The organism is Vallitalea pronyensis (genome assembly GCF_018141445.1).
Lineage (GTDB): Bacteria > Bacillota > Clostridia > Lachnospirales > Vallitaleaceae > Vallitalea > Vallitalea pronyensis.
The window spans coordinates 4,242,000-4,357,342 of record NZ_CP058649.1 but is presented as its reverse complement, the minus strand read 5'-3'; the positions used below and the strand labels follow the sequence as shown (position 1 = coordinate 4,357,342).

General features: G+C 36.9%; 99 protein-coding genes and 1 riboswitch (1 of these 100 only partly in view). Of the genes, 86 read left to right on the top strand and 13 right to left on the bottom strand.

Annotation, left to right across the window (positions count from 1 at the left end; translation table 11 throughout):
- On the bottom strand, positions 1–137 hold the 5' portion of the coding sequence (locus tag HZI73_RS18225) for a cupin domain-containing protein (protein WP_212694799.1). 427 nt of this gene lie to the left of the window's left edge; 137 of the gene's 564 nt are visible here — the first part of the coding sequence; the start codon lies at positions 135–137; its stop codon lies off the left edge, out of view.
- Positions 138–200: 63 nt separating this feature from the next.
- On the opposite strand from HZI73_RS18225, the gene HZI73_RS18220 reads away from it, so the two are divergent.
- From HZI73_RS18220 to HZI73_RS18195, 6 genes are all read left to right on the top strand, one after another.
- Positions 201–377 (top strand): hypothetical protein, encoded by a 177-nt coding sequence (locus tag HZI73_RS18220; RefSeq protein WP_212694798.1) that lies wholly within the window; start codon positions 201–203, stop codon positions 375–377.
- A 297-nt stretch (positions 378–674) separates the two neighbouring features.
- Positions 675–1,121: a GNAT family N-acetyltransferase gene (locus HZI73_RS18215; protein ID WP_212694797.1), complete on the top strand. Its 447-nt coding sequence runs from the start codon at positions 675–677 to the stop codon at positions 1,119–1,121.
- Positions 1,122–1,334: 213 nt separating this feature from the next.
- A complete protein-coding gene (locus HZI73_RS18210; RefSeq protein WP_212694796.1) occupies positions 1,335–1,811 on the top strand; it encodes a hypothetical protein in 477 nt (158 codons plus the stop codon).
- Between the two features lie 80 nt (positions 1,812–1,891).
- Positions 1,892–2,287, top strand: coding sequence for a DUF6188 family protein (locus HZI73_RS18205; RefSeq protein WP_212694795.1), 396 nt, complete (start codon positions 1,892–1,894; stop codon positions 2,285–2,287).
- 27 nt (positions 2,288–2,314) lie between these two features.
- Positions 2,315–3,154: a pentapeptide repeat-containing protein gene (locus HZI73_RS18200; RefSeq protein ID WP_212694794.1), complete on the top strand. Its 840-nt coding sequence runs from the start codon at positions 2,315–2,317 to the stop codon at positions 3,152–3,154.
- 226 nt (positions 3,155–3,380) lie between these two features.
- Positions 3,381–5,525, top strand: coding sequence for a tetratricopeptide repeat protein (locus tag HZI73_RS18195; protein ID WP_212694793.1), 2,145 nt, complete (start codon positions 3,381–3,383; stop codon positions 5,523–5,525).
- A 100-nt stretch (positions 5,526–5,625) separates the two neighbouring features.
- Here HZI73_RS18195 and HZI73_RS18190 read toward each other — a convergent pair whose 3' ends face one another.
- Complete coding sequence (locus HZI73_RS18190; RefSeq protein WP_212694792.1) at positions 5,626–5,934, bottom strand: hypothetical protein; 309 nt, start codon at positions 5,932–5,934, stop codon at positions 5,626–5,628.
- Positions 5,935–6,018: 84 nt separating this feature from the next.
- The gene (locus tag HZI73_RS18185) at positions 6,019–6,348 is read right to left on the bottom strand and encodes a winged helix-turn-helix transcriptional regulator (protein ID WP_212694791.1); all 330 of its coding nucleotides are present in this window, start codon (positions 6,346–6,348) and stop codon (positions 6,019–6,021) included.
- Between the two features lie 262 nt (positions 6,349–6,610).
- Between HZI73_RS18185 and HZI73_RS18180 the strand changes: the two genes are divergently transcribed.
- The 8 genes from HZI73_RS18180 to HZI73_RS18145 all read left to right on the top strand — a co-directional run bounded on the left by HZI73_RS18180 (position 6,611) and on the right by HZI73_RS18145 (position 12,072).
- The gene (locus HZI73_RS18180) at positions 6,611–7,729 is read left to right on the top strand and encodes an aldo/keto reductase (protein ID WP_330619582.1); all 1,119 of its coding nucleotides are present in this window, start codon (positions 6,611–6,613) and stop codon (positions 7,727–7,729) included.
- A 147-nt stretch (positions 7,730–7,876) separates the two neighbouring features.
- The gene (locus HZI73_RS18175) at positions 7,877–8,377 is read left to right on the top strand and encodes an RNA polymerase sigma factor (protein ID WP_246552208.1); all 501 of its coding nucleotides are present in this window, start codon (positions 7,877–7,879) and stop codon (positions 8,375–8,377) included.
- Entirely contained in the window at positions 8,370–8,864 is a 495-nt protein-coding gene (locus HZI73_RS18170; protein ID WP_212694789.1) for a hypothetical protein, read from the top strand. Before HZI73_RS18175 ends, HZI73_RS18170 begins: the two co-directional genes overlap by 8 nt.
- A gap of 134 nt (positions 8,865–8,998) precedes the next feature.
- Complete coding sequence (locus tag HZI73_RS18165) at positions 8,999–9,499, top strand: hypothetical protein (RefSeq protein ID WP_212694788.1); 501 nt, start codon at positions 8,999–9,001, stop codon at positions 9,497–9,499.
- A gap of 226 nt (positions 9,500–9,725) precedes the next feature.
- Positions 9,726–10,691, top strand: a complete 966-nt coding sequence (locus HZI73_RS18160) for a hypothetical protein (protein WP_212694787.1) — start codon at positions 9,726–9,728, stop codon at positions 10,689–10,691.
- 3 nt (positions 10,692–10,694) lie between these two features.
- Entirely contained in the window at positions 10,695–10,976 is a 282-nt protein-coding gene (locus tag HZI73_RS18155) for a CD3324 family protein (RefSeq protein ID WP_212694786.1), read from the top strand.
- The gene (locus HZI73_RS18150) at positions 10,969–11,127 is read left to right on the top strand and encodes a hypothetical protein (protein WP_212694785.1); all 159 of its coding nucleotides are present in this window, start codon (positions 10,969–10,971) and stop codon (positions 11,125–11,127) included. Before HZI73_RS18155 ends, HZI73_RS18150 begins: the two co-directional genes overlap by 8 nt.
- Positions 11,128–11,280: 153 nt before the next feature.
- Positions 11,281–12,072, top strand: a complete 792-nt coding sequence (locus HZI73_RS18145; protein ID WP_212694784.1) for an alpha/beta fold hydrolase — start codon at positions 11,281–11,283, stop codon at positions 12,070–12,072.
- Between the two features lie 97 nt (positions 12,073–12,169).
- Here HZI73_RS18145 and HZI73_RS18140 read toward each other — a convergent pair whose 3' ends face one another.
- Complete coding sequence (locus tag HZI73_RS18140; RefSeq protein ID WP_212694783.1) at positions 12,170–14,605, bottom strand: PEP/pyruvate-binding domain-containing protein; 2,436 nt, start codon at positions 14,603–14,605, stop codon at positions 12,170–12,172.
- 335 nt (positions 14,606–14,940) lie between these two features.
- Between HZI73_RS18140 and HZI73_RS18135 the strand changes: the two genes are divergently transcribed.
- The 15 genes from HZI73_RS18135 (at position 14,941) to HZI73_RS18065 (ending at position 29,910) form a co-directional block, all read left to right on the top strand.
- Positions 14,941–15,207: a CD3324 family protein gene (locus HZI73_RS18135; protein WP_212694782.1), complete on the top strand. Its 267-nt coding sequence runs from the start codon at positions 14,941–14,943 to the stop codon at positions 15,205–15,207.
- 140 nt (positions 15,208–15,347) lie between these two features.
- Entirely contained in the window at positions 15,348–15,905 is a 558-nt protein-coding gene (locus HZI73_RS18130) for a GNAT family N-acetyltransferase (protein ID WP_212694781.1), read from the top strand.
- Between the two features lie 130 nt (positions 15,906–16,035).
- Positions 16,036–17,571: a multicopper oxidase family protein gene (locus HZI73_RS18125; protein WP_212694780.1), complete on the top strand. Its 1,536-nt coding sequence runs from the start codon at positions 16,036–16,038 to the stop codon at positions 17,569–17,571.
- Positions 17,572–17,758: 187 nt separating this feature from the next.
- Positions 17,759–18,577 carry a sugar phosphate isomerase/epimerase family protein gene (locus HZI73_RS18120; RefSeq protein WP_212694779.1) on the top strand — a complete coding sequence of 273 codons (819 nt, stop codon included), beginning with the start codon at positions 17,759–17,761 and terminating at the stop codon, positions 18,575–18,577.
- A 139-nt stretch (positions 18,578–18,716) separates the two neighbouring features.
- Positions 18,717–20,021, top strand: a complete 1,305-nt coding sequence (locus HZI73_RS18115; protein ID WP_212694778.1) for a DUF4179 domain-containing protein — start codon at positions 18,717–18,719, stop codon at positions 20,019–20,021.
- Positions 20,014–20,550 carry an RNA polymerase sigma factor gene (locus tag HZI73_RS18110; protein ID WP_212694777.1) on the top strand — a complete coding sequence of 179 codons (537 nt, stop codon included), beginning with the start codon at positions 20,014–20,016 and terminating at the stop codon, positions 20,548–20,550. The genes HZI73_RS18115 and HZI73_RS18110 overlap by 8 nt, the downstream gene beginning before the upstream one ends.
- Positions 20,551–20,702: 152 nt before the next feature.
- Positions 20,703–22,160 carry an AlkA N-terminal domain-containing protein gene (locus HZI73_RS18105; protein ID WP_212694776.1) on the top strand — a complete coding sequence of 486 codons (1,458 nt, stop codon included), beginning with the start codon at positions 20,703–20,705 and terminating at the stop codon, positions 22,158–22,160.
- Between the two features lie 4 nt (positions 22,161–22,164).
- Positions 22,165–22,641 carry a methylated-DNA--[protein]-cysteine S-methyltransferase gene (locus tag HZI73_RS18100; RefSeq protein WP_212694775.1) on the top strand — a complete coding sequence of 159 codons (477 nt, stop codon included), beginning with the start codon at positions 22,165–22,167 and terminating at the stop codon, positions 22,639–22,641.
- 188 nt (positions 22,642–22,829) lie between these two features.
- Entirely contained in the window at positions 22,830–23,723 is an 894-nt protein-coding gene (locus HZI73_RS18095; RefSeq protein WP_212694774.1) for a transglutaminase-like domain-containing protein, read from the top strand.
- Between the two features lie 12 nt (positions 23,724–23,735).
- The gene (locus tag HZI73_RS18090) at positions 23,736–24,377 is read left to right on the top strand and encodes a hypothetical protein (protein ID WP_212694773.1); all 642 of its coding nucleotides are present in this window, start codon (positions 23,736–23,738) and stop codon (positions 24,375–24,377) included.
- 249 nt (positions 24,378–24,626) lie between these two features.
- Positions 24,627–25,307 carry a TetR/AcrR family transcriptional regulator gene (locus HZI73_RS18085; RefSeq protein WP_212694772.1) on the top strand — a complete coding sequence of 227 codons (681 nt, stop codon included), beginning with the start codon at positions 24,627–24,629 and terminating at the stop codon, positions 25,305–25,307.
- Between the two features lie 57 nt (positions 25,308–25,364).
- Positions 25,365–26,246, top strand: a complete 882-nt coding sequence (locus HZI73_RS18080) for an MBL fold metallo-hydrolase (protein ID WP_212694771.1) — start codon at positions 25,365–25,367, stop codon at positions 26,244–26,246.
- Between the two features lie 241 nt (positions 26,247–26,487).
- The gene (locus HZI73_RS18075) at positions 26,488–28,239 is read left to right on the top strand and encodes an FAD-dependent oxidoreductase (RefSeq protein WP_212694770.1); all 1,752 of its coding nucleotides are present in this window, start codon (positions 26,488–26,490) and stop codon (positions 28,237–28,239) included.
- A 38-nt stretch (positions 28,240–28,277) separates the two neighbouring features.
- Positions 28,278–29,537: an NAD(P)/FAD-dependent oxidoreductase gene (locus HZI73_RS18070; protein WP_330619579.1), complete on the top strand. Its 1,260-nt coding sequence runs from the start codon at positions 28,278–28,280 to the stop codon at positions 29,535–29,537.
- A gap of 4 nt (positions 29,538–29,541) precedes the next feature.
- Positions 29,542–29,910, top strand: coding sequence for a DUF1667 domain-containing protein (locus tag HZI73_RS18065; RefSeq protein ID WP_212694769.1), 369 nt, complete (start codon positions 29,542–29,544; stop codon positions 29,908–29,910).
- A 32-nt stretch (positions 29,911–29,942) separates the two neighbouring features.
- Here HZI73_RS18065 and HZI73_RS18060 read toward each other — a convergent pair whose 3' ends face one another.
- On the bottom strand, positions 29,943–30,452 hold the full coding sequence (locus tag HZI73_RS18060; protein WP_212694768.1) for an HD domain-containing protein: 510 nt from the start codon (positions 30,450–30,452) through the stop codon (positions 29,943–29,945).
- Positions 30,453–30,748: 296 nt separating this feature from the next.
- On the opposite strand from HZI73_RS18060, the gene HZI73_RS18055 reads away from it, so the two are divergent.
- Together HZI73_RS18055 and HZI73_RS18050 are read left to right on the top strand one after the other, a co-directional pair.
- On the top strand, positions 30,749–31,471 hold the full coding sequence (locus HZI73_RS18055; protein WP_212694767.1) for a GntR family transcriptional regulator: 723 nt from the start codon (positions 30,749–30,751) through the stop codon (positions 31,469–31,471).
- Between the two features lie 76 nt (positions 31,472–31,547).
- Entirely contained in the window at positions 31,548–32,051 is a 504-nt protein-coding gene (locus tag HZI73_RS18050; protein ID WP_212694766.1) for an SEC-C metal-binding domain-containing protein, read from the top strand.
- 187 nt (positions 32,052–32,238) lie between these two features.
- On the opposite strand, the gene HZI73_RS18045 is transcribed toward HZI73_RS18050, so the two are convergent.
- Entirely contained in the window at positions 32,239–32,709 is a 471-nt protein-coding gene (locus HZI73_RS18045; RefSeq protein ID WP_212694765.1) for a glutathione peroxidase, read from the bottom strand.
- A gap of 576 nt (positions 32,710–33,285) precedes the next feature.
- A riboswitch (Lysine riboswitch) is annotated at positions 33,286–33,481 on the top strand.
- Between the two features lie 113 nt (positions 33,482–33,594).
- Between HZI73_RS18045 and kal the strand changes: the two genes are divergently transcribed.
- From kal to HZI73_RS17930, 23 genes are all read left to right on the top strand, one after another.
- On the top strand, positions 33,595–33,975 hold the full coding sequence (kal, locus tag HZI73_RS18040; RefSeq protein WP_212698857.1) for a 3-aminobutyryl-CoA ammonia lyase: 381 nt from the start codon (positions 33,595–33,597) through the stop codon (positions 33,973–33,975).
- A 9-nt stretch (positions 33,976–33,984) separates the two neighbouring features.
- Complete coding sequence (gene kce / locus HZI73_RS18035) at positions 33,985–34,803, top strand: 3-keto-5-aminohexanoate cleavage enzyme (protein WP_212694764.1); 819 nt, start codon at positions 33,985–33,987, stop codon at positions 34,801–34,803.
- A 94-nt stretch (positions 34,804–34,897) separates the two neighbouring features.
- Positions 34,898–35,557, top strand: coding sequence for a CoA transferase subunit A (locus tag HZI73_RS18030; RefSeq protein ID WP_281418807.1), 660 nt, complete (start codon positions 34,898–34,900; stop codon positions 35,555–35,557).
- Entirely contained in the window at positions 35,547–36,224 is a 678-nt protein-coding gene (locus HZI73_RS18025) for a 3-oxoacid CoA-transferase subunit B (protein ID WP_212694763.1), read from the top strand. The genes HZI73_RS18030 and HZI73_RS18025 overlap by 11 nt, the downstream gene beginning before the upstream one ends.
- A gap of 19 nt (positions 36,225–36,243) precedes the next feature.
- Positions 36,244–37,275 (top strand): L-erythro-3,5-diaminohexanoate dehydrogenase, encoded by a 1,032-nt coding sequence (kdd, locus tag HZI73_RS18020; protein ID WP_212694762.1) that lies wholly within the window; start codon positions 36,244–36,246, stop codon positions 37,273–37,275.
- Positions 37,276–37,436: 161 nt separating this feature from the next.
- Positions 37,437–38,726, top strand: coding sequence for a lysine 2,3-aminomutase (gene kamA, locus HZI73_RS18015; protein WP_212694761.1), 1,290 nt, complete (start codon positions 37,437–37,439; stop codon positions 38,724–38,726).
- Positions 38,692–39,744, top strand: coding sequence for a lysine 5,6-aminomutase reactivase subunit KamB (kamB, locus tag HZI73_RS18010; RefSeq protein ID WP_212694760.1), 1,053 nt, complete (start codon positions 38,692–38,694; stop codon positions 39,742–39,744). The genes kamA and kamB overlap by 35 nt, the downstream gene beginning before the upstream one ends.
- Positions 39,722–41,191, top strand: coding sequence for a lysine 5,6-aminomutase reactivase ATPase KamC (kamC, locus tag HZI73_RS18005; RefSeq protein ID WP_212694759.1), 1,470 nt, complete (start codon positions 39,722–39,724; stop codon positions 41,189–41,191). Before kamB ends, kamC begins: the two co-directional genes overlap by 23 nt.
- 104 nt (positions 41,192–41,295) lie before the next feature.
- A complete protein-coding gene (gene kamD, locus HZI73_RS18000; protein WP_212694758.1) occupies positions 41,296–42,843 on the top strand; it encodes a lysine 5,6-aminomutase subunit alpha in 1,548 nt (515 codons plus the stop codon).
- Positions 42,844–42,918: 75 nt separating this feature from the next.
- Positions 42,919–43,713 (top strand): lysine 5,6-aminomutase subunit beta, encoded by a 795-nt coding sequence (kamE, locus tag HZI73_RS17995; protein ID WP_212694757.1) that lies wholly within the window; start codon positions 42,919–42,921, stop codon positions 43,711–43,713.
- A 238-nt stretch (positions 43,714–43,951) separates the two neighbouring features.
- Entirely contained in the window at positions 43,952–45,046 is a 1,095-nt protein-coding gene (locus tag HZI73_RS17990; protein WP_212694756.1) for an alpha/beta fold hydrolase, read from the top strand.
- A 718-nt stretch (positions 45,047–45,764) separates the two neighbouring features.
- Positions 45,765–46,019: a hypothetical protein gene (locus tag HZI73_RS17985; protein WP_212694755.1), complete on the top strand. Its 255-nt coding sequence runs from the start codon at positions 45,765–45,767 to the stop codon at positions 46,017–46,019.
- Positions 46,020–46,231: 212 nt separating this feature from the next.
- Complete coding sequence (locus tag HZI73_RS17980; protein ID WP_212694754.1) at positions 46,232–47,101, top strand: helix-turn-helix domain-containing protein; 870 nt, start codon at positions 46,232–46,234, stop codon at positions 47,099–47,101.
- A gap of 76 nt (positions 47,102–47,177) precedes the next feature.
- Entirely contained in the window at positions 47,178–48,227 is a 1,050-nt protein-coding gene (locus HZI73_RS17975; protein WP_246552206.1) for a uroporphyrinogen decarboxylase family protein, read from the top strand.
- 381 nt (positions 48,228–48,608) lie between these two features.
- A complete protein-coding gene (locus HZI73_RS17970) occupies positions 48,609–49,343 on the top strand; it encodes a glycerophosphodiester phosphodiesterase family protein (RefSeq protein ID WP_212694753.1) in 735 nt (244 codons plus the stop codon).
- Positions 49,344–49,761: 418 nt separating this feature from the next.
- Positions 49,762–51,288 (top strand): histidine ammonia-lyase, encoded by a 1,527-nt coding sequence (gene hutH, locus HZI73_RS17965; protein ID WP_212694752.1) that lies wholly within the window; start codon positions 49,762–49,764, stop codon positions 51,286–51,288.
- 120 nt (positions 51,289–51,408) lie between these two features.
- The gene (locus HZI73_RS17960; RefSeq protein WP_334300237.1) at positions 51,409–53,451 is read left to right on the top strand and encodes a urocanate hydratase; all 2,043 of its coding nucleotides are present in this window, start codon (positions 51,409–51,411) and stop codon (positions 53,449–53,451) included.
- A gap of 2 nt (positions 53,452–53,453) precedes the next feature.
- Positions 53,454–54,353, top strand: a complete 900-nt coding sequence (gene ftcD / locus HZI73_RS17955; RefSeq protein ID WP_212694750.1) for a glutamate formimidoyltransferase — start codon at positions 53,454–53,456, stop codon at positions 54,351–54,353.
- A 25-nt stretch (positions 54,354–54,378) separates the two neighbouring features.
- Positions 54,379–55,629 carry an imidazolonepropionase gene (gene hutI, locus HZI73_RS17950; RefSeq protein ID WP_212694749.1) on the top strand — a complete coding sequence of 417 codons (1,251 nt, stop codon included), beginning with the start codon at positions 54,379–54,381 and terminating at the stop codon, positions 55,627–55,629.
- A 15-nt stretch (positions 55,630–55,644) separates the two neighbouring features.
- A complete protein-coding gene (locus tag HZI73_RS17945; RefSeq protein ID WP_212694748.1) occupies positions 55,645–56,262 on the top strand; it encodes a cyclodeaminase/cyclohydrolase family protein in 618 nt (205 codons plus the stop codon).
- Positions 56,263–56,502: 240 nt separating this feature from the next.
- Positions 56,503–58,476 carry a cache domain-containing protein gene (locus HZI73_RS17940; RefSeq protein WP_212694747.1) on the top strand — a complete coding sequence of 658 codons (1,974 nt, stop codon included), beginning with the start codon at positions 56,503–56,505 and terminating at the stop codon, positions 58,474–58,476.
- Positions 58,477–58,518: 42 nt separating this feature from the next.
- Positions 58,519–58,944, top strand: a complete 426-nt coding sequence (locus HZI73_RS17935) for a PPC domain-containing DNA-binding protein (RefSeq protein WP_212694746.1) — start codon at positions 58,519–58,521, stop codon at positions 58,942–58,944.
- Between the two features lie 102 nt (positions 58,945–59,046).
- A complete protein-coding gene (locus HZI73_RS17930; RefSeq protein ID WP_212694745.1) occupies positions 59,047–60,207 on the top strand; it encodes a M20 metallopeptidase family protein in 1,161 nt (386 codons plus the stop codon).
- 97 nt (positions 60,208–60,304) lie between these two features.
- Here the strand turns inward: HZI73_RS17930 and HZI73_RS17925 are convergent, their stop codons facing one another.
- Positions 60,305–61,603, bottom strand: coding sequence for a cellulase family glycosylhydrolase (locus HZI73_RS17925; protein ID WP_212694744.1), 1,299 nt, complete (start codon positions 61,601–61,603; stop codon positions 60,305–60,307).
- A gap of 318 nt (positions 61,604–61,921) precedes the next feature.
- On the opposite strand from HZI73_RS17925, the gene HZI73_RS17920 reads away from it, so the two are divergent.
- Entirely contained in the window at positions 61,922–62,896 is a 975-nt protein-coding gene (locus tag HZI73_RS17920) for a DUF4003 family protein (RefSeq protein WP_212694743.1), read from the top strand.
- Positions 62,897–63,009: 113 nt separating this feature from the next.
- On the opposite strand, the gene HZI73_RS17915 is transcribed toward HZI73_RS17920, so the two are convergent.
- On the bottom strand, positions 63,010–65,448 hold the full coding sequence (locus HZI73_RS17915) for a beta-agarase (protein ID WP_212694742.1): 2,439 nt from the start codon (positions 65,446–65,448) through the stop codon (positions 63,010–63,012).
- Positions 65,449–66,123: 675 nt separating this feature from the next.
- Here HZI73_RS17915 and HZI73_RS17910 point away from each other — a divergent pair.
- The 11 genes from HZI73_RS17910 to HZI73_RS17860 all read left to right on the top strand — a co-directional run bounded on the left by HZI73_RS17910 (position 66,124) and on the right by HZI73_RS17860 (position 80,137).
- Positions 66,124–68,427: a helix-turn-helix domain-containing protein gene (locus HZI73_RS17910; RefSeq protein WP_212694741.1), complete on the top strand. Its 2,304-nt coding sequence runs from the start codon at positions 66,124–66,126 to the stop codon at positions 68,425–68,427.
- 210 nt (positions 68,428–68,637) lie between these two features.
- Positions 68,638–70,320, top strand: a complete 1,683-nt coding sequence (locus HZI73_RS17905; RefSeq protein ID WP_212694740.1) for an extracellular solute-binding protein — start codon at positions 68,638–68,640, stop codon at positions 70,318–70,320.
- Positions 70,321–70,477: 157 nt separating this feature from the next.
- Positions 70,478–71,428 (top strand): ABC transporter permease, encoded by a 951-nt coding sequence (locus HZI73_RS17900; protein ID WP_212694739.1) that lies wholly within the window; start codon positions 70,478–70,480, stop codon positions 71,426–71,428.
- A 9-nt stretch (positions 71,429–71,437) separates the two neighbouring features.
- A complete protein-coding gene (locus HZI73_RS17895) occupies positions 71,438–72,325 on the top strand; it encodes a carbohydrate ABC transporter permease (protein WP_212694738.1) in 888 nt (295 codons plus the stop codon).
- 100 nt (positions 72,326–72,425) lie between these two features.
- Complete coding sequence (locus tag HZI73_RS17890; protein WP_212694737.1) at positions 72,426–73,376, top strand: ABC transporter ATP-binding protein; 951 nt, start codon at positions 72,426–72,428, stop codon at positions 73,374–73,376.
- On the top strand, positions 73,377–74,249 hold the full coding sequence (locus tag HZI73_RS17885) for an ABC transporter permease (RefSeq protein ID WP_212694736.1): 873 nt from the start codon (positions 73,377–73,379) through the stop codon (positions 74,247–74,249).
- Positions 74,246–75,673, top strand: coding sequence for a GldG family protein (locus tag HZI73_RS17880; protein ID WP_212694735.1), 1,428 nt, complete (start codon positions 74,246–74,248; stop codon positions 75,671–75,673). Before HZI73_RS17885 ends, HZI73_RS17880 begins: the two co-directional genes overlap by 4 nt.
- Positions 75,670–77,061, top strand: coding sequence for a DUF4340 domain-containing protein (locus HZI73_RS17875; protein ID WP_212694734.1), 1,392 nt, complete (start codon positions 75,670–75,672; stop codon positions 77,059–77,061). Before HZI73_RS17880 ends, HZI73_RS17875 begins: the two co-directional genes overlap by 4 nt.
- 123 nt (positions 77,062–77,184) lie before the next feature.
- The gene (locus HZI73_RS17870; protein WP_212694733.1) at positions 77,185–77,928 is read left to right on the top strand and encodes an alpha/beta hydrolase; all 744 of its coding nucleotides are present in this window, start codon (positions 77,185–77,187) and stop codon (positions 77,926–77,928) included.
- Positions 77,929–78,067: 139 nt separating this feature from the next.
- Positions 78,068–79,417, top strand: a complete 1,350-nt coding sequence (locus HZI73_RS17865) for an FAD-binding oxidoreductase (protein ID WP_212694732.1) — start codon at positions 78,068–78,070, stop codon at positions 79,415–79,417.
- Positions 79,418–79,567: 150 nt separating this feature from the next.
- Positions 79,568–80,137, top strand: coding sequence for a nitroreductase family protein (locus tag HZI73_RS17860; RefSeq protein ID WP_246552204.1), 570 nt, complete (start codon positions 79,568–79,570; stop codon positions 80,135–80,137).
- Positions 80,138–80,378: 241 nt separating this feature from the next.
- On the opposite strand, the gene HZI73_RS17855 is transcribed toward HZI73_RS17860, so the two are convergent.
- A complete protein-coding gene (locus HZI73_RS17855) occupies positions 80,379–81,266 on the bottom strand; it encodes an AraC family transcriptional regulator (protein ID WP_212694731.1) in 888 nt (295 codons plus the stop codon).
- Positions 81,267–81,984: 718 nt separating this feature from the next.
- Between HZI73_RS17855 and rsgA the strand changes: the two genes are divergently transcribed.
- Complete coding sequence (gene rsgA / locus HZI73_RS17850; protein WP_246552202.1) at positions 81,985–83,043, top strand: ribosome small subunit-dependent GTPase A; 1,059 nt, start codon at positions 81,985–81,987, stop codon at positions 83,041–83,043.
- 90 nt (positions 83,044–83,133) lie between these two features.
- Here rsgA and HZI73_RS17845 read toward each other — a convergent pair whose 3' ends face one another.
- Entirely contained in the window at positions 83,134–85,011 is a 1,878-nt protein-coding gene (locus HZI73_RS17845) for a M64 family metallopeptidase (protein ID WP_212694730.1), read from the bottom strand.
- 423 nt (positions 85,012–85,434) lie between these two features.
- Positions 85,435–87,447: a 5'-nucleotidase C-terminal domain-containing protein gene (locus HZI73_RS17840; RefSeq protein WP_212694729.1), complete on the bottom strand. Its 2,013-nt coding sequence runs from the start codon at positions 87,445–87,447 to the stop codon at positions 85,435–85,437.
- A 414-nt stretch (positions 87,448–87,861) separates the two neighbouring features.
- Between HZI73_RS17840 and HZI73_RS17835 the strand changes: the two genes are divergently transcribed.
- The 3 genes from HZI73_RS17835 to HZI73_RS17825 all read left to right on the top strand — a co-directional run bounded on the left by HZI73_RS17835 (position 87,862) and on the right by HZI73_RS17825 (position 93,336).
- A complete protein-coding gene (locus tag HZI73_RS17835; protein WP_212694728.1) occupies positions 87,862–90,963 on the top strand; it encodes a glycoside hydrolase family 2 TIM barrel-domain containing protein in 3,102 nt (1,033 codons plus the stop codon).
- Between the two features lie 61 nt (positions 90,964–91,024).
- Positions 91,025–92,182, top strand: a complete 1,158-nt coding sequence (locus HZI73_RS17830) for an ROK family transcriptional regulator (RefSeq protein ID WP_212694727.1) — start codon at positions 91,025–91,027, stop codon at positions 92,180–92,182.
- A 188-nt stretch (positions 92,183–92,370) separates the two neighbouring features.
- Entirely contained in the window at positions 92,371–93,336 is a 966-nt protein-coding gene (locus HZI73_RS17825) for a carbohydrate kinase family protein (RefSeq protein WP_330619577.1), read from the top strand.
- A gap of 116 nt (positions 93,337–93,452) precedes the next feature.
- On the opposite strand, the gene HZI73_RS17820 is transcribed toward HZI73_RS17825, so the two are convergent.
- A complete protein-coding gene (locus tag HZI73_RS17820) occupies positions 93,453–94,043 on the bottom strand; it encodes a hypothetical protein (RefSeq protein ID WP_212694726.1) in 591 nt (196 codons plus the stop codon).
- 467 nt (positions 94,044–94,510) lie between these two features.
- Here HZI73_RS17820 and HZI73_RS17815 point away from each other — a divergent pair, with 467 nt between their 5' ends.
- The 16 genes from HZI73_RS17815 (at position 94,511) to HZI73_RS17740 (ending at position 114,878) form a co-directional block, all read left to right on the top strand.
- Positions 94,511–94,804 carry a hypothetical protein gene (locus HZI73_RS17815; protein ID WP_212694725.1) on the top strand — a complete coding sequence of 98 codons (294 nt, stop codon included), beginning with the start codon at positions 94,511–94,513 and terminating at the stop codon, positions 94,802–94,804.
- A gap of 106 nt (positions 94,805–94,910) precedes the next feature.
- A complete protein-coding gene (locus HZI73_RS17810; RefSeq protein ID WP_212694724.1) occupies positions 94,911–96,674 on the top strand; it encodes a cache domain-containing sensor histidine kinase in 1,764 nt (587 codons plus the stop codon).
- A 29-nt stretch (positions 96,675–96,703) separates the two neighbouring features.
- On the top strand, positions 96,704–98,329 hold the full coding sequence (locus tag HZI73_RS17805; RefSeq protein ID WP_212694723.1) for a response regulator transcription factor: 1,626 nt from the start codon (positions 96,704–96,706) through the stop codon (positions 98,327–98,329).
- Positions 98,330–98,532: 203 nt separating this feature from the next.
- Positions 98,533–99,471: a sugar ABC transporter substrate-binding protein gene (locus HZI73_RS17800; RefSeq protein ID WP_212694722.1), complete on the top strand. Its 939-nt coding sequence runs from the start codon at positions 98,533–98,535 to the stop codon at positions 99,469–99,471.
- A gap of 176 nt (positions 99,472–99,647) precedes the next feature.
- A complete protein-coding gene (locus tag HZI73_RS17795; RefSeq protein WP_212694721.1) occupies positions 99,648–101,135 on the top strand; it encodes a sugar ABC transporter ATP-binding protein in 1,488 nt (495 codons plus the stop codon).
- A gap of 19 nt (positions 101,136–101,154) precedes the next feature.
- A complete protein-coding gene (locus tag HZI73_RS17790) occupies positions 101,155–102,219 on the top strand; it encodes an ABC transporter permease (RefSeq protein ID WP_212694720.1) in 1,065 nt (354 codons plus the stop codon).
- Positions 102,220–102,285: 66 nt separating this feature from the next.
- The gene (gene iolG / locus HZI73_RS17785; protein WP_330619576.1) at positions 102,286–103,332 is read left to right on the top strand and encodes an inositol 2-dehydrogenase; all 1,047 of its coding nucleotides are present in this window, start codon (positions 102,286–102,288) and stop codon (positions 103,330–103,332) included.
- Between the two features lie 240 nt (positions 103,333–103,572).
- Positions 103,573–104,592, top strand: coding sequence for a LacI family DNA-binding transcriptional regulator (locus tag HZI73_RS17780; protein ID WP_212694719.1), 1,020 nt, complete (start codon positions 103,573–103,575; stop codon positions 104,590–104,592).
- 138 nt (positions 104,593–104,730) lie between these two features.
- Positions 104,731–105,750, top strand: a complete 1,020-nt coding sequence (gene iolC / locus HZI73_RS17775) for a 5-dehydro-2-deoxygluconokinase (protein WP_212694718.1) — start codon at positions 104,731–104,733, stop codon at positions 105,748–105,750.
- Positions 105,751–105,797: 47 nt separating this feature from the next.
- Positions 105,798–107,177, top strand: a complete 1,380-nt coding sequence (locus tag HZI73_RS17770; protein ID WP_212694717.1) for an aldehyde dehydrogenase family protein — start codon at positions 105,798–105,800, stop codon at positions 107,175–107,177.
- 25 nt (positions 107,178–107,202) lie between these two features.
- Positions 107,203–108,033 carry a class II fructose-bisphosphate aldolase gene (locus tag HZI73_RS17765; protein ID WP_212694716.1) on the top strand — a complete coding sequence of 277 codons (831 nt, stop codon included), beginning with the start codon at positions 107,203–107,205 and terminating at the stop codon, positions 108,031–108,033.
- A gap of 31 nt (positions 108,034–108,064) precedes the next feature.
- Positions 108,065–108,856, top strand: a complete 792-nt coding sequence (locus tag HZI73_RS17760) for a 5-deoxy-glucuronate isomerase (protein WP_212694715.1) — start codon at positions 108,065–108,067, stop codon at positions 108,854–108,856.
- A gap of 396 nt (positions 108,857–109,252) precedes the next feature.
- A complete protein-coding gene (gene iolD / locus HZI73_RS17755) occupies positions 109,253–111,178 on the top strand; it encodes a 3D-(3,5/4)-trihydroxycyclohexane-1,2-dione acylhydrolase (decyclizing) (protein ID WP_212694714.1) in 1,926 nt (641 codons plus the stop codon).
- Between the two features lie 32 nt (positions 111,179–111,210).
- On the top strand, positions 111,211–112,110 hold the full coding sequence (iolE, locus tag HZI73_RS17750; RefSeq protein ID WP_212694713.1) for a myo-inosose-2 dehydratase: 900 nt from the start codon (positions 111,211–111,213) through the stop codon (positions 112,108–112,110).
- Between the two features lie 53 nt (positions 112,111–112,163).
- Positions 112,164–113,183 carry an inositol 2-dehydrogenase gene (gene iolG / locus HZI73_RS17745; protein ID WP_212694712.1) on the top strand — a complete coding sequence of 340 codons (1,020 nt, stop codon included), beginning with the start codon at positions 112,164–112,166 and terminating at the stop codon, positions 113,181–113,183.
- A gap of 141 nt (positions 113,184–113,324) precedes the next feature.
- Positions 113,325–114,878: an acyl-CoA carboxylase subunit beta gene (locus tag HZI73_RS17740; RefSeq protein ID WP_212694711.1), complete on the top strand. Its 1,554-nt coding sequence runs from the start codon at positions 113,325–113,327 to the stop codon at positions 114,876–114,878.
- Between the two features lie 282 nt (positions 114,879–115,160).
- Here HZI73_RS17740 and HZI73_RS17735 read toward each other — a convergent pair whose 3' ends face one another.
- Positions 115,161–115,322: a hypothetical protein gene (locus tag HZI73_RS17735; protein WP_212694710.1), complete on the bottom strand. Its 162-nt coding sequence runs from the start codon at positions 115,320–115,322 to the stop codon at positions 115,161–115,163.
- Positions 115,323–115,343 lie beyond the last annotated feature (21 nt).

Genomic DNA, 115,343 nt, shown 5'->3' with positions numbered 1-115,343 from the left:
AATCCTCTTCTATTGTATCTGTTATATGCTTGTGTATTGACCGAGTAAGGAGTAGCATATGGTTCATGCATATTATATGGAATGGGAACCCAGTAAGGAAATACATAGGGTAAAAAAACTTTATATATGATGCTCATTCCTTTTTATGATTTCACAGTATAATATGATATGTACTGAACAAATGTGCATCAATAAATCGTATGGATTACACTATTCATACCCAACTAAAACGCTTATTCATACATAAAGAAAAACCTTATGCTGCTGTGATTATTGATGAGAGATATACGTTTTGTATAGCTCTGATGATTATCTTAGCCTATGTTAATCGTATTATTACAAAAGCAATAATATGGGAATTAAAAGGAAACCTATAATACCAATATAGCTTAATGAAAAACCGTAATCCATAATACACCTCCAGTAAATTAATAAGATAATTATACTATAAATTATTTTGTAAGCCAAATCTCATATTAAATGTATACAGAACATAAATGTTTTCAAGTAAAATAAATTTCCCTATTAAATACAAGGAAGATTTATCAACTATTTCATTGACACAAACATGATTCATGGGAATGATAAGTTATGATTGCATATTAGAATAATATTTGTTAGCATATAATAAATATCATGCCAGATAAACTTTTTTAGATTGGAGGGTTCAAAACTTGAAAGTAATACATACAGACGGTCATCATGAATATTTTTTAAAACTTGTTAAGTTGTTAGATGAGGATCTTTACAAGCGATATGGTGAGCTTCAAAAAACGTATAATGCGTATAACAAATTAGATAAGATTAACGATGTGGTTATTATAGAGAAAGATGGAATAGCCGTAGCATGTGGTGCATTTAAGGCATATAACACAACGAAAGTGGAGTTAAAACGGTTATTTGTAAGAGAAGCATATCGTAAACAGGGCTTAGCCAAATTAATCATTCAAGAATTAGAAACATTGGCCAAGGAAAAAGGTTTCTTATACATGATTTTAGAAACAGGCGATAAACAAGATGAAGCTATTAAATTGTATCATAAGCTTGGTTATGAAGTAACAGACAATTATCCTCCCTATGTGGGAAATAACAATAGCCTATGTATGATAAAAACGCTGTAAACAAATGTTAGATTCGTTTACTAAAAAAATAATGAAAGAAGATAAAATGAATAATAACATACTGTTTTCATTAGAGGGTTATAATACGAGATGACCTTCTAAGGAAAACAATATCGTTAATAAACCATGTACCTCTTACCGATATATAATTGAAGACTATTTATTGATACCATAAGATAGATAGCAAATCTGATAGATTGGGAGGGGTATTACGTGGAGAGTATATTCAAAGGTAAACCGAATGAAATTGTCATGGAAGAAAAAAGTGATATCTCTGAGGACACTATATTACAAGGAAGTCAAATATTTGGTTCACTGGTACAAACAAAACATCTTGCAAATATTATAAAACGGTCTAAGTGGATTAATGGTACCATTATTGAAAATCATGCTCGAACCTTGACGCCACAACCGTTCTTAAAGCAAGACCAGAACGATATTGATTCTCGGATATGTCTTAATTATAATGCGTGGGTCAAAGGTCTAACCGTATTAGATGAACATGAGAAACAGACAATGAGAGAAATAGAGAATAATGAAAATCTAAAAAGGATAGCTGATGGTATTGAGGCGCTTAATCATAAGTTAGATCATGTAGCAAAAGACTTGGATCTTGTTACATGCTTATTATTAGAAGATGATTGCCAATTGCTTGAGACATTAAATCAAGAGGAAAAAGAAAAGATCTAATGATTAATACTTCCAAGAGAATAAAGACATACAAAATTGTAAAAAATACAGATAAATAATAAGCTTGGTAGGTGGTAAGTATGTATAATTTTACTCTAGATCAATTTATCCATAAAAAAGTCATCGAGATAAACGATAGGTATCCCCTTTTCATTTTTGAGGAAAATGTCACGTTAATGATTGAGTGTTCTTGGCGACTAAGAGATAACGAAACCATTGTAGTAGGTTGTAGCGAATACAATTCAAAAGAAACCCATAAAAAAACACATAAGAAATTACTTGACTTATTAAAGGGACAAGCTATTCAACATATAGAATGTATTCCTCCAGTATCCGATTTGCTTATTCATTTTAGTAATGGATTATACCTTGAATTATTTAGTAATAGCACTGAGTATGAAAGTTGGACTCTAGCCGATGAAAAAGGTTTTCAACTTGTATCTGCACCAGGAGGAAAAGTTTGTTTTTTTGAATAGGTAAATAGAGATAATGGGATTGGTATAATGAAGGCAAACGCATTATTAACTAAAATAAAATCAGGTATAAAAGATTATGATGGTATGGATATAGAAGGTAACATAATTAATGAAAACCTTGAATACATGCAATTTAAGAATTGTTATTTTAATGTAGACTTTTCTGGAACCGTATTTCAACATGTAGATTTCATTAGCTGTAATCTAAAGTCTTGTCATTTTAACTATACCAGTATAGAAAAAACAGAATTCAACAATTGTTTAATGGATGGAACAGATTTTAGTTTTGCTCAGATAAATGACTTAACACTTAATCATGTTAGTTATTATGATACAATCATAACTGGTGAGAATTTTGACTTATTAAGAGACGATGAAACCATAGGATTTCACATACAGTGCATTGAGCATGGTTGGTTTTCTCTTTATTTATATGCACATAAATACTGCATTGAGATAGATGCTTCAAATTATCTTAACAATGATGCACCAAGAAAAGTTCTAAAGACACTTATTGATTTCTATCAATCAAATATAGTATATCGGGAAAGATGGGTATGTTTTGATGATGAACCAGGGGTAACCATTATGAAATTGGTTAAGAAGAAGGGCTTAATTCAAATAATAATATCTGATGGAAAAGTAGACGCATACCGCATGCCTAAAGAAGAAATATCATTAGATAAATATATGGGAAATGTTAAGGCTAATATCAATACTAACTTACATAAGATGAGTAGAGCATATATAAAAGCATATGATAAAATCCTAAATAATATTGGATTTAAAGAGTATGAGGCCCATTGGTTTGAAGCTCCCAACTTAGAATTAGACATGTTAAAAGAGCTTATAAAACATAATCTGTGATATGTAAATGGGAAAAAGTGCAATAGAAAACATAATAAAAATATGATATAATGCATGTAGTGCTTGATGGGAAGAACGTCAAGCACTACTTCTGTCATCAATGATATATCACTTAAATTGTCATCATGAGAGTATAAATATGATAATAACTTTGAAGTAAATGGCTTTGGAGTTTTTTACTTACAACGTTTAACCATATGGATGACAAAAAAGAAGGGGAATAGCTATGTCAAGAAAAGGCAAGATATTACTAGCTTTATTTCTTATAGTCATTGTAATAGGTGTTACAACACTGGTAAGAAATTATGCTGCATTTAGTAAAGCGTATACATTTAAGGCACAAGGTGAAGATTTTGTTGAAAATGGTGAGCCGGAAAAAGCCATTGAATCTTTTAATCAAGCGTTAGAAGCAGGGTATGAGGAGTATGTAATATTTAATGATCTTAGCTGGGCGTATAATGAAATGGGTCAATATGAAAAAGCCTTAGAATATGTAGAAAAGGCCCATCAAATAGAAGAGATTGATGCGGACCAATGTATTAATTATGGTAATAGTTACTTTGGATTAGAAAAATATGAAGAAGCCATTGAAAAATATGAAATGGCTATTCAGATAGATGAATATTACAGTAGCAATATTTATTTTAAACTAGGTATGGCATATTTTGCCATCAACGATTATGAAAGTGCAATAGAAAAAATCGAAAAATACTTATCTTATGAACCCGGCGATTTAGATGCCAATATAGAACTGGTTAACTGTTACTTAGCCCAAGATAATTTCATAAAGGCTTACAACATCATGGAGAAGGTAGTGGAAAATCACCCAGATGATTTTGATGCATATGACATGAAGGGGTATGTCATGGAGTTTATAGAGAATCGTGATCAAGTTGAGATTTTTTATAAAAAAGTAAGGGCTAAGTTTCCAGAGTCATTAGAAGCATGGTTAAATATAGGTATATATTATCATGATTTAGGTTTATATCATGAAGCAGTTGCGGCTTTTGAAGAGGCTTATGATACATTTCCAGAGGAGTCCTTGGTAAATGTATGGTTATCTTCTAGTCTGTCCAAGATAGGCGATAAGGAGCAAGCCATACAGTATGCGCAAGCAGCTATAGACAAGGAGCCTTCTGCTATTAATTATAATACCATGGGAAATATTTTAATTGATCAAACAGAGTATTTAGAAGCAATACCCTATTTTGATAAAGCGCATCAAGCCATGGATACCCTTGAGGATACCTATAGTGTTAATATGATGTATGCTTATTTATCCGCCAAGCGTTATCAAAAAGCTATTGAATATGGATTAAGCGTCATGGATGACTTGAAAGATTCTTACCAGATACCTGAAATGATTGCATATGCCTATCAACAAAAAGACCATTATTCAAATGCCATTGATTATTTGAATGTAGCAAAAAAACGTGGAATGGAAGAATCCCGCCTTGCTTATGCTTTAGCAGAGAATTATTATTTATTAGGGGATTATGAACAGGCAGAAGCCTATATTGATGAATGTTTATACTATAACCTAGATGATTATAACGCATTAACACTAAAAGCCACAATTGATTTATTACAAAGTGGTTCTGAAAATATTGTAAGATCCATCATACATGATCACTATCTATACAATAATGTTAGTGGAGCGTATAAGCATGATGCCCTGAACGGAAATGATTTATCTTATGAAGATACTGAAAAACTCTTTTACTCTTTGGTCAAGAAAGATGACCCTTATTCCATGTATATTTATGGGGACATATATGATCATTTTTTCCAAGATACATCCAGTAGTATTGATATGACATATATCAATGATGATACAATATTGGTAAACATTCATTTCTTTAATACAGATACAGACCACTTATTCATTGAGTTTATTGATAAGATAAAAGATACAAAGGATAAAACCCTCATTCTAAATGTTATGGATAATGGGGGCGGACTTACTGAAACAGCCGTGAATATGCTGGATAGCTTGTTGCCAAGTGTTACCGTTTGTTCATCCATTGACAGGATGGGGACTTCTTATCCCTATGTAACTTGCGAATCAAGCGTAGCTTTTAAGGATATCTATGTGTTCATTAATGAAAAGAGTGCCAGTGCATCAGAACTTCTAGCCCTTGCTTTAGATACTTTTTTAGATAATGTAACGATTGTGGGACAGCGTAGCCATGGAAAAGGTGTAGGGCAATGGTCCTTTACAGAACCCAATAAAAAATCTGTATATTTTGTGGTGAATCACTATTGGAATGTGCGAGAGAATAATATCATGGGGGTAGGTATAGAGCCAGACATTCATGTGACTAAGCCGTCCCTAGAAACTAACTTAACAGCTATAGGAATATCACAATAATAAAGACCTCCTCCTTATCAATGAACGAAACAAAGGAGGAGGTTTATATGTGATTTGGCACAGATTTTATAAGCAGGGTTTGTCCAACATTTAAGTTATACTATTTTAAGGTAACAGTTAATGGGTCTCCAGTAGGTACAATGCCTTTTTCAACACTTGACACATCACATAATGGGATGAAACTTGTTGTATCTTCTAAGAGTAAGTCATCAATAATAACCACACCATTACAGACTTCTACAAATACACCTGTAGCAATTGAAGCTACGCCTTCGTCAATAAAAGTTATGCCAATAATATCGCCTTCTTCAAAATGCTTTTCGATGAGTTTTGTTAGAGTAGCTACACAACAATCACATGTCGTTAACTTAAGCTTAATCTTTTTTTTGTAATCACAACAGTCCTTCATTAATATTTTCACCACCTTTTTTTGTTATATAATATTATATTAAGTGTGGTGTAAAAAGGTTAATGTTTTAGGACAAGTTTTACTCTATCCCCAGTTAGCACCCCATAATTTCATTTCCTTAATGATTTTCTTTAGACTTTTCCCCTTCTCTGTCAGTGCATATTCCACGGTTGGAGGAATAGTAGGATAAGCTGTTCTTTCGATAATACCCTTAGTTTCAAGCTCTTTCAAGCGCAATGATAGGGTTTTAGGACTGATACCACATAGGGACCTTCTCAATTCTCCAAAACGTCTCTTCCCACAAAATAAATCTCTAATGATTAAAAATGTCCACTTCCCTCCAAGAACACTTAATGCTTTCTCAATGGAGCATTCAATTTCTAATGTATCTTTTGCTTCTAAATGCGTACACATGTTAATACCTCCAATTAGTAACCTTTTTGTAACTATATGATATTAATGTAACTACTTTTCATAATAAAGCTAACATGGTATAGTGTCAATGTAATATCTTATTATTTTAACGGGGTGATAGTCATGAATAAACTATTTAAATTTATTTAACCTACATGATTCATGAATGAATACATAGGGTCTAGTATGTCATTCTAGATCATGGTGCTAATGCTTGTCTTATTCAAATGTCTACATATTAATAAAGATGATCAGGAGGTAAATGATGATTTATAAAGATTATGGTCGAACAGGTAAGAAGGTTTCTGCTATAGGTTTTGGGGGGATGCGTTTTCCAAAGGATTATTCCATAGAAGAAGGAGCAAAGGTTGTTCGAAGAGCAAGTGAGCTAGGGATTAATTACTTTGATACGGCTCCATTTTACTGCGATGATCGTAGCGAAGATATTATGGGTGAAGCTTTTAAAGCTATGCCAAATCCTTTTTATGTGTCCACAAAAAGTGGTATGGGTAGTGACCCAGACGAAGATGCAGTTCGAAGAAGAATTGAAAAATCTCTTAAAAGATTTGGTGTTGAAAAAATTAATTTTCATCATATGTGGTGTGTGATGAATTTGGATCATTATAGAAAAGTCATTGCAAAAGGAGGACCATACTGGGGTGCTCTAAAAGCAAAAGAAGAAGGCTTAATTGAACATATTGTTGTGTCCACACATGCTACTGGTAAGGAAATAGCCACAATCATGAAAGAAGGATATTTTGAAGGTGTTACGTTAGGGTATAACATTATCAATTTTCCATACCGTCAAGAAGGAATCCAAGCTGCACACGAAGCAGGGTTAGGTGTTGTAACCATGAATCCTCTAAGTGGAGGGTTAATACCTCAGAATCAAAATTATTTTTCATTCCTCAAAGAACATGAGAACGAAAGTGTGATGCAAGCTGCATTGCGGTTTAATGCTGCACATGAGGCCATTACCGTAGCCTTAGCAGGCATGGGTACCATTGAAGAAGTGGAGCACAATGTGAAAGCTGTAGAAAACCTTGAAATATTATCTGAGGGTAAAATAAAAGAAGTAAAAGCAAAATTACAAGGGGATATGAATCAACTATGTACCACATGTCAGTATTGTAAAAAATGTCCAAAGGATATCGATATACCTAAGTTCATGAATCTGTATAATATGAAAGTACTAAAAGGTATTGACGGTGTAAAAGAAAGTTATGCCAATATGACAAAGAATAATGCATTTAAAAACGATAAAACCATGCCAATAGATTGTATAGCGTGTGGTAAATGTGAAGCATTATGTACACAACATTTAGACATTATTAAAAGACTTGAATGGTTAGATAAAAACATCATAAATGTTTCTGTATAAAATGAGATTATACACAATGCTTGAACCCTTCTTCTTAATGTTGATTATGAAGAAGGGTTTTTTATAGGATGTCCAATCCACTAATTTTAAAAAGAATGAAACCTTAAGCAGTCGTCAATAGTATTAGTAGTGAAGGGAGGAGATTATATGCCCCATCTATCATTGCGTACGGATGATGATGTTGATTATATATTGAACAAATATGCCGACACGGTTTATAAAATAGCTTATTCCCAGACAAAAGATAAGTACCATGCAGAAGATGTTTTTCAAGAGGTATTCTTACGACTTATTAAGAAGAAACCAGTCTTTGACAGTGAAAACCACCTGAAAGCATGGCTTATAAGGGTGACCATTAATTGCAGTAAAAGTATTTTTCTGTCATCCTATTTTAAAAAAAGAACAGTCCTTCATGAGGATATAATCGATACAAAAAATACAATAACACAAAAAAGTGAGTTGTATGAAGCTGTTCTAGCACTACCTAAGAAATACAGTCGAGTAATCTATTTACATTATTATGAAGGGTATTCTGTAAAAGAGATTGCTGAACTATTAACAATAAAGGAAGCTACAGTAAAAACACATCTGTTAAGAGGGAGAAAACAATTAAAAAGGGTTTTAGGAGGGAGGACCAATCTTGAATGAAAAAGAACGAATTAGAAAAGTTTATGAGGGTATGATACCAAGTAAACAATTAATAAGCCGAACATCCCTAGCCATGAAAGATGCGTTGCACAAACCCCATGCTAAAAATCAAATGCTATTCAAGCGTTACACCAAACAAATTGTTGCTGTAGCTTGTTTGTTTACGGTGATTATAGCTAGTATGTATGTATACAAATCCACCCAAATCACACCCTATAATCATCCAGATAAGAATCCCGAAGGTCCTATGACGAAAGTACAAGTCAATATTTCAGGGGAAATAGAAGAAGTATCCGAAGATGGTATGCGCTTTAGGTTAGGAGACAAATGGTATAGGACAAATGAAAATACAGAATTCGCAGCAGGAGCTGGTGACACCATTACAATAAAATTTGAAGTTGGTAAATATATATCTGGATACTCGTCTAGTGGTACTGGAGAGGATAATATTCTGGTCGATATAATCTACTTGAATCATAGACATTAAAAAAATATCCATTTAATGAAACCTTTTGACCTTCTAAAAAGTATTACTTAAGAAGGAGGTTATAGAAACATTAAAAAAAGTAAGTGGGATAAATAAGGGAAGATACAAATATGATACAAGGGAGAGAATAAATAATGAAAAAATTAATAGCAATAGCAATGGCATTAACCATAGGCCTAGCTGTATTTACAGGATGTACTGAAAAAGCAGATGATGATACGGCTAACCCAGATGATAATACCACACAGGTCCAACCTGATGATGATACAAACGAACCTGATGAAAATGATGCCGAAGGTAATGATACAGATAGCAATGAGGCAGAAGATACAACAGATGAAAATGACTCAGAAGATGGAACAGACGAAAATGAATCCGATGAGAATAAGCCTCAAGAAAAAGTAGCAGTTAATATCAGTGGTACCATTGAAGAAATCAGCGAAGATGGCAGCAAGATTAAGGTTGATGGTAAATGGGTGATTATTACAGAAGAGACACGCTTTGAAGATGATCCAGATAATGGTATAGAACCTGTATCAAAGGTATTCAAAGTGGGCAATACAGTGGCAGGCTATACATCAGGTGATACAGAAGCAGAAGAAGTAACAGCTGATGTGATCTATAGTAATGAGTAGTTGAAAACTTATGAAAAAAGGAATAAGAATATAAAAATAAAACAATGATGTACGGTAGTAACCACACAGTGTGTAGCTGTGTGGTTACTTTTTTTGAAGCAACATTTATTATAATTAACCTCGGTATATCCATATACTGCTATTTATGGGATAATTACATTAAGACATGGTTAAACCCTTACCCTAGATAGGATTTAATCTAAATATAAGAATAGGAAGTGATTATATGATAAAGATTATCAACAACAATAATAGAAGAGAATTCAGTGATAAAATCATAAAAGCTGAAAAGGAATTTTTTCCTATGCTTGGATACAGAAAGATGGCTTTTCACGATAGAATTCTTAACAACCACAAGATAGATGATGCAGGTGATAAACAAAGAGCTGATTTTATGACAAAGCATTGGCAAATGATTGACTACTTAGATAATGGGGATTATTGCTTGTACCATTTGTTTACGACAGATAGTACACCAGATGTCTTAATGACCACCATGATTATACCTTCTAATTTTGAGCGGCGAATTGAAATTGTGGAAGAGTCCATAAAGCATATCCTTCAGTGGGCTAAAGAACAAGGGTCATTTCAATATTTTAAAATTCAAGTCCTTGAATACGGGGAAATTCAGGTATACCCATCATTAGCTTACTATCTGGTGCCTATCCTCTTGAGAGAGAATTTTCAGCCACAATATGGTATTTATTTAAAAACAAACACAAAAAATAGTATAGCTCCATTTTCTCTAAAGGGTACATACCATGTCAAAAAAGGGAAAGATAATCCATATGATGCTATATATGAATTTTATAAAAAGACAACTTTTAATGCATATTTCTTAGCGGATTCAATGGCTGAGATGGATGAGATTAAAGATAAAGCTATATTTTACGATTCGCTAATGACAGTAAGAAATAACCAAGATGACATTATAGGGGCAATCTATGCAGATATGGACGAAGAAGGTAAAATATGGTTAGATAATCTTGCCATAAAAGATGATTATGTGAATGAAGAGATAGGACGCTTCTTGATACACGACATATTAGGGTTGTTAAAAAGACAATATGCTGACCGGGATATATATGTTTACACCTATCGAGCTTATAGAAAGTCGATTATGGATTATGAATCGTGTGATTTTGAAGGCTTCGAATATTGGGTAGACTTATTATATAGTTTTAAGGAGTAATATATGAGTCATAAAAATGGAAAAGATATCTTTCCACCAGAGCTATTAAGAGAAATACAAAAATATATAAATGGGGGGAACGTGTACATACCACGAAAAGATTCCCATACCAGATGGGGTGTTAAAAGCGGCATTCGACAAGAGCTTATTCAGAGGAATAGGCAGATACGTCATTTATTTAGAGATGGTACCAGCATTGAAGAATTATCTTTTGTATTTGGTTTAAGTGTCTATACCATTAAAAAGATTGTATATGGAAAAGATAGGGGAGAAAAGAATGAGTAAAAATTATAGAGGAAAAAGCATCAATAGGAAAACAAAGTGGCGAGGGACTTGCCCAAAATGTAATCGTACAGGGGTAAAACTGATATGGCCCCAAGGTAATATAAAGGTATGCAAGCAGTGTTTCAGTAAAAACAGCAGTGAGAAAAATTAGGAATTATGGATACTTACATAGAGATCATAAAGACCACAAGCTGATTAGCGTCGTGGTTTTTTATTTGCATAGATAAGTGGATTGAGGTTTATGGGTATACAAGCTATAATAGATAGAGTAATCATTTAATAAGACAAAAGGAGAAGTAAGAAGATGGCCATGAATCTAAGAAAATATGGAGAAAAACCCTACAAAATAGCGGTTATACACGGTGGACCTGGAGCAGCAGGAGCCATGAAACCTGTAGCAGAAGAATTAGCAAAGTTATATGGGGTACTGGAACCCTTACAAACGGCTAAGTCAGTAGAAGGACAGATTCAAGAACTTAAAGATATTATTGAAGCTCATGGGGAAGGTCCTATGATTTTGATTGGACATTCTTGGGGAGCTATGCTCATCTATATGTTAGCAGCTCAGTATGCTCATCTTGCGGATAAAATAATAATGGTAGCTAGTGGAGCGGTAGAAGAAAAATATTATCCTGATCTTTGTCAGACCAGAGAAGAAAGGTTATCAGAATCAGAACGTGAAGAACTAACATCTTTAAGAAATAAGTTTAGTAATCAGGGTAAAGAAGATAACATGGATGTTATATTTGGTAGATTCGGAGCACTTATGGAAAAGTTAGATGCTTATGATCCCATGGAGATGGATCATGATGACCATACATGCTGCTATGAAATATTTGCAAAAGTATGGCCTGAAGCACACAGGTTAAGAAAAAGTGGCGCCATGTATGAAATGGGTAAAGATATTCAGTGTGAAGTCGTTGCCATTCATGGGGACTATGATTCCCATCCAATAGAAGGTATAAGGGACTCCTTACATAAAGTTATCAAAAACTTTACTTGTCATGAATTAAAAAACTGTGGGCATACCCCTTGGTATGAAAAACAAGCCAAAGATGCGTTTTATCAGATATTATTAAATGAAATTACCCTTTAAATGATTATATAATATAAAATAATCAATAGGCTACTCTCTAAACAATGTACGAAGAGTAGCCTTTTCACATTTAGTTTATGGTAACGTGATGAGCATATTATTGGTCCTTAGCTCTTTCAAGTACAGTTATAGTGCCCGTATAACCATCCAGCTCAACCAAGTCATTATTCTTGAGAACCTCTGTAGCATCATTGGTTTTATAGATAGATGGAATTTCCAGTTCTCTGGTAATGATACCATAATGATCATAAGGTGAACCCCAGTTATAGATAATTCCTTTTACCTTTGATATGCAAGACATAATATCACCGCAGTGGCAATGGGGCAATACCAGGATACGATCACCTTCCAGTGTATTCGGCTTGCCTAGATAGATTTTACCAATGACCTTCTTACGCATACCCGATAAACCCTTTAATATGATTTGGGTATCATGGGAAGGGGAGGGTGTATTATGATGAGGCTGATTCGTATTTTTCTCTGGAACATGCCCAATAATCTCTGGTGCTAACATCTGTTTGTTGAGGGCATAGGTGTTTTTTCTATGGGTTATTACATGTTCCTCTAATGACCTATTTTCTAATGCCTTTAGGATTTCATCCAAATGAAGGAATTGTACATCTTCCGGTGATACCATTAATCCTTTAGCACATAACCATTTCCCTGCTTCAATGGTGGCTAGTCTAAGATACCCCCGATAACTTCTTTCCATATAATAATGATGATTATCATTAGCAAGTAATGATTTTTCAGCTAATGCTATCATATCAAGGAATTGGGATTGTTCCTTTATATCTAATCGGCTAAGAAGCTCATCTTTTAAGGTTACTTTGCGAAGCAAAGCCTCTTGTTTCGATTGGAAAAAGAGTTTCTCATCAGCAGATAATAAATGCCTTACCTGACCCATACAATAATCTGGCCTTTCTTTAGCAGTAGGATGCAAAATAGCATCTAAACCAGCATCACAAATACCGTATTCCGCCATGTAAACAGCCATAAGTTCTAGGAATTGACCAGCAGCTGGTTCCCTTTTAAGTCGTTCATAAAGAATGGTATCATATGGATAGGTGTGAAACATATCCATTAAAATGGGATTGCGCTTAATCTCAGATGTCATCAAGTATAAAAGTTCTCGTTCTCTAGCTAAAAGGCTGAAACCATAGATTAAGTCGTAGCAGTCTTGTGTCTCTAAGTCATCAAACATGTCTAATATTTTTTCTTCAAACACAACTAAAAACTCATTGGCTTGGGTAGCATGCCAGTGTTGACGCCAAGTATATGTAAGATATTTTACAGATAAATGGATGTAGTCTATTATCTCTTTAGCAGATAAAGATATATCTGTGTATCTATTTAAGGCTTTTGTCAACTTGTTAATTTCAGGCAAGATGGTATCACAAAAGATACATTTACCTTCGGAAAAGTTTTTGAAGAGCTTATCCAGATAGGCTTTTCGTTTTGATTCAGCATCCTTTATTGAAAGTGGTTTTACATAAGCATAACCATGTTGAATCATGAATTCACCATATAGATCTGTACGAAACACGGTTTCATAAACACCCTTTGACTGTTCTTCACATTCTATTTGGATGATGTCTTCCATAAGTGGCGTATAGGGCGTAGGGAATAAACGATACCACGTATCCAAAGCATCCTTATCTGAACGCCATTTTATTGGAAAATCAGATGTTTTTATGGTGGTGATAGGTCGTGATTGAAGAATATAAACGTGATGGTTAGCATAAGTCCACTCAATGTCTTGTGGGCAACCAAAGATACCTTCAATAAGTTTACCCTGATCATGAAGCATGACCAATATTTCTGGTGTAAGAGATAATGAAACATCATCAGAGGAATAGGCAAGAATCTTCTTTGTATCTTTTTCCATACGATAGAAACAAGATGGTGCAGAACCGTCAACATAGTCCCCACAGATACTGTTCACACCATTAATCTGCATATGCTCAGTATTCATATGTACGGTATCAGCTGTAAAGATAACACCTGATGGCGATCCCTTAATAAATTCCTGAACAATGACCCCCATTTTAAGGTCTTGAAAAGGGATATTGTTATCTAGTAAATAGTCTAGAACAACATCAGCATACAAGCTGGCAAACACTTTTTTAATGGCTTCTTCAACATGGGAGATATCCAGTTGTATGTAGGATGTAAACATACCTGCCATACTACGAAACAGGCCGTCCTCAAGATTTGAGGATGATCGTACTGCAAATGTGGTGTTCGGACAATCATTTCTGATGGAGTCCAAATGAGCAGTTACACAAGCTCTAACAGAAGGCGGCATATGTCCTTGAAGTATGGCTTGACGAATTTCTTGACTATAAGCCATATAATCATCAGGTGTATAGGAAATCGCGTTATGTGTTAAATAGGTTTCCAGACAAGAAAAGTCCAGTGCAAAACCCTTTGGTACATACTTTATGTTTTTTGATAATTCTCCTATGTTTGCAGCTTTGCTACCATATTGTAGATTGTCTTTTTTACTTAGCTGTTTTAAAGATTGAATCATGTAAACCCCTCCTTACAGATTAAATAATAGATGATGAGGATAAAGCCCATAAATAACCATCGATTATAGTATTATAGCAGAATCAAGGCAGCAAGATAAGGATTATATTTAACTTCTTTATATGCTATAATAGGATAAACCCATTTTTATTTAAAATTGATGACAAGGGGGAACGAACATGAATCAATATAAATCGAATACGTCAACTCTGCACAAGGTCTGTCAATATGACAAAGGTGATAACTGTGCAGGGGTAAATTAATTGATCGCCTAATTAATGCAGATGACAGACTTTGTGTCCTTAAGTGAGACTAACGATTAAGGAGCGAAGTTCAATGAATTATGTCAATGCAAAAAAAATATTACCGGAACATCTTGTAAAAGAAATACAGCAATATGTTCAAGGTGGCTTCATATATATTCCATCCCAACCGGAAACAAGAAAGCGGTGGGGTGAAAAATCAGGCTATCGGGACAGGATTAAAAGACGGAACATGACCATTAAGAGCAAATACCTGGAAGGTTATACAAAAGATGACCTTGCCAAAGAGTACTGTCTTTCCATGGATAGCATTCATAAGATTATATATAAAAAAATTTAAAAAAAGTTACTACGCCTTGACTGGGTAGTAACTTTTATTAAAGCATAAGAGGTAAAAAATAAATAATAGCCATTTTATCCCTATATACGCCACATAGAATCATGGTATGATGATGTAAAAGACAATTGTGGAGGTATAACATGCAGAAAAATCCAATGTTTCTGGGAGAAAAAGTGTACTTAGTACCTATAGAATCACAACATCTAGAGGTCTATTATGAAAAATTACAAGAAGCAAGTTATGACAGCTGCTTCTATACGGGTAGTAAAAAAATAATTACCATGGCTCAGTTAAAGGCTTATGTTGAAAGAATAGAAGTGGACAATGAACGACTGGATCTGTTCATCGTTAGTCAAAAGGCTGATGAAATAGTAGGCGAAGTGGTATTGAATGACATTGATTTTGAAAACCGTTGCAGCAGTATCCGTATAGCTTTATTTTTGGATGAGAATTTCAATCAAGGATATGGTTCTGAAGCCATGGCATTAACGGTAAACTATGGTTTTGGTATGTTCAATCTTAATCGGATAGAACTAGAAGTGTATGCATATAATGAGAGAGCAATTCATGTGTATAAAAAGCTAGGGTTTAAGGAAGAAGGAATATGTCGTCAATGTCTTTATTTTAACCATGCTTATCATGATGCTTATAGGATGAGCATATTAAGTCAAGAGTATAAAGGGTTAAATCCTTCGTAAATCATCCTAAGTGAATAGGCGTTTTTGAATACTATCTCTTACAACATGGTGTATCAGAGTCAGTTAATTAGGCATAGATTATATGGCGTGCCATATAAATAATATATATCATGTTTAGTGGAGGAACATAATGGCATTAGCAAAATATGTGGATAAATTGCCAACCATACCCACACTAAAACCGACAGATCGGGTCGAAGGGGCAGATTATTATAAGATAGTTATCTCACAATTTAAAGAAAAATTACATCGAGACTTACCACCAACTACCGTTTGGGGTTTTGCTGGTCGGTATCCTGGACCCATTATTGATGTGATGAAAAACCAGTGGATAAGTATTCAGTGGTTAAATGAACTACCACCTGAACATTTATTACCTATTGATACAACAGTACATGGTGCTGAACCTAGTGTTCCCAGTGTTCGAACAGTCATTCATGTTCATGGTTCAGTGGTCCAGCCAGAAAGTGATGGTTATCCTGATGCTTGGTATACAAAAGACTATAAAGTGGTAGGTCCTATGTTTACCCGAAAAGTATACGATTATCCCAATCAACAACCAGCTGCCACCTTATGGTATCATGCCCATGCAATAGGTATTACACGCCTGAATGTATATGCAGGGTTAGCCGGTATCTACATCATACGTAACCCCGCATTGGATTACTTGCAGTTGCCAAAAGATGCGTACGATATGCCATTGCTCATTCAAGACCGGACCTTTAATGAGGATGGTTCACTGTACTACCCATCTCAAACAGACCCACCCAATCCATATGTAAACCCAAGTGTTCTATCGGATTATTTTGCTGAAAATATATTGGTTAATGGTAAGGTTTGGCCTTATTTGGAAGTTGAGCCAAGGAAATACAGATTTCGCATCATTAATGGGTCTAACTCGAGGTTCTACAACATGAAGTTATCCAGTAATCAGCCCTTTTATCAGATTGGAACAGATCAAGGATTTCTTGAGTCTCCTGTTGTGACCCCTGTTATTTTACTTGCTCCCGCAGAAAGAGCAGAGGTCATTATTGATTTTTCTGGCCACAGGGGTGAGCATATTGTCATAACCAATGATGCAGCATCCCCATATCCTCGAGGAGGTCCAGTAGACCCAGATACAACAGGGCAAATTATGCAGTTTCGCGTCACTAAAAAACTAAAAAGCAGGGATAACAGTATCATTCCATATCACTTAACACCCATTGACCCCTTAAGCGTAAAAGATGCCGTATTAGAAAGGGATATTACCCTTGACCGTATGGAAGACGAATACGGGCGAGCCTTATTGTTGTTAGATAAACGAAGGTGGCATGATCCCATAGAAATAAAACCAGAAGTTGGCACCATTGAAATATGGAAATTCATTAACTTGGCTAATTCAACGCATCCCATACATATCCATCTTGTAAGATTTCTCGTACTGGATCGTCAGCCTTTTGACGTAGACCATTATCAAGCCACGGGAGAAATTATGACGACAGGACCTGCTGTACCACCTGAGTTGAATGAAAGAGGTTGGAAAGATACTGTACGAGCAAATCCAGGAGAACTAACAAGAATCATCATAAAGTTTGTGCCTTACACAGGACTATACCCATGGCACTGTCACATATTAGAGCATGAAGATCATGAGATGATGCTGCCATATGAGGTGATTTATTAAATCTGGATGAATAGTATTGCTGGTGGGCAAAGGGGTTTTGTCATGAAAGCAATTTTATTGGCTAGAAGTTTTGGAAACTATAAGAGGAGCTTAACCTCTTATAGTTTCCTACGATATTGACGTTATTTAGCTTTAATAAGACAGCCCTTTTATTGCAGATTTACATATGAAAAAAGGAGGATGCATCATGACGCATCGATTAGCGGTATCAGGTAGTACCATCTTATCCGATATTAACCAATTGGATAATTTATTATGGGATGGCATCAGCAATATTGAAATAGGTGAATTCGCAGATGAAGAAGCCTTTCAAAAATTCCTACGATTCAAAAAAGAAAATAAGTTGACCTTCGGCATCCACTCGCCAATTATACGGGGGACAAGCAAGTATGACTTTATTCAAAAAGTCCACTATGACCCAGCAGTTGCATGGCAACAAGTTGATGCAGAAGCCAACAGATTATCCAAAATAGGGGCGGAATACCTGTTGATTCATTTTCCTTTTTTTCAAGATAAAATAGAGGGTAATCCTCATACCTGTATTGAAGAAGGACTACAGCGATTAAAGTGTATTCGAGAGAAGTATAACATGGAGATTGTTTGTGAACCTAAGCTTGGCGTTAACAGATCAAGTGCGGGCATTCATTATCTCCATGATTTTCCAGTAGATTTATGGGCTGCATACAATCTTAAATTATGTGTTGACATTGGCGATTACTTGATGGCAACAAGTGATAAAATATTGGATTATCTGGCCAAGTGGAAAGATTATATCAAAGTAGTACATTTACATCACATTGACTATATTGGCGATGAATACACATGGGTTCCCGTTCACCCTAGTGGGGAAACGATGGGACATGAAACAATACAACCCATTATTCAGTATTTGGCAGCGTTAGATAATATAACTTTTGTTTTTGAACACACACCTCAGCTTGTTCCTAGTGAAGCTTATGTAAAGGAGGGTTACATATGGATGCGTCAATTAATATATGGAGAATAAGCACAAAAGATAACCCCATTCAATGAAACAAAATATGAGAAAGAAAATTATTTTATCATAATTCCAACCAAATCCAGTTCTTATGCATCTAATCTATGAGATCTCAAAAAAATGCAGAGTAGGGAGGAATTATTATATTGTGAATAAAAAAGAAAAATACGACGTCAATTCTGATATTAAGAAAGCTATTAAAAGTCAAGAAATTATTGTGCCGGATATCCTTGAGACGCGTATACGAAAAGTAGTAGAGGAATCTCATATTAAGAAGAAGCAATTTAAAATACGATATGTGGCTTCTTGTTTTATAGGTGTAGTAGTAGCCTTGGTTCTTTTGATACAATACAACAAGTCTTTTGCAGAAAGCGTATCTAGGATACCTATTGTGAAAGAAATTGTTAGGATACTCTATGAGGATAAAGGATATACAGAAGCCACAACTAATGGTTATAAAGCAATAGATGAACTAGTATGGGAAGAAGATGGTTATAAATTAGAGTTATATGATATGTATATCGATGAAGAACGTATAACTTATAAGGGTAACTTAACGGGGAATAAAATCAAAAATTATAATTATGATTATGAGTTAAAAAGACATTATCGATATGCTAATTCAACATATGGCTCACAAAAAAAAGGAGATGCCATATGGTTTAAAGGGGATTACCCAATGGGCGAAGGTGAGCTGAAAAAATTATTACAATCAGAGAGCCCAGCAATATTCTTAAGTCTTAACGTGTTGCCTAGGATTGGCGAAAAACCCAATAAAACCTATATAATCACTGTACCCATTAACAAAGATAATCTTCAACTTAGTAAACAATATGACTTAACTCATATGAAATCAATCAAGAAGAATGACCTAACCATTCAGTTTTGCCATGTATCCATAGGACCAACCATTATGGAGTTTTCATTTGATTATAGTCAATCATCAATGTATGGTGTCGGGTTTATAAATCCTTATCTTCGGGATGATAACGGTAACCGTTATAAACTGCATAAGCAGGATGTATTTGTTGGAAGTTCAAACATATCCTTGTTACTGGTACCTTCTCTTTATTATCGAGATTTGCCTGAGAAACTATACTTTGGTTATGATGGTATAGAGATTATGGATAGAGAAAATGAATTTACACTTCGATTAGATGACACATACCCTAAGACTATTCATTATACAGGGGTAGAGTATAGTGTAGAAGAATTTGCATATGATAACGAAGAATTGTTGATTAGAATAAAAGGCAATACAATTGACCAAAGATTTATTTTAAGACTAGAGGGGGCAACTTCAAGTCGTGGGTCCATCGAGGATGACATATTTGATATATTTTTTAAGGTAGCACAAAAAGATGCTTATACGTTCTATTTTGATAGTGCTTACACACCTATTTATGAAAGCAATGAAGTAGAAATTGAGTTAGGACGTGAACGCAATGAATAAACAACTGGTTAAGAAGGCACAGAAGGGTAATAAGGAAGCATTAGCCCAACTGTTTTTAAGTGTACAAGATGAAAGCTATAAAATAGCATATAGCTATCTAAGACATGAGCAAGATAGTATGGATGCGGTATGTACTGCTATTGAAAAAGCCCTTATGACCATTAAAAACCTTAAGAAAGCAAAGTACTTCAGAACTTGGTTTATACGCATTGTAATCAATGAAGCTAAGATGTATATTCGCAAGCAGAGTAAAGTCATCTATTTACAAGATGATGTGTTGGAAGTACAAACCAATAGAACAAGTAAAATATGTGAATTGCAACAAAAAGAATTGGCTATGGACATTAAAGAAGCCTTAGATAATCTACCAGAAACAGACAGGAGTATGGTGTATATGAAATATTATTTAGAATACTCTTTTAGAGAAATTGGGGAGATTTATCAGATGCCTGAGAGTACGATAAAAACAAAAGTATACAATGCCTTAGAAAAATTGCGAGGAGCCATGGTAAACCCTAAGGTAATATAATACGTAGTGTGATATCAGCCTATAGATAAAAGTGTATGAACTTTTACCTATGGGCTTTATTTTTAACAGTAATATCCGAAAACCGCTTTTCATATTGCTCATCCTATATTATGATAGAGTAGAGATAAGACAATAGGACACAAAGGCAGGTGATGGCATTGCATCAGCATCCATATAAAACAGCTCGTGAAAATAAGGATAAATGTTACGATGGAAAATTCTTTTTTGGTGTGAAGACAACAGGTATCTTTTGTCGACCATCCTGTCCTTCACCCATTGCCAAAGAAAAAAATGTACAATACTTTGATACCGTCTTTGATGCATTAGAGAGTGGTTTTCGGCCTTGTTTAAGGTGTCGGCCGGACATCCATGTGGATTATTATAATGGGAATGTGGATGGCACATCTATTGTTCATGCTGCACTTCATAAAATATATGAAGGTTATCTTAATAATCATTCTATTAGTGACTTAGCTAAAGAATTCTACGTATCCGATAGGCATTTGCGTAAGCTTTTCGTGGAAAATATAGGGCTGCCACCTGTTAAAATAGCCACATACCATAAAGCTCTGTTTGCAAAAAAGCTTTTAATCTATTCCAGCTTACCCATAACGGCCATTGCCTATGCGTCCGGATTTGGTTCAACACGACAATTTAATGATGTATTTAAGAACATATTTGGAGGAACACCTACCATGATTAGAAAAGGCATTAAGCGAGAGGATGAAGCTGGTAACACCACCATGATGTTAGCTTATGAAGAACCTTTTGATTTTGAAGGTATACTGGCATTTATGGGATTTCGAGCCATAAAAGGTGTTGAGGTCATTACACCATCTAGCTATAGCCGAACATTTAGAAGGGATGGCTCAGAAGGTTATTTTACAGTGACGAATAATAGAGAGCAATCAGCACTGGCATTAACAATTGTAAGTGATGACATTAGATGTTACATGTCCATCTACAACCAAGTAAGAAAAATGTTTGATTTAGATACCGATTTTACTGCTATTAACGCACAATTTACCCAAGATGACATCTTATCACAGGGTATGGAACGGGGACATGTTCCACGATTACCCACAGCATTCGATCCATTTGAACACACCATTCGTGCCATATTAGGCCAACAAATAACCGTAAAAGCAGCCACAACTCTAGCTGGAAGAATTGTGGAAAGGGGCAACATAAAAGCCTCAACTGATTTGCCAGAAGGATTAAGGTATCATTTTCCCAGTCCTGAAGAATTGATGGTCCTTGATCTAGACGGCATTGGCATTACGAAGACAAGGCAGCGTACCATTGAAAATGTCGTAAGTGCCATTGTGAACAAAGAGGTGAGTCTTACCGCTAATCAACCATTTGATACTTTTTACAAGTCTTTTTCAGCTATAAAAGGTGTAGGAGATTGGACGGTTAATTATGTAGCCATGCGAGGTATGGGGATGGTCGATTCATTCCCAGCAAAAGATCTTGGCATTATAAAAGCCCTTACAGTAGAGGATAAGAAACCCACATTAAAAGAAATTTTATCTAAGGCAGAAAAGTGGCGACCGTATCGAGCATATGCCGCACTATGTTTATGGAAATATGCCAGTAGAAAGGAGTAATAGCATGTACTATACCCGATTTAATACGCGATTTTGTGAGATTATTTTGGTGGGTGATGAAGAAGGATTGACCCATCTGCATCTCAATACAGGTGAAGGGAAACGGACTTTTGATATCAGTGAAGCATGGGTTAGAGATGATGCATTTTTTGCTTCAGTCGTTCAGCAAATTGAAGCTTATTTCAAAGGTGAGCAAAAGGATTTTGATATTAAGCTGAATCCCAAAGGAACAGCTTATCAAAAGAAGGTTTGGCAAGCCCTAAGAGAAATACCGTTTGGTGAAGTATGGACCTATAAAGATGTAGCTGCACATATTGGTAATGACAAAGCTTCAAGAGCAGTGGGTTTGGCCAATAGTAAGAACCCCATACCCTTAATTGTACCATGTCATCGTGTCATTGGTTCTAATGGCAAGTTAACAGGATTTGCACATGGGTTAAACATAAAAGAAAAATTAATTCATTTTGAAGCATCTCATTAGAGAAGATGATGCATATCGTCAATGAAACAGTAGCTTATCACCTAGAACAAACTTTTGTTATCTATATTTGGATGCATCATAAACAAGCCTGTTTTTAGCTAATATAATGCTTTGCTAATATGACAAACAGTTGTCATATATCTATTGATACAATAAGCCATGAATTACATTTAGTAAAGAGGAGGCTTATGATGCAATTAGAAAAAAATTTAGTGTATTATAGTGAACAGGGATTGGTATCATCACCAGGTGAATATGTAACCTTATTAGGAGAGCTGCCAGTCCATATAAAACAGTTATGTGAGTCTATTCACCAATTAGTGTTAATTGATTTTTTACCCAATATGGGGTTCGTCAACGTACCTTCCATACACCTAGAAGACGTTCAGATAAGAGACATAAAAAACAGACTAAAAAAGATAGTAGATAGAGACGATTCAAGTATCTTAGCCAAAAGAAGTTTTGAGAAAATAACATTAGGTAATTGCAGAGATTTATGTCTGATGCTATGTTCCGTGTTAAGGCATCATCATATACCAGCAAGATTGCGGTCAGGATTTGGTACTTTTTTTGTACCCCAGAAATACCATGATCACTGGGTTTGTGAATATTGGTCACAATCAGAGAACCGTTGGATGAGGGTTGACCCATGGATGAGCCAGATCCATTATAGGAAGGAGCTATTACCGCCTCAATTAAGTGAGGGACTGCTTCAGCTTGACTTGAACCCCTATGATGTACAAAAAGAGTACTTTATAACAGGAGCAGAAGCTTGGATAAATTGTAGGGAAAAGGGACATGATTCAAATAACTATGGTACGTATGAACCTCACTTAAAAGGTTTATGGTTTGTACGTGATAATATGATAAGAGATTTATTATGCTTAAACAAAATTGAGCCCTTGGCTTGGGACTGTTGGGGTGCAATGGGTAGAGAAAACAGCAGTATAGACGAAGATGAGCTCACATTACTCGATGATATTGCAGCATACTTAGTTAAACCCAACCTTACACCAGCTTCCTTATCTAAGAAATTAGCAGGACTAAAAATACATGATGCTGTTCTGAAATCATTGGCGTAAGAGGATAGAAAAATGGACAAACATGCACTTTTAGAAAAAATTAGAGATAAACATCTAGATGTGCCTTATTTTGCTAAGCAAACCATCCAAGATGGGGGTTTTAGGCATTTTATTGTAGAGGAGTTATTACACAACAATGACATCATGGTTTATTATCATTGTTATTACATCCTCTCTTTAGCAAGTGAATTAGAGCCTGAGCTTTTTTATTCTTATTGGGATGATTTTGCAGGTTTAATCCATCATAAGAACTCTTACCATCGAAGTATTGGATTAACCCTCATTGCACATTTAATGACATGCGATAGGGAGCGTTTAATGGATGGACTTCTTAACACCTATTTAGCGCATATAGATGATGAGAAATTTATGACAGGAGAATGCTGCGTACAGCATTTAAAGAGAATTGTCAATAATAGAAAAGATTTGAGGGAGCATATTATAGAAACGCTATTGGATATGGACAATAAGTGTTCCTATCCTGAAAAGCAAAAAGAATTACTTAAATATGAGGTGTTGAATGTCTTTGAAATGGTCTATGATACGATTGATCAAAAAGAAAGATTGGACAATTTTATAATTCAAGCATCCGATAGCATAAGCGGTAAGACAAAGAAAAAAGCAAGACAACTAAGAAAAAAATATAACATCTAATTATGAACCGGGACTGTCTCATAAAAGCAATTTTATCTGCCAGAAGTTTCTGGTACCTAGAAAGCTTAACCTCCTATAGGTGCCTACGAAATGGACGTTATTTTGCTTTGATGAGACAGCCTTTTTTTGTATATAAAACCATAAAAAAAGATATTCATATTGACAATAATAGACTGATGGTCTATAATGAAATTATAATTAGACTGGTGGTCTATTAAATACATGAACCTTTATAATGAGGGAGATAAAATGTCCAGAACAAGAAGCGATGAAGCATATAACAAGAAGCGATTAGCTATTAGCCAAACAGCTCTCCAGATACTTTTAGAAGAGGGTGCCCAAAAGTTAAGTGTCAATTATTTGTTACGTAAAATGAACATGGCCAAAGGGGTTTTCTTTCATTATTTTAAGTCCAAAGAAGAGTTGTTTAACCATGTTGTTCATTGCGCTTATAGTCCCATTCTTGAAACGATGCAAAGTATATTGCAGGAGAAGGAACTGGGTGCAGTGGAAAAATTGGTTAGGCTCTATCAGTCTGTTGGCTATATGAAAGCAGATTATGGAAAAGGGTTAGATGATCTATTAAAAATAATGTATCGTGAAGATAATAAACTCTTTTTAACAGCATTAATGAAACAGGCATTTGAAGTAAGCTTACCAATCTTTGAAGAAATTATCTTAGAAGGAGTGACAGCTGGAGATTTTTATGTAGATTCTCATCATGCCGTTGCTTATCATATCCTTACGATTACCATGGCGCTAAATCAAGAAATTGGGGTATATCTTTTATCAGACCACAAGGAAACTAATAGAAAAAAACTCATGGACAAAATCATGTTAAGTGAAAAGATCATTGGCTTTATTTTGAATTGTAATGTAAGTGGAAAGCTTTATCAACCAGCAACACTAAAGCGTTTAGAGATTTTGTAAGCATTTAACAAAGGTTAAGTGGTTGTGTAGTTATCATTTATCCTAAGGAGGTTAAATATGGGAAACCTAAACATTAAACATTACGCTTATAATGCATTTATCATCCAACATGATGACATTAAGGTCGTCATTGACCCTGGACGAAATCTATATTGGACAAAATTTAACAGCTTGATTCCCAAAACAGAATGGGAAGGAATCACCCATGTTTTAGTTACTCATGGTGATCCGGATCACTTTGCATATGCGCCATCTATTGCAAAGAAGGCAGGAGCAAAAGTCATCTGTGAAAAAGAGCTGGAAGATGTGTTTTTATCGGATGGCGTTAAGGATGTCCATAAGATAACAGCAGGTGGTGTAATCGATTTCGAGGGGTTAAAAGTGGAAGGGCTCAATACATGTCATGGTCCTTTGAACGTTAAACTTGGTTGTGGATTATTGGAAACGAAAAATGTATTGGTTAATCGTAACCAAGGTGGGCATGCCATCTATGTAGCATCCTTCAAGATTACAGAGAAGAAATATAGGATAACCGTACGTAATCATGGAACCCTCAAATTTTTATTCGGATTAATACGCCTTGAAAAAGATAATATTGATTTTGCAAGAGGGTCAGTGGGATATAAAATCACCATAGGTGGCAGAACAGTTGTTAACCTTGGTGACACCATCCTACAGAAAGGATGGGAATCATTAAAGCCTGATGTATTAATGATTCCTATTGGTGGAAATATCTATAAGAATACCATGGGAGAAAAAGAGGCTTTAGAAGCAATCAAACGCATAGAGCCTAAGGTGGTTATTCCTTGTCACTATAATAATGGCTTTTTATGGAGAAAGCATATGAATAAAGCAGATGATGAGAACTTTAAAAGAGAAGTAGAGAAGTTAGGAATCACGTGCTTGATTATGACATATAAGGATGAGATTACAATATAATACCTCATAATATTAAAAGAAATCAGCTTATGGCATAGAGATACCAAAAGGCTTCCTAATTTTAGGATGTCTTTTTTTTGTAACCTCTTGACAAATACCTTTGTAAAATATAGTATAGACGTATGGACGTCCGGTCGTTATGAAGCGTTTTCTATTATACTTTTCCTATCCTATTCTTCGTATCGGGAATATGAGTATCATAATGGCTGTAACAATGAAACATGATGAATGGAGAGAAGATATGAAAAATAAGATTCTGAAAGCCATCCAATCACATGAGGAACTAGCACATTATACGATTCATATTGAACTTTCTAAGGAAGGGATTGTAACCCTTCGTGGTGAAGTGGATCAGTGGCAGCATGTAGTCGATATTGGGCATATTGCGGCAAAAGTAAAAGGGATTAAAAATGTGGTGAATGACATAACCGTCAAGGGCATAACGATTCCTAAAAAAGATCGATCAGAAGAAATCAGGAAGGTTAAAGCATCTGGTCATGTAAGAACATGCGACGTGGTTATCATCGGTGCTGGTATTACAGGATGTGCTATTGCAAGAGCTTTATCCAAGTATCAATTAGACATCATTGTTGTCGACAAAAACAGTGATATTGCCGAAGGGGCCACCAAAGCTAATAATGGTAATATTCATCCCGGTCTTATTGCTAAACCAGGTACATTAAAAGCTAAATTAAATATAAAAGGAAATGCCATGTACACAAAATGGGCAGAAGAACTGCACTTTGCATGTAATAGAACAGGTTCTCTTGGTGTTGTTTATCATCAATCAGAGTGGTACCTTTTGAAGCTTCTTCAATTTATGAAGATAACACGGTTAGGTTATCTCTTTAAACCCCTTAGGCAAGCCATGAAAGTTCCTGGTCTTAAATGGCTAAGTGGTCAAGAAGTTCAAAAACTGGAACCTCACATAGAAGGTAAACCTTGTGGAGCTCTATTGATGACCACCATGGCTATTGTGGAACCTTATGACGTTTGCTTAGCCTTAGCAGAAAATGCTGTCATGAATGGTGTTTCCTACATGTTAGATACAGAAGTTATCGATGTACTTACAGAACATGGACAGGTAAAAGGTGTAATGACCGATAAAGAAGTGATTAGAAGTAAGTACGTCATTAATTGCGCTGGTGTATATGCAGACCATATAGCAGAGATGGCAGGTGATCGCTTCTATACCATTCATCCAAGACGTGGTGCTATTGCCATATTTGATAAGAGTAGAAAAGGTTACTTCAATCGACCCCTTGTTTCCTTTTCACGAACAAGAGGAAAGAAACAACATTCAAAAGGAGGGGGTGCTTGTATGACACCAGAAGGCAACCTTTTATGGGGGCCAACAGCCAAAGAAATTCCTGACAAAGAAGATAAAAGTGTTGAACGTACCGATATGGATTACATACATGCTCTTGGCAATCATGTAACAACGAATGTTAAGCCATCAGAAATTATCACTTTTTTTGCAGGTGTTCGGGCTGCAGACTATAAAGAGGACTTTATCATTAGTATGTCTGAAAAAGTAGATGGCTTCATACATGTTGCAGGTATCCAGTCCCCAGGGTTAGCTTCTGCACCGGCCATTGCAGAAATGGTAGAAGACATGATTAAAAAAGATCAAGGTTGTTTACATAAAAATGTCCATTACAATCCTATACGCAAGCCAAGGGGAAAATTTCGCCATATGAGTCATCAGGAACAGGATGCCCTTATTCAAAAGAATCCTTTATATGGTCATGTTATATGCCGTTGTGAGCTCATTACAGAGGGAGAAATTGTGGATGCCATACATGGTCTGATTCCTGCAACCACTTTGGATGCTGTTAAGCGAAGAACAAGGTCAGGCATGGGAAGATGTCAGGGTGGATTTTGTGGACCAAAAGTGCTTCAAATATTAGCGAGAGAATTACACAAGGAACCCATAGAGATTACATTAAAAGGATCAAATTCCTATGTGCTTCAAAAGGATAATAGAAGGTAAGCAGATGTTGCCATCTTGGTGTGTTTGGAGGGAGTCATGTGAAACATATAACAATTGATGTACTGGTTATTGGTGGAGGTCCAGCTGGTCTTGCAGCAGCGTTAGAAGCCAAGAAACAAGGTGTCCAGGAAGTCATGATTATGGAACGTGATGTTGAATTAGGCGGGATTCTACAGCAGTGTATTCATGATGGTTTTGGTCTTCATCGGTTTGGAAAACGTCTATCGGGCTGTGAATATGCAGAGCGCTTCATCCAACAGGTAAAAGCTCATCACATTCATGTGAAATTAAAGACCACGGTTATTGATATACTTAAGGATAAAACGGTTTTCGCCATGAATGCAGAAGAAGGGATGCTCAAGCTGCAATGCGGTACAATTATTCTTGCTATGGGTTGTCGTGAAAGAACCCGCTCACAAGTATTTATCTGGGGAACACGACCTAGTGGTGTATTGACCGCAGGAACAGTACAACGTTATATTAACATTGAAGGCTATTTACCTGGTAAAAAAGCGGTCATCTTGGGTTCAGGTGATATAGGGCTCATTATGGCAAGACGCATGACATTAGAAGGGATAAGTGTGGAAGGAGTCTATGAGATTATGAAAAGCCCAGGAGGTCTTAAGCGTAATATTAGCCAATGCCTGATAGATTATGATATTCCCATGCATCTTTCAACAACAGTGGTACATATTCATGGCAATAATAAACTTGAAGGTGTAACCGTAGCTGCAGTGGATGATAAAAGGCAGCCAATAGAAGGAACCAGACGATACATCCCATGTGACCTTTTGGTATTAGCCGTAGGTCTTATACCTGAAAACGAGTTGTCAGCAAAGATGGGTATAGAAATAGACCCTAAGACAAAAGGACCCGTTGTGGATGAGAGTTTTATGACATCGGTAGAAGGTGTGTTTGCAGCAGGAAACGTGGTGACGGTATATGACTTAGTTGACGATGTATCCATAACAGGAGAAATCGCTGGGAGAGGTGCAGCTAAGTATTTACAAGGCAAGCTTAATCAAGACACACACTATCAGATGATACATTCCACCAACTTGATTAACTTAGTTGTACCCCAACGTTTTAGAAAAAATAATTTAGAAAACCACTTAACAGTTTATATGCGTGTAAGGGAAGAAATGAAAAAAGTTTACATCCATGGTACGATGAATGATCGGGTATGCTTGCATAAAAAACTAAACATCGTATCACCACCTGAAATGGTCGTGTCTAACATTAAAAAAGAAGATATAAGCGATAAAGGTGATATCACCATGGCTATAGAAAGAGGGTGAAAGGATGAAGCAAGAATTTACATGTATCGTTTGTCCTGTAGGATGCACCCTGACAGTTGATGAAGAAAATCATCAGATCAAGGTTACAGGAAATCAGTGTAAAAGAGGGCTTGAATTTGGTGAAAAAGAATATACAAGACCCATGCGGATACTGACAACTACTGTGAAAATTGAAGGCAGCCTACATAAAAGATTACCCGTTATCAGTAAGGGTGAGATACCTAAGGAACAATTACACCAGTGCCTGCAGGCTCTTTATGAACTCTCCATAAAGGCTCCTATTAAACGAGGCGACATTGTGGTAGAAGATATCTGTCATACAGGGGTAAATATTGTTGCATCTAGAGGTATAGAGCCATTGATTAATGATTAAACTCTAAACTACCAGCTTAGTTGGTAGTTTTCTCATGAAGATTCCTGTTCATGAATGGCATACATATTTTTGCAAATCCGTTTTCCTGATGCCGTTTTGAAAATATTACCGTATGTGGCAGTGATTGCAGACTTACTGAAATCATCTTCAAACATATTCACAAGAAAATCTGCTTCAATTAATATCTGATAATCCATACCGTCTATATGGGCATAGGTATGATGATGTCCTACCAGGTAGCAAACCCGTGCTATAATGGAAGCATCTACACCTAATACAGTTAACATGTCTTTCGCCACAGCAGGTCCTTCCTCTTCTTGAAGTTTCCCATGGCATTTCCCGTACTTCTCTTCTGCAACTTTAATCCCTATATCGTGGACAATAGAGGCTATTTCTAAAACAAATTGAGTAGATTTATCTAATTGTTCAAGTTCGCCTATTTGTTTAGAAAAACTGTGAACTTTTATAAAATGATGGATGCGTTTAGGATCGCCCGCGTAGTAGGCTGTCATTTTTTGCAGTAAATGATTGATGATACTCATGCTCTTCCTCCTTAGATCATGTGTAAGTCATTATTCCTTACTCATACTATTTTAAGTGAATACGTCAACAATGTGTATGACTATTGTATTACAACCCATGAAAACTTTCAACTGGTAACCCGTGATTGAATAAGGGCTCAGGTCTGAAAGCGAATAGACATCCATCCATGAAATGTGGTAAAATACTCTTATCTATTATCGGTTGTCCATGGAAAAATCTTGCTATGGTCCGATAAATTGGTACATCATTGATTTTTATTATTAATGGATTACCAATATGTATAGGAGGTCGTAACATGCAATATAACCCATCAATACCTGTATATATACAGATAAAAGATGACATTATTCACAAAATACGCGAAGGTGTATGGAAAGAAAATGAAAAGATTCCTTCAGAAGTGAAGTTTATGGAGGAATATGGAGCAGGGAGAGGAACCATTCGAGAAGCCATTCGACTCATTATTGATGAGGGCTATTTATATATAAAAAAAGGCATTGGTACGTTTGTGGCCCAGAAGGAAGTTGGTATATCCATTGAACCCTTTGTTAGTCTGACTTATTTTATTAAAATGAGAGGATTGGATATACACACAAAAGTGTTAGCAGTTGAAGAAAAAATCATGGATCAGGCTACATCCAAGGAAACGGGTATTCAAGCAGGTACACCATGCTTATTTGTTAAACGCATACGTATGATGAAGAATCAGCCCATTGGTTTAGAGATATTTCACTTCGTTTATGAAGCACATACACGCTATCAAGATTTTGATTTTACTCAAGGGATCTCTCACTACCTATTCCATGACTGTCAATTAACAGTAAGTAAAATGAACATGGACATGGAACTGGTTGAAGCTTCCGGAGAAGGTAAGCAGCTTTTAGAATTAGGTGATAGCAGTATGATGCTGGTATCCAATCGTATCGTTTATATCAATGCTAATCAAGACATACTCTATCACTTAACCTTTGTTTGTGGTGAAGAGCTTAGTCAAATTGGTCTTGATAAGTTTGTGTAAATAAAAACATGTTTCATTCTGTAGAATGAAGTGTTATAATGGGGGCATGAACTTAATACTGAAAGGATGAATAAGCTTGACTTTATATGAACAATGGAAAGATATTGCCTATGTAGAACGTACACAGGAAGAATATGACGCTTTTTGGAGTGATTACTTAGCAAAAGAGCAGAAGAATTATGAGCATATCTTAGAGAACAAAGATGAGAAAATTAGCGGGACTTTTGCTGAACTTGCAGAGCTTTTTAACATGGACTTGGTTACATTTGCAGGTTTCTTAGATGGCATTAACACAAGTTTAGTCAATACACTGGATTTAGATAGTCTAACGGAAGAAAGTCCTTTGGACTTAGCTATAGATATGGAGAAGTTATATTACAACATGCTTGATGCAAAAGCAGACTGGTTATATACGCTTCCTCAGTGGGACACAATTTTAACAGAGCAAAAGCGAAAAGAGATTAAAAAGTCCTACAATCAAACAAAGATTGTTGTAAAAGGTAAGAAAATTGGACGTAATGAACCTTGCCCATGTGGCAGTGGTAAAAAATATAAACAATGTTGTTTAAATAAACAATAGCAATAGGCAAACACCCTAGAGAAATGCAGGGTGTTTGTTTTATGATTAGTCATGTTAAAAAGAAGCCACCTCACTGTCACATGAGTATGAAATTATCCATACCTCTGTGAAATAAGATAGCTCCTTTTATTTATGTGTATAAAATAGAGGAGGCTATTTTAACAACATGTATTGCGTGTCTAACACATTACTGGTTTAATAATTTTTCCACCTCTTTTACAAGGTTCTTAGGACGTTTCATTGGATGATAGCGATTAACAATTTGACCATCAGGTCCAATTAAAAACTTAGTAAAATTCCAAGGTATTTTTTTCCCACCTGTTTCTTTGACAAGGTATTGATAAAGTGGATGCGCTTCATCACCGTTGACATCTATTTTTGCAAACATTGGGAAAGTCACACCAAAGTTCAGTCGGCAGAACTCTTGAATCTCTTCATTGCTGCCAGGTTCTTGTTCCTTAAATTGATTACAAGGGAATCCAAGAATAACGAATCCTTTATCTTGATATGCCTCATAGAGTTTTTCTAAGCCGTCGTATTGTTTTGTAAAGCCACACTTGCTGGCTACATTGACAATAAGGATAACCTTTCCCTTATAAGTTTCCAGAGATACTTGATCCCCTTGAATAGTCTCTACATTAAAATCGTATATTGACATATAATCACCTCTAACTTTATTTTCTTATTCATCTTATAGGAAAGTTCTAATTTAACAAATGAGATAGAAGCGTTCTCATTTGTGCTAAGGAAACTTTCCTAACGAAACAACTTGCTTCGCAAAACGCGACATAGTCGCTTTGTTCTATGAATGGATTATGTATGTATTATGTAGGTCTAAATGACATAATAGGATAGCTAAGTAAAGAGTTTATGTGTTTATTTAATAATATAATATATTATATAATAATAATTGTCAAGTGATAATTGATAAAAATAATTGTGTTTATCCAGGATACCTGACAACATATGAATATTAAGAAATAGGTTTATTACAATTAATTTAGTAAAGATCGTTTAGAAAAGAGATGGGGAATCCATAGACCTCCACAGTTATAGAATATAAAGCGAATTGAATATTTGCTAAATAAAAATAAAAATTATTTCAAAATTATTAGTAATAATAGAAGTAATTGACAAATAATTGAATATAAAAATAGAAAATGCTAATATAAAGTCATAACCGTTATATTAACTAATATAATTTATTATATACCATGATTTATAAGTGAATATAACCATGAATAGAGGCGCAAAGGAAGGGTAGTCTTTAAGTGCTAAGGAGATGAACCTCTGAAATTAAAGACGAAGGGTCACTTTGCCGAAAGGGTATACGGGTTCATAAGTATACGCTTGGTGATAAGAATAATGCCTTATCACTGCCATCAACCTATGATTGATAGCCAATAGGATAATGGAGAGCTATTTATGTTATGAAATAAGATTTCATACATAAATGGCTTTTATTTATGCACTGAAATTTTATTTTCAGTGTTTTTTTGTCTTTAAAACAGTCTTTAATCTTAAGAAGGAAAGGGTGAAGGATATGAAGGTAACCATACGTTTACGCATGAGCATGCATGATGCACATTATGGAGGAAATTTAGTGGATGGTGCTAAGATGTTACAGCTTTTTGGGGATGTTGCAACAGAATTGCTCATACGTCACGATGGCGATGAAGGCTTATTTCGAGCTTATGACAACGTAGAATTTCTAGCACCAGTCTATGCTGGAGATTACATAGAATGTGAGGGAGAGATAACCTCATGTGGCAATTCCTCACGAAAAATGACCTTTGTAGCTAAAAAAGTCATTGCTCTTAGACCTGATGTTAATGATTCAGCAGCTGATGTATTGGAAGAACCCGTCATTGTGTGTAAAGCCAGTGGAACCTGTGTTGTTCCAAAAGATAAGCAAAGAAAGTAGGGGTGTTATATGGAGAAGTTAGTGATTACAGCAGCGATATGTGGAGCTGAAGTGACCAAAGAGCAAAATCCAAGTGTTCCTTATACGGTAGAAGAAATTGTCAGAGAGGCAAAATCGGCATACCATGCAGGTGCCAGCATTATTCACTTACATGTGCGTGAAGATGATGGTACACCCACACAGGACAAAGAACGTTTTGAAGTATGTATAAAAGCCATTAAAGAAGCCTGTCCGGATGTGATTATCCAACCTTCAACAGGCGGGGCTGTTGGGATGAGTAACGAAGAAAGACTTCAACCTACTTTATTAAAACCAGAAATGGCATCTTTGGATTGTGGTACATGTAATTTTGGCGGGGATGATATTTTTGTTAACACAGAAAATACCATTATTGAATTTGCCAATACCATGAATAAGATGGGCATTAAGCCTGAGTTGGAGGTTTTTGACAAAGGTATGGTGGATATGGCACTTCGTTTACATAAAAAAGGATACATCAAAGTACCTCTCCATTTCAATTTTGTTCTTGGCGTTAATGGAGGGATTGCAGCTACACCAAGGGACCTGGTGTTTTTAGCAGGAAGTATACCAACAGATGCCACATATACCGTAACAGGTATAGGAAGACATCAAATAAGTATGGCTACATTAAGCATGGTTATGGGTGGTCATGTAAGGGTAGGGTTTGAAGATAATCTCTATCTAAAAAAGGGTGTTTTAGCTAAGTCCAATGGGGAATTAGTTGAGAAAATTGTACGTATAGCTGAAGCCTTAGGCAGAGAAATAGCAACACCAGAAGAAGCCCGATGTATACTGGGTTTATCATAGATAGAGAAAGTAAAATTTTTAAAGATTACGGTAGTTATGGCATGTGTTGCATGTACTGCTAATTTAAAAAAATATAACGGGGGAAGGTGAGTACGTGAGTAAAGTAGTGGGTAAACAGGACCTAATACCATTGATGCAAGATGGATTGGTTATCATGATTGGAGGTTTTTTGGCTTGCGGTACTTCGGAGAAAATGATTGACTTTATCATTGAACAAGGTATCAAAGATCTGACCATTATCAGTTCAGATACCAGTTTTGTAGATAAGGGAACAGGCAGGCTGATCGCTAATCGGCAGGTAAAAAAAGTGATTGCATCCCATATCGGAACCAATCCAATGACCGGTCAATTAATGAATAGTGGTGACATGGAGGTTGAATTAGTCCCTCAAGGTACGCTGGTAGAGAGAATTCGAGCAGGAGGCTATGGCTTAGGCGGTGTGCTGACACCGACAGGGGTTGGTACCATGGTAGCTGAAGGAAAAGAAGTGATGACCATTAATGATAAAGACTATTTACTTGAAATGCCTTTAAAAGCGGATATAGCCATTTTAAGTGGCAGTGTGGTGGATTCCTTTGGCAATACTTTATACAAAGGTACAACAAGGAACTTCAATCCCATAATAGCTATGGCAGCGAAACATGTTATTGTGGAAGCGGACCAATTGGTTGAACCAGGTGATATTGACCCAGAATACATTATGACACCAGGGGTGTTAGTAGACTATATCATAAAGGGGGGGCATGATGATTGATAAGAATCTAGGTAAACAAATCATTGCTCGTCGGGTTGCAAAGGAATTACAACATGGTCAGCTAGTGAATCTGGGTATTGGCCTTCCCACAAAAGTTGCTAACTATATTCCAGAAGGCGTTGAAGTCATTTTTCAATCGGAAAACGGTATGGTAGGCATGGGCAAAGTAGCAGCAGAAGGACAAGAAGATGAACGTATCATTAATGCTGGTGGTGACCCTGTAACCATACTTCCTAATGGCGCCTATTTTGATTCGGCTATGTCTTTTGGTTTAATTCGGGGCGGTCATGTGGATTTAACCGTTCTTGGTGCTTTACAAGTGGATGCAAAAGGTAATCTAGCCAGCTGGATTATACCTGGAAAACTTGTACCAGGTATGGGTGGCGCCATGGATTTAGTTACTGGTGCTAAGAAAGTTATTATTGCTATGTTACATACGGCTAAGGGGAAACATAAGATTCTTGAAGCATGTACACTACCTTTGACTGCAAAAGGTGTAGTGGACTTGATCGTGACAGAACTTGGTGTGATGAAAGTGACATCGGATGGGTTGGTACTCCAAGAGATTCATCCAGATGTGACCATAGAGGATGTCCAAGAAGCTACTGGATGTGCATTAACAGTGGCTGAAGATTTAAACATAATGGATGTTCAAATAAATATTTAGGTGAAAGGATGATGAAAAGATGAGAGGTTGCAAATATGGCACACATAGAGTGATTGAACCTAAGGGGGTATTACCACAAGCAGCACAAAAAATATCTAACGATATGACCATTTTTGATAATGAGATGTTAATACAGGTTCAAGCATTGAACATTGATTCAGCCAGTTTTACACAAATTAAAGAGACTTGTGGAGGCGACGAAGAAAAGATAAAAGCCATGATTATGGGCATTGTGAATGAACGAGGCAAGATGCAGAATCCTGTCACAGGTTCAGGCGGTATGTTAATCGGTACAATCAAAGCCATTGGAAAAGACTTAACAGACCGGGCTCTAAAAGTGGGGGATAAGATTGCATCTTTAGTTTCGCTTACGTTGACGCCCCTTAAAATAGAAGAAATTACTGCTATTAAAATGGGTATTGATCGGGTTGAGATTATTGGAACAGCCGTTTTATTTGAAAGCGGTATTTATGCTAAATTGCCTGATGATATGGAAGAAACCTTAGCACTAGCAGCCCTTGATGTAGCAGGTGCACCAGCTCAAACAAGAAAGCTTGTGAAAAAAGGGCAGACGGTTCTTGTTCTTGGAGCCAATGGTAAATCTGGCTTATTATGCTGTTATGAAGCTAAGAAGCAAGTAGGTGAAGAAGGTCAGGTTATTGGTCTTGTAAGAAGTGAAAATAAGAAAAAATTCTTAGAGGAAACAGGTTTATGCCATGACGTGATTATTGCCGATGCAACCAATCCTATTCAAACATTAGAAGAAGTCCTAAACGTGACAAATGGCAAAGAAATTGATGTGGCCATTAACTGTGTGAATGTACCCAATACAGAAATGTCTACGATTTTACCCGTTCGTGAAGAAGGTATTGTCTATTTCTTCTCCATGGCAACAAGTTTTACAAAAGCGGCTCTTGGTGCTGAGGGCGTTGGCAAAGACGTGCATATGATTATTGGTAACGGTTATTCTCTAAACCATGCAGACATTACGTTAGATGATTTACGTGAATCCAAAGTGATTCGTGATATTTTTGAAAAATTATACCTATAAGCTAAATGCGAACGTATAAGAAACCCTGTAAAGATTAAAAATATGTAACCATAACAGAGGAGGTATGTTGAATGGGCAAGGGTGAAGTAGGTGTGTCCATTCAACATATGCAGGTAGCGTTCTTAATACTTTAAAAAATAATGATAATAGCGGGGTGTGAAATGAATAATAGTAAAAAGCATGCATATTATAGTCACGTGAGCGACGAAGACTGGAATGATTGGAAGTGGCAGATGCGAAACAGGGTCAAGAAACTAGAAGACCTTAAGCAATATTTACCACTTAATGCATCGGAAGAAGAAGGGATTAAACGTTGTCTCCAATCCTTAAGAATGGCAATTACACCATATTATTTATCGCTGATTGATCAACATAATGAGCATGATCCAGTACGTAAGCAAGCAGTACCAATGAGCCTCGAACTGCATACAACCAAAATGGATTTTATTGATCCTTTATCAGAAGATGCCCATTCACCAGTTCCAGGTTTGGTTCATCGTTATCCAGATAGAGTGTTATTGCTTATTACAGACCAATGTGCCATGTATTGTCGTCATTGTACAAGAAGACGTTTTGCTGGACATCAGGATGAGGCACTTCCAACCAGTCGTGTAGACCGGGCAATTCAGTATATTGCAGATACCCCTAGTGTTCGGGATGTTCTTTTATCGGGTGGGGATGCACTGCTCATGTCCGATGATAAACTAGAAGCCATCATAAAAAAATTAAGGGCTATCCCTCACGTAGAAGTGGTACGTATCGGTACAAGAACACCCGTGGTGATGCCTCAAAGGATTACAGATGATCTTGTAAACATGTTAAAAAAATACCATCCTATCTACGTGAATACTCACTTTAATCACCCAAATGAAATCACAGTGGCATCAAAAAATGCTTGTGAAAAGTTAGCCAACGCAGGGATTCCCCTTGGTAATCAATCCGTCTTGCTAAAAGGTGTGAATGATTGTGTCCATGTCATGAGAAAACTGGTAAACGAGTTAGTGAAAATTAGAGTAAAGCCCTATTATCTCTATCAGTGTGACTTGACAGCAGGTATTGAACATTTTAGAACTTCTGTGGCTAAGGGTATTGAAATTATGGAAGGACTTCGTGGGCATACATCAGGTTTTTGTGTACCGACCTATGTCATTGATGCTCCAGGTGGAGGAGGCAAAACACCCGTTATGCCCAATTACCTCATATCCCATGGCCATCAAAAAGTGGTGCTTAGGAATTTTGAGGGGGTTATTACCACCTATAAAGAACCTGAACATTATGAACCGGGATGTCAGTGTGAGGTCTGTCGTGGAGAAGCCTCCCGCCATCTTGTAGGAGTTGCTGGTTTGCTATCCTGTAATGAAAAGTCCATGATGGAGCCTGAAGGTTTAGAGAGAAAATTAAGAGGGTATGTTCAGGATGAAAAGATTGCTTTGCAAGCTAACGGATTATAAAAGTGTTGCCATTATAGGTATGGGGAAGAATGTGGGTAAAACCACTTTGCTTAATTTTTTATTAAATAAGGCTAGGGGTACATGTACACTTGGCCTTACTTCTATTGGCCGAGATGGCGAGGCTATAGACGTTGTTACAGGGACTAAAAAACCCCGAATATGGGTGTACAGCGGCACCATCATGGCAACGGCTCACCAATGTGTAAGCATGAGTGATATAACGTTGGATATCATGGCAACGACAGGTATGAATACACCTATGGGGGAAATTATCATTGTCAAAGCCTTAACTGATGGGTACATTGAATTGGCAGGGCCATCCGTTAATCAACAGCTTCAAAAACTTTATGATACACTGATTTCCTTAGGGTGTACCACCGTGCTATGTGATGGCGCTATATCAAGAAAGACATCAGCTTCACCAGCTATCACTGAAGCCGCTATTCTCAGTACAGGGGCTTCTGTTCATGAAGACATGAGGCTGGTAATAGAAGATACCGTTCATGTTGTTCGTTTGTTAAGCATACCCATGACAAAAGATGATAACGTAAGAGAAATTGCTCAGCAATATGAGGATAAGAAGGTCATCATTATTGACCAAGACAATCATGTTAAGCCCTTATCCCTGGTAACTGCCTTGTCATCCATGGATAGTATTCTTGAACAGCTTCATGCCCGTTCAAAATATATACTGATTAGAGGGGTTCTAACGGATGATATGTTAAAGCGAATCATGACAGGTACCAAAAAAGCCATGACGGTAATCGTTGAAGATGGAACCAAGTTAATGCTGTCTTGTGACTTGTATGAACGGTTTATGAAAAGTGGTGGAAGAATAGACGTCTTGCACTCCATCAATCTTATTGGCGTCTCCATTAATCCTGTATCACCTGACGGTTATACGTTTGATTCAAAAGCGTTCAAAGAAGAATTGGCTGGACGTATTTCTGTACCTGTTTTTAATGTCTATGACAGTGATTTTGAAGTAAGGGGTGATGATCATACAAGCAATGGATAAACGTTTAGGTGAAGATGTAGGTCTCCCTTATATCTTAGATGAGCTACGTGTTATATCGCCTTATGGAAAATATGCAAAATCAATGTTACAGCTCTATCAACCCCAAGAAAAGGCATGTTTAATCAAGGCGTTAAATGATGTTGAAACCATGATGCAAAGTTTACTAAAGGAGAAACATATATGGACCTCCATAGAAACTGTCATGGCAAAATTAAAAGATGTCAAGCTGTTAATCAAAAACTTTACGGTTCAAAAAGTACTTGATGATGTGGCGTTGTTTGAGATTAAACATGTTGCCATGCTTATGGAGGACATAAGCGCTTATTATAAGCAGTTAACAGTATCAACGGATATAAGACTCACGAGTATGAAAGCCCTAATTGATCTCCTTGATCCACAGAATAAGGGCATACAGAGTTTTTATATCTATGACCACTATGACCCAGAGCTTAGCCCTATTAGAAAAGAGAAAATCCGTATAGAAAAAGAGATATTCGCTGAGGATAATCCACAAAAAATTGAGGTTCTAAAAGAACAGCGATTAGCACTTGTCGTACAGGAAGATAAGCTTGAAACAGCCATTAGAAAACAATTGAGTGCTAAAATATATGCCTTTAAAAACAAGTTATTATATAATATGGACACCATTGGCCGTTTGGATTTATTGAGAGCCAAAGGCGCGTTAGCCATACACTATAAGGCAACAAAACCCATAATAGAAGATGGACTAAAGGTGCAGATAAAAGATGCAAGACACCCAGAAGTCATGGCTTATCTTGAAAAAAGAGGGAAATCTTTTGTACCCATTAGCATGCAGTTAGTAGAAGGCGTAACCATCTTAACAGGGGCCAATATGGGGGGCAAAAGTGTGGCACTCAAAACCATGATACTCAATATCCTTCTTGCCCATATGGGGTTCTTTGTATTTGCTGGTGAGTTACGCTTCGGGTTATTTGAGTATATTTGTTTTGTTTCTGATGATATGCAGTCCATAAGCCGAGGCATTAGCACCTTTGGGGCGGAGATACTTCGTATTAACGCAATGGTTGAGGGCATAAAGCAGGGGAAAAGTTTCGTAATTCTTGACGAGTTTGCAAGGGGAACAAATCCCCATGAAGGTGCATTGCTTGTACGTGCACTATGCAAGTATCTTAAAGAGCAGCATGCCATTAGTTTATTGGCGACTCACTATGATGGCATAGTGGATAAGGGGATGACCCATTATCAGGTTATTGGACTTAAGCATATGGACAAAGCTGCTTTAAGAGCAATGATAGGCAGTGATCCTGAAAAAGCTATTGGGCATATTCAAGATAAGATGAATTATAATTTGGAATGGGTCAGTGAAGAGGCTGGTGTGCCTCAGGAAGCGTTAACTGTAGCCGAATTATTGGGGCTTGATGCAGGTATTATTACCATTGCCAGAGAGCTTGGAAACATGGAATAAATGATTTAATTATCCATACTAATAAAAAAAGCATTTTCAGAGAGAACCAAATGCATAACGTCTATAATCGGTTAAAATTAAGAGAATGAAAGCAGGTGGTGGGTGTGACGAGTAAATTACATCTAAATGAGACATTAGTGGCAGAATCAAGAACTGCTGCTAAAGAAATAGCCCATGAGACCCAGAGGTTTATTGAAAAACATACAACGGTTTCCGTTGAAAGAACCATATGTCGTCTTCTAGGTATAGATGGTGTGAATGAGGCCATGGTACCTCTTCCAAATATTGTTGTGGACCATATTATGGAAAGCGGCAGCTTAGGTCTTGGAGCTAGTATGTATATTGGAAACGCCATGATGACTTATGATCTGACACCTCAAGAAGTTGCGGAAAAAGTAGCTTCAGGTGATTTGGATCTTGTGCATCTACCCATGAAAGATGCTTTTGATATAAAAGTTGCCATTAACCAGTGTGCTAAAAAAATGGTAGAGAAAATCCAAAAAAATAGTCAAAAAAGAGATACTTATCTTGATGCTTACGGCGATAAGACAGAACCTTATCTCTACGTCATTGTAGCCACAGGTAATATTTATGAAGATATAACACAAGCCGTTGCAGCAGCTAAGCAGGGAGCAGATGTCATCGCTGTTATTCGTACAACAGGACAGAGCTTGTTGGATTATGTACCCTATGGTGTGACCACTGAGGGCTTTGGAGGCACTTATGCCACACAAGAGAATTTTCGTCTAATGCGAGAGGCATTGGATCAGGTATCAGAAGAGTTAGGCCGCTACATTAGGCTGTGTAACTATTGTTCCGGTTTATGTATGCCAGAAATAGCTGCTATGGGTGCCATAGAGCGATTAGATGTGATGTTGAATGATGCCCTTTATGGTATTCTCTTTCGGGATATCAATATGCAGCGTACCATGATTGATCAATACTTTTCTAGAGTCATTAACGGTTTTGCAGGCGTTATTATTAATACAGGTGAAGATAATTATCTCACCACTGCTGATGCCGTTGAAGAAGCCCATACCGTCCTTGCTTCTCAATTTATCAACGAGCAATTTGCCCTATTATCTGGTCTAAAAGAGGAGTTAATGGGACTTGGGCATGCTTTTGAAATGACCCCGGAACTCAAAGACGGCTTTTTACTGGAGTTGGCTCAGGCACAGATGGCCCGAGAGATTTTCCCCAAAGCACCTCTAAAATACATGCCGCCTACAAAATTTATGACGGGTAATATCTTCAAAGGTCATGTGCAGAATACATTGTTTAATATGATATCCATTATGACAGGTCAGAAGATTCACTTACTTGGCATGTTAACAGAAGCTATCCATACCCCATTTATGGCAGATAGAGCACTGTCTATTGAGAACGCAAGGTACATCTTTAACAACATGCATTCTCTAGGAGATGAGATTACGTTTAAAGAGGGTGGTATCATACAAAATAGAGCTAATGAAGTACTTACCAAAACCCATGTGCTATTAAAAGAGATCCAATCAGAAGGGCTTTTTAAGACCCTTGAAAAGGGTATATTTGCAGGAGTAAAAAGACCCATGAATGGGGGTAAAGGACTAAAAGGTGTGGTTCAGAAGGAGAATACTTACTTTAATCCTTTTATTGATTTGATGTTGGATTAATGAATACACAAATGCTCATAGAATCATAAAAATAACGTATATCTGAGATGTGCACAATAGAAGGGAGTGGTATGGATGAGCGGTGGATTATATTCCATGGAGAAAAAGAATTTTGATCAAAAATTGGATCTGACACGTTTAAAACCCTATGGTGATACCATGAATGATGGTAAGGTTCAGGTTAGTTTTACATTACCAATAGAAGATAATGAAAACGGTATGGAGGCTGCAAAACAGTTGGGTAAAAAAATGGGATTAAGCGACCCAGCAGTTGTTTGGCATGAAGCGTTAGATAAGGCATTTACATTCTATGTGGTCTATGGCAGCTTAATCCATTGTGTGGATTATACAACCATTCACGTAGAACGGATTCAAGTGGATACCATGGGTATGAAAGAAGTGGATGCATATATTAAAGAGAATATTGGGCGCCAAGTGGTGATTATAGGTGCCAGTACAGGAACCGATGCCCATACCGTTGGCATTGATGCGATTATGAACATGAAAGGTTATGCTGGTCATTATGGGCTGGAACGTTACAGCATGATTGATGCGTACAATCTAGGAAGTCAAGTGCCCAACGAAGAATTAATCAAACAGGCCATTGAATTGAATGCCGATGCCATTTTGGTATCGCAGACGGTGACGCAAAAGGATATTCATATTAAGAATCTCACAGAGCTTGTGGAATTATTAGAAGCAGAAGGAATCAGGCATAAGGTTCAATTAATCTGTGGAGGGCCAAGAATCACCCATGAGTTAGCAAAAGAGTTAGGTTATGATGCTGGGTTTGGACCAGGTAAATATGCAGATGATGTGGCATCTTTTATCGTTACAGAGCTTGAAAAGGCGATAAATGCTCATGCTTAGTATAATTGCAGGACGGCAGAAACAGATAATAATACAGCTCTAACCGTCTATTTGAAGATATGAACATATGAAAGGCAGTTAGTCATACATGCGCTTTCTTAACATCATCATACTCTCCTGTACCCATCGTTTTGTAAGAAAAAACATTGTAAATGATTTTACATAATTTTAACTTATAATAAGACAAAACGTGTTATAATAACGATACGACGATTTACGATTAAGGAGTTATGGCTGAATGATGTTAAGAAAAATACTTAAAATGATGAAATGGTTCTCTCTGTTTATACTATCCCTAATCATACTGATAGTTGTGGTTATATTTATTATAAGAAGGGTGAACGTAAATAAAACGAAAATTACGACGGATAAAGGTATACAAGAAAGTAATTATGTAGAAATTAACGGTAACGAACACTATTTACAAATAAGGGGCGAAAACAGGGATAATCCTGTCATTTTGTTTTTGCATGGTGGCCCAGGTTTTCCATTAACCTATTTATCAACTTACTTTCAGCAAGATCTGGAAAAACAGTACACCTTTGTGAATTATGAACAGCGTCACGCAGGTAGAACCTATTATAAAAACGATACCACTGAGGAAGTATCCTTTGGCATCATGTTGGAAGATGTACATGGTGTTGTTAACTATGTAAAAAATAGGCTTCAGGTTGACAAGGTGATCATTATGGGTCAATCTTGGGGCACAGTATTAGGCAGTACGTATGTTCAAAAGCATCCAGAAAATGTAACAGCTTACTTTGGTGTGGGTCAAGTAATCGATTTTGACCAAGGTAAGATTCTAGCTGCTGAACAGGCCATGGCACTTGCTGATCAAGAGGACTCAGATAAATTAGAACACGCTATAGCCCAGTTTAAAAAAAGCCATAACACACAACAGACTGATATAGTTAATCTAGAAAACTTGATCATGACTTCAGCAAAGTACCTAAAAGGTGATAAAGAAATTTCTGGATTAAAACAAATGTGGCTTGGCATCAGTTCGCCCTATATGACCATCCAGGATATTCAATGGTTTTTAAATGCATCCAATACCCAAAAAATTATGGCATTACAACAAAATGTCATCAATTACATGTATTATGAGTTTAATGTGAATAACTTAAATGCGCATTATGATGTCCCCATGTTTTACATTCAAGGAAGTCACGATTATATTACACCCACACAATTGGTGGAAGCATATTATGCCACAATAAGCACACCTGTTAAAAACATGTACATTATGGAAGATGCAGGGCATACTCCATTTCTTGATAAACCCAATGAATTTGCAGAATTTGTTAGAGATGCAATAGAGTCTATTCACTAGCCATGCACTAGTGGACTAATGTAAAGAGTTTTATTTACATTAGAAATAGAACGGATTATGCATATTAAAATAAGGATTAATGATATATAGTAAATATAGTGAAGTTATATACCGTAAGCGTCAACTTCTAAAAAATAGGGAATATAATAATTGTGTTGGTAAAACCATACATACTAATGTTACAGAAATATTACATTCATACAAAAGGGTTGCATTTTCTAGGGAAATCCTATATAATAGCACACGTTGGATAAATGACTAAAAAACTAAGGAGGTCGTGTAAAAGATGAACAACATAAACGTAAACAACCTAAATGAATTGAATAGTGTAAAGTCGATGTACACGACAATAGCCTTTTAAGTTCTACTATACATATAGCAGTTAAACGGTGTCATAGGTTGTGTATACAATCCTATGGCTTTTTTATGCCCAAATATCGTTATAAATCTAAAACCATAGGATGATGACCTGTGGTTTTTTATGTTTTAAGTTATGACAAAGAGAAAAGGTTTAATAAGTTTAAGGGGGGAGAATCATGGAATATACATGCCCATTTGAAACAAAACGACAAGGTTTTGACATCTGATGTAAAAATATGATTCTATGGAGGTATGACAATGGTATTAAAAGACAGAAAGTTTGACAAGTATACAAAATAAAACAATGTAAATTAAAAAAGATATGTATTAAACAGATAACATAAAGGAGTGTATCATTATGAATGAATTTACCGTAACAGATATAATAGATGAAGAAATGACAAGCAGTATGAAAAGTACCAACAAGGAGGACCTAAAGATGAAATTAATAAATATGGGTATTCACATCGGAAGTTATAAGATTAACTTTTCCATTAATAAAAGCTATAAGGCTATTAAAAAGAAATTAGAACATTACCATGAGGTTAACCACGCCATGAAAGAAAAAGATGACAAACTGATTGAATGTGGTATGTATAATTTTTTTGTATAAGATAAGAAAAGCTATCATATGCTATTGATAAGCCATAAAAAAAGAAGTTGGGTACTTACCTGACTTCTTTTTTGTAATTAAAAACCTATCATGTATAAAACCCTTCCTGTTAAGATACGCCTTAAGAAAGGTTAAACCATGTAATGCTATAGGTAATTGAGTTTATCCATCAATTAGTGTATAGTAGAGTGTAATCATAAGGAGTGGATGCCGTGGAAGCTTATAAAGAAGATTTAATTACCATCAATGACCCATTTCCTGTGGAAGTGTTTATACAAAATAATGAAAAGGCACCTATTATTGTTGAGCCACACTGGCACGATTGTATTGAAGTACTATATATCTTAGAAGGTCAGGCTAGACAGCAGGTGAATGAACAAACTTTTTATGTGGAAACTGGTGACGTCTTAGTCATTAGCAAGGGTGATATTCACGGTACTTGGTGTGAAAGAAACGATGTATGTAAGATTCTTGTTCTCAAATTCTTACCAGATGTTATTAAGAGTGCCAGCATATACGATTCTAAATATATACATGCTTTTTTGCAGAATAAAAAAAGTGGCATGCATTACTTGAAAAAAGATGCTTTTAAAAAAAGCAATATCCGTGAATGTTTCATGGGGGTATTACAGGAATACGAGAATAAAGAATTGGCACATGAGATCTTTATTAAAGGATATATCCATCAGATTATCGCTATTTTAATACGAAATGGTACATTGACTATCTATCCCCAACTGCCTCAGGAAGATGAGCTACAATTAATTAATCCTCTGATTGTCTATATAGAAAGGCACTATGATGAGCGTATAACACTTCAACAAGCAGCAAATATGGTAAACATGAGTTATTACCATTTTTCAAGATATTTCAAAAAAGTAACCGGTAGAAACTTTAAAGAATATGTTGATTTTGTACGTGTTAGTGAAGCTGAAAGGCGCTTGATTTCTAGTAATAAGTTGATATCTGAGATTGCATATGAAGTAGGCTATAATAATTTATCAAGTTTTAATAGAGTATATAAACGTATTCGTGGCTACCCACCAAGTAAATTAAATCGAGCAAAAACGGACCATATGTAAGCAAAAAAAGCATATCATCAACTTTCTATATTGTTTATAATACTTTGTATAATACATCATTTAGGAGGTTGTTATCTTGGGTACATTTATACCGAATTATAAACATATTTTACATGCTGCTCGTAATATCAAACCAGAAAGAATGCCACTGTATGAACACATTATCTCTATTGAAACAATGGAACAGATTACCCATACTTCTTTTGGGCCATTAATTAATGGGGATCTAGCAGATAAACGAGAGTTTATGAAGCATTACACAGGTTTTTTTAAGGAAATGGGATACGATACTGTCAGCATGGAGTGTTGCATTGGACCAATCATGCCTGGTAGTGGGGCACTAGGAGGTCATCAACCAGGTGTTATTAAGACGAGAGAGGATTTTCAGCGTTATCCTTGGGACGATATTCCCTCATTATTTTTTAAACAATACAGTGATTTATTTCAATTGTTAGAGGAAGAAATGCCAGAGGGTATGAAGGCCATTGGTGGTCCTGGAAATGGTGTTTTTGAGTGTGTACAAGAATTAGTAGGGTATACTGAATTATGCTATCTTTCTGTGGATGATCCTCATCTATATGATGATATATTTCATGCAGTAGGACATGTGATGTATAAGATATGGGAAAGATTTCTACAGGAATTTGGTGATACCTATACCGTATGCCGATTTGGTGATGACTTGGGATATAAAAGTCAGACCCTTATTTCAACCGACAGCATAAAAAAGAATGTTGTTCCTGAATATAAGAAAATCATAGAACTTGTACATCATTATAAAAAACCATTTCTATTACATTCTTGCGGACATATATTTGATGTGATGGAAGATTTGATTCATGTGGCGGGAATTGATGCCAAACATTCTAATGAAGATCAAATAGCACCATTTTCAGAATGGATTCATCGTTATGGTGACCAAATTGGTAATTTTGGTGGCGTTGATATGGATGTACTATGTCGATGCAGTCAAGAAGAAATTAAAGATTACGTTAATGATGTAATGGCTTATTCAATTAATCATAAAGGATTTGCTCTAGGATCTGGTAATTCCATACCAGGTTATGTGCCTGTTGAAGGGTATTTAACAATGGTAGAAACCGCTAGGAGATTCAGAGGTGAATAATCCATTAATGGGACAGATATTCATTCTAGATGGCATACTTACACGGGAATGACTATCTTGAACATCACGAAGATTAAAACCATTATTCTACTACCTTCTTTAATCATACCTGGTATCTATTTTTTTATAAAACAATTCTTTTTATAGTCAGGTAAGCATACATGAAGTATTTTAATGTGCAGCTTATGACCTTTAACAAAAGCTTTACATAGCAATAAAAGGTTGATAATGGAAAGAAATGATGAGATATGGTATCATGGGAATAGCGTTAATGACATCACACATGGTTATAACGAGAGCTATTTTTACATATATTATTGGAGTGTGGATTGGTAAGTCCATGTGCTATGTGGTTATGTCATGGTTAAGGAGAATGTTGCAATGGATGAGAGAATGAAATGGTTAGCAGAAGAACATATTGCCCATCGGGGTTATCATGATGGGGATGCATGTCCTGAAAATTCCATGAGGGCATTTAGAGAAGCTATTGAAAATGGTTTTGGTATTGAATTGGATGTGCATGCCACATCAGATGGAAAAATTGTGGTATTTCACGATGATAATCTAAGGAGAATGACAGGTGTCAACAAAGATGTGAAAGACTGTACTTACGATGAGATTAAGCATTTGACCTTATTAAAGTCTGATGAACATATACCTTTATTCAGTGATGTACTGAAAGAAGTTAATGGTCAAGTGGGTATCATGGTTGAATTAAAAAGCATCGGTAAACCTGGGTTGTTAGAGGAGAATACATACAAATTATTGAAAACATACAAAGGTAATTTCATTATTCAATCCTTTAACCCGATTACATTAGCTTGGTTTAAAAAACACGCACCAAATATGATACGAGGTCAACTATCAGGGGTTTATAAGGGTGAAAAGTTAGCATGGTTTAAACGCATCTTACTGAAGAACTTTTTGCTTAATCATTTGAGTGAACCTCATTTTATCAATTATGATATTGCGTTTATTGACCGGCTGCCCATAAAGATTCTGAGAAAAAAAGGCCGTGCAATATTTGGTTGGACGGCTCGAACAAAAGAAGAGTATACAGAAGCATTAAAAAAATGTGTCAATGTTGTATTTGAAAACTTTGACCCAAGAGTATAGATTATACCACTGTTATGGACATATAAAGACCACATGAAGTCTATTGGAAAATATTTTCAATGGACTTTATGATTGTAACATTATCTATTTATTTTCTGTCAATTTGTAAATCGAAACACCCTTTCATAAGCTGAAAATTAAAGCATTTATGGAAAAAATCTTAAAAAAGATGATGAGTAGAGCATATTGTTTATTTATAAAAGCATATGGTTCCAAAACAGCCTAATTATTAACAGAATAATCAAACTAAACTTATCGAACTACCCCTTTATCATGCTAAAACTCTAAGTTATTGTATAATAGTCAAAAAATATTGATTATAATTTGTGAATCGTTTATCATGGACATAGAGATAAAAAAAGTACGATGGTAGTCGTATGCATATCAAACGATTAGACTTATGAAGGGGTGTTTTATAATGGCAACGATTGTCATTGATGGTAACCATTTAACATTAGAAGAAGTTATTCAAGTTGCAAGAGAAAATATAAAAGTACAGATATCAGATAAAGCAGTTGAAAAAGCTAAAAAATCCAGGAACTATGTAGATGAGCTTGTTGCTCAGGAAAAAACCGTATACGGTATCACAACTGGATTTGGTAAGTTTAGTAATGTGGTCATTTCCAAAGACCAAGTAGAAGAATTGCAATCCAGCTTGATTAAAAGTCATGCTTGTGGTGTTGGTGAGCATTTTTCCATCCCCATTGTTCGAGCCATTATGTTATTACGTGTGAATGCCTTAACAAAAGGTTATTCTGGCATTCGTATTAGTACGCTGGAAACCTTGGTAGACATGCTGAATAAAGGTGTACACCCTGCAATACCTGAAAAAGGTTCTCTTGGTTCTAGTGGGGATTTAGCACCTTTGGCACATATGGTGCTTGTCATGTTAGGTGAAGGAGAAGCTTACTATGAGGGTGAATTATTAAGTGGTATGGAAGCCATGCGTCGTGCTGATATTACACCTATTCGCCTTATTGCAAAAGAAGGATTGGCTTTAATTAATGGTACCCAAGTGTTAACAGCGGTTGGAGCCTTGGCTACTTATGACGCTATACAACTGGCTAAATTGGCAGATGTATCTGCTGCACTTACTTTTGAGGCACTTCGTGGTATTACAGACGTATTTGATGAGAAAGTGCATCTTGTGAGAAACCATGTTGGCCAGATGGCTTGTGCCAAAAACATGATTCAGATATTGGAGGACAGTTTCTTAACAACCAGACAAGGTGAGATTCGTGTCCAAGACCCTTATTCTTTACGCTGTTTGCCTCAGATTCATGGTGCAAGCAAAGATGCCATCGAATATGTACTGGATAAAGTGAATAAAGAGATTAATGCTGTAACAGACAACCCTCTTATATTCCCAGACGATGATGAGGTTATCTCTTGTGGTAACTTCCATGGACAGCCTATGGCATTAGCCTTTGATTTTCTTGGGATAGCCCTTGCAGAGCTGGCAAATTCTTCAGAGAGAAGGATTGAGCGTCTTGTTAACCCAAGTTTGAGTGAACTGCCAGCGTTTCTAACGGAAAAAGGTGGTCTTAATTCTGGTTTTATGATTGCCCAGTATACGGCAGCATCCCTTGTGTCTGAGAATAAAGTATTAGCCCATCCTGCAAGCGTTGATTCCATACCATCATCAGGTAATCAAGAAGACCATGTCAGTATGGGTTCCATTGCTGCAAGAAAGGCTCAAGATATACTCTATAATACAACCAGGGTCATTGCTATAGAGTTATTGACGGCTGCACAGGCAGTCGAGTTTACAGACCCTCAAAAACTAGGGAAAGGCACCAAGGTTGCATATAAACTGATTCGTGAAGAAGTAGAAAAATTACATGAAGATAGGGTCATGTATGTGGATTTTGAGAAGGTTATTGGTATGGTCACATCCAATCATATATTAAATCATGTAGAGGAAAAGATAGGTGAACTATTATAGAGCGTCTTCAGGCATGGGATAGACGTATGAATGATATGTAAACATTCAGATGATGTTGACAATAAAATGAAGGACGAGTAAGGGGTTATACTCGTACCCAGTGAAGGAGATGGTGAAGTGATCAGTAATGGGGAATTATTTTACAGTATGGATGTTAAGTTGAAACTTACAGATGGATTACCTCCATACCCAAATTTTAAAGAGGGTATACGGCGAGCACCTATGCGGGAATTTACCTTGACAGAGGAAGAAACAGCACTTGCTATACAAAATGCCCTTCGTTATATTCCAGAAGAATATCATGAGGCACTTATACCAGAGTTTTTAGATGAATTGTTAACCAAAGGTCGTATTTACGGTTACCGTTTTCGCCCAGAAGGCGATTTAAAGGGTAAACCTATTGATACCTATGAAGGCAGATGTATAGAAGGTAAAGCTTTTCAAGTGATGATTGATAATAACTTGGACTTTGATATTGCTTTATATCCTTATGAATTGGTGACTTATGGAGAATCCGGTCGTGTTTTTCAGAATTGGATGCAATACCTTTTAGTGAAAGAATATCTGAAGGTATTAACCAAGGATCAGACGCTTGTTATCGTATCAGGACATCCTTTAGGGTTATTCCATTCAGGTGAGCAAGCACCACGTGTGATGATAACCAATGGTTTAATGGTAGGTGCCTTTGATGATTATGATAATTTTAATCGAGCTGCCGCTCTTGGTGTAGCTAACTATGGTCAGATGACCGCTGGTGGGTGGATGTATATTGGTCCACAAGGCATTGTCCATGGTACCTACAGTACATTATTAAATGCTGGTCGATTGAAATTAGGTATTGAGGAAGATAAAGACCTTTCAGGAAAATTATTTGTTTCTTCTGGTCTTGGCGGCATGAGTGGCGCTCAAGGAAAAGCTGTTGTTATTGCTGGCGGCGTTGGTATAATCGCAGAGGTTGATGCATCACGTATACAGACCAGATATGATCAGGGCTGGGTAGATGCAGTCATGACCACACCAAAAGAAACCTTTAAACTTGCTAAAGAATACTTAGCTAAAAACAAAGCTTATGCCATTGCTTATCACGGTAATATTATTGATTTGTTAGCGTTTGCGGCAGATGAGGGCATACCTATAGATTTATTGTCTGATCAAACATCCTGTCATGAGGTCTATAATGGTGGTTACTGCCCACAAGGCATAACCTTTGAAGAAAGAACCACTTTACTGGCAGAAGATAAGAAAACCTTTAAAGCATTAGTGGATAAGAGTTTAAAAGCTCATTTTGACGTGATAAAAAAACTGGTAGCCCAAGGTACTTATTTCTTTGACTATGGTAATTCTTTTATGAAAGCCATCTATGATTCTGGTGTGGATGAGATTTCTAAGAATGGCCGAGATGATAAAGACGGTTTTATATGGCCATCCTATGTTGAAGATATTCTTGGACCACAATTATTTGACTATGGGTATGGTCCATTTAGATGGGTTTGCTTAAGTGGCAAAGAGAAAGATTTGCTTCGGACAGATCAAGCGGCTATGGCTTGTATTGACCCTAACAGAAGATACCAAGACCGGGATAATTATGTATGGATTCGTGATGCGCAACAAAATCAATTGGTTGTAGGGACAAAAGCAAGAATACTTTATCAAGATGCTTTTGGACGTCTAAAAATTGCTCTAAAATTTAATGAAATGGTACGTAAGGGTGAGGTTGGACCGATTATGTTAGGTCGAGACCATCACGATACAGGTGGTACCGATTCACCTTTTAGAGAGACTTCCAATATCAAAGACGGCAGTAACATCATGGCCGATTTAGCTACCCATATATTTGCTGGAAACAGTGCTAGAGGTATGAGCCTTGTAACCCTGCATAATGGTGGTGGTGTTGGCATTGGCAAGTCCATTAACGGTGGATTTGGTATGGTGCTGGACGGCAGTCGACGTGTGGATGAGATTCTTAAGAATGCTATTTTGTTTGATGTCATGGGTGGTGTTGCTAGAAGAGCTTGGGCACGCTGTGAAAATGCCATGGAGACGTGTGTCGAGTATAACGATATGATGAAGGGCCTTGATCAGATTACATTGCCTTATGTTGGCGATAGGGAGAAGATCATGGACATCATAAAAAATCATACAGATGATAAAGGAGGATGTTAATAATGGTAAGTAAAATTGTAGAGTGTGTGCCTAATTTTAGTGAGGGCAGAGATTTAGATAAAATTGAGAAGATTGTACAGCCCCTTAGAGGTAAAGAAAATGTAAAGCTTCTGAACTACGAGGCAGATAAGGACTATAACCGTGTGGTTGTAACGGTAATGGGTGAACCACAGGCTGTTAAAGAGGCCGTCCTTGAGGCCATTGGTGTGGCAACAGAGTTGATTGATCTAGGTGTCCATGAAGGGCAGCATTCTAGAATGGGAGCCACAGATGTGGTACCTTTTATCCCCATTAAGAACATGACTACTGAGGAATGTGTGGACCTTGCAAAAGAGATGGGGCAGGCCATTTATGACCGTTATGGTGTCCCTGTGTTTTTATATGAGCAAGCAGCCGCAACTCCAGCTAGAAAGAATCTGGCTAAGATTCGCAAAGGTCAGTTTGAAGGTATGAATGAAAAGATGAAAGAAGACCAGTGGAAACCAGATTTTGGTGAGGCTAAGATTCATGAAACAGCAGGTGTGACGGCAGTTGGTGCAAGAATGCCATTAGTAGCTTATAACATTGATCTGGACACAGAAAATGTTGACATTGCAAATAAAATTGCTCGATGTATACGCCATTCTAATGGTGGGTTTAGATATATAAAAGCAGGTGGTGTTAAGGTAGAAGAGCGTGGTATAACCCAAGTGACCATGAACATTACCGACTATACCAAAACATCCGTTTATCGTGTGTTTGAGACCGTTAAAATGGAAGCAAAACGTTATGGTGTGAATGTGTTGGGTAGCGAGATAGTAGGTCTTGTACCCATGGAAGCCTTAGTGGATTCAGCAGCGTATTATCTAGGTTTATATGGCTTCTCCATGGATAAAGTGATTGAAGCGCGTTTAATGGAATAAATAAGTTCTAAAAAGGGTGGTAAACGTGAATAGATTAATAATAAAAAATGCCAGTCAACTTGTAACATGCAGTGGTTTTAAGGCAAAAAAAGGCAAAGAGATGAATCAACTACATGTTATTGGTAATGGAGCCGTTATCGTTGAGGATGGTCATATTATGTGGGTTGGTAAGACCCCAGACATTCCAAGACGTCTGGAAAAGGTTGCAGAAACCATAGATGCTACAGGTAAAACAGTACTACCGGGTTTTGTTGATTCTCACACCCATTTTGTATTTGGTGGGTATCGTGAAGAAGAATATGCTTGGCGATTAGCTGGGCATGACTATATGACCATTATGGAAAAGGGCGGCGGTATTGTCAACAGTGTTAAACAAACCCAGGGAGCTAGTTTGGATGAACTTATTAGAAAAGGCATGAAACGATTGGATTCCATGATGTCTTTTGGTGTCACCACTGTTGAAGGAAAAAGCGGTTACGGCCTTGATATGGATACAGAGATTAAACAACTTCAAGTGATGAAAAAGCTAAATGATCGCCATAAAATGGATGTCATACCTACCTTTTTAGGAGCTCACGCTGTTCCTATCAATTACAAAGGTCGTGAAGATGCATTTATTGATACCATGATTCATGATGTACTGCCAGAAGTCGTTGGCCAAAACTTGGCTGTCTTTTGTGATGTTTTCTGTGAAAAAGGTGTGTTTACTGTGGAGCAGTCAAAGAGAATGCTCCTTGCGGCTCAAGCTAAAGGATTAAAGGCTAAGATTCACGCCGACGAGATTGTGCCACTAGGTGGTGCTGAATTAGCAGCAGAAATTGGGGCGGTATCCGCTGACCACCTTTTAATGGCTTCTGATGAAGGAATCAAAGCCATGGTTGAGCAAAATGTAGTGGCTACGTTACTTCCTGGTACAGCATTCAGTCTGAAAGAAGATTATGCAAGAGCAAGAGATATGATGGATGCTGGTTTAGCTGTTGCATTGGCAACAGACTTTAATCCAGGCAGTTGTTTTACAGAGTCTATACCGTTAATCATTGCTCTAGCTACGTTATATATGAACATGAGTATTGAAGAAACCATTACAGCCTTAACCCTTAATGGTGCGGCCGCTCTTGATCTAGCAGATACAATAGGGAGTATTGATGTAGGTAAAAAAGGTGATTTGGTTATTCATGAGTTTCCAAGTTATAAGTTTATACCTTACCATATTGGCGTAACCACCGTGGAAAAAGTCATTAAGGAAGGGCAAGTTATCTTTGATAAATTTGAATAATGGAGGAGGAAAAATATGCTTGTACATAAAAGTGTCATAGAATTTTTAGATGAGACAGCATCCAGTAACCCAGTGCCTGGAGGGGGCTCCATAGCTGCACATAGCGGTGCTACAGCAGCGGCTTTAGTAGAAATGGTTGCTAGCCTTACAATTGGTAAGAAAAAATACATAGAAGTTGAGGAAGACATGAAGCATCTGAGAGAAAAGGCCATTGGGCTGAGAAAAGAGCTGCTAGAGGATGTGGACAGGGACTCTCATGCTTTTGATAGGGTCATGGCTGCTTTTAAGTTAAGTAAAGAGACAGATGAGGAAAAAGCAATAAGACGTAACGCCATTCAACAAGCCATGAAACAAGCAGCAACGGTTCCATTAGAGGTTGCAAGAAAATCTTTACAAGTCATGCATTTATCAAAAGTTGTTGTTGAAAAGGGTAATTGCAATACCATAACAGATGGTGCTGTATCGGCTATGATGGGACGTACAGCGGTACTATCTGCCTTATATAATGTTAGAATTAATCTTGGTTCCATTAAAGATGAGGAGCTGGTCAAGACTTTTAATCAAGAGGTTGAATTATTGGAAAAAGAAGCAAGGGCATTAGAAAAGAATATATTAAATAGTGTAGAGCTGTAATAAAGAAAGACTGTTATATAATATAGAATTTTAGGTTTGGTCTTATGATCTAAGGAACACGTTTGAATAAGATACCCTAGAAATACGTATTATTTGACAGTCTTTCAATTTATAATTGCATCTTATGAAAGATGACTATATAATGAAGATATCGTTACAAAATTTGGCGAAAAAGAAAATAATTTGAAATTAGATAAGCGATCTGGGTGTATAAGCGGTTTTCTAATGGAGGAATACATAATGCGGACTTTTCGAAAGGTAAAACCACTATCCTATGTGAGCGTAGCTATATCTTTATTGATTGTCAGTGTAGCCATGGGATTTTTTATCATTACAATTTCCTATAGTCGATTTGAATTGGAAAGTGAACGTATTCGTGAACAATACTATGCTTATCAAAAAAAAATCATTAAGAATGAAGTAGACAGTGTTTACGATTATATTGAGTATTATAAAAACAAATCAGAAGAAATACTTAGACATGATGTTCAGCAGCAAATCTATACCGTTTATGATATCATCAACAACTATTATGAAAAAAATCATCACATAAAAACCAGAGAGGCATTACGATACGACATAGCTGAGCTGATTAAAGGTGTACGTACCAATGCTTTAACAAAATATTATTATACCATTTGGTTAAATGATGATAACCAAGTAGAAGCAAACAGTAACAATGATGGTGTTACAACGCATATACCCTCAACCCAAGAGAACCCTCAGTTAGATGCATTACTGAAAGTGGCAAAAGAAGATGGGGAAGGATTTTGTGAATATTATTGGTGTGATATAAACGGGAATCAAGAAGAAGCCCACCAGCGGAAATTAGGGTTTGTTAAATACTTTGAACCCCTTAACATGGTAATCGGCACAGGCATCTATGTGGACGATATGGAAGATGTTATCAAGGAAGACCTTATTGATAGAATTGCTAATATTCGCTATGATGAAGTGGGTTATTTTTATGTGACCACATATGAGGGCAAGGCATTGGTATTTGCTGATGAAGCATATGTAGGTACGGATGTGAGTCATATTAACGATGTGAATGGTGTGAATGTACATATTGAAGGATTAAAGCATATTCAAGATAATGGAGAAGGTTATATTGAATATACATGGACCAAACCAGGTATTCATGGTGTTTATCCCAAAGTAACCTTTGTAAAAGGACTAGACAGGTGGCAATGGATTATTGGGACAGGTGTTTATATGGATGAGATTGAGGACACCATCGCTCACATTGAACGTCAAATGAAAAAAGATATTACGGCAAATCTAGCCAAAGTTCTAATCGTCATCGGCTTGTTGGCACTATTCTTATTGTTTTTTCAGTACCATGTGGTGAAGAAAATCATTGACCTTTTACAACAAGAAGATGAAATCAACTCAATTATTACAGACCTATCGGTGGATGGGATACTCATTGTGAATAGAGATGGTAAAATTATTGAAAGTAATCGAAAAGGCATAGAGCTTATGGGGGTTAGTTACCGCTCTATAAAAGACATTGTTATTTGGGACTTTTTTCAAGACCCCATTCTCCTAGACGATAATAAGAAAAACCATATCTTTAAAGAAACATCATTGGTAAACTTGAATGGTGATACCATTCCTGTTGAAGTGCATATGAAACGCACAAAAATTGATCGACAGAAGGTATATATTACCTATCTTAGAGACTTGACCAAACGGTATCGGTATGAGAAAAAATTAGAAGAACTGGCCCATATGGATGAGTTGACAGGGGTATACAATAGACGGTTTATCATTAAGCAGATTGAGGAAGAGATGAGGAAACAAGAAGAGCATCATGAAACATTTGCCATTGCTATGGCAGATTTGGATTTTTTTAAACGGGTGAACGACACATATGGTCATACCTATGGTGATGAAATACTAAAATATTTCTCTAAAATGTTGACGGAAAATGTTCGTTTAACAGATTATGTCGGTCGGTATGGAGGCGAAGAATTCATCGTTATTTTTACGGAGCAAACAAAAGAGTTTGCCTACGATGTCTTGCATGAGATTCAGCTTAAAATAAAACAGCATGTGTTTGAGAAAAAAGAGTTGAAATTAACGTTTAGTGCAGGTATAGTGGAAATAAAGAATGAGGATAACCGTAATATCCAAGACTATTTAATACAAGTGGATCAGTTATTGTATAAGGCGAAAGGAAATGGCAGAGATAGAATTGAGTTATCATAAAAAATACGTTTTTTAGTACAATGAAATGAAGGAGTTGTTTATATGGAGTACCGTAAGTTTGGCAATAAGTACGTTATTCGGTTTGATAAAGGTGAAGAAGTACTTGATAAGTTAACTACATTTTGTAAAGAGCAAGGCATTAAATTAGGCACCGTTAGTGCTATTGGAGCTGCAAATGAAATAAAGCTGGGTCTATTCAATACTACTGAGAAAAACTATCATGCGACTACGCTAAAAGGTGATTATGAGATTACCAGTTTATCGGGTACTGTTTCTACCATGAACCAAGAGGTATACTTACATTTACATATTACCGTATCCGATCACGAGCTTCATGTGTACGGTGGACATCTTAATTCACTAGTTATTTCGGCTACTTGTGAAATGGTCATGGATGTCATGGATGGGGAAGTGGATCGTGCTTTTAGTGATGAGATAGGTCTTAATTTATTTAAATTTGGTTCATAATTCATGGCTATATAAAATAAAAATAGGGTTGTAAGATTGTGTATTTTATTATATGCTTTATTTGGAATATGCCAATATAAATGGAATGGTGAGGTGTTCAATATGTTAAATCATCTTATTACAATAGATGAAGCTTATGTCATTAAAATGAGACGATATTTTCATCAACATCCTGAATTAAGCAGTAAAGAATATCATACAAGAGATACCATTATATCTGAGTTAAAAAAGATGGATATACCTTACGAATGTGTAACGGAAACAGGTATTATGGCATGGATTAATAAAGATCATGTAGGCACAGTAGTGGGGTTAAGGGCAGATATGGATGCTCTGCCTATTGAAGAAGTGAATACATGTGATTATGTATCAGCTAACCAAGGTGTTATGCATGCTTGTGGTCATGATAGCCATATAGCCATGTTATTAGGGGCAGCGAAAGCATTAAAAAGTATGGAGGATAAACTTGAATGCGGTGTGAAACTTATTTTTCAACCAGCAGAAGAGACCATGTCCGGTGCAAAAGCTATGGCTGCTTTAGGTGTGATGAGAGATGTAGACTATCTCTTTGGTATGCATGTAGGATGTGACGTGGATTCAGGTTCTATCGGCCTGTCATCAGGTCCCATCATGGCCGCTGTGGATGCCTTTAAAATAACGATTCATGGTAAAAGTGCTCACGGTGCGTTACCTTACTTGGGGGTGGATGCTATTGTGGTGGGAGCACAAATCGTATCCAACATACAAACCATTATAAGCCGAGAAATAGCTCCCTTTGAGCCAGTGGTCATGACCATTGGTAAGTTTCATGGTGGAACAGCAGATAATATCGTTGCGGATGAAGTGGTATTAGAAGGAACCGTTCGCTATTTTAATCAAGACTTATATGCTACCATTCGTGGTAAAGTAGAGGAGAAGTCAAGACGAATAGCTGAAAGTTATGGTGCGACAGTAACCATCGATTATAGGGACGGTCTTCCACCAGTGGATAATGATGAAGATATGATTAAGCTGGCAATCGCAAGTGCTAAAAGAGCAGGACTGGAACCTGTGCCTTTTAAACCTGTTACCATTAGTGAAGATTATGCTATCTTAGCAAATGGACGAAAAAGTGCCTTCGGATTTATAGGTATACGTCAAGGGAATACCCAGCCTATGCTTCATACCCCTGATTTTAATATTGATGAAAGTATATTAGCTAAGGGTGCACACATGCATGTGCAATTTGTTTTGGGCATATCCGATGGCACGATTAATGCTTAAGAAAATCACCATAAGTTAGTCTTATGGGTGTATAGTAGGGCTGTCTCTTACATGACGTTAATCGTACATGGTAAGAGACAGCCTTTAGTTGACTGGTTTAGTTGCCAGTAAGGACATAATTGGTTGGTGTGATTTGAGAACTGGCTGTGGCAGTGAATCCAAGCTGTATAGATTCTCCTGCTTGAATGGTTGCGTTATAGTCTTTACCATTAATGACATAGTTATTTCCTGAATGACTGATTAGATTGGCTGTCCAGAATGAATCAATCTGGCCTTCAAAGTCAAAAGCTAGTGTCCAATTCTTAATTGGACTTGAACTTGTATTATGTATGGTAATGATACCATTGAAACCAGTTCCCCAATCATCTTTAACAGCGAATGTAATGTTCTCTGTAGGGTTAGGATTGGGTGAACCGTCTCGCCATTCTTGGTAAGGTACCCAAGCTAAAAAGATGCTTTTTAAGAAAGTACCTGCTTCTCGAAGGCTGCCATCGGAATAAAAGATGCTTGACGTTTCATCTTTATCATTGATGGCCCAGTTGCACCATGATATCTTGTTTTGATCCAACCAAGTAAGCCATTCATTAGTTGAATTATAATTAATGCTGCCATTACCATCTGCATTCACGGAACCCCATTCTGTACAAAAAAGAGCTAGACCTTGGTTCATAGCATAATTGGCTTTATCTCTTAGATATTGGAAATGCGTTCCTGCATAGAAGTGTAGTGTATAAGCGATATTGTCAGCTTGAATGCGGTCATTTGCAGCTTGATCCACATCTTGCGACCAAGTAGGCGATCCAACCACAATCAGGTTATTGGAATGTTGTCTTATAACAGGTATGACTTGTTCTGCATACCATTTTACGGTGCTCCATGGGATCTGCTTTGGCTCATTATAGATTTCAAAGATAACGTTATCATAGCTGCCATAGTCTTGGGCCATTCTTCCAAAGAAATCTTTTGCTGCATCCACATTATCATGGGCACCATGTGAATGCCAATCAATAATAACGTAAATACCTCTATTAATAGCTGCTTCAATGACGGTTCGTAATTTTGCCTCATCGCTAGTATTATATGGTGTACCCCCATCAGTTACCCCATAAGCTACTCTAACAATTTCAACTTTGAATTCGTCTATCATTCTGTCTACTGTTGAAGCATTATAATAGGGGCCGGACCAATTGCTCCAAAAGAAACTCATACCTTTTACTTGCATAGGCTGACCTGTCTTGGACCCATTTATTCGGTTGCCATTAACCACCATTTCACCAAAATAACTCACAGGATTTGGTGAATCAGCTGCAAGAACAATACCTGTGCTGCCTATACATGCAGTCAATAAAACGATCAATGCTAATACAATAGATGCCATGTTGCTTTTTTTACTCATAAATAATCTTCTCCTTTCATTATAAAAAAATACAAAATTATTATACTTATTATACCATATTCTAACAATTCATCAAAACAAAGATTAACCCATAAAAATTTTAGTTATTCAGAATGATATTTCGTGAATTGTATAAGATTTAAAGAGCGTATGATTAAATGATGACAAACGAAACGTCCCCGTGTCATATTAATGATGACAAACGAAACGTCCCCTTGTCAGATTGTGTCAGGTTTTTGGTTCTTGTAATTGCATGAATAGACATGTATACTGTTAATAGGGGTATAATGAGCGTATAAAATGATGAGGAGGTTATGTATGAAAAGGGTATATGAAGAAAAAGTTAAAACGATGATACAGAATTATGAGGATATAAGGAAATCTTTTAGATGGGAGAATGACATGGTCAAGCATTTAGTTGCTTTGACTTTTGCCATGAAAGATAAGGCAATCAATCCAGATTGTATTAATGAGATGAAGGGGTACATTAAAAGTCAGACAGGTGCATTCTCTTCTTTTAGAGGACATATGATGTTTACTTTAAGTGGTTTATTATGCGCAGCTTCCCAGACACCTAAAAAACAATTTGATGTCATGCTTCGTAATGAGAAAGTACTAAAGGATGTTGGCTTTAAATATTCGTCCTATTTACCCACAGCGCTTTATGCATTATCAAGTGTCTATGAAGGTGATGATGTTAAAAGCTATGCTGAGAAAGCAATCGGTATCTATAAGCAAATGAAACAAAATCATCCATTCTTAACAGGTGGGGATGATTATGCTTTGGCTGTTTTACTTGCAAATACGGATCATGGTCCTAGTCAATTAGAAGCTTATTATCGGGCACTACATGAACGAGGTTTTAAGAAAGGCGATGGGTTACAGATGTTATCTCATGTCATGGCCTTTAGCCAAAAAGATATGCGCGATTCTGTAGAGCATTGTGATCAAATCTATCAACATCTCAAAACCAATAAATTAAATGTTTATACGACCTATTATCCTGCAATTGGGTTGATTAGTCTTCTTGATTTGGATCAAGAAGAACTCATGGCTGACTTAGTTGAAGTGGCTACTTATTTAAAAAGTGAAAAGAAATACAGATGGTTGGGAAAAGGTATGCACGTACTTATGGCATCGTCCATTATTGCCAGTCAGTATCTTCATGAAAAACAAGAGGGGACCGTTGTCAACACAACTGTTAGTCTAGCCATTCAAGCCATTATTGCCGCTCAGCAAGTCGTTATGATTTCTGCAGCTACTTCGGCAGCAGCTACAAGTTCAAGCACATAAAACCATGTTTCTTTAAGATATGCAAAAGAAGTCTCATCCCACTATGGGAATGAGACTTCTTTTATGATTATGATATGTTTCTTACGCATTATACGATACACATGTTATGCTAATCAATCTTCGTCGTCGTCATCTTCGTCATCCTCATCGTCATCGTCATCATCTTGTATTGTTTCGGTAATTAAAGATACAGAGCTTATTTTACCACCCTCTTGAGGTATTAACACTTTAATTTCATTGTTTTGATGAAGGATATTTGTAGGTAATTTGAAATCAGCATAGGTGAAGAATCGACCATTTTTATTGGAGAAGCTTAAATCATAGGTATACTCATGACCGTTAACCCATACAGTCATGGGTTGATTAAACCCATCTTGGCGTCCAAAGCCTACACGTAGTGTACTTCTTTCTAAGTCTTCTACAGGGCAACTAATTTGAAAAGCTGCTTCAACGCCTGTATCTTGTAACACCTTATCACCATAATAGGTTTTCTTTAATAGTGTATCTTCAAGCTCTGGGGCTTCCTCAAGGGTAATTTTGATGATGGAAGTTTCTTCTACAGATAATGGAATATCCTCAAGGCTTGATAGTTTTTGGGTCAAGAATTGTATTTTTCCAAGGTTTAAGTATAGTCTTGTTTGTTCAATATCATAGATATCCTCATCATCCAAGTCTAAATTCAAATCGGCGGCTATGCGTTGAGGATTCATGTTGTTAACAGCTACATAGATTACATTGTCGTCTTGAGCTGCATGGACGAAGACCTTATCATTGTCTGCATGAACAGGCAACAGCTTTCCTTTATAAGCCTGCCATAAATCAAGGAAGTATCGCAGTTTGGTTGGCTCACCTACTGTACCGTCTTCGTTGTAGGTAAATAACATATCAGGAGCCTCTTTTTGCCACCACTTAATCGGTAATAAGAATGGTACAATCATTTCAAACTCGTTTGCCCGATTCATGTAGCGTACCAAATAGGAGTTAAAGTTCTTAAGCAATAACCAATAGTCCACATCTGTAGGACCGTTATGAAGGGTTCCTGTTTCAGAAATAATGAGTGGTTTCACATTATCTGTTAAGATCATATGGTTACGTAATAAATCTAAATCCGCTTCAAGACGACCAGTAAGATATCCGCCATAGTTATCATCTGTCTCATGGAGGATTAAATCATTGCCTTCATAGAAATGATGGGAATAAAAATCTAAACTGTCTTTGGTTAAATCCATAAAACGTAATTGTTCATTGGCTAATGAAAAATTGTTATCATCAAGAGCCATCCAAGCACTGGTAGGTCCACCTACTTTAACATCAGGACTTAATTCTTTAATTCTATCTGCAACCATGTTATGAAATTCTGCTAATAGCTTCCAAGAGTCTAGATCAGGGTTATCATGATGAATCCACCCAGAACGTACAGTAGGTTCATTGACCACTTCAATGTAATCAGGTCCTCTTCCATCTAGAAATCTATCATAGGCCTTGGTATATTCAGCTGCTAAATCTGCTGCTGGTTCAAATTTATCAATGGCTGGTGTACCATGTGGATTATTGGGAACATCTGGACGCATCCAAGAAGGCCAATAATTATAGCATGACACATATTTCATGTCCGTTGGATAGTTAGCATCAAATAAATCAACAGATTCTTGATCTTTTTGATAGTGTTCTTCAAAGAAAGAATAGTCACTATAGCCCTCTTTATTAGGGTCTTCTTTTAATTTAGGTGCATTAGGATCGCCATAAGCTGTTTCCAGTGCAGGACCAAATTTTAAGATTTGTCGACCTGGTAAAAAGCCTTTTTCTTTGAGGAAAACATTGGTTATATAAGTTTCTGGGGAAGAGATTGGTCTCGCATAAACACGATGGAATTTTTCAACCTCTACGTGGTCAACACCTTCAATACTTAGTTGTTTCGAGGTATCAATATCAATGTTAATGGGCAATATGTCTTTATCCCCACCAAGAACACTCCAAGCTGTTACATCGAAGAATGGTGCAAGACCATTGGGTTCGTTTAATTCAATACGGTTGATGACGCCAGTACCTTTGATAATTAAACGGTGTCCTTCGTAGTCGCCATGCTTTACAACAAAACGATTGCCACGCCCAATAATAATATCTTCTGAACGCCAGAATTCACTCATTTTAATGTTTTCATCGTTAGGTCTTTCCCAAACCACTTCCACATTTTTAATGTTTTCACCGAGTATATTCACTTGCCTGAAGAAAGAGATGACACGAACGATTTCCGATGGCAGGTCAATAATCATTTCACCATCCACAATGTTACCCGGTTCCTGAACAAAGACTAAGGATTGTAAGCGTTCCTCTTGATTATTTACTTGTGTGATATACGTTGTAGGGTATTTTTCAGCAATGACGAATAGGGATTCATAGTTTTCTTTTTTGATTTTAATATCTTCTGGCAATTCATATTCTAAATCAGATGATGCATCTTGAGCCCAAGAAGAAACGGGGCATACTTGAATAAGTAACGCGAAAATTAAAAGGCTAACAATCATCAAACTCTTTTTCTTGAAAAATGTCATGTAATTTTCCCTCCAAAAATTCATTTGTGGTATTTAAATTATCTATATAGAATGTACACATATACACATAATGTTCGGTATACTTATCTCACCACCTTTTTGAAAATCGACTAACATTATGCCTATACCTATCCATACGTATATACAGCATTCTACAAAAGTTTACATATTTTGCATTTGTATTATTCAATATGGGAAATGGTTATTTAATTGAAAAAATCTTCTAAAATATATTACTAGCATACTACTATTTGGAAAAAAGTGTCAATGTGATATTTTATATGTACTTTATGGAGGTATAGATTCACTTATAATCAAACTTACAGCCGTTTCATGATTATTTTCAGCATCATCTTTTTCTTAAAAATATCCTATTCTTAACATAATAGTTCATAAAAAATTACGATGAACCCATATATGTCACCTTCATAAAAACATATAAAAATGCCCAGTTATTTTGTTTAAAAAATACTCTACATCATTGGAAAACTAGGATTAAAGGATGATTAGCCTGGATTTTATTAAAAATATCACATGTTATTAAAAAATAACTATAGGGATCATAAATAAATTCTTATATAAATGAAAACTAATCATATACCTTTGTCCTATTTCAAGTATAATCAATATATAGCGACTATCATGAGTCCTTAAAAAAATAAATGGGGGAATTTTATGATGAACAGCTTTAAAAATCAGTTTAGAGGAAAACTGTATTACTCACTTATCCTTTCTTATGCTTACCTCCTTATATTACCACTGGTCATGGCCATCTTTTTTTATGTCACATCGTTATCCATTGTGGAAGAAGAAATTGAAAAAGCAGGTATTGCGTCCTTAGAACAATACGAAAGTATTATGGAATCCATGTTTAAACAAATCCAAGGTATCGGCTACGAATTAGAAACAAATTTCAAAATTAGCACCATTGTCAACGCCAAAGAACTGAACAATAAGCTCCGTTATGATATTTACCAATTGATTCAGAGCTTAGGACGCTATTACGGTAACGACTATTTCATTAAGTCCTTATTTGTGTACCCCAAAAATCACGATATATTGATTACAAAAAGTGGTGTGATGAATTTGGATACTTATGTTGAACAAGCTTTAATGAGTGAACCCAATAGTCTTGTGGCATGGAAAAACATATTTGATCAGAAGACGGATAGCGGCTTTGTTACCTTGCCTAGTAAAGATAATACGAGCTTCATTAGCTTTCTTAGTCCCTTTCATGATACAAACAAGCAGGTTATTGGCAATGTAGGTGTGATTATCGATCATCATAAAATTAAAAAAATGCTGAATACCACCAAATGGATGAAAGGCAGTGTTGCTTATGTCATGAGTGATACAGGTGAGACAATCGTTTCATCTAATGGTTCCATAAAAATGATAGGGAATGATTGGGATTTAAGTAAGGATTATTTTAAGCAGACCATTAATAACAACAGTTATCTGGTCTTTACACGTCAATCAAAAGTCAGTGGTTACTATTATGTGTTAACGGTACCGGAAAAGGTCTTCTATGTGAAAGCCACAAGGTTAAGGCAGATGATCCTATTGTTTACCCTGATATGTCTCATAGCTGGCGTTACCCTTGCTGTGTGGTTCTCTGCAAAAAACTATAACCCGGTACAAAACATTCTTCATATTTTCAGGGAACAAGATAAGAATGCTATGGAAGGTAAAGACGAGATTAAGTACATTGAAGCTTCCATTCATAAAGTCATTAATGAAATGAAGAAAGTGGAGTCTCGCATAGAAAAACAAACCCTTCAATTAAGGAATCAATTTTTAAGACGATTGATTAATGGATGTTACAGCCACGAAATAGAGACCCATGCTTTACTGGAGTTATATGATGTAAGGTTTGAAGGTGACCTCTATCAAATTGCCCTGATTTATGTGGAAAGTGACGATACATTGTTAGAGGATATGGGAGAAACAGCAAGTCACGATGTGTTGAATTATAAAATGCTGCTCATTGAAAAACTCTATAAGGAGCTGTTAGAAGATATCGCAAACAGCTATATTGTTGAAATGGGTAAATATTTTGTTGTCATCATGAATAACTTGGACCAGGAGCTGACACAAGAAGATATTCGTTTAAAAGCGAAGAAAGCATCCCTTACCATCAAAGAAATATTAAGTGCTAAATTTGGACTTTTTGTATCCATCGCGTTAAGTGATATCAATAAAGGCATTGACCAGATTTCATTGTCCTATGATCAAGCCGTTAATACCATGGAATATGCATTGCTTTTTGGGCGACAAGAGGTAACGGACTATACCAGTATTAAAAAGATGGGGTGTAAGATAGAGAAAGGTTTTTATACCTTTGATAAAGAGCGTAAGCTGATTAGTTTAATCCGTAGTGGCGAATATCATGAAGGTTTTGCAGTACTTGATATGATGCTCCACCAACTGCTAAAGAGTGAAGTATCCGTGGAATATGCCAGATGCACGGTCTTTGCCATGGTGAATACCTTGTCTAATATTTTTTCAGAACTGTCTCAAAAAGCCAGTCAAAGCTGGGAATTAGAGTTGAATGAGATCATGCATGCCATTATGAACTGTAATTCCATTGAAGACATACGTAAAATCATGTATAGGACCTTCCAAGAAGCAGAGAAGAATTTCAAAAGTAACCATTCAAGTGATCAAAAGGTGAAGGAAATCTGTAAATTTATTAAGCATAATTATCAAGATTATAATCTAAATGTATCCATGATTGCAAATGTGTTTCAAATGAATATTGCCTATCTGTCATCCTTTTTTAAGAGTACCATGGGTGTCAATATTTCTAAGTATCTCAACAATGTGCGATTGGAAAAAGCTAAAATACTGCTAAAGAATGATAACATTACCATTAAGGAAATTGCCTCCATGTGTGGCTTGGGTGATAGTGGTACTTTTATAAGAGTTTTTAAGAAGGTAGAGGGTGTAACACCTGGAAAATATCGTAAGTACATGTGAGCGTAAGGACCTTAGGAGGATTATACTAAGAAATAAAAAAATGATACGATTTAAAAATATCACATTTCGAAAAATGATCATAAAAAAAATGCGCATATACAAGGTATCCTTGCCCGTATATACTTTTATTAACTTCACAAGGGCCCTGTGAATGAAGACAAGATGCGCATACGTCTATTATTATGAGTCATTACATATAAGGAGGGTATTATGCGAATAAAAAGAGGTCAATTCGTATTAACAGGTTTAATCATCATGATGATGACACTGATGATGATTGGTTGTGGTAAAGCGAGTGAAGAGAAAGATTCAAAAAGTGCTAGCAGCCAACAAACGAATAATGGTAATGATACCAATGAGAAAGAAACAGGAAAGAAAAATGCTTCAGGGAAAATCACAGATGAACCCGTAACGTTAACCATGTGGTCTGATTTTAATTCCACGAATATTCCTAATCTAGCAGATAACATCGTGTATAAAGAATTAGAAAAACGAACAGGTGTAACGGTGGAATTTACCCATCCGCCAGCAGGTGAATCCAAACAGGCTTTTAACCTCTTGTTAGCTTCTGGAGACCTGCCTGATATGATGGAGAACATACCTCCTGAATTCCCAGGTGGACCAGATAAAGCCATAAAAGATGGTTACTTTTTGAAGCTTAATGATTACATCGACGAGTACGCACCTAACTATAAAGAAAAGATGAATTATAATGAGGAGATTCGCCGTCAAACCATGACAGATGAAGGCAATATCTGGTCCTTCTCCTGTATTCAATTAGACCAAGAGCCACCATGGTCTGGTATGCTAATACGAGAAGATTGGTTGAACGACTTAGGTCTTAAAGTACCTGAAACCATTGAAGAATGGGAAAACATGCTGATTGCTTTTAAAGAAGAAAAAGGTGCAGAAGGTCCTCTCATGATATCTTTTGATTGGAAGTATGCTTCTAACTCAGCCTTTGCCAGCGCCTACGGTTCTTCTGTTCTTGATAATAACTTGGATTTTATGAACAAGGATGGAGAAGTTATCTACGGTCCAGCTGAGCCCGGTTATAAAGATTATCTTCAATTATTAGCTAGATGGTATGAAAAGGGTCTCCTTGACCCGGATTTTGCAACAAGAGACAATAAAAGTTTTGACGCCTATTTTACATCAGGTAAAGCAGGGGCATTTAGTAATGGCTATGGGGCTGTGACAAAATATGTGACTGCAGGGAAAGAAAACGATCCTGATTTTAGTATTGTTGCTGCTCCCATGCCCGTTGTCAATAAAGGTGATAAAGTCCATATACGTCAGTCTAATCCCTATGTTAGGAATTACTATCGGGTGATTTCCGCTAAGACAGAATACCCAGAGATTGCAGTACAATGGATGGACTATGCCTATAGTGATGAAGGATTCTTATTATATAACTATGGTATTGAAGGGGATACATATGAAATTGTTAACGAAGAACCAACCTTTGGTAAAACATTCCTACCACCTTCTTTACAACATATAACACCTACATTCACCGATAAAATGCTGAACAACCCGAATGGTGATTTTTGGTCCATCTACGACCAATATAAGATTCACGTGTCTGGTAATCTTCGAAACCCACTGTCTTATGAGTTAGATGAATCTGTTCTTGATGCCATGGAAATATGGATGGAGGCAGGAGATGATTGGGTTATGCCGCCAGTTATCATGACAGATGATGAAACAAGAGAATTCACGTCCATCATGAGTGAAGTGGAAACCTATGCCAAGGAAATGTCCTTCAAAATCATCATGGGTCTAGAACCTGTTGATAAATTTGATGAGTATATGCGTACGCTGGAAGCATTAGGTATTAATCAAGCCATTTCCATTCAACAAGCTGCTTTGGAACGGTATTTGAATCGATAAATGAAGGTATTTTGTTTTGGGGGCTGCCTGATAAAAGCAAATTAACGTCAATATCGTAGGCAACTATAAAAGCTTAACCTCTTATAGTTGCCAGAAACTTCTAGCTAACAAAATTGCTGATTATGAGACAGCCCCACTTTTTAGAAAGGTTTGATAGATGGTGTCCATTAAACACGTTGCACTTAGGAAGACGAAAAAGTACTCCTTTCAGGATTTTATAAAAGAAATAAAACGCTACAAAACCATATACATCATGCTCATACCCGTGGCTTTATACTACCTTATTTTTCATTACGGTCCCATGTATGGGTTAGTTATCAGTTTTAAAGACTTTTCCCCAAGGCTAGGGGTTATGGGAAGTGAATGGGTAGGATTAAAACATTTTCAATCATTTTTTTCCAGTTATTATGCATGGCGTGTCATTAGAAACACATTCTTAATCAGTGTGCTAGACATTGCTTTAGGCTTTCCAGCACCTATCCTATTAGCATTACTCTTAAATGAGATTCATAAGAAAGTCTTTAAAAGAACCATTCAAACCATTACGTATCTACCACATTTTATATCCATGGTTGTCATCTGTGGTATTTTAAAAGATTTCTTGGGCAGAGATGGGGCTATTAATGATATTTTAAATTTCTTAGGTTTTGCAAGAGATAACTATTTACAAAACCCAGATCTCTTTCGAGGGATCTATGTAGGCTCAGGCATATGGCAGGGGGTTGGTTATGGCAGTATTATCTACTTAGCAGCTATTAGCGGAATCGACCAAGCCCTTTATGAAGCAGCAACCATAGATGGTGCAGGAAGATTCAAGAAAATATTCCATGTGACCATTCCTGGTATTTTACCAACCATTATTATTCTCTTTATTCTAAGAGTTGGTAACACCATGACCGTTGGTTTTGAGAAAATTATGCTGCTCTATAGTCCTGTCACTTATGAAACAGCAGATGTCATTTCCACTTTTGTCTATCGCATGGGCCTTGAACAGATGAAATTTAGTTACAGTGCTGCTATAGGCTTATTTAACTCCGTGATTAACTTTATTTTGTTGTTAGCTGCGAATAAGATTAGTAAGCGGTTTTCAGAAACATCATTGTGGTAGGAGGTTCTTATGATACGAAAAAAAAGGTTCATTGATTATGCTTTTGATAGTTTTAACTATGTTTTTTTAACGGTCTTAGCCATAACTTGTTTGTACCCATTGGTTTTTGTCTTGTTTGCGTCAGTAAGTGAACCCACCCAGTTAATTCAACAACAAGGGGTTTTATTAAGACCGTTAGGCTTTACACTAGAAGGCTATAAACTAGCTTTTAAGAACCCCAATATTCTAATAGGCTATGGTAACACACTACTTTATGTTATAGTAGGTACATCAGCTAGTGTTTTTTTTACAGCATTAGCAGGCTACGTCTTTTCAAGAAAGCGATTAAAATATACGAAATTTTTCATGTATGGCATTGTGTTTACCATGTTTTTTAATGGCGGATTGATTCCTTTTTTCTTGCTAATGAAAAACATAGGTTTATACGATAAACGCTTATTGATGATACTCAATGGGATGATTTGGACTTGGAATCTTATCATTATGAAAACATCTTTTGGACAGATACCAGATAGTCTTGAAGAAAGCGCCAGAGTAGATGGTGCTAATGATTGGACCATATTGTTTAAGATTATTCTGCCCTTATCGAAACCCGTGGTAGCTGTCATGGTATTGTTCTATTCTGTTGGGCGATGGAATGAATGGTTTATGTCCATGATTTTATTGAAAGACAGAGCTAAATTTCCGTTACAGCTTATCTTAAGAGAAATTCTGATTGTCAATGATAAAAATACCATGCTGGCTGGTGCTAATCTAAGTGCGGAATCAACGGATATGTACCGACAGCTTTTACAGTATTCCACCATTATTATTGCCACGTTACCCATTCTATTTATTTACCCCTTTATTCAGAAGCACTTTGTTAAGGGTGTGATGATAGGCTCCATTAAGGGCTAGTACCATGTGGGTACTCGAAGGTTGTCGCATAAATGATTGTTATAAGGATAACTCATTATCTTTATAACAATTTTTGTTCATGATTGTGAGGAGGTTCTCAATGATTAAAGTATCTGGTCTAACCAAGCGATATGGTGAGCATAGAGCATTAAATCAAGTTAGTTTTCATATTAAGAAAGGGGAGGTAGTAGGACTCTTAGGACCAAATGGAGCAGGGAAATCGACGTTACTGAATATTTTAACAGGTTACATATTTGCTAATGAAGGCCAGGTGCTGGTGGATGGTATGGATATGATGCAGTCGCTTATTGCTGTTAAAAGGAAAATTGGTTTTCTCCCTGAAAAGCCACCCCTTTATAAGGATATGACCGTGAAAGAATATCTCTTATTTGTGGCCGAACTAAACGGTATAGCTAAAAAAGATAGACACCAGGCCATGGAAAAAGCAGCTCATCATACAGGCATTACCCATGTGATTAAGCGGCGCATCAAGAATTTATCAAAAGGTTATTGTCAAAGGGTAGGGCTTAGTCAAGCCCTTATAGGCGATAAAGAGATCCTCTTATTGGATGAACCCACTGTTGGGCTTGATCCGAAACAAATAATGGATATGCGGCAGCTTATCCAAGAACTTTCCACCACCAGAACCATTATTATCAGCTCTCATATACTTTCAGAAATTAGTGTCCTATGCGACAGTATTCTACTGCTTAATAAAGGTCATATGATTGCTCATGAAAAAGTTGAGAACATGATAAAAAATGCCCTTAACATCCATCAGTTGATCCTTCGATTAGGACTAGCAGGATGTGATCAGGAAACGATAATCGCTAATATAAAATGTATGGAAGGCGTTTTGGACACATATCTTGTTGGTACCTACGAATCCAATACCTGGGATTATAGCATTTCAGTAAATAAGGGATATGACATTAGAACCCAGTTGGTCGCCTTGTGCCACGAGAAAAATTATCCCCTTCTTATGCTACAGCCAACAGTACTGACCCTTGAAGAAATGTTCATGAAATTGACAGAAGAAGGAGGTGCTTAGATGATTCCTATACTGAAAAAAGAACTGAACCATTATTTTAAAACCATGATAGGTTATGTGTTTATAGGCTTCATTTTAGTAGCTTTTGGCACCTTGTTCTCATTAAACTTGTTTTTGCAAAACAGCGATTATTCCCAAGTAATAGGCAGTCAGGTCCTGATGATCTGTGTTTTATTCTTTGGTATGCCAATGATGACCATGGGTCTCATGGCAGAAGAACGACAAAGTAAAACAGAGCAACTGATAATGACTGCGCCCATCAAAAGCTCAGATGTAATTATGGGAAAGTATACTGCTATCGTTGTGCTATTTCTATCGGCCCTGTGTTTGACCATGTTCCAGCCTTTACTATTATCCTTGATAACGGATATGCCAACAGCAAAGATTATCTTGAACTATGTAGGCTTTACATTATTGGGAACCACCCTTATTGGCATGGGCTTACTGATTTCTTCTCTATCCAATAATACAGTTATTGCGGCGATAATCACATATATTACCTTTTTCTGTATACTTTTCTCAGATACCCTTGTTCTAGCACTACCAAAAGATCGCAGAAGCTCCATCATGGCTTGTGTCTTGATGTTAGGTGTCATTTGTGGACTAATCTATCTGATGTTTAAGCAAGTGTGGTTAAGCGTAGGTTTAGCTGTTGCAGGGCTTATGATCATTATCATTCTGGCAGTACTGCATCCTACTTACTTTGACGGGCGCATCATCCATCTTGTGAAGGGATTATCTTTGATGTCACGGTATAATCCTTTTAAGGCAGGTATATTCGATCTAAGTGCTGTTGTCTATTATATCAGTGTGACCATTGGTATACTTTATCTAAATGTCCAAATCATTGAGGGGAGACGATGGCGCTTATGATCATAAAAAATAAAGACACCAAAATCAGATTACAACAGGCTGCCATCAGGTTATTGAGTCTTCTCATGGTAACCCTTATCATCGTAATCATCAATCTTTTTAGTCAAAAAATCAATGTCAAAATAGACTTAACCAGAAATAATCTGTTTACTATCAGCCCTAAAACCATTGACATACTGCAACAACTGGAACAGCCCATTGATATCTACGTGCTGGAAGAAGTAGGGAAGGAAACCCAGCTTGTTAAAGAAATCTTAGATACATATAAAAAGAAGACAAAACAGTTGACCATTACCTATGTTGACCCCATATTGAATCCCATGTTTGCAAGTCAGTATGTTAAAGAAAATGAAACGGTTAGCATGGGCAGCATCATTGTATCAAAAGACGAGCGTTATGACGTGATTCAAGTCTATGATCTCTACGATATGCGTTATGATAACAATAAGGCTGTAAGCTTAGAAGCCTATGCCATTGAAGATCAAATTACCAATGCCATTATAAGGGTAACCAGTGAAGCTTTACCTACCATCCGTGTGATCACGGGACATCAAGAAAGTGCTCTTCCCAGTGCTTTGTCAGATGGTTTAACCAAGAATGGTTATAGCGTTACATCAGGAACGCTTCTAGACGAAGCATATGATCCCCAAAAAGACCTCTTGGTTTTTGTTGCACCTCAGAAAGATTTTATGGAGGAAGAACTCAGACGTATGCATCAGTTCATGGATGATGGGGGAAGTACCCTCTTCTTGATGGAATTTACCTCCAAAGATCAGCCAAACATAGAGAAGTTGTTACGTCGCTTTGGCATAGAACTTATAAGGGGGATTGTATTTGATCCAGATAAAACTTACATGTACCCAGGGCGACCTAATTTCCTCATGCCTAAGATTGAGGAAAGCCAGTTAACCAAAGGAATTATTCAAGAACAGGTGCCCGTTATGCTCCCATTATGTTTAGGTATAAAGGAAAGTAGCATTATACCGCAACACATTACGTTGATACCACTCCTTACCACCTCTAAGGATAGTTATGTCAAACAAAATCTGACGTCCAAGGTTTTTGAAAAAGAAACAGGCGATATAACAGGAAGTGTTTACCTGGCCATGAGTTCCCAAGAGGACTTTTATACAAGAAACGGCAAAACCACATCAAGGCTGACGGTTATTGGCTCTTCTTATCTGTTGGACAGCTCCTTAGTACCCCTAGATGCAGTGGCTAATGTACCATTTCTTTTACAAAATATACATTGGATGTCCCATCAAGCAGAACGCCATTACATTCAACACAAGCAACCTGAGAAATATACCCTGATCCTAACAGAAAAAGAAGTAATGCTGTATGCTATTTTGTTTATTATAGTCATACCATTATTTGTAGTAGGTATTGGTATAAAAATTTGGTTAAGGAGAAGATATCTGTGAAAGAAGTAAAAGGATTAATAGGATTAGGGATTGTTACAGTGGTGCTCTTAAGTGGTTATCTCCTGTATGGCGTTATGAGTAGAGAAAATGAGGAAACTAAGTTCACACACTCAATAGAAGCTATACAGCATGCAGAATCGGTACATGATTTTTCAATAGATACCATCAATACGGTAATCTTACAACATGGTCATGAAGCATTACATATGAAAAAAGAAGAGCGTTGGAAGGTACAAGGAATTCATCCCGATAAAATCAATAATAGAGTTCTACAGCAACTACTAGATGGGATGATAGGATTAAGAGCAGAGAAGCAAATAGATACGTATGATAACTTAGAGGATTATGGTTTTAGTAACCCGCCCATAACCATTCATTTTTCATTAGAAAATGACATACAACAGACAACATATGTTGGTCAACTAACCATGGATGGCCGTCATTATTATGTAAAACAAGCCAGTGAAAAAAGTATTTTTTTAGTGGCAGCCCCTTCTATTGATGAACTATTTGCTTTAAAAAGTAAAGTAATGTTATCAAACATACCGCATATGGATGCCAACAACATCACATCCATTAAAATAGAAAAGAACCATGGCCACCCCATTCATATTCAGATGAACCCTGTTATTGATGAAGATAAGGCATCTTTTGGAATAGGTGTTTTTAGCATCATAGATTATTATGAACAGCCAAGAGATGTGGATTTTGATGCCTTTGATAGGCTGAGAGATAAGGTCATGGACATTAACAAATGCGAATACTATAGTCATGGTGAAGATAATGACATGAATGATAGACTCAGTGAACCTCCATTAACACTTACAATTAGGGTGGAACATGGGGAAGAAGATATAGTTTTGTATATAAGCAAGAATGAAAATACGGGTCTGACTTATATTAAGCGAAAAGGGTATCCAGACATCTATGGTCTTAACACCTTTGATATGGCATACTTTTTAGGGTTGACACATTATGACCTGATGAATAAATACCTGAAGATTGTATACATTGATCAAGTAAACCATATATGTATCAAGACACCAGACAAAACGTATGGATTTGATATAGATACAACCAATAATCAGTATAGGTTAGAACAAGCAGGTAAACGAAATGTAATCGTGGAAGAGAAAACCTTCAAAAACCTATACCAACAATTAATTGGTATAACAGTGGATGCGGAGATATCAGATGAAGAAACTATAGATGCAAAAGAGGTTTTTTCTATTGAATATGACATGTTTGATGGTGAAAGCATACGCTTAGGGTTTGAAGCCTATGACGACTTATATTATCGTTACCGAGAAGGCCATATTCAATTGATTTGTTCTACTAAACAATTTGAAAAAATCTTATGGACGATGGAGAACATGTTAAAAGACTAACCATACTCTTCAGAGTCTAGTCGCATATAAATATATTGAATTATAATTGACGAGTTATGAAGAATGATTCTATAATATAAAGTAAGTATGATATGTTTATTTATAGCGATAGGAGATGAAGCAATGCCATTGATGAAAAAGAAAATACATAAACGATTAAGCATCATTTTTTTAATTCTTTTACTTGCAGTGATTATTGGTGGTGTGGTATTAAAAACCCAAACCTATTCAAGCATGGATGAAGCCAAAGCAATCATGAAACAAGAAAACGTCTTGGTAGATGGAAACATAATCGTCATTAACCCAGAAGGCGAAGTGAAGGGGAATGTGGTTTTTTATCAAGGAGGTTTAGTCGAGACAGAATCATATGCCGTTTTTGGACAGCAATTAGCTGAAAAAGGTTTGCGTGTATTTATGTATAAGATGCCGTTTAATCTAGCCATATTAAATGTCGGTGCATTTGACCGTATTTACGAGCAATATCAAGATGATAAAGATTGGTATCTAGGGGGGCATTCTCTTGGAGGAGCCAGTGCTTCTATGTATATCAAGAAATCAACCAAAGATATAAAAGGTCTTTTTTTCTTAGGTGCTTATCCTAGTGATTCAAGTGATTTATCAGACCGAAAACTAAAGGTTCTATCCATTCGAGCGGAAAATGATTTGGTCGTGAATTTGGATAAATACGAGAAAGCGAAGGATTTATTACCGACGCAAACCCAATATATTACTATACCAGGAAACCATTCGAACTTTGGTTATTATGGTTTTCAAAAAGGAGATGGTGAAAGTTCGATAACACGGGAAGAACAGCATAAGCTGGTTGTGGATGCTATTGTGGAAATGATAGGAAAGTCCAACTTTTAACACGAATTATTGAACCCCATAGCACTAATAAAATTCCTTCTCATATAATATACCAAAATATGTAATCTACTCTATAGTTGTGGTACAACTACAAGAGATATCATGCACAATGAGCATATAATATGAGGAGGAAAAAGCAATGAAACGGAAGACAGAATTAACAGGTACGGTGGTATATCCAAACGATCCAGCGTATGAGCAAGCCCGGAAGAATTGGAACCCCTTTACTGATACATTTCCCATTGTTTTTGTGTTTACACATCAGACAAAAGATGTGATTAATGCTGTTAGATGGGCACGTGAAAACAAAGTGCCTATTCGTATACGTAGCGGCAGGCATGCTTTAGCTAAAGATTTCTCTCAAACACATGGCGGCATTGTAATAGACCTTGGTCTTATGCGAGGTGTGAAAGTGAATAAAGTTAATGGAACGGCCATTGTCCAACCAGGTATACGTGTAGGTGATCTTGTTAGAAAACTTGCTGCACAAGGTATACTAGCACCATTTGGTGATAGTTCTTCAGTTGGCATTGGCGGTATTAGTACGGGTGGGGGTATTACAGTCGTTCAACGTACCACAGGATTAATATCGGATAATATTATGGCTGCAACCTTAGTGGATGCCAATGGGAAGGTTATCTATGCTGATGAATACGATAATGAAGACTTGCTCTGGGCTATTCGTGGTGGTGGTGGCGGTAATTTTGGTATTATTACATCCTATAAGTTTAAAGTACGTCAAGCTCCTTTTAAAGTTGGAATTTATCAAGTAATATGGCCTTGGGAACAATTAGAAGAGGTCATAGATGGGTGGCAACAATGGGCGCCTTATGTGGATGACCGATTAGGGTCAGTTCTTGAAGCATTTTCAAGGATGAATGGTGTCCTTCGTTCACAAGGAGTTTTTCTTGGTCCTAAAGAAGAGCTTGAAGATTTAATTTCCCCTCTAACAGGGGTTGGAACACCCATAAAAGTCATGGTAAAAGAGGTTTCACTTCTAGAAGCCATTGATTTCTGGATACCCAATGAACCCTTATCCATTGACCAAAATACCACTTTTTCTTCTACTTGGCTGGAACAAGATTTGCCAGAAGAGGGACTTAAAACGGTTCGACGTTTCTTAGAAAGAACAACAGGTACTTCTAACTTTTTCCTTCTTAATTCAGGTGGTGCCATGAATAGTGTACCCCCTAATAAAACAGCTTTTTACTGGCGTAATACAAGATACTATATGGAGTGGAACACAAAGTGGACTTGTCCTGATGAGACCCAAAGGAATCTTAAATTAATGGATAAGACCCGTATTGCCCTTCAGCCGTATACCATAGGGTCTTATGTTAATGTCCCTGATCTAGCCATTCGTGATTACGGTCAAGAATATTATGGCAAGAACTTCAATCGGCTTAGAAAGATAAAAGCCAAGTATGACCCGGATAATGTATTTAATTTTATACAAAGTATTCCACCAGCATCAAGTTGTAAATGGTAGATTAGGATTGTAAAATGCTTTAACGTTTATCTAAGAAGATGAGATTAAAGGTGTTGCTGATGGTTGCAACACCTTAACAATGATTTGTTTTGCTTATGTTGTAAGCTGAATGATATAACATGCAAGGTTTGCATTAAGAAAGGAGTTAAAATGATGAAAAAATATGAAGAAATGGTATTCAAGGCTTTATATGAACGTAGGAGTACACGTTCCTTTATAGAAGACAGACCAGTGGAAAAGGAAAAAATCATAAAGCTGTTACAAGCAGCTATGGCTGCACCTTCTGCATGCAATATACAACCATGGGAGTTTATCGTTGTCAGGGAAAAGGAAACCATACAGCGTATTAAAGACAGCATTGAAAAATATGGTAATTACAATGCTCCTTTAATGATTGTCGTATGCGGTTATACAGAATTCATTCCTTGGGAAGGTCATCACTGGATTATGGACTGTAGTGCAGCAATAGAAAATATGTTGTTAGCTGCTGTACCATTAGGATTAGGCTCCGTATGGATTGGCGGTTCAGATGCGGGTGCAATTCGCAATATACTGGATATACCAGAGGATGTTAACCCAATGGGGATTGTATATTTTGGTTATCCAGCCAGACAGCAAGAACCAAGGACACAATATCGCCAACAAGCCATTCACTGGGATAAATATGATAAAGAAAGGGAACACAGACCTGTACCAGGGAATATTTTTGGACAGAAATAAAAGATAGCTGGTATGCATGGAATCTAGAGCAAATGCTTCGCAAATGCGACGTAGTTGCTTTTTTCTGGGATAAATTTTATTGCTGATATTTGTGTTGAGTGCATAAACTTGGATGTATAATTGAGAAAGGTGAAAGCAGGTAATATCAAGCCACTATATACCATACTTCCACCCATATGCCCTATTATACTATTACTTTAATCGACTACAATTTTATAGTTTTATTCTGAAAAAATTAAGTTTATTTTTGTGCAACTCTAATCCAAGTTTCACAGTGATGCTTACCTGTCGATAAATCCTCATAATACATTTCCAGTTCATAACCATCAACTTTATCATAATTTGCAGTTGGAAGCCACTCTGTATAGACTCGCTTAATTAAATCTTGAATGACAATAGATGTTTCTTCACTGGAATGGTCTTTTGATTTAAAAATTGCCCATGTAGATGCAGGCACATCAACTGTTTTATAACCTGACGTGTTACTTTTATCAGTCATAAATGCAAAAAGCATATAAGGGAATAAGTTATTTTCTGTTTTTCTGTAATCACAAATTGAATTAATAAGAGATAACCCCTTACTAGATGCAGTATTTGTAGACTTTATAAGGCTATCATATCTTCCATCATCATATACTTTTTCCCAAAATCGTGGTACCTCTTTTAAATTTTCTCCGTTTTCAGTTGAGAAAAATTCTTCAATTCCATAAACGGTGAAACCTTCTTTACTCTCAATACGATAATCCATTGCTTCATCTCCTTTTATTGAAATATGAAAGGTAATTTTAGGATAGGCTTTGAGTGCTACACCTTCATTGCGCGCTAATGTTGGTGTGACACCATGTAGTTTTTGAAATGCACGTGTAAATGCTTCTGGTGATTCGTAACCATATTTCAGAGCTAGGTCTAATATTTTAATGCTACTATTTTGAACTTCAAAAGCAGCTTTCGTTAATCGTCTGTGTCTAATATATTCACCTAATGAAATTCCTGCTATAAAAGAAAATAAACGATAAAAATGAAATTCGGAACAACATGCAAGTTTTGCAATATGCTGTTTGTCAATTTCCTCTGTTAAATTTTCCTCAATATATTCAAGTGCATGGTTCATTCTAGTAAGCCAATCCATAAAAATAGCCTCCTTTCACTTTCAATATACCTTAAAAGAAACAATAATTCCTTGCATTTTTTGTTCTATACTGCAAGGCAATTAAAGTTGTGCAATTTTATATAATCATCCTAAAATATTAGCAGATATACTGTTATTATGCAAATTTAAAGATAAACTCTATGGTGTTATATAAAACACTAAAATCAGAAATATTTGCGTTCTTAGCAAGTATCATGTATAATGATTTTAATAAGTATTTGCATTAATAATGATATAGAATTGACAGATTGAAAGTAATTTTGTTTTTCTAATCTATTAAGGTATAGATGTGGTTATAAAAGCATCTGTAAAAAGTTAAATGCACTTTACTTATTACACGTTTAATTTTATGATAGAAATACGATAAAATAAAAGAAAGGTCGTGCAGGATATGTTAAATAAAATAGCTACTAATCAAAATCAATGTCATGATGTAAAGTCAATATGCACGACACTAGTCTTTTAGTTTATACGGATTATTGTATAAATACTAGGGTACCAGAGGTTGTGTATATGAACCTGTGGTTTTTTTGTGCCCAAATGTGGGTACATAGGGTAGAATTAATCAGCCACAGGATATGTTAACCTGTGGTTTTTTTGATGCCTTTCTATCCTAAAAAAAATATTTACTTGAACAGGAGAATGATATGAATCACTTAAGATTGTGTTTACAGAATAAAAATATTGGAGGTTTTAAATGATCGATTTAAAAGAGTATGGATTTATTAACACGATGATTTCAGAAGATGTAAGGGGTATCCCTGCACGTGTGACAGCAGTACACAAAGAACGCTATGAACTTATATGTATATATGGGCAAACATACGGAAAATTAAAAGCAAGCATATACTATAACCAGCAACAAGAATCTTTTCCTACAACAGGTGATTTTGTAATCATTCAATATAATGAGAGTGGTGACAGCCTCATCATAAAAACCCTAGAGAGAAAATCAAAGTTTTCACGTAATAATTTTTCAGGGCATGCAGCCGAATATGTTAAAACAGTGAAAGAACAGGTGGTTGCTTCCAATTTTGATTATGTCTTTATAATGGCATCGCTAAACCAAGATTTCAACCTTAAGCGCATTGAGCGTTATCTTACACTTGCATGGCAAAGCGGGGGTAGTCCTGTGGTCATCCTAACTAAATCGGACTTAGTGGATGATTACAGTGAACAAATACGAGCTGTTGAAAAGATAGCACCCGGCATCGGTATTTTTGCAGTGAGTGCTAAGACCGGTCATGGCATAGAGTCGCTTTCTGACTACTTAAAACCAGGCAAAACAATTGTTTTACTTGGTTCCAGTGGTATTGGAAAATCAAGTCTTGTCAATGCACTTGCTGGAGAAGTGTTAATGGCAATCAAAGAAATTCGTGAGGATGATAGCCGAGGGCGTCACACAACAACCCATCGACAGCTTATTAAGCTGCCAAGTGGAACAATGGTCATAGATACGCCAGGCATGCGTGAACTTGGTATGTGGGATGTAAACGTTGGTTTAAATGAAGCATTTACCGATGTGGAGAGTTACTTTGGAAAATGTAAATTCTCAGATTGTAGGCATAAAAGTGAGCCAGGATGTGCCATTAAACAAGCTATTGAGAATGGAGAACTTTCACAAGAACGCTGGAACAGCTATTTGCAAATTAAATCAGAAGCACAGTTTGTGGATAACAGGTCAAGGTATTTACGTGAAAAGGATGCCCGAAATAAATCCATAGCCATGTGGAAGAAGAGAAATAGAAAAGGTTAAAAAGCATCACTTAAAAAACACCAATCCCTAAATATAACTGGGGTTGGTGTTTTTTTAGTTACATAAGATTGATATCAGCTTATCAAACCATTAGTTTAATGTGACAGTAATGTACGAAGAATAATCACTCTTCCCATGAGAATTTTTTGCTCGAACAGAAACATATTGGGTTTCACCTGCATTTAACCCTGTAAGTTGAAGATGACTTACGGTTGGTGATCCTTTATGATCCCATTGATTTGCTGCCTCATTCCAGAGTAATACATCATAACTGGTTGCATTAGCCATATCATCCCAATCAGCAGTAAAATAGGTGCTACCGATACCTATAGCTTTTAAGCCTGTTGGCACTGCCGGAGGAGTACTTGGATTATTTTCTAATTTTACAGTGATGTATGAGCAGTACTCACTCTTTCCATGAGAATTTGTTGCTCGTACACATACATATTGGGTTTCACCTGCATTTAATCCAGTAAGTTGAAGCTGACTTACAGTTGTTGAACCTTTGTTATCCCATTGATTTGCCTGTTCATTCCAGAGTAATACATCGTAATTGGTTGCATTTGCCATATCATCCCAATCAGCAGTAAAATAAGTGTTGCCCACATTTATAGCTTGTAAGCCTGTGGGTACTGCTGGAGCGTTTGTGCCATTATTGCCACCAGTAAGAGAATTAATTTTATCCACATGAGCTTTTTTACAAACAAGACAAAAGGGACTATCTAGATACCTCATTTTACAATTTTGATGAGGTCTATACCAGCCTGGAGAATCATGTTCATAAATACCAATGCCATCTTGATATAAAAATTGTTTCCATCTGACTGTGGCAGGATTATTGTCTCTTGTCATATTAATGTTTTCACGGGCGTACTGACTTCCTGCCCAGTATTCGTCAGAAAGGCCAGCAAATGAGTGACCCAGTTCATGCAGGTTAAGCTCAGAACTTTGGCTATTGGTTGAACAGGTAGAAATTGTGCCCCCTGATCCCCCATATTTTGAAGAATTAACCAGAACGATTAGCTGATTATAATCTGGTACATGATTTCGAGCAACTTCATATACTCTTGAAGATCTAGTTGGAACCAGCAGTCTTTCCATGCCAGCATACCAAAAAGTACTACCAAAGTAGTTATCGATTAAGTTGTTTGGGTCCATTGAAGCACCGGAAACATTGGAGATAACTTTTATGGCATAGACATTAAAAGACGATTTGTATTGTGAATAAGGTTCATCCAGAAACATTTTATCGATAATGTGATTAACATCCTCTATGAACTTGTCCTGTTCGTAGGCAGTATAGCCATCACCAAGGACTGTATAAACAACCTTTTGACTGTCTGGTCCATTATAGAGTATTTTTTCTACATCAAATTGGGTAGCTTTACTTAAGGCACTGGAGCTTCTAGAGACAGATTGTAAGTCAAACAAACCAATATCAGTTAATGTGCCATCTTGATCCAGTGTTTCAATTAATAAATACTTGATATTTTTACTGTTCCTGGTTTTAAGACTGATTGCAGTACGATCAAATATATCTGCCTCTTTTTTTCTTAAAATTATAGTTGTATCGGGATATTCCCAATAATCAAGAGGGTTGATAATATTCATACTTTTTAACGGTTGTTTATTGGAGTCAAGAATTGTACACTTAAATTTTCCATGTGCAGGATCTGTACTAGCTTGAAATTCATCTTTGATTTCAACTTGTCTCACTAGTACATCATCTAATGAAATGGAGTAGCCTAGAGAGGAATCATCTTTTTCCACCGTAAGATCAATAAATAGCGTACCATCCTCGGTATTTGAAGTGATTTCACTACTTACAAGTGTTGGGGCCTTGTCAGGTACTTCAACTGCATTAACAGAGTAGCTACAGAAAAATAAAAACAAGAATAATGAGAGCATAATACTCCTAAAAATGCCCAGTTTACCTTTTTTTGAGTTTTTCTCATAGTTTATGTACATATTTACCTCTTTCTAATAATCTTTAATCTACCCAATACTATAATCTGCTAGTTATCACTGAGTTAGAAAAATGTTTAGTACTGGGGGATTATTAATTATTGTGTAATATTTTGATATTATTGACTTTAACATTAAAACAATGATTTGTCAAGAAAATTTAGATTAATGCCGATTACGAACAAAAATTCATGGCATGATTTTTTTATTTTAGAAAGTTATGAAACATACTTGGCTTACAGAAGTGTTTTTTATAATAGTATGAACTGGAAAAATTCTGAATATTATTTGGTCCATGTATTCCACTTTAAAGGGAGTGATAGGCAAGAACAAATTACAACGGTTATATAAATAAAAAGAATAAGCGCACCCATTAATGAAGTGCGCTTATTCTTTTTAAGAAAATAAACTTATTATACGATATCCCTACTTAGTCACCGATTTTAAACAATAACCCTCAGGATTAACCGGTGGCAACGTTTTATTTGGTAAACCTTCAATATACTCTTTTAATGGTACATAATAATTAATATACGTGTTTTCAAAATTACCTGCTTCTGTTTCACGTACTTTTGCAAATTCCAGGTAATTATCTTTGCCTAAAGCCGTAAAACTATTGGTAGATACTGTATAAGTTTTATTAGGGTCAATGGTTGACCATACGCCATCTTTGTTTATAACTTCGATATTCTGAATGTTTTTACCTTCTTCTTCACTTAGGAATACATCATAACGGAGATTGGCTGCAGCAGGGAATGCGCCTGTTGATCCAGTGTTTAGAGCATAATGTGCAGATTGGTTCAAGACATTGGCTATTTCTTCGCCAGTCATATCCATCATGACAACTGTATTGGAAAAAGGTAGAGTGGTTATCGCTTGGCTTACGGTAAATTGACCTTCAAAGAACTCACTTCTTACACCACCTACATTCTGAATGGCTACATCGATTCTTGGATTAGCCGTAGCAAATGCTTCAGCAACCACATAAGCAGCCATACTGCCTGTAGGTGTCTCACCACTAGCGAATGGTGTAGGAATTCTTTCTGCACTCATATTGGTTGAAATATGACCAATGACAGTTTCCAATGAAGCTTTCATCTCGTCACGATAAGGAGCAATGATACTTTCAACTGTACGAGATGGTTTTGCAAAAGTAAGGATTGGAGATTTTTTAATCATATTTTCAATGTTTGCCTTTACATCAGCACTAACTTCTACGCGTTTTCCTTCATCATCTTTCTGTAAGTATGGGCCGGAAACAGGAATGATAACATTGCCGTCAATGGATATTATTTTTCCCGCTTTATCAAAGTCAACATCAAGCATACCCACAGCATGTGCATACTCCCATGCTGTCACGATATATACAGGGTCGCCATTAGGATCTTGTACAACAGTTGGGTATTCACCTATACTTTGATTTTTTTCGTAATCACCATGGCTATATCCTGGAAGTGGACCGGTTTGTCCATGGTATTTTTGAGCAAGACCTACTTCTCCTAATGCATCTGTATCCCCAAGTAAACTATGGGAATCTCCACCAACAATGATGTCAATACCTGGTACATGTTCTGCAAACAAGAAATCATTGTAATAGCCTACGTGGCTTAACAAAATAATCTTATTGACACCTTGTTTTTCCAACTCAGCTACATATTGACGAGCTGTTTCGATTTCATCTGAAAAGGTGAGGTCATCAGATGCTAAAGAAGAGTTTTTCGTTTTTTCAGCTTTTAAAATACCGATAATCCCTATTTTTTCACCATCAATTTCTTTAATAACGTAAGGTTTAACACTGTCTTTTACAGCATATAAGGGACTTTTTGATGTTGGTTGAACATTGGAGGATACAATAGGGAAATTAGCTATTTTAATCAGCTCAGCTAATCGACCATCGCCTTCATCAAACTCATGATTTCCAAGAGCGTAAGCATCGATACCAAGTTTATTAAACACTTTGAAATCAACTTCTCCTTTGAACAAGGAAAAATAAAGTGTACCATTTAATTCGCCACTATTTAAAACGATGGTGTTTTTATGACGATTCTCATCGATAATTGTTGCAAGATTAGAGAACCCGCCAATATTTAATCGGGTAGGTATGCCATCAAATGATAAATCATATGTAGAGCTTTCCAGATGGCTATGATGATCATTGGTGTGCATAATACGTAAGGAAATTGCTTTATGCGTAGAGGATGAGGTTGGTGTAGATGTGGGAATTAACAATGTATCACCTGCATAAATTAAATTTGGATTTTTTAGTTGATTTAACTTTGCAAGTACTTGCCATGTGGTGTTATGTTCATGACCAATTTTCCATAGCACATCACCAGGTTGAATGATGTATTCCTTTGTACTTGATGCTTTTGTACTAAAAGTTAATAGTTGTGTCGCTAATACCAGTCCTAAAATAAGACTAATGATGTTTTTTTTCATGCTGACATTCATCCTTTCAGAAAATAAAATTAAGTTTTTGATCATATATGTCATCTTTTTTCTATTTAATTTTAGCAAATATTGACTGTGTTAACCATGTGATTGATGTTAAGTGTTCATTAATTCTTTGTTAATTGTTTTTGATGTATGATGAAATAAGTGAATGAGATTATATAAGTTATTATGTGACATAATCAAGCTTCTATACGTTATCTATTCAAAACAAAATTAACCCAATCTTTATATTCTTATATAATAAATAACGGTCTTCATATATTTATATTGAATCCTTTAAAATGACTGTGCTAAAATATGGTTAACGAAGAAGATAAAAGGAGTAGCGTTAACAAAGTTGTTAACATGCTTAAAACAAAATCATATTTATTTAGTGTTATTTTATAGGAGGAATAATTAATGTCGTGTAAAATGTATTGGAAAGACTTAAGCATTATAGGTAAGAATACCTTACCAGCAACAGCAACAGCATTACCATACGGTGATAAAAAGAGTGCTATGGCTGATGACCGTACCCAATCACCTTATTACCTTTCACTTAATGGTCATTGGCAATTTGAATTCTATGACCATCCATTATTGGTGCCAACGGATTATTACAAAATGGATTATTGTGATGGTGAGTGGGATACAATTCCTGTACCATCTTGTTGGCAGATGTTGGGGTATGGAGAATTGGCCTATCGTAATGTAAAATATTCCTTCCCAGTTAATCCACCACAGATACCTCATGAAAATGATATTGGGTGTTATCGTAAAGTTTTTAATCTCCCTCAACAATGGTTGGATGATCAAGTTATTCTCCATTTTGGCGGTGTTAGCTCATCATTCACTGTTTATGTAAATGGTAGAGAAGTGGGCTACAGCGAAGGCAGCCATATGCCTTCAGAGTTTAACATCACTGATTATATAGTAGAAGGTAAAAACTTAATAGCAGTTGAAGTCTACAAATGGTGTGTAGCCACCTATTTAGAAGATCAAGATTTTTGGCGAATGAATGGTATTTTTAGAGAAGTCTATATCAAGTCTGAAAAAGAGATGGCTATAAAAAATATTCATGTATTAGCTGACCTGGACCATACCTATACAGATGGTCAACTATCAGTAGATGTTTTCATGGATCAACCTTCAAAAGGTGGCTTCGTACAACTAGAGGTGCTTGATGAACATAAGCAAAGGGTGTACATAGAGGAACAAAGGGTTAAAGAAAAAGTGAGCTTCCAACACACCGTTAAAACAGTCATGAAGTGGACAGCAGAGACACCCTATCTATATAAAGTTGTGTTAACACTCTTGGACCAAGATAAAAACATCATCAATGTTAAATGTGTTCAAGCAGGATTCAGAAAAATAGAAGTAAAAGATAAGCAATTTTTTGTAAATGGTGTATCCATTAAGTTAAAAGGCGTTAACCGTCATGATACCCATCCTGACAGAGGTTATGCCGTAACCCGTGAGGATATGCTAGAAGATATATTATTGATGAAACAGCATAATATTAATACAGTAAGAACATCCCATTACCCTAATGATACCTATTGGTATGACCTATGTGATGCGTATGGTATGTACGTCATTGATGAGGCTGATCTTGAGATGCATGGTATTGTTCGGGATCAAAGTCTAGGCAAAAACGGCAGAGCGCAAGCCACCTTAATCAACAGTGATCCAGAATGGACAGCAGCATTTGTTGACCGTGCAGAAAAGATGGTTAACCGTGACCGTAATCACCCATCCATTATTATGTGGTCATTAGGTAACGAATCTGCTTATGGGCCCAATCATGATGCCATGTCTGCATGGATTAGAGAGCATGAACCCACAAGACCAGTTCATTATGAATCAGCGGTAGAGTCACCATGTGTTGATGTGGTAAGTGTCATGTACGAGAGCGTTGAACGTTCCATAGAACAAGCCAAGGCAGATGATAATCGTCCTTACTTCCAATGTGAATTCTTACATTCGATGGGTAATAGTATGGGTAACATTAGAGAATATTTTGATGCAATCTATACCTATCCCAGGTTTATAGGTGGTTGTGTATGGGAATGGGCGGACCATGGTATCCGTCAGTGGACAGAAGATGGCGAAGAGTGGTTTGCTTATGGGGGCGATTTTGGAGAGACGGTAAATGATTCCAAGTTCTGTATTGATGGTATGGTAACCCCTGATAGAGAGCCTCATACAGGGTTGATTGAATATAAGCACGTCATAGCGCCAGTTGAAGTATTTGAAGAGAATCTATATGAGGGACAAATACGTATCCTTAACCGTCATGATTTCCTTGATCTTAGCCATGTGACCATTCACTGGGAGCTCAAAAGTTATGATACGCTGATTGCATCGGGTAGCATAGGTGATTTAATGACACCACCACAGGAAGATGAAATGGTAACATTACCAATAAAAGTGGCTAAGGAGCAAGAAGAGAAGCAAGAATTTTGGTTAAATGTCTATGTGGTCTTGAACAAAGCTTATTCTTGGGCTGTTCAAGGACATGAAATCAAGCGTCAGCAATTTGAGATTGTCACGGAGGTAAAAGAAGAAGCACCTGTTGGGATGTTAGAACAGAGCTTTGTAGAAGTGAAGGATTTAGAAGCGTATGTTGTTGTTGAAGGTGTTGATTTTAGCTTGATTTTTGACAAAACCAAAGGCACGATTACATCCTATGCTTATAATGAAGTGCCATTAATTGAAGAAGGTTTAACAGAGAACTATTGGCGTGCATGTACAGATAATGACCAAAGAGGCTGGCCGGGACGCACAGATAGTGATGAAAGCAAATGGCGTCATATTGGACTTCACGATATGCATAAATATATCCAAGACATTCAGGTGGAACAAGGAGAAGACAGCATAACCATTCATGTGGTAAGTAAGCATGCTATGATGAGTGAAAAACATGTCTTCAAGAGCAGTGTCTGCTATACCATCAAAAGTAATGGTCATGTTAAGGTGGATGTAACCACTGAACCATTAATAGAACTAGCGTATATCCCTCGTGTGGGTATGACTTTACAAATGCCAGACGGCTTTGAAGAAGTATCATGGTATGGTAGAGGACCTCATGAGAGTTATGTGGATAAAAAAGAAAGTGCTCTTGTGGATGTGTATGTGGGAACAGTAGATGAATTATATGAACCCTATATTTACCCACAAGAAAACGGTAATAAGATGGATACAAGATGGACGTCAGTTGTGAATGGCCAGGGTGTGGGTCTGCTAATTTGTGGTGAGCCAACCTATAACATGAGTGTACACCATTATACCGTACAGGATCTATATGAAGCAAACCATACCTATGATTTGCAGCCACGTCCTGAAACAATCATTCATATTGATTATGGGCAGTCAGGTGTTGGTAATAACAGTTGTGGACCAGAAACACTGGATAAGTATCGTTTATTACCTCAGGTCATCAACTATAGTTTCCAACTGGTACCTTATGAAAAGCAAAAGGGAAAAGAGATGTCCATATACCGCAACGTGTGCAATAAGTAGATGGATGAAGATGCTGTTTCAATGATATTGAAATAGCATCTTTTTTTATAAGGGAGGTGACATGGTGAGTAAAAGAGTTAGGCAAATAGATGTAAAAAAAATCAATCGTAATCGTATATTTAGATACGTCAATACATATGCTCCCGTATCAAAGCCGGATATATCATTAGAATTAGGTATCAGTCTTCCAACTGTTTTGCAAAATATTAATGCACTGATTAAACAAGGGCTGGTAACCGAGGTTGGTGAGTTTCAATCAACAGGAGGAAGAAAAGCAACAGCTATTGCACCTATTAGGCATGCATACTATGCTTTGGGTATGGACATTACTGAAGAACACATTAATCTTGTGTTGACAGATTTATCAGGTTATGTATTGAAACATCATCAGGTGTATAAACCATTCTGTAATAGTCCAGAGTACTATAGAGAAATTGCAGAGGTGGTACTGGCATTCAAAAGCAGTGAAGTAGACTCAGATAAGGCATTTCTTGGGGTTGGTATTTCAGTTCCTGGTATTGTAGATATGAATAACCATAAGGTTATATTGTCTCACTCACACCATTCTGCTAACATTGAAAGTAATAGGTTTTCTGAGTTCATCCCATACCCATGTGTTTTAATCAATCATGCTAATGCAGCAGGTTTCGCAGAGATGTATCATGATGATACGTGTATGAATGCAGTTTATCTATCACTGGATAACAATGTGGGTGGAGCCATTCTTGTAAAAAGACAGTCCATTTTAAATCATCCTCCTTTTGTGAAAAAATTATATCAAGGAGATCATTTTAGAGCAGGTGAATTGGGTCATATGACACTCATACCAGAAGGTGAGAAATGTTATTGTGGGAAAAAAGGATGTGTTGATGTTTATTGTTCTGCAAAAACGTTATCCAAACATACCCATGGACATTTAGATCGATTTTTTGAAGAAATGGAAAACGGAAACGACACATTAAGGGTCATATGGGAGCGATATCTGATGCATTTAGCCATTGAAATTAATAATTTGCGTATGATATTTGATTGTTCCATCATTATAGGTGGCTATGTGGGCAGTTATATGCAACCTTATATGTCCATGTTAAAAGATAAAATAGTCATGAACAACAGGCAAGAAGATGCAGCCTTCTTACAATCTTGTTCCTATTGTATGAAAGGTGCAGCACTTGGAGCGGCACTGCAGCAAATAGAAGCGTTTTTATGTACAGTGTAGCTGTTACTGGCTCGGTTATGTGAATACCCATTTTAAAGCATTGACAGATATAAGCTAGGGCATTATGATGGAGATACTTCATAAAAATATAAGTAAAGCAAATGTTTACAATTATACCAACATATGAATGGGTACTCATAAAGGATTTGCATGACCTAACAGTAATAGGAAAACGGAGGAAGAATAATATGATGTATGATGTGGTTGCGATTGGGGAGCTTCTCATTGATTTTACGCCTGTAAAAAATGAAGTAAGCACAACACCTATGTTTGAGCAACATCCAGGTGGCGCACCAGCAAATGTATTAGCAATGCATGCAAAACTTGGTGGAAAAACGGGTTTTATTGGTAAGGTAGGCGATGATGCCTTTGGCCATTTTTTAAGGGATGTACTAGATGATTGCAAGATAAGTACCAAGGGACTTATAATGTCAAAAAGTGTACATACCACATTAGCTTTTGTACATCTAAGTGAGGAAGGGGAACGTTCATTTAGCTTTTATCGGAAACCAGGTGCAGATATGATGTTAGTGAAAGAAGAAATCAATAAGACCTTAATTGATCATTGTCACATGTTTCATTTTGGTTCCGTGTCTTTAACCGATGAACCCTGTAAAAGGGCCACCATTACGGCAGTAGAATACGCTAAAAAAAATGGAAAAATCATCAGTTATGACCCCAATTATCGTCAAGCCCTTTGGAAGGATGCACAGATTGCAAAAGAAGAAATTCTAGGCATAATGCCTTTAGCTGATATTGTAAAAATTTCACAAGAGGAAATGGTATTTCTTTTTGGACACGGGGATATGGAGAAGGGTGTCAAGCAGATTAAAGATATGGGTGTTTCACTTGTTTTAATTTCTATGGGGGATAAAGGTGCTTATTATGCCAATAAAAAAGTATCTGCATTCGTACCAGCATTTAAGGTTCAATCCATTGACACAACGGGAGCTGGAGATGCCTTCTTAGGCGCATTGCTCTACAAACTAAGGCAGAAAAGCTTGGAAGATATACAAACCATGGACAAAGATTACTGGCATACTATTCTACTGTTTGCTAATGCGGCAGGTGGTCTTACAACAACTAAAAAAGGTGCTATCCCAGCAATGCCAAGTGAGGATACAATAATAGAACTATTAAGAAAAAACGTGTAGGATTATACACGTTTTTTATATGGGGTACTGCCAATAGTAGTGGCAGTATAGAGTTATAAAAAAATCTAATTGCTTTCGTATCTATCTCTATATAAGTAAACGACTTCTCGTTTTATTTAAGGAATTGTTACAGTATCAGAAGCACTAAAATAGCCTCCTGAAATTTCATTTACTGCATCAATATCCACATTCACTTGACAATAGATTCTTTTACCAGATGCAAACTTTTTGTAAGTAGCTACATAATTACTTATTCTACTCATTGGAACAATATTAGTTGTTCTAATGTCATATGAATATGTTGAGAAGGTATCAGGATCTCTATACTTGTTTTTGCCAGTCATTTTTTTAAGAAGAGCGCCATAACCATAAGCTGTGGTATAAAAAGCAAGACCATCTGCTTGGGTATAGCTAATTCTCCAACTCACATTAACGGTAACAACATCACCCTTTGACATACCTGCAAAATCATCTTTGTTCTCAGCAATTAATTCATCGGTTAAGGTAAATGGAATTTCATAATCATACGCAGCAATAACATTTAGCCCAAGTGCTTCTATTTCTCTATCAATATCAGCATTGATATCAACCATTTGCTTAGTTAAATGGTCTGAAGCCGCATTCACTTGTGAAGGAATGGCAACAAGGATTAAACTCATGATAAGCGCCATAAACATGGTATTTGTACATATCTTTCTTATTTTCATATACTTTCTCTCCTTATTAATTCATGAATAATATGTTTTTTGTTACTTAAAAATAATATATAACTCTCCCCATATAATGAAACAAATCGATTATAGCACCAAAGGGTTAAAAAATCAAATAATTAAAAATATATTATTAAATATTAAAATAAAAGAAAAAATAGAGAATTTATATTTAATATTTACAATAAAATACAAAAATTAATATGTATTTTTTAAAATAATCACAGTCATATATGTTGTAAATGAAAGGAGGTACAAGTTATGAGGTAATTTTTCACATAAGCTGCTTTGATTAATTTTTGGCTAGAATTTAACCTATTTAATTGCTGATTATTGGATAATCTGTATAAACATACCCTGTTCATATAAAAAGTTATATGATAGAATAGATATACCGTGAAAATGAATTGAATTGTTTATGGCACATTATTACAAAAATGTTGGATAAAGAAAAGAGGATAAACATGCAAAAAAAGTTTGAAAAATTTATGGAGAAACATTGGCGTTTAGTTGTTATCGGTGTAGCTCTTGTTTATATGGGGACAGGACTTTATCAGATTATTACTGGTATTGAATTAGATCCAACAAAGATGAGGGGTGTAGAAGGTTTTCTGATGGTTATAGCCATAGGATCCCTGTTCTATGGTAAGAAAAAAGAAAGAGAACGGATGCAGCGAGAAGCAGCAGAACAAGAGCATGCAGGTATTCCAGTTGAGCACCATATGCCTGTTCAAGATAATGGGAATAACGCAGGATAAATAAAATGGTGGCTATATAAAGCGCAGTGATTAACCTGCGTTTGTTTCCTATGTAAAAACACAACGTAATAAAGGATTGATGTGACAGATAAACATATAGGAGGCTATGGTGAACATATTTAAAAGTATACGTACAAAATTAGTGTTAGGTTGTTTATGTCTAAGTGTCATTCCTATCTTTCTCATCACAGGCATGCTTTATTTAAGGTCGGTTACAATCATTGAACAAAACACAGCAAATTCCATGATGCTTAATCTAGAGCGCCATAGTGAGAAAGCAGATGAGCTATTTATGAACACCTACTATGATTTGGTTAATTTCACATTTAACCATACATTAAGAGAAGCTATCTCAGAAGGTGACCATACAACCTTACAGAAAATGCTGCACCAACATGCAGTTGTAGACACTTTTTTGGATAGTGTCTATTTGTTTCTGCCAAAAGAGGGAAAATTGGTATCGTCTATGGATGGAAGAGAGGTCAAATACATTGAGGATCTAGATGCTTTAGGAAAAACCATTCCTAAGGTTAACCAAAATAATTGGATAGAAACCTTTGAATATCAAGATAACTTATTTCATCATAAGGACTATCATTTCGCTATTAAGAAAAAAATCTATGACCCAGATAAAGAAGAGGTTGTGGGGATTGTGATTGCCAATGTGGATGAACGGAAGATTTATTTTAATCTATTACATGATTTGAAAAGACATAACAACGATAACATTTTTTTACTTAATAGTAAGAACATGATTGTATCCACAAAGTTTAAGAACGAGATTGGTCGTGCATTTACCTTGGATAAAAGCATGACTGCAAACTATAGTGCTAAAGACGCACATATGATTAACATTAAAGGTGAGAAGTATTTAATCGTCTATCATGTCAGCGGACTGACAAAATATAAAATGGTCTATATGGTTCCCCAAAAAGTCATTGTATCGGATGTTGAAGATATAAAGTATGTTGCTCTTGGACTAAGTATCATTGTATTACTAGCTGTTGGAGTACTGTGGTACATGTTAACCATGGATATTTATCGACCCATTTCCAAGATGGAAAGTCACATGAAAGCAGTAGGGCAAGGTAACTTTGACATACAGATTCCTTCAGCTCGAAACGATGAATTAGGTGTATTAATCAAGGGCTTCAACAGTATGACGAGTAAGCTTAACCATTTATTTAATGAAGTATATCGTTCTAAGTATCAGAAGAAGGAAGCCGAATTAAAAGCCTTGCAATCTCAGATAACACCTCATTTTCTATACAACACGTTGAATTCCATTCGGTGTGTCGCTATACTACAAAATGCCAAGACTGTAAGCAGTATGTTAGGCTCTCTTATAGAGCTATTACAAGGAACGGTTGGCAATAAACATGTCTACATCACCTTAGAAGAAGAAATACAACAAGTGGATCACTATGTAAAACTTCAACAATTTCGTTATAATGATGCATTCTCAGTTACGTATGACTTGGAGGATAACGTTAAACAATACAAATTGCCTAAGCTTATTTTACAGCCGTTAGTTGAAAACAGTTTGCAGCATGGCCTTGATCTGCGAGGAAAGGAAGCCCATATTGGGATACAGGCATTTGAAAAAGATGGTAAACTTGTAATCTATGTTGTGGACAATGGTCGAGGTATTACGGTTGAGACCGTTGAGAAAATTTTTAATGGTGAAATGGATAAGACTAGAAAATTTAGTGGTATTGGCATTAATAACGTGGACGAAAGAATTAAACTATATTTTGGAGATGAATACGGTTTAACTTATTTATTAGATGAAAAATCAGGCACAAAAGCCATGATTAAGTTGCCTATTATAATGTCTGATGAGAAGGGCTCAGTGATGATAAACGACTGACATACAGCTTGGAATAGGAGGTGTTGAAGGTGTATAAAGTTTTAATAGTGGATGATGATTTCCCAGTGAGGGTATTGTTAAAACAAATGATCGATTGGGAAGAGGAAGGGTTTGAGATTGTTGCTGAAGCCATTGATGGGGAGGAAGCACTTGAAAAAATAGAGTTCCATAAGCCAGATATAGCTATTGTGGATATTGGTATGCCCATCATGAATGGCGTTGAACTGATAAAGGCGTTACAAGAGCGTTCCATTGCGTGTAAGGTTATCGTTCTAAGTTGTCATGATGATTTTCAATATGTCCATGAAGCCATGAAGTTAGGAGCAGAAGAATACATATTGAAAAATCTGGTAACAGAAGAACGGCTTAGAGAGGTATTATCTCAGATTAAACAAGCCATACAAGAGGAAAAACGAGAAAAACAAGAAAGTCAGCAGTTGAAGCGTTGGGCAAATCGTGGCATGTGGGAATTAAAACAGGATTATTTGCAGCAGATATTAAGAGGAATCAGCATTAATAAATTAAAAATGGAGCAGCTCATCCAGGAGTTATCCATGGGTATATCCAAGTATAACAATGTGCTATTGCTGTTAGAAATTGACCACTATGAAGATGTACTTAACAAGTTATCAGAAGAAGAGGATCAGAAACTTTTTAATTTTTCCATACGTAATGTGGCTGAAGAAGTGTTACAGACTGTTGCCAAGGGGGAAGTACTTGAACTTGGGGGAGCCCATATTGCTCTTATTATCGACGTAGAAAATGAGAAAAGTGAATTTGCCATAAAAGAGAAAATGAATGATTTAGCGATTAAATTACGAGGCAGCATTAACCGTTACCTGGATATTCAAGTCAGTATGGTCATAACAGAGAAATCCCACCAACTTTTTGATTTATTCCATTTATATGAAAAAGCCCTTATTACCATGCTGGTTAAGTTTTATGAAGGAGAGAATCATATTTTCTGTACCAATAACTATAACAATGCCATTAACCATCAGCACATGTTGCATGTTAAGTTATTGGATAAACGAATTGAGCAGTATATAAAGACAGCTGATAGGAAAGGCATTGACAACCTATTGGATGATTTGAGTGATCAGGCTATAGAAAAAGGGATAACACCCAACAAAGTCATACGCTTCTGGTTAGATATGCATACCATCTTGGAACGGTTTAGTAGGAAGTACAATTTAGATATAGCACGATTATTGGATGGGAGTATGGCAAAAGCCATCCAAAAAAGTGAGACAATACACGAGCTAAAGCATATCGTCATGGATGTGGTAGAAGAGATGATACAATATTTTCATAACCTTCATGGGAAACAAGTAACCAATGAGAGTGTTAAAGAAGTCATGTATTATGTTGGGTGCAATTATATGCATGATATTACATTAAGTATGGTTGCTGACCATATCCAGATGAACATGGCCTATCTGAGTCACCTCTTTAAACAGGAGGTAGGTGAATCCTTTGTGGATTATCTGAAGCATATACGGATTGATAAGGCCAAATATCTGCTTGAGCATACCAATGAATCCATAAACAGTGTAGCCAGTCAGGTGGGCTTCTATGATAGAAGGTACTTTTCTAAAATATTTAAAAAACTGGAAGGTATTAACCCTACTGCCTATAAGAGAAAGATAGAATAAGTGTAAGCAAGGGAGAAAAATAAAAAATTTACCCCCTTCCCAAAAAATGAACCCCTTATAAAGGGGTTCCATTTACGTCATACTAATATTACAACATACATAAGAACTCTAGTTGCAATGAAGGTATGATCTTTAAGTTTAGCGTTGCATAACCAAGAGTTCCACAAAGTTGGCTATCAAAAATAAAGGGAGGTTTCAGGTTTATGAAAAAAATAGTGACCATGCTATTTATCGGTGTGATGTTAGTAAGCACAGTTGCAGGATGTTCAAAAAAGAGCAGTAAAATGACAATTGGTGTTTCTATTGCTAACTTTGATGATACCTTTTTGACTTACATGATGGATGGTATGAAAGCATATGCCAAAAAGTTACAAGAAGAAGGTATTGAATTAGATGTTGAATACACCGATGCCAAGGAAGATATGGCTAAGCAAATGGATCAAGTAGAAACATTTGTTGTGCAGCAAAAAGATGCCATTGTGGTCGTACCTGTGGATACAAGTGCCGCAGACCCACTAACCCAAGCAGCTACAAATGCAGAGATTCCTATTGTTTATGTAAACAGAAATCCAGGTAATTTGCCAGAGGGTGCTTTTTACGTAGGTTCAGAAGAAATCAAAGCGGGTATTATGCAAATGGAGTTCTTAGCTGAAAAGTTAGGCGGCAATGGTAAAATTGCCATTCTTATGGGTAAATTAGATAACGAAGGTGCCCTAAAGCGTACAGAAGGTGTTGAGCAAATCAGTGCAAAATATGATGGTATTGACATTGTTGATAAGCAAACAGGTTTGTGGCAACGGAATGAAGGTATGATGAAGACCGAAGACTGGTTAAACAGATTTGGTGATGAATTAAAAGCAATTGCATCCAACAATGATGATATGGCATTAGGTGCTATTCAAGCGTTGAAAGATGGTGGTAGAGATGACATCTTGGTTGTTGGTGTGGATGCTACGCCTGATGGTTTAAATGCACTTAAAAATGGTGAATTAACAGCCACTGTTTTCCAAGATGCTGCAGGTCAAGGCGGTGGCGCCATTGAACTAGCTTATAAAGCAGCTCAAGGCGATAAACCAGAACAAGAAAAATGGATTGATTTTAAATTAGTAACGCCTGAAAATTTAGATGAATTCCTAAAATAACTTTCACCAAAAGTTAAAACAATGCAAATTCACTTCACGGTTTAATGAAAGGGTTGTCCCTTAAAGACAGCCCTATTCTATCCCAAATTAGGGAAAATAAAGGCAGAATATTTGCTCTTGTTAAAGGAATGATGCCTTAAATAATTAAGAAGTCTTACATATAAGGAGGTAATTATGTGAGCAATTATGTTTTGGAAATGAAGAACATTGTTAAAGTTTTTCCTGGTGTTAGAGCACTAGATGGTGTATGTCTTCGTCTAAAACCAGGCCATGTTCATGCGCTCATGGGCGAAAATGGAGCGGGTAAATCAACATTAATGAAATGTATTATTGGCATTCACCCACCTACATCTGGTGAGATAGTTTACAAAGGTAAAAAAGTGAATATGACCAACACCAATAAAGCTCTACAGATGGGTATTTCCATGATACATCAAGAACTTAGCCCCATCTTACATCGATCCATTATGGAAAATATCTGGTTAGGACGAGAGCCAAAGAAAGGGTTTTTCGTTGACCATAAAAAGATGTATCAGCAAACAAAAAATCTATTGGATAGTTTAGACCTCAATCTTGACCCTAAGGAGAAAATGGCCAACTTAACCGTAGCAAAGATGCAGATGATTGAAATTGCAAAGGCAGTGTCTTACAATTCAGAGGTTGTCATTATGGATGAACCTACTTCCGCATTAACCGATAGAGAAGTGGAACATCTATTTCGCATTATTCAGCAATTAAAAGCACAGGGCACAGCAATTGTTTATATCTCCCATAAGATGGATGAGATTTTTCAGATATCCGATGAGATTACCGTCCTTCGAGACGGCCAATATGTAGCAACCCATGAAGCAAAAGCATTAGATACAAATACGCTCATCCAATTAATGGTTGGACGTGAACTAGATGACATGTTTCCTAAGATTAAATGTGACATAGGCGAAGAGAGATTACGTGTTGAAAAGTTAACCGTTGAAGGTGTTTTTCATGATGTTTCATTCTGTGTTAGAAAAGGAGAAATTCTAGGTATAGCCGGTCTTGTTGGGGCAGGAAGAACAGAAGTGATTGAAACCATATTTGGTATTAGGAAAAAAACATCTGGGTGTATCATTATCGAAGGTGAGGAAGTGGACATAAAATCACCGGAAATAGCCATTCATAATAAATTAGCGTTATTAACAGAAGATAGAAGACATACAGGGATTTTCCCCATGCTCAGTGTAAAAGATAACATGGTGATTGCAAACATGAGCGATTATATTGCAACGGGATTTGTCCAGCACAAAAAGATTGTACAGGATTGTGATGACTATAAAAATAAGATTAGAATCAAAACACCAAGCCTCAATCAACAGATTCAAAACCTATCAGGAGGTAACCAGCAAAAAGTGCTTGTAGCAAGATGGTTGTTGACACAACCGGATATCTTAATACTTGATGAACCTACCCGGGGTATTGATGTTGGCGCTAAATCTGAGATTCACAGCTTAATCACGGAATTAGCAGCACAAGGAAAATCCATTATCATGATCAGTTCAGAGTTACCAGAGATTCTTGGTATGAGTGATACCATTGTGGTGATGCATGAAGGAAAAGTAACGGGCAGGATTGACCGAGAAGATGCCAATCAAGAGCGGATCATGCAACATGCCACCAATACCAATTAGAACAAAGGGAGGACTACATATGCAAAACAATAAGCAAAAGGCTGATAACAAATCAACCGTTATTATGTTAACTAAAAAGCCAAAAGATACATTTGCTTCTCAAAAAGCGTTTTTAAGTAAGTATGGTATCGTACTTGTTTTAATCGTCATGTTTGTACTCATGAGTTTTATGTCACCTGTTTTTATGACAGCTAAGAACCTGTTCAATGTGGTGAGACAGATATCGGTCATTGGATTAATTTCTTTAGGGGTAACCCTTGTTATTATCGCTAAAGGGATTGACCTATCATCCGGTTCTGTATTAGCCGTTGCAGCGGTTGTAGCAGCTAGTCTAGGGCAACAAGGTGACTGGCAAGCAAAAATGTTTCCTAATCTACCAGAAATGATTGTGCTTGTACCGATTATAGCGGCTCTCTTAGTGGGACTCATTGCTGGATTGATCAATGGTACGCTCATTGCAAAAACGGGTATACCCCCTTTTATTGCTACCTTGGGTATGATGGTTTCAGCAAGAGGATTTGCCCAGATTTATTCCAATGGCCGTCCTGTATCGACCCTTACGAAATCCTATCAATGGTTTGGTCAATCCTATGTCTTAGGTTTTGGCGATTTTCGAGGGATTCCTGTTCCGGTTATACTGTATATCATAATGATTTTGATCACCTATATCCTATTGAATCATACCCGTTTTGGCAAGAATATCTTTGCCATTGGCGGTAATATTCATGCGGCAGAGGTATCCGGTATTAATGTGGATCGTAATCTGATTAAAATCTATGCCTATGCTGGATTATTAGCTGGTCTTGCAGGTTTTGTATTATCTGCAAGAGTTAACACAGGACAGCCAGGTATGGGTATGTCTTATGAGCTTGATGCCATTGCAGCAACAACCATTGGTGGTACATCCCACTCAGGGGGGATTGGTACCATATGGGGGGCTGTGGTTGGTGCTTTAATTTTAGGTATCCTAAATAATGGACTGAACTTACTAGGGGTTAGCGGCTATTATCAACAGGTCTTTAAAGGCGTTATCATTGTTGGCGCTGTTATTATTGATATGCGTAAGAATAAAAAGAAAAAATAACGGTTATGTCTATAAATCATGAAGATATGTCGAAGGAGGTGAAGAAACGGTTGTTAAGGTTATTGAATGACTTTACAAGATTACCGTTTCGAAGGGAAGATGAAGAAGATAAAAATTGGTGCAGTTGGTCTTGGTCGTTTGGGATATCAACATGCTGAAAATATAGCTTTTAAAATACCAGGGGCCGAGCTTGTTGCTCTATGTGATAAAGATGAAGTGAAGTTAAATAAAACAGCAGATGCTTGGGGCATCCCCAATCGCTATACAGATTATGAGGACATGATAACGAATCAGGCATTAGATGCAGTTGTGATTTCGTCACCTTCCAGCTTACATACAACGCAGATAGCACAGGCTCTTGATGCAGGACTACATGTATTCTCTGAGAAGCCATTAGGTACGAATCTAGAGGAATGTAAGATAGCGGAAGAAGCTGTTGAGCGTCATCCAGAATTAGTATTTATGCTGGGTTTTATGAGGCGCTATGACCCTTCTTATGCTTATGCAAGAGAAAAAATTAGAAATGGGGACATTGGCAATGTGGTCTTATTTAGAGGTTATTCTCAAGACCCAGAGAGTTGTATCGAGGGAGCCATTGCTTATGCTGGACATAGCGGCGGACAATTTATTGATATGGCCGTTCACGATATTGATCTTGCCCGTTGGATGGTAGACTCAGAGCCAATAACCATCCATGCCATTGGTGGTTGTTATGCCCATCAGGAGTTTGGGGCGTTCAAGGATGGGGATAATGTAGCGGCTCTTATGCAGATGGAAAATGATGCCATGGTATTTTTATTTGCAGGTCGGACTGCACCACATGGGTATAATGTAGAAACTGAAATTATTGGTACGAAAGCCACATTAAGGATTGCCAGTGTACCACAAAAAAATATGGTTGAGATATTGGACCATCATGGTGTACGCCAAGAGTGTTCTCAGGATTTCTTGGAGCGCTTTGAACAAGCTTACTTGGCAGAGATTAATGAATTTATTAAGTGTATACATGACCATAGAAAACCAGAAGTTACGGTTTATGATGGTACCAAGACAACGGAGATTGCTTATCAGTGTAAAAAGGCATTTGAAACCAATGAATTAATACGTATGTAAATTCTATCATAAGATAGTGTTGAATAAACAGGTCACATAGCACTATTTTCCAACAACATGGTAATAACCATAGAAGACCTTGTTAAATAATTATTTATATTGACAGGATTTAATGAGGGATATATAATGAAATTAAATTTACTAAAACGTTTACTCTATGCTAATGACAAAGAATAAGCATTGTATAGACATTGTCATTTGATAAGTTTCATTAATGTAAGCGTTAATTAGGAGTTGGAAATGATGAAAATAACCATAAAAGATATCGCTGAGAAAGCAAACGTGTCCGTAGCCACAGTTTCCAGGGTTGTTAATAACAAAAGTAAAGGTGTAGGTGAGGACACAAGGAAACGAATACTTGAACTTGTTGAGGAATATAATTACCAGCCAAGTGCTGTAGCACGGGGGCTTGTGACGAAAAAATCCAAAATTATTGGTTTGATTATACCCGATTTAACCAATCCTTTTTACCCTAAAATGGCAAAAGGAATAGAAGATGAAGCCTCAAAACATGGTTATAACATCATCTTATGTGATGGCAACAATTCCATGGATAAAGAAGCGGCATATTTGGATTTTCTTGGTGAACACTATGTATGCGGTATTATTTATAATAATTTTAAAAACATCAGTGACACCATTTTGAACAAGATTCTAAAAAGCTCCTTACCACTGGTTTTTATTGATTCGAAACCAGAGATAAAAGGCTGTAAATGTGTATATCTGGATAATCACAAGGCCATGTATGATATGATTGAATACCTCATACATAATGGTCACCGGCGCATTGGGTTTATGACGGGACCTCTTGATAGTTATTCCATTAATGAACGGTATAAAGGGTATCTTAAAGCCCTTGAAGACAACGGTATTGCTATTGATTCTGATTTAGTGGTACAAGGAGAGTATGCCATCAAAGATGGTTATGATGCTATGGAAAGATTACTGGAAACAGGAACAGACATGACAGCTGTTGCTTGTTGTAATGATCTTATGGCCATCGGTGCAATGGAAAAGATAGAAGAACTTGGCATGTGTGTACCAGAAGATATATCTGTCGTAGGTTTTGATAACATTGAAATGACACGATTAGTACGGCCTAAGTTGACTACCGTTGCTCAACCCATCTACGATATGGGAAGAGAAGCAGCCCGTATGATTATCAATATTATAGAAGGTCATGGTAAGCATACTCAAGATAATCTCGTTTTTGAGCCCAGTCTAGTGATCAGGGATTCTGTAAAAAAAATAGAAAAATAGTTATTTTTTTAGAGGGAGAGAAAACGTTTAACCTAATGAAAAGAATAGAACGATTATGTGGTTTCTATCTTGTCCCATATAGGTTTTAGGTGAATAAAAGGAAATTCATATTCCTACATAAAAAAGGAGAGAACAGATATGAACAACTTAGTTTTTCAGGAAGACAGACCGTTAGATTTAATTGCTGTAGGTCGTTTAGCTGTCGACTTAAATGCCAACGAGATTCATCGTCCAATGGAAGAAACAAATACCTTTACAAAATATTTAGGTGGTTCGCCTGCTAACATCTCAGTTGCTGTATCAAGGCTTGGTCTAAAAGCAGGGTTTATCGGCAGAGTAGCAGATGATCCATTAGGTCGTTTTATTCTTCAGTATTTAGGTGATAACAACATCGACGCTTCTCATGTGGTAGTTGATAAATCCGGAGCTAAGACAGGTCTTGCCTTTACAGAAATTAAGTCACCTACGGATTGCAGTATTCTAATGTACCGATCAGATGCCGTTGATCTAAAACTAGAAGTAACTGATGTGAAGGAAGAGTATATTAAGCGTGCAAAAGCTGTTCTTATTTCAGGTACGGCACTTGCTGCAAGTCCCTCAAGGGAAGCCGTATTTGCCGTATTGGAACTGGCAAGAAAACATAATACGGTTGTTTTCTTTGATATTGATTATCGCCCGTATACATGGAAATCTGTTGAGGAAACAGCTATTTATTATAGTTTGGCAGCTGAAAAATGTGATGTGATTATTGGTACCCGTGAAGAGTTTGATATGCTAGAGATGTTTTCCAACCCAGGTAATACAAATGATGGCGTTACAGCTAAGAAGTGGTTCGATTTCAACGCTAAGATCATGGTGATCAAACATGGTAAAAAAGGGTCTTTTGCTTATACATTAGAAGGTGATCAGTATACAGGAGCAGTATTTCCTGTCATACCTGTGAAGACTTTTGGTGCTGGTGATTCTTATGCCGGCGGCTTTATTTATGGCTTGATGCAAGGATATGACCCAGGTAAAGCCATGGAGATCGGTGCGGCATCCGCTTCTATTGTGGTATCCAGTCATAGCTGTTCTGACGCAATGCCTGGGATTGATAAGATTGAACGGTTTATAGAGCAATATGATGGAGAAAAGGCTTATGATGTTGAGCAAATCTAATCATGAAGCTGTTATAAAATAATAAGACATTAAAGGAGGACAACAATATGTCAGATGCAAAGTCCATGGTAAGGGCATTAATTGCACGTGCTAAGGCAGCACAAGAAATAGCGGAAGGTTACAGCCAAAAGCAAGTGGATGCGTTAGTGACGGCAATTGCTTGGGATATGGTAAACGTCGACAATGCGAAGGCGGTTGCAACACTTGCAATAGAAGAGTCTCATCTGGGTAATTATGAAGGCAAATATGGTAAGTTAATGAAAAAAGTGCGAGGTGCACTACGGGATATGAAAGACTGTAAGTCCGTTGGTGTCATTGAGCGGGTTCCAGAAAAAGGATTGATTAAGTTTGCAAAACCCGTAGGTGTCATTGGTGCATTAGTACCTTGTACTAATCCAGAAGCGACACCTGTGATTAAAGCTATGAATGCCATTAAGGGGCGTAATGCCATTGTATTTGCACCACACCCACGTACGAAGAAAACCAATAAACTCATTGTAGATATGATGCGGGCAACCCTTAAGAAACATGGAGCACCGGAAGATTTGATTGTGACCATTGAAGAGCCCTCCCTTGATTCAAGTAATGAATTAATGAAGCAATGTGACCTTGTTGTGGCGACAGGTGGTGCTGGCATGGTGAAGTCAGCTTATTCATCAGGCACGCCAGCATACGGGGTTGGAGCTGGTAATGCGGTCATTATTGTTGATGAAACGGCTGATATAAAAGATGCGGCACATAAGATTAAATTAAGTAAAACATTCGATTTTGCAACAAGTTGTTCAGCGGAGAATGCCTTAGTTATCGTTGAAAGCGTTTACGATGATTTAGTTGCTCATTTACAAGCTGAAGGCGGCCATTTAGCCACATCTGAGGAAAAGACCAAGTTACAAAGCGCTATGTGGGAAGATGGGCATCTTAGTCGTCATATTGTAGCTCAACCAGCAGGTAAGATTGCAGACCTTGCAGGTATAAACATTGGCGAAAAAGAGGTATTTATCATGGTTGAGGAAGATGGTGTTGGACCGGATTATCCTTTCTCAGGTGAGAAGATGTCCGTTGTGGTGACGCTGTATAAGGTAAAAGATTTCGACGCTGCTGTAGCCAAAGTCAATGACATCACAGGTTACCAAGGTGCTGGTCACTCATGTGGTATACATACAACCGATCAAGATAGAGTCGAAACATTAGGAAATAAAGTTAAGGTTAGCCGTATCATGGTTAGGCAACCGCAATGCTATGCCAATAGCGGCAACTGGGATAACGGTATGCCCTTTACATTAACACTTGGTTGCGGTACTTGGGGTGGTAATGTATCTTCTGAGAACATTACTTGGAAGCAATTTATTAATGTCACTTGGGTATCTGAACCCATTAAAGAAGTCATTCCTTCAGATGAAGAATTATTTGGTGATTTAGCTAAGTAATCCATGTTTGAAAGGAGAGAATGCTATGTTAGTCAATATGGTTAAGATGATGAAAGAAGCTGCTGTTGCAGATAAAGCCGTTCCAGGGTTTAACGTATATGGATACGAAGATGCTAAGATGGTCATTGAAGTAGCAGAAGCGTTAAATGCGCCTGCCATTCTTATGACCAATAAAGATGCTGTAGCCCATATGGATGTCAAGTATCAGGCAGCCTTATATGGAGCAATGGGTGAAGACACGGACATTCCAGTATGTGTACATCTGGACCATGGAAAAGATTATGCGTTATGTGCTAAGGCAATTTGTGCAGGATATACGTCGGTGATGTATGATGGTTCAGGACTGCCATTAGAGGAAAACATACGTCAAACACAAGAAGTTGTTCGTCTTGCACACGCGTGCGCAATATCTGTAGAGGCTGAAATCGGTTGTGTTGGTTATAACGATCCATCCATTCATGCAATAGCCATGTACACAGACCCAGCAGAAGCCAAGCAATTTGCAGAAGAAACAGGTGTTGATGCATTGGCTGTAGCTGTGGGAACACTTCACCGTATGCAGGTACAAGATGCGAAGATTCAATATGAACGTTTAGAACAGATACAGGAGCTGACAGACGTACCATTGGTGATTCATGGTTCAACAGGTCTTACAGATGATGATTTAACGAAGCTTGCTGCTACAAGCGTCGCAAAAGTCAATATCGGTACAGCACTTCGCATGGCTTTTGGTCATACCCTGCGTGAAGAAATAATGGCTGATTCACAGGCATTTGATCGTATTAAATGCTTTAAAAGGCCTATGGAAGCCATAAAAGAAGTCATTCATCAGAAATATAAGCGACTAGGTTGGTAGATTATTGTATCAATAGATTGGAGGGGAAAACATGGTAGAACATCAAAAAGAACCTTATGCCTATGGGTATAATGCCATTACGGAGCTTGAAGGAAAACATGGTGATATGCGTATGGACGTTGGTATTATTCGTGTGAAAGATGGTTTTTCATATGAAAATCATGAGGCAAAAGAAAGAGCCATTCTATTAATAGAAGGGGAAGTGACTTTTGAATGGGATGGTTATAGGGAAACAATGAAGCGTGTGAGTTGCTTTGATGACAATCCAGTGTGTTTGCATGTACCGAGAGATACGAAAGTGGTTATCACGGGTAAGGATGAATCAGAACTGTGTTATGAGGCAGTTGAGAATGATAACATGTTTGAGGCTAAATTATATGGGCAAGAAGATACTGTCAGTGAGGTATTTGGTAAGGATGTTCTTGGCAATACGTCTAATCGTACAGTAAGAACCATTATTGATGATGATATAGCGCCTTATTCTAATCTTGTTATAGGTGAAGTCATTAATCATCCTGGTAAATCGTCTTCGTATCCGCCTCATTATCATGTACAACCGGAAGTATATCATTATCGTTTTTTACCGGATACGGGATATGGTTTTAGTTTAATTGGTGATGATGCTTATAAAGTAGAGCATAGGAGTACATCTTGTATAAGGAGTAATGTGGTGCATCCGCAGTGTTCGGCGCCGGGGTATGCTATGTATTATGTATGGATGATTCCTCATATTGAAGAGAAGCGTTGGTTGAAGGATAGGACGTTTGAGGAGAAGCATGTTTGGTTGTTGGATGAGGATGTGGAGGTTTGGGGGGAGAAGTAGCTTGATTGATTGCTGATTGCTGGTTGGTTTTAGGGTAGTGCAAGGGGGCGTAGTTTAATAGGTCGTTAAAGAAAGTTTTGTTAATGTTGCCTAAGCATAACTAAGCTCACTGCAAGTAATCTTGCTAAATCTTAAAAACTCCCTGCGGTCAGACAGTTTAAGATTTTTAACGCAAGATTACTTTTCGTTCGCTAAGATATGCTAAGGCAGCATTAAAAGTCACTTTCTTTAGCGACCTATTAAGCTACTAGGCTGCGTTAGATGTGGTGCAAGGTGTTGGTAAGTGGAAGAGTTTTATTAGAGGTATAGGGTGTTTAATTAAGATGTATAGGGTCAAGTAAAACTCAGTTATGTATCCTGTACAATGTGAAACATTTAAGGAGGTAAAATGTAGGGATGGAAACGATTCGATTAACGATGGCCCAGGCTTTGGTGAGGTTTTTGGATAGTCAGTATGTGGTGTTTGATGGGGTGGAACAGAAGTTTGTGAAAGGTATTTTTACGATTTTTGGACATGGTAATGTTCTGGGTCTTGGTCAGGCGTTAGAGCAGGATTCAGGGGATTTGGTTGTGCATCAAGGGCGTAATGAACAGGGGATGGCACATGCGGCTATTGGTTATGCGAAGCAGAAGCATCGTAAGCAAATCTATGCGTGTACGTCTTCGGTAGGTCCAGGAGCTGCTAACATGGTGACAGCAGCGGCGACGGCCACGGCGAATCGAATACCGGTATTATTCTTGCCAGGTGATACGTATGCTTCGAGACAACCAGATCCAGTACTGCAACAGGTGGAGCAGTTTCATGATTTGAATCTGTCGACTAATGATTGTTACCGTGGGGTGAGTAAGTATTGGGATCGTATTAGTCGTCCTGAGCAGTTAATGTATTCCATGATTCATGCCATGCGTGTTTTAACGGACCCGGCTGAAACAGGTGCTGTCACCATAGCATTGCCTCAGGACGTTCAAGGTGAGGCTTATGATTATCCAGTGCGCTTCTTTGACAAACGTGTGCATAGAATTGAGAGAACCCTTCCTACAGAAGGGATGATTCAAGATGCTGTTGAGATGATTGAAAAGAAGAAGAAACCGTTGATTGTGTGTGGTGGAGGTGTTCGCTATTCAGAAGCAGGGGAGGCCCTTCGGGTCTTTGCTGAAACCTTTCATATTCCTTTTGGTGAGACACAGGCAGGTAAGAGCGCCATTGTGTATGATCACCCGTTAAACATGGGTGGTATTGGTACGACAGGCTGTTATGCTGCTAATGTACTAGCCAAAGAGGCGGATGTGGTGATTGGCATTGGTACGCGTTATACAGATTTTACAACGGCTTCTAAGTGGTTATTCCAAAACCCAGAAGTGGATTTTGTGAACATTAACGTGGCTTCCTTTGATGCTTATAAACTGGATGCTGTGAAGGTTGTGGCAGATGCAAAAGAAGCCATAACAGCTTTAACTAGGGGTCTTGAAGGTTATAAGTCAGGTTATGAGAGTGAAATAGTTAATGCAAAAGCAACTTGGCAGAAGGAGCTTAAACGTCTTTTTCATATTAAGTATCAAGAGAATTTTACTCCTGAGGTTGCGGGACATCTTGACCATAAGATAGAAGAGTATAAAGAGCAGTTAGGGTCATGTTTAACACAGACGAGAGTTCTTGGCTTATGTGATACATTATTAGAAAAAGATGCAGTTATTGTAGGGGCAGCTGGTAGTTTACCAGGTGATTTGCAACGTGTATGGTGTCCAAAAGAAGCCAACACCTATCACATGGAGTATGGTTATTCGTGTATGGGCTATGAAATTAATGCTGCACTTGGTGTGAAGCTTGCGGAGCCTGAACAAGAAGTGTATGCCATGGTTGGTGATGGTTCATACATGATGCTTCACTCAGAGCTTGTTACATCCATACAGGAGAGAGTTAAGATCAATGTATTGTTGTTTGATAACATGACATTTGGTTGTATTAATAATTTGCAGATGGGTCATGGCATGGGTAGCTTTGGTACAGAGATGCGTTATAGAAACCCTGAAACGGGTATGCTGGATGACAATCTTATCACCATTGATTTTGCTATGTGTGCAGCAGGTTATGGCTGCAAAACGTATACCGTTACAACAGAAGAAGAGTTCATTGCAGCTTTAGCTGATGCTAAAAAGCAAAAGGTATCCACCCTTATGGATATTAAAGTATTACCAAAAACCATGACAGATGGTTACGAGTCATGGTGGCGTGTTGGTAATGCACAAGTTGCTGAAAAGGCAAGTATTACCAATGCCACAAGAAAACTCAATACAGAAATAGATAAGGCAAGACCCTATTAATGGTACATGATTAAGGAGAGAAGGTTGTAGATATGTTTGATAAGCATAAAGTAAAATTAGGTATTGCTCCAATTGCGTGGACAAACGATGATTTGCCAGAGTTAGGTGGGGAAAACACCTTTGAGCAATGTGTCAGTGAAATGGCTTTAGCAGGGTATGCAGGAAGCGAAGTGGGTAATAAATATCCAAAAGATCCCAAAGTGCTTAAAAAGTATTTGGACATTCGGGGTGTACAAATCTGTAATGCATGGTTTTCAACGCTATTTACATCTGAGCCAGAAGAAGTGACAATTGATAATTTCATCAAACATCGTGATTTCTTACATGCTGTGGGTGCTAAGATGATTGGTTGTTCTGAGCAAGGGAACAGTATCCAAGGGACAACAAAACCGGTATTTGAAGAAAAACCAATCTATACAGAAGAAGAGTGGATAAAAGTAACAGAAGGTATGAATAAGTTAGCAAAATTGGCAGCTGAAAAAGGTATGAAGGTATCCTTTCATCATCATATGGGTACAGGTGTTCAAACGCCAGAAGAAGTGGACCGTTTCATGGATATGACCAATGATGATGTTTACTTATTATTTGATTCAGGTCACTTAGCTTACTCAGAAGGTCATGCTGAGGCAGCTTATGCTGTCTTAAGGAAACATGTTGGGCGCGTAGCTCATGTGCATCTAAAGGACATTCGCCTTGATGTGGTGAACAAAGTGAAAGCCGAGAAATTAAGTTTCCTAGAAGGTGTTAAATTAGGTGCATTCACTATTCCTGGTGATGGGCTCATTGATTTTAAACCTCTTTTTAAGATTTTAGAAGAGGCTGATTATGAAGGTTGGATGGTAGTGGAAGCTGAGCAAGACCCAGCAATTGCAAATCCCTTTGAATATGCTGTTAGAGCAAGGGACTATATTCGAGAAAATACAGGATTATAATGGATGATAAAAGATGCATACACAACAAGAATAGAATTGGAGGATAATGATAAATGAAAAAAATGAATGTAGGTATTATTGGTGCAGGACGTATTGGTAGAGTACACGCAGAAAGCATTTCATACCATATTCCAAATGCAACCATCAAAGCTGTATCCGATGTAAGATTAGATGGTGTAAAAGAGTGGGCTAAGGGACTTGGTATCGAGGATGTGTATTCCGATTACCATAAAATCTTAGAAGATAAAGAGATTGATGCTGTACTTGTATGTTCGTCAACGGATACCCATGCACAGATCTCCATTGAAGCAGCAGAAGCTGGAAAACATATCTTCTGTGAAAAGCCTATTGATTATGATTTAGACCGTATTAATCACGTATTAGAGGTAGTGGAAAAAGCGGGTGTGAAATTCCAAGTTGGATTCAATCGCCGTTTTGACCATAATTTCGACCGCATTAACAAGGTAACAAAAGACGGTGTTATTGGAGAACCTCATATCATTAAAATCACATCTCGAGATCCTGAGCCTCCACCAATTGCCTATGTAAAAGTATCCGGTGGTATCTTTTTTGACATGGCTATACATGATTTTGATATGGCAAGATTCCAAGCAGGTTGTGAAGCAACAGAAGTCTATGCTATAGGGGATAGTCTGGTAGACCCAGAGATTGGAAAAGCGGGTGACGTGGATACAGCTATTACGACCATAAAGTTTGAAAATGGTGCCATGGCTGTTATTGATAACAGTAGAAGAGCAGCTTATGGTTATGACCAAAGAGTAGAAGTGTTCGGTTCAAAAGGCTCCATTGAAGCGAGAAATGATACCGAGACCAATACGATTATTAGAACGGCTGACAATGTAGCGTCGGATAAACCACTGTACTTCTTTTTAGAACGCTACATGGGATCCTTTGTGGAAGAAATGAAGCAATTCTTTGCAGCAATTGAAAACGATACAGAGCCGCCAGTAAAAGGCATTGACGGTCTTAACTCCGTTATTATTGCAATGGCTGCTAAAAAGTCTCTTGATGAAGGCAGACCTGTTAAAATCTCTGAAATCTACGCCGTATAAATAGAGCAAGGGGCTTTATCATCTAAGCCCTTGTTGATGGAAGTGTATCTAAGCATACGGAGTAAATAGCTAATATATATAGGAAATACAATTAATTGATTTGACATACATGCATAAAAAAGACTACCAGGAGGTGTTAACATGTCTGATATCCATCAGAGCATACAAGATATGTATGCACGCAAAAATAAGCTGCTTCAAGGTGGTGGACAGGCAAGGATTGATCGCCAGCATGCATCTGGTAAGATGACTGCTAGGGAAAGAATTGAGATGCTGCTTGATTCAAACAGCTTTGTTGAAGTTGGCGCTTTCATGAAGCACCGTTCTTCGGATTTTGGACTGGATAAAGTAGAAGCACCTGGTGATGGTGTCGTAACAGGCTATGGTACCATTGATAGCAACTTAGTCTATGTCTATGCTCAAGATTTTACGGTTATGGGTGGTTCTCTCGGTGAGGTACATGCACAGAAGATATGTAAAGTTATGGACATGGCCATGCAAAATGGTGCACCAATTATTGGTATTAATGATTCAGGTGGTGCTAGAGTGCAGGAAGGTATTGATGCCTTAAGTGGTTTTGGCGAGATTTTTTATCGTAATACAAAAGCATCGGGTATTATCCCCCAGATATCGGTTATTATGGGGCCATGTGCAGGAGGTGCTGTTTATTCACCTGCTATTACGGATTTTGTATTCATGGTTGATAATACCAGTCAGATGTTTATCACAGGACCGGAGGTTATTAAGACGGTCACAGGTGAAGTGATTACTAAGGAAGAGCTTGGTGGTGCCTATGTGCATGCAAGTAAAAGCGGTGTTGCACACTTTCATTACACCGATGAAAAGGAGTGTATAACAGCCATTAGACAATTGATTGCTTATCTTCCAGCAAACTACCTTGAAGAACCCATGGCAGTAGATATGCAAGATGACCCTAACCGGAAATCCACAACATTAGCGGATATCATACCAGATTCATCAAGTAAAGCATACAACATGCGGGATATTATACATGAAATCATTGACGTGAACAGCTTCATAGAGGTACATAAAGATTATGCCCAGAATATAATCGTTGGATTAGCCAAGATGCATAATGAAACAGTCGGCATCGTTGCTAATCAGCCTCAATTCTTAGCAGGAGCTCTTGATGTCAATGCTTCCGATAAAGCAGCAAGATTTGTGCGTTTCTGCGATAGTTTTGGTATTCCAATCGTCACATTAACAGATGTTCCTGGCTATTTTCCAGGTGTCATACAAGAACATTCAGGTATCATTCGACATGGTGCGAAGCTTCTATATGCCTATTGTGAAGCAACAGTACCTAAGATCAATATCATTCTAAGGAAAGCTTATGGTGGCGCTTACATTGCCATGAGTAGTAAACACCTAGGCGCAGATATGGTATTTGCTTGGCCCACAGCAGAAATCGCTGTTATGGGGGCTCAGGGCGCAGCCAATATTATCTTTAGAAAAGATATACATCATGCAGATGACCCAGCAGCTATGCGTGCACAGAAAGTGGAAGAATACCAAGAGAATTTTGCTAATCCATATGTGGCTGCCAGTAGAGGTTTCGTAGATGCCGTCATTGACCCAATGATGACAAGACCTTATATTGTATCTTCGTTACAAGCACTTAGAAGTAAGCGAGATGATAGACCGCGTAAAAAGCATGGTAATATACCCTTATAAAACATGTATACCATAAGACAAGACATCCTAGTCATCATGAATAATTAAAGGATGTCTTTTATCTATTAGAAGCAAGATTTAGAGTATCACTAGACTTATAATGTTGATGATAAATAAAAAGCTGATCGAACATCAGCTTTTTGTATTATTTAGGGTTTTACAATAAGATTCGTATGAGATTAAAGGGTTAACTTATGGATTTACTCTATATCCTATTGAGAAAATATGGTACAATATGATTTTGAAAGCCTATGTGTTGGATAGATGGTGTTTAAACAGTTTTTATACATCTAATAATTTGATTAAACCTATCACAATGACTGCTCCAACAACAACGGGAGTAAAGGCGATAAGCATCTGAAAGCCAAATAAATAAACATATAAGGATAATGCACCGATTAACGCTAAGAAATAGCCTTTTACTTTTTCATTCGTAATTTTCATGAGTAACCCTCCTGTGTTTTA

Excerpts from the sequence above, each read along its gene's own strand:
- HZI73_RS18220 (WP_212694798.1), top strand. The coding sequence starts at position 201 with ATGGATTACACTATTCATACCCAACTAAAACGCTTATTCATACATAAA.
- HZI73_RS18205 (WP_212694795.1), top strand. The coding sequence starts at position 1,892 with ATGTATAATTTTACTCTAGATCAATTTATCCATAAAAAAGTCATCGAG.
- HZI73_RS18200 (WP_212694794.1), top strand. The coding sequence starts at position 2,315 with ATGAAGGCAAACGCATTATTAACTAAAATAAAATCAGGTATAAAAGAT.
- HZI73_RS18195 (WP_212694793.1), top strand. The coding sequence starts at position 3,381 with ATGTCAAGAAAAGGCAAGATATTACTAGCTTTATTTCTTATAGTCATT.
- HZI73_RS18190 (WP_212694792.1), bottom strand. The coding sequence starts at position 5,934 with ATGAAGGACTGTTGTGATTACAAAAAAAAGATTAAGCTTAAGTTAACG.
- HZI73_RS18185 (WP_212694791.1), bottom strand. The coding sequence starts at position 6,348 with ATGTGTACGCATTTAGAAGCAAAAGATACATTAGAAATTGAATGCTCC.
- HZI73_RS18180 (WP_330619582.1), top strand. The coding sequence starts at position 6,611 with ATGATGATTTATAAAGATTATGGTCGAACAGGTAAGAAGGTTTCTGCT.
- HZI73_RS18175 (WP_246552208.1), top strand. The coding sequence starts at position 7,877 with ATGCCCCATCTATCATTGCGTACGGATGATGATGTTGATTATATATTG.
- HZI73_RS18165 (WP_212694788.1), top strand. The coding sequence starts at position 8,999 with ATGAAAAAATTAATAGCAATAGCAATGGCATTAACCATAGGCCTAGCT.
- HZI73_RS18160 (WP_212694787.1), top strand. The coding sequence starts at position 9,726 with ATGATAAAGATTATCAACAACAATAATAGAAGAGAATTCAGTGATAAA.
- HZI73_RS18155 (WP_212694786.1), top strand. The coding sequence starts at position 10,695 with ATGAGTCATAAAAATGGAAAAGATATCTTTCCACCAGAGCTATTAAGA.
- HZI73_RS18150 (WP_212694785.1), top strand. The coding sequence starts at position 10,969 with ATGAGTAAAAATTATAGAGGAAAAAGCATCAATAGGAAAACAAAGTGG.
- HZI73_RS18145 (WP_212694784.1), top strand. The coding sequence starts at position 11,281 with ATGGCCATGAATCTAAGAAAATATGGAGAAAAACCCTACAAAATAGCG.
- HZI73_RS18140 (WP_212694783.1), bottom strand. The coding sequence starts at position 14,605 with ATGATTCAATCTTTAAAACAGCTAAGTAAAAAAGACAATCTACAATAT.
- HZI73_RS18135 (WP_212694782.1), top strand. The coding sequence starts at position 14,941 with ATGAATTATGTCAATGCAAAAAAAATATTACCGGAACATCTTGTAAAA.
- HZI73_RS18130 (WP_212694781.1), top strand. The coding sequence starts at position 15,348 with ATGCAGAAAAATCCAATGTTTCTGGGAGAAAAAGTGTACTTAGTACCT.
- HZI73_RS18125 (WP_212694780.1), top strand. The coding sequence starts at position 16,036 with ATGGCATTAGCAAAATATGTGGATAAATTGCCAACCATACCCACACTA.
- HZI73_RS18120 (WP_212694779.1), top strand. The coding sequence starts at position 17,759 with ATGACGCATCGATTAGCGGTATCAGGTAGTACCATCTTATCCGATATT.
- HZI73_RS18110 (WP_212694777.1), top strand. The coding sequence starts at position 20,014 with ATGAATAAACAACTGGTTAAGAAGGCACAGAAGGGTAATAAGGAAGCA.
- HZI73_RS18105 (WP_212694776.1), top strand. The coding sequence starts at position 20,703 with ATGGCATTGCATCAGCATCCATATAAAACAGCTCGTGAAAATAAGGAT.
- HZI73_RS18100 (WP_212694775.1), top strand. The coding sequence starts at position 22,165 with ATGTACTATACCCGATTTAATACGCGATTTTGTGAGATTATTTTGGTG.
- HZI73_RS18095 (WP_212694774.1), top strand. The coding sequence starts at position 22,830 with ATGATGCAATTAGAAAAAAATTTAGTGTATTATAGTGAACAGGGATTG.
- HZI73_RS18090 (WP_212694773.1), top strand. The coding sequence starts at position 23,736 with ATGGACAAACATGCACTTTTAGAAAAAATTAGAGATAAACATCTAGAT.
- HZI73_RS18085 (WP_212694772.1), top strand. The coding sequence starts at position 24,627 with ATGTCCAGAACAAGAAGCGATGAAGCATATAACAAGAAGCGATTAGCT.
- HZI73_RS18080 (WP_212694771.1), top strand. The coding sequence starts at position 25,365 with ATGGGAAACCTAAACATTAAACATTACGCTTATAATGCATTTATCATC.
- HZI73_RS18075 (WP_212694770.1), top strand. The coding sequence starts at position 26,488 with ATGAAAAATAAGATTCTGAAAGCCATCCAATCACATGAGGAACTAGCA.
- HZI73_RS18065 (WP_212694769.1), top strand. The coding sequence starts at position 29,542 with ATGAAGCAAGAATTTACATGTATCGTTTGTCCTGTAGGATGCACCCTG.
- HZI73_RS18060 (WP_212694768.1), bottom strand. The coding sequence starts at position 30,452 with ATGAGTATCATCAATCATTTACTGCAAAAAATGACAGCCTACTACGCG.
- HZI73_RS18055 (WP_212694767.1), top strand. The coding sequence starts at position 30,749 with ATGCAATATAACCCATCAATACCTGTATATATACAGATAAAAGATGAC.
- HZI73_RS18045 (WP_212694765.1), bottom strand. The coding sequence starts at position 32,709 with ATGTCAATATACGATTTTAATGTAGAGACTATTCAAGGGGATCAAGTA.
- kal (WP_212698857.1), top strand. The coding sequence starts at position 33,595 with ATGAAGGTAACCATACGTTTACGCATGAGCATGCATGATGCACATTAT.
- kce (WP_212694764.1), top strand. The coding sequence starts at position 33,985 with ATGGAGAAGTTAGTGATTACAGCAGCGATATGTGGAGCTGAAGTGACC.
- HZI73_RS18025 (WP_212694763.1), top strand. The coding sequence starts at position 35,547 with ATGATGATTGATAAGAATCTAGGTAAACAAATCATTGCTCGTCGGGTT.
- kdd (WP_212694762.1), top strand. The coding sequence starts at position 36,244 with ATGAGAGGTTGCAAATATGGCACACATAGAGTGATTGAACCTAAGGGG.
- kamA (WP_212694761.1), top strand. The coding sequence starts at position 37,437 with ATGAATAATAGTAAAAAGCATGCATATTATAGTCACGTGAGCGACGAA.
- kamB (WP_212694760.1), top strand. The coding sequence starts at position 38,692 with ATGAAAAGATTGCTTTGCAAGCTAACGGATTATAAAAGTGTTGCCATT.
- kamC (WP_212694759.1), top strand. The coding sequence starts at position 39,722 with ATGATCATACAAGCAATGGATAAACGTTTAGGTGAAGATGTAGGTCTC.
- kamE (WP_212694757.1), top strand. The coding sequence starts at position 42,919 with ATGAGCGGTGGATTATATTCCATGGAGAAAAAGAATTTTGATCAAAAA.
- HZI73_RS17990 (WP_212694756.1), top strand. The coding sequence starts at position 43,952 with ATGATGTTAAGAAAAATACTTAAAATGATGAAATGGTTCTCTCTGTTT.
- HZI73_RS17985 (WP_212694755.1), top strand. The coding sequence starts at position 45,765 with ATGAATGAATTTACCGTAACAGATATAATAGATGAAGAAATGACAAGC.
- HZI73_RS17970 (WP_212694753.1), top strand. The coding sequence starts at position 48,609 with ATGGATGAGAGAATGAAATGGTTAGCAGAAGAACATATTGCCCATCGG.
- hutH (WP_212694752.1), top strand. The coding sequence starts at position 49,762 with ATGGCAACGATTGTCATTGATGGTAACCATTTAACATTAGAAGAAGTT.
- ftcD (WP_212694750.1), top strand. The coding sequence starts at position 53,454 with ATGGTAAGTAAAATTGTAGAGTGTGTGCCTAATTTTAGTGAGGGCAGA.
- HZI73_RS17945 (WP_212694748.1), top strand. The coding sequence starts at position 55,645 with ATGCTTGTACATAAAAGTGTCATAGAATTTTTAGATGAGACAGCATCC.
- HZI73_RS17940 (WP_212694747.1), top strand. The coding sequence starts at position 56,503 with ATGCGGACTTTTCGAAAGGTAAAACCACTATCCTATGTGAGCGTAGCT.
- HZI73_RS17935 (WP_212694746.1), top strand. The coding sequence starts at position 58,519 with ATGGAGTACCGTAAGTTTGGCAATAAGTACGTTATTCGGTTTGATAAA.
- HZI73_RS17930 (WP_212694745.1), top strand. The coding sequence starts at position 59,047 with ATGTTAAATCATCTTATTACAATAGATGAAGCTTATGTCATTAAAATG.
- HZI73_RS17925 (WP_212694744.1), bottom strand. The coding sequence starts at position 61,603 with ATGAGTAAAAAAAGCAACATGGCATCTATTGTATTAGCATTGATCGTT.
- HZI73_RS17920 (WP_212694743.1), top strand. The coding sequence starts at position 61,922 with ATGAAAAGGGTATATGAAGAAAAAGTTAAAACGATGATACAGAATTAT.
- HZI73_RS17915 (WP_212694742.1), bottom strand. The coding sequence starts at position 65,448 with ATGACATTTTTCAAGAAAAAGAGTTTGATGATTGTTAGCCTTTTAATT.
- HZI73_RS17910 (WP_212694741.1), top strand. The coding sequence starts at position 66,124 with ATGATGAACAGCTTTAAAAATCAGTTTAGAGGAAAACTGTATTACTCA.
- HZI73_RS17905 (WP_212694740.1), top strand. The coding sequence starts at position 68,638 with ATGCGAATAAAAAGAGGTCAATTCGTATTAACAGGTTTAATCATCATG.
- HZI73_RS17900 (WP_212694739.1), top strand. The coding sequence starts at position 70,478 with ATGGTGTCCATTAAACACGTTGCACTTAGGAAGACGAAAAAGTACTCC.
- HZI73_RS17895 (WP_212694738.1), top strand. The coding sequence starts at position 71,438 with ATGATACGAAAAAAAAGGTTCATTGATTATGCTTTTGATAGTTTTAAC.
- HZI73_RS17890 (WP_212694737.1), top strand. The coding sequence starts at position 72,426 with ATGATTAAAGTATCTGGTCTAACCAAGCGATATGGTGAGCATAGAGCA.
- HZI73_RS17885 (WP_212694736.1), top strand. The coding sequence starts at position 73,377 with ATGATTCCTATACTGAAAAAAGAACTGAACCATTATTTTAAAACCATG.
- HZI73_RS17880 (WP_212694735.1), top strand. The coding sequence starts at position 74,246 with ATGATCATAAAAAATAAAGACACCAAAATCAGATTACAACAGGCTGCC.
- HZI73_RS17870 (WP_212694733.1), top strand. The coding sequence starts at position 77,185 with ATGCCATTGATGAAAAAGAAAATACATAAACGATTAAGCATCATTTTT.
- HZI73_RS17865 (WP_212694732.1), top strand. The coding sequence starts at position 78,068 with ATGAAACGGAAGACAGAATTAACAGGTACGGTGGTATATCCAAACGAT.
- HZI73_RS17860 (WP_246552204.1), top strand. The coding sequence starts at position 79,568 with ATGATGAAAAAATATGAAGAAATGGTATTCAAGGCTTTATATGAACGT.
- HZI73_RS17855 (WP_212694731.1), bottom strand. The coding sequence starts at position 81,266 with ATGGATTGGCTTACTAGAATGAACCATGCACTTGAATATATTGAGGAA.
- rsgA (WP_246552202.1), top strand. The coding sequence starts at position 81,985 with ATGATCGATTTAAAAGAGTATGGATTTATTAACACGATGATTTCAGAA.
- HZI73_RS17845 (WP_212694730.1), bottom strand. The coding sequence starts at position 85,011 with ATGTACATAAACTATGAGAAAAACTCAAAAAAAGGTAAACTGGGCATT.
- HZI73_RS17840 (WP_212694729.1), bottom strand. The coding sequence starts at position 87,447 with ATGAAAAAAAACATCATTAGTCTTATTTTAGGACTGGTATTAGCGACA.
- HZI73_RS17835 (WP_212694728.1), top strand. The coding sequence starts at position 87,862 with ATGTCGTGTAAAATGTATTGGAAAGACTTAAGCATTATAGGTAAGAAT.
- HZI73_RS17830 (WP_212694727.1), top strand. The coding sequence starts at position 91,025 with ATGGTGAGTAAAAGAGTTAGGCAAATAGATGTAAAAAAAATCAATCGT.
- HZI73_RS17825 (WP_330619577.1), top strand. The coding sequence starts at position 92,371 with ATGATGTATGATGTGGTTGCGATTGGGGAGCTTCTCATTGATTTTACG.
- HZI73_RS17820 (WP_212694726.1), bottom strand. The coding sequence starts at position 94,043 with ATGAAAATAAGAAAGATATGTACAAATACCATGTTTATGGCGCTTATC.
- HZI73_RS17815 (WP_212694725.1), top strand. The coding sequence starts at position 94,511 with ATGCAAAAAAAGTTTGAAAAATTTATGGAGAAACATTGGCGTTTAGTT.
- HZI73_RS17810 (WP_212694724.1), top strand. The coding sequence starts at position 94,911 with ATGGTGAACATATTTAAAAGTATACGTACAAAATTAGTGTTAGGTTGT.
- HZI73_RS17800 (WP_212694722.1), top strand. The coding sequence starts at position 98,533 with ATGAAAAAAATAGTGACCATGCTATTTATCGGTGTGATGTTAGTAAGC.
- HZI73_RS17790 (WP_212694720.1), top strand. The coding sequence starts at position 101,155 with ATGCAAAACAATAAGCAAAAGGCTGATAACAAATCAACCGTTATTATG.
- iolG (WP_330619576.1), top strand. The coding sequence starts at position 102,286 with ATGACTTTACAAGATTACCGTTTCGAAGGGAAGATGAAGAAGATAAAA.
- HZI73_RS17780 (WP_212694719.1), top strand. The coding sequence starts at position 103,573 with ATGATGAAAATAACCATAAAAGATATCGCTGAGAAAGCAAACGTGTCC.
- iolC (WP_212694718.1), top strand. The coding sequence starts at position 104,731 with ATGAACAACTTAGTTTTTCAGGAAGACAGACCGTTAGATTTAATTGCT.
- HZI73_RS17770 (WP_212694717.1), top strand. The coding sequence starts at position 105,798 with ATGTCAGATGCAAAGTCCATGGTAAGGGCATTAATTGCACGTGCTAAG.
- HZI73_RS17765 (WP_212694716.1), top strand. The coding sequence starts at position 107,203 with ATGTTAGTCAATATGGTTAAGATGATGAAAGAAGCTGCTGTTGCAGAT.
- HZI73_RS17760 (WP_212694715.1), top strand. The coding sequence starts at position 108,065 with ATGGTAGAACATCAAAAAGAACCTTATGCCTATGGGTATAATGCCATT.
- iolD (WP_212694714.1), top strand. The coding sequence starts at position 109,253 with ATGGAAACGATTCGATTAACGATGGCCCAGGCTTTGGTGAGGTTTTTG.
- iolE (WP_212694713.1), top strand. The coding sequence starts at position 111,211 with ATGTTTGATAAGCATAAAGTAAAATTAGGTATTGCTCCAATTGCGTGG.
- iolG (WP_212694712.1), top strand. The coding sequence starts at position 112,164 with ATGAAAAAAATGAATGTAGGTATTATTGGTGCAGGACGTATTGGTAGA.
- HZI73_RS17740 (WP_212694711.1), top strand. The coding sequence starts at position 113,325 with ATGTCTGATATCCATCAGAGCATACAAGATATGTATGCACGCAAAAAT.
- HZI73_RS17735 (WP_212694710.1), bottom strand. The coding sequence starts at position 115,322 with ATGAAAATTACGAATGAAAAAGTAAAAGGCTATTTCTTAGCGTTAATC.